We start from the raw sequence: 115,343 nt of genomic DNA on the forward strand, positions 1-115,343 counted from the left end.
CTGAACTAGCCAACGGCTCAGACGTGAAAGAAGCCATTTATGCAGCAAAAGAATTCATCACAGCTGCCATTAAAGGCTCTTTCCAACTAAACGAATACATCGGACCAACGAAACATTCCGCACATCGTTTGGACAAATAAAACAATAAAAACCGATCCGCCGCTTGGGTGAATCGGTTTTTTTGTTTATCGTAAGCTGAGTCTCTGTGCAAATAACCAATCTGTTAAGCCTGGCGTCTCATAAGCAGGCGTCCATGATGCATGATCATACCCATACTTGCTTGCATACTCGGTATAAATCGGTCTTCCACCAGCTTTTTGAATCGCTTGAATTGTATTTCTCGCATAAAAGATAGGAATAATGGAATCATCCTCTGCATGAAATGCCCATATTGGTTTGTTCGCTAAAATTCCTGCCTTACTTGGATCTGCACCCCCCGCAATAGGAATCATCGCTGCAAACAAACGAGGATATGTGATGTTTAACTGATACGAGCCAAATCCGCCTTGAGATAAACCAGTCGCATAAATCCTTTTCTGATCAATCTTATAAGAAGTTAACACATGCTGAAGCACTTCATACGCTTTGTGTAAATCTGGTGAAAATTGAAACACATTTGTCAGGTCGATTTCATTTTGCGCGTTTCTTGTTAAAGCAAAACCCCCATCCACAGCATTTCGAGCCTGAGGTGCTAGTACGTATGCAGGATGTTTCTTTTGAACTTCAGGAGAAGCCCATAAAACTGCACCATCATTTGCAAGTAACTGCTTTTGATTATCAGTCCCCCGCTCCCCTCCTCCATGTAAGAACAGGACGAGAGGATAAGCTTTACCCCTCTTATGATTTTTCGGAATGTATAACCGATAAGGCATTCCTTGATATTCAAAAGATAAAAATGATGAGGCAATGTCCTCTCGCGTGACAAAACGATAATTGTATGTAGACGTAGCTAAGCGATGTCTATTTTTGTAAACGCTTACTTTTAAAGTCGTATCGGTATCGATATGAATAGGCTTTGTATATCGCTGACTTTGAGTTGTCGGCTGGCTGCCATCTGTTGTGTAATAAAGAGAAGCTTTTGGCACCTGGGAATGGAGTGCCACCTCTTGTGAGCGATAATATTGACCAGATGGTACGGAGGCAGTAGGTGTAAAAAATGATGTGTGTTGCGTTCGGGCAGATGAAACGGAAGGATGAAGAAAACTCATAGAAAATAGCACAATGATAAAGGTGATCAGACATTTCTTGGTTGCATGGTTCATATCGTTCCTCCTGTATATGCTCAGATGAATTTTTATTTATTTTGTATCATGACAAAAGGAATGTCAACGCTTTCATTTAAATTTCTGAATGATCTGACTAAAATAAAAAAAGCATACCCGCTCCCAGGTACACTCTTTCACCATACTTTTTTACCTACTTTTGCTGATCGGATTCTTTCGCCATTTTTCGAATAAAGGCTTCAATGGATTCAACAAATAAGGCATATTCTTTCATTTGTTTATACGTATCTGACAGCTTCTCTTTTAATTCTTCTTGCTCTAGAGAAGGTTCACCGAGAATAGATTGGACTTGAATCAGCAATTCTTTATATTCTTCACGTTTATCTTCAACATGATCTGCCATTGTCTCCAAGCGTTTTCTAGTCGTCGGCTGCTGTTTTGAATTCAAGTAAACAACCCCTTTTTGTCCTACCGCATTTGGATAAACGTCAGCCTCAGCTGTATATATTTTAAAATGATACCATAATCGAACCTGTTATCATATATGTAAAACGTCATCAAACCGCTTTAGGCTAACCTTGTATATACATGATATAGGCTTTAAGATACAGGCTGATCTCACTAGAAAAAGCAGATCAATGATCTGCTTCTTTTTGCAAATGCCACGTCTTCAATTTAAGCTTCGTTTCATTTCTACCACTGATGGAGATTGATTTATTTCCCGGGGAAGGAAAGTAACGTGCAGTAAATACTTCCCGGCCTCCGTTGACAAAAATCTCAATCGATGATGCATCAATAAAGATATGCAGATCCTGTAATTCCTCAATTTCTACTTCACGAACTTCCTTTGTTCGATCTTCAAAGCGATCTCGCTCTAACGTTAGTTTGCCTTCATCTTTATCATAAATGATACGAGCAGCAGCACGGATACAGCATTCAAATCCTTTTTGAGTTTCAATTTGATCAATGAATACCTCTGCGCTCGTCAAATCTTCAACAGGAATGGAGTGAACAGATCGTTTAACGTGAAAAACATGCTCCTGCTCATTTGTCCGCATAGATCGAAGTTCACTTACCGGCTTTTGAATAAGACGTCCCTCATCATCTAAACGAAGCTCTCTCGGAATCGTCAAGCAATGGATCCATTGATAAGAGATGGTTGGATGATGCTCTTCCCCTTGATCTGGTACACCCATCCATCCCATTAAAATGCGTCTGCCCGATTCATCTTGGAAAGTCTGCTGTGCATAAAAGTCAAAGCCACGATCTAGCTCCTCAAACGCTCCATGCGTATATTGGTAGGTACGATCATCCAATGTACCAACAAAATAACCAGATTGATGTGTATTGTTGTATTTGAATCCATCAGGCTTCAGCCCCTGTGGTGACACGATCAATACATCCTGACCGTCTAATTCAAACAGATCTGGACATTCCCACATGTATCCGAAATGATCTAAACCATTCTTTCCACTGCCTGCAATAATGCCTTGAAACGTCCAATTGTCTAATGTATCAGATGTGAATAAGACAAGATGTCCTTTGAGATCTTCACTTTGTGCTCCAAGGACCATGTACCACTTTCCATTCCGCTTCCACACCTTCGGGTCACGAAAATGTGCAGTGAATCCCGTTGGCAAAGTCGCCACGACACCTTTTTTCTCAAAATGAATCCCATCCTCTGACACAGCTAAACATTGATATGTCTCACGATTTCCTTGCTCATCACGGACATTTCCGGTATACATCACATACATACGACCATCATCAATGACTGCACTGCCAGAATAACATCCATTCTGATCAAACCAATCACTTGGCGTGAGGGCAGCCTCTTCATGCTGCCAATTCACTAGATCGGTTGATGTGTAGTGACCCCAGAATTTTGCCCCATGTCCTGTTTTAAATGGCTGCCATTGATAAAACACATGGTAGACTCCCTTCCACTGAATCAATCCATTCGGGTCATTTAAAAGACCGACTGGCGGAATTAAATGGAAGTTCTGACGGTACACATCTTTTTTCACCAAATGCTCATAGTTTCGAATACGATCTGTTACCTTTTGACGAAGTGCTGCGTCCGTTGTTGTCATCACTGTGACCACTCCTTGATTATTTTTCGACTTCTTTGACTTTAAAGATGATGGTAAGAATAAATGAAACAGCAACAGCTATTAACATACCAATAACATAATTTACCACATTTTGTAAACCAAATGGGGCTGCAATGGCAATCATCGGAATCCCTGTTAAACCATAAGCGTTGGCGGCTACCTTCGTGAAGACGACAAACGCCCCGCCTAATGCGCCTCCGATCATTGCAGCAATAAATGGCTTACGATAACGAAGATTCACACCGAATATGACCGGCTCTGTAATACCTAAGAAAGCAGAAAATGCTGCTGGTAATGCGATTTCTTTTGTTTTTGCACGCTTTGCTAAGAAAAAGACCGCTAGCCCAGCTCCGCCTTGAGCGACGTTGGACATGGCCCAGATCGGCAGCAAATAATTCCGTCCAATATCATTTAGAAGTCCTGCCTCAATCGCATGGAAGCTATGATGAACACCTGTCAGTACAATTAAAGAATAAGCGCCTCCGAAAATCAGTCCAGCTAAGAATCCTGCATGGTCATAAACATAAGTGAGTGCATTCGAGATCCCTGTACCAAGCATTCTCCCTAGCGGTCCTACAGCAATAAACGTCACAAATCCAGTCACAATCACCGTCACAAACGGCGTCACAAGTAAATCAATACTGTTCGGCACAACTTTTCTTAAATTCTTTTCAATCACGCACATGATATACACAGTTAATAACACGGGAATGACCGTTCCTTGGTAACCAAGAAGCGCAATATCAAAGTTGAATAGATGCATATATTCTGGTTTTGCGTCTGTCAGTCCCCATGGATTCAGCAAGCTCGGGTGAATCATAATGCCCCCAATGACAGCTCCTAAATATGGATTTCCACCAAACTCTTTGGCTGCACTAACCCCAATTAAAATCGGTAAAATGATAAAGGCAGCACTTGAGAACATATCTAGCATTTGGAAGATGGCAGAGCTTGGATCAGCCCATTTAAAGGCTTTCATCATGCCTAATAGACCCATTAATAAACCGCTTGCTACAATCGCTGGAATGATTGGTACAAAAATATTCGATAGCGTCTTGGCAAAACGTGCAAGTGGATTCATTTTTTGCTTCACGGCTTCATCATGGCTGGCTGGTTTTTGATTCTCGTCGTCTGCCTCAAGACCCGTCTCACGAGCAAAAGGCTCATATACTTTGTTGACAGAACCTGTTCCAAATATGATCTGGAATTGACCCGAGCTTGAGAAGGCACCCTTCACACCCTCCAGTTCTTCAATGGCATCTTTGTCAATCAACGCCTCATCTTTCATCACCAATCGGAGTCGTGTGGCACAATGTGTTGCGCTAATGACATTTTCTTTGCCGCCTAATAATGTTGTTAATTCTTTGGCTGTTTTTTGATAATCCATGTTGTCTCCCCCTTTTTTTAAAACAAAAAAGACCTAAAATTCACTAACGATGAAAGGACATACACGTCCCCTCGTTACGCAAATTTTAGGTCTTGCCTGCCTGACAGTCACAATCCCACGATATTGGTTTTTGATTACGCTTTCATCATAGTATAAGAGCGTGACCTGCGTCAACCTATTTTTTCGAATCAAATGACCCATATACACTAATTAGAGTAGTGTGCATAAAAAAAAGCCTGCGGACAGGCACAACCTTTACACCAATTCGGCATCCTGCAGACGCTGGACATGCAGCGTGATGTAGCCGATCTCCGATTCAGGGAGATGAAGTCCATATTCTTTTTTCAGCAAATCAGCCAGTCCAAGTGCACACCGGTAAGCCGAATCATACTTTGTTTGGATAAAAGTCAGCATGTCATCGTCCATGATTTGAAATGCTTCATTCGATTCCAACCTGCCTAATGCATACCTCAAATGTGTCACAAGCCGCTGATATGAAATACTATCCTCATCAATCGAGCGCTCAAAAACGCTTTCGACATGCTCGATCATTTCTTTGATCATCGTTGTGTATTTGACCGTCTTCTTCATGGACTCCGTATTCATTTTGGCCGTATGAATATGAAGTGCCACATACCCTGCCTCATCGTCCGGCAGGTCAACCCCAAGCCGCTCCTTTACATAACGAATGGCATACTTTCCAATATCATATTCCTGCTTATATAAGACTTTGATCTCACCAAGCAATTTATTATATAGCACAATGCCTTTTTGAACGCGTTCAATGGCAAAGGATAAATGATCTGTCAGTGAGATGTGGATATGATCACTGAGCGGCATCATGAGTTCACCCTCTGCATAACTAATAATATGCTCTGCCACCTCAATATGCGCTTCTGGCAATGTCGCAAGAATTTGTTTGAATTTCTCATTTTCTTCACGCACAACAAAAATCTTCTCTATTTTTTGAACGGGAACGACGTCATTTTTCCCCTTCTGAAAAGCAATTCCGGGCCCCATCACAATTTTCTCCTGATCACCCTCCTTTACAACCACTGCATTGTTATTCAATATTTTATATATCTTCAAGGGGCATCCTCTCCCACAGATAACGTGTCTTATGTGGGATTTTACCCTGTTTCAACTTTTCTGTAAAGATAAGAACGGACCGGCACGCGCCTCTCTCGTTGTCTTTTCATCAAGCATCATCAGACTTTCTTGAAACGGCTTTTCTGTCCTGCGCTTTTTCTTCTTTTCATCTGCCAGTTTCTCTAGCTTTCTCTCATTCACCGCAAGAAAGAATCCTCCATCCACTGCTGCCACTTTCACCCCTTGCTTCTTCAGCAGCTCACCAGGATTCACAAGCACATTCATCACAAAACCAAACCATACACTCAACCAGTTCTTCCATTTCTTCACTGAACATCCCTCCGCTTTCCTTAGAATCTAGCAGTTCTAGCAAATTAACTGTTCCTATCATATCCCGAGAAAAAAGAGAGGTTTGTCACAATCTGGGTGAAAAAACGAACTAGTTTTCAGAAGTTTTGTTGAAAAGTGCAGAAGATGATCATGTTCCACAATGTTTCTTTGAAAATTTTATACACACACTATCCCAAAGATAAGCACATCTTATCAACAGGGTTTATCCACATATCAACACCCTCTTACTAGATTTTGTGTATGAGATTTTTTTATTTTCCATATATATATCTGAATAATCGAGTTATCAACAGATTATTGTGCATAAGTGTGACTTTATAAACAAAATAGTTCTTTATGACTATGTAAAATAAGACCATTTTAGTAAAGGAATTGGTTTCATCGTATGGAATACTTAATAACGGGCAGTGAATCTTTCCTATTTATCCACAAAAAGAAAGGCTATCTCCCTAAATACACAGCTAGAAAGGGGAAAATTAATTGAAAAAAGTAATCTCTCGTTCTTCTGTTCTATTGTTCTCCACTATTTTTACCTTATCCACATTCTTTTCAGGTCAGGCTGCTGCCGCTCCATCGAACAAACAGGTGGAACTGGAAAAAGCAGAAATCTTCGGCGAAATCAATGTTAAGTCTAGAAAACACACCACTGTCATTGTTGAATTAAAGGAAAAATCCTTAGTTGAAGCCAAGCAAGAAGGCGAAGCACAAACAAAAGCCTCCCTCAAAAAATCTCGAACGAAAGTAAAGAATGCAGCACTCAAAAAGTTAGATAAAGCGAGTGTTCATCAAGAATATGAAAAAGTCTTCTCTGGTTTCTCTATGAAACTTCCTGCAAACGAAATCCCGAAACTGCTCGCAGTTGACGGAGTAAAAGCCGTTTATCCGGATGTTACATATCAAACAGATGAAGTGAAAAAGAAAAGCGTCCAGCTTCCTCATGAGGATGTCTCTCCACTCATGGATAAAAGTGCTCCATTTATCGGTGCCCCAAAAGCTTGGGTTGCCGGCTACTCTGGAAAAGGAGTAAAAGTCGCTGTCATTGATACTGGCGTAGACTATACCCACCCTGATTTAAAAGGAAACTTCGGATTATACAAAGGCTATGACTTTGTTGATAATGACTATTCTCCACAAGAAACACCAAAAGGAGATCCTAGAGGCGAATCGACAGATCATGGTACACACGTCGCAGGAACAATTGCGGCAAATGGACAAATTAAAGGTGTCGCAAAAGATGCTACCCTTCTTGCCTACCGTGTCCTTGGACCAGGCGGATCAGGAACAACTGAAAATGTCCTTGCAGGCATCGACCGGGCTGTCACTGACGGAGCCGATGTCATGAACCTTTCTCTTGGAAACAGTGTGAATAACCCTGATTATGCAACAAGCATCGCACTGGATTGGGCCATGTCTGAAGGGGTTGTCGCTGTGACATCAAATGGAAACAGTGGGCCAAACAGCTGGACCGTTGGATCTCCTGGGACATCAAGAGATGCTATTTCTGTCGGAGCCACTCAGCTTCCGTACAGTCTATACAACGTGAAATTCCCGAACTATTCAACAGCAAAAGTGATGGGCTACTATCAAGAAAATGATTTAAAAGCACTTGACCAAAAACAAGTCACACTCGTCCAAGCAGGCATCGGTGACGAAAAAGATTTTGAAAACATCGATGTCAAAGGAAAGGTGGCAGTGATTGAACGTGGAGCCATTGCCTTTGTTGATAAAGTGGACAATGCGAAAGCTGCTGGTGCGATCGGCGTTGTCATGTACAACAATACCGATGGAGAAATCCCTGTGGATGTACCAGGTCTAGCCCTTCCGACGATTAAGCTGTCAAAAGCGGAAGGAACAGCGCTTGTTAAAGCCATTGAGGCTGGTAACAATACAACGACTTTCTCGATTCAATTTGTGAAAGAGTTAAGTGAACAAGTCGCTGACTTCTCATCTCGTGGACCTGTTGTCGATACGTGGATGATCAAACCAGATCTTTCAGCACCTGGCGTGAGTATTGTCAGCACCATTCCGACACACGATCCTTCTCAGCCATACGGCTATGGATCGAAGCAAGGAACAAGCATGGCATCTCCTCATGTAGCCGGAGTAGCAGCGATTATTAAACAAGCAAAACCATCGTATTCTACAGAGCAAATTAAAGCGCTGATGATGAATACAGCAGAAACATTGTATGACCCAAATGGTAACCCGTTCCCTCACAATACGCAGGGCACAGGCAGCGTTCGAATCATCGAATCACTTCAAGCGTCTTCTATTGTGTCTGATGCAAGCTATTCGTACGGCACTTTCTTAAAAGAAAAGGGCGTTCAAATCAAAACGAAGAAGTTCAAGGTAGAAAACCTGTCAAAAGCACCGAAAACCTATACCATTGATTACAAGTTCGATGGCAACGGCATTAGCACAAACGGCACGAAAAAAATCACAGTAAAAGGGAATTCCACAGGGTCCTTTACTTCCGCAGTACAAGTGAATTATGGAAAAACGAAAAAAGGAACGTACCAAGGCAGTATCACCATTCGCGAAAATGGCAGAAAGGTCACTGAAATCCCTACTTTATTGATTGTAAAAGAGCCTGATTACCCGCGCGTCACTTCGGTTTCCGTAGAGCCGGATAACCGTGCTGGAAGCTATGTTATTAGCAGCTATCTCCCAGGCGGTGCTGAAAACCTTGCATTCCTCGTCTACTCGACAGATGGAGAGTATTTAGGTGAAGCAGGAGTTTATCAACATGTTGATAAAGGAGAGCATCGTGTGAAATGGAATGGCACGATCAATAAAGGACAGAAGTTAGAAGCAGGTGAGTATACAATGCTTGCGTATGCAAGCCTGAAAGGCAAATCAGATACGGTTCAAACAAAAGAACCATTCGATATTTATCCTGAATAAACAAGAATCACATAAAAAGCCTTGTATGAGCCCATCAGCTCAACAAGGCTTTTCTATCATGTATGGAGGAAAGAGAAATTCATGTTGATATGGCTATGGATCGTTTCTTTTATGACGGCTTTTTTTCTCACGATCACCTTGGTTTATTTTTTTACCTTTTTACATGCAAAACAGCCTCGTCCTTTTCATCAAGCATGTGAACTGACTGTCTATACCACCTGCATTTATCCGCTTAGCTTGGCGGTGACAGCTGCCTTTATTCTCACCATGATGCTCCTCTATCCCTTTTATTGGCTGCGCAAATTGTAAAATGACATACGTTATGCATCAAAAGCTTCTTTTAATAAACGATACGATGTGAGACGGTCTTGTATGTGATGTGTGATGGTCACAGCGATCACTTCATCTGTACGATACGCCTTTGCGAGTGCTGTCAGCTGCTGCTTCACAGAGGATGGCGTGCCAACAACCATCCTCTGTCGATTGGCTGCTACTCGTTTTTGTTCATATGGACTGTAGGAATAGGCCTTTGCCTGTTCAAATGAAGGAAAGCCGCCAAGGTTCTGTCCTTGTTCGTTAGCTAATAATGATAAATCTAAGCTGACAGCCAATTTTTCTGCCTGTTCCTCTGTTTCTGCACATAAAACGAAGACCGCAAGACTGACACGCGGCTCATCACCAAATTCTGAAGGTTCAAATCGGCTGATATACTGCGACACAGAGTCTTCTCCGCCTTCTCCATTAATGAAAAGAGCAAACGTATAGCCTGCACCTGCTTTTGCGGCAAGCCGTGCACTTCCTCCAGAGGAACCTAACATCCATACCTCTGGGGCAGTATCTACCTTCGGAGAAGCAGTCAGGTGAGGCAGCGGATAAAATTCATCGGCTAAATCATGTAAATACACCTTCAATTCTTCTACCTGCTCAGGATATTGATCACCAAGTCGCTTCCGTTCTCCATGATGAAGGGCAATGGAGGAGATCGGCATACCTCCAGGAGCACGTCCAATGCCAAGATCAATTCTGCCCGGAGCCAAGGCTTCGAGCACTCTGAAGTTCTCTGCTACTTTATAGGCACTGTAGTGGGGCAGCATGACGCCACCTGAACCAATACGGATATGTGACGTCACAGCTGATAAATGACCGAGAAGCACCTCTGGACTCGATCCTGCGAGCCGGTTTGAAAAGTGATGCTCTGATACCCAAAATCGATGATAACCCCATTTCTCTGCCTGCTTCGCCAGCTCGACTGTTTGCTTCAGCGCCTCAGCAGGCGTCGCATCTCCAATCAAAGGAGATTGATCCAGTATACTTAATTTCATGATGTCGCACCTCCTACACAAATCCCCCTCTCTCACTCGAAAGGGGGATTTCCTGATTTATTTTCGATTAAAGCCCTTCTCTTTCACAAAATCTCCGAGGAAGGCACGTTTTGGCTGGCTAAAGCCTCGAAGCATTTGCTCAGACCATGTATCTTTTCTCTCACCGTTTGTTCGTTCTTCATAATATGATGAAATACGATCATCGTATTCTTTTAAATAACGATCCATATGAGCTTCGTCTTGCTGATATGTGTTTTCATGGTAGATCAGCTCAACGGGTAGCCGTTCCTTTTGAGATGATGGATTGGCAGGATGTCCTATGGCCAGACCGAATAGCGGCAGCACATAGGAAGGCGTTTCAAGTAATTCTGATACTTCCTTCAGCTGATTACGCAGTCCGCCGATATAGCAGATGCCAAGTCCCATAGATTCTGCGGCGACACTGACATTTTGCGCAGCGAGCGCCGCATCAATCACACTGATAAGAAAGGCTTCTGTATTCTCAAGCGCTTCTTGATGGTTTTTCCCTGCTTTTTTTGCGATATAGTCGTGGCGTTTCAAGTCCGCACAGAAAACAAAGAAATGCCCATTCTTCTCAACGTATGGCTGATTTCCAGCCAGTTCAGCAAGCTTCGCCTTCTTCTCCTGATCTGTTACACCAATGATACTATACGCCTGTACATAGCTTGATGTCGAAGCAGCCTGTGCACTTTTGATAAGTGTCAGCACTTCTTCGTCTGTCAGACGCTCATCTGTAAACGAACGGATGGACCGATGATTTAAGATGGTTTCTATCGTTTTATTCAATTCGAAGACCTCCTTCACTCCTACTATCATAAGTCAAATGAATATTGCTTTTCAAAAGTTAGAACTCACGCCAAAAAGGCAGCCTACGCTTAGACTGCCCTTTACCCGTTTTATTTAAATAAATAACTTTGATATTTCGTTAATTGAACACTTGCATTATAAGCGATACCAAATCCAATAAGAACAGATAAAACAGAGCTTCCCCCGAAGCTGATGAATAAGAGTGGTATCCCCGTTACAGGCATGACGCCTATGTTCATGCCAATGTTCTGGAATGTATGGATGACAATCAATGCTGTATATCCTACACAGAAAAATGACGCAAACCGGCTATAAGGATGGATACGGTCAATCAGCACAACAAGCCTGTAAATCAGGAAGAAGAACATGATCACCACAAATGCGCAGCCGACAAAACCAAAGGCTTCCCCTATGATAGAGAAAATCATATCTGTCTGAGCTTCTGGAACATATACTTTTAAATTTTTAACACCGTTCCCGAAAATTTGTCCTGCCCCAATTGCCATAATGGCTTGCTCGACTTGATATTTATCCGATCCAGATGCATCCTGTGTCTGGGCTTGGTTGGCTGTCGAAGAACTATCAGGCAGCCAAGCGGTAATCCGGTTGATCTGATACTGCTGAATTCCGATCTTTTGTGCGAAATCAGGGAATAGAATAATCACGGCTAACACAGCGGCAACTAAGAGCACAACCACTGAACCGATGAGAGAGATCAATTTCCAGTTGACCCCTGATAAAAAGACCATGACAACGACAATAAACATACATACCGCAGCCGTACCTGCATCTTGCAAAAAGATGAGTCCGACTGGTACAGCAGCCACGCCGGCAATTTTTAATAGTAGGAAAATATCATCTTCTAATGTTCGTTTTCCTCTTGGGGTTGCCTTCCCAATGACAGAGGCGAGCATCATAATCAAACCAATTTTCATGAACTCTGAAGGCTGAAATGTTCCAATTCCCGGTAACACAAACCAACTTTTTGCACCATTTTTAATTGGAGCAAAATCATGACCTGCAATTTGTGCAGGAGCAATTTTTAAAAGAATTAAGAGCATAATGCCGCCTATAAAAATATATAGGCTTAACTTTTCTAATTGTTCCAGATCGAAGTAATTAATAGCCACAATACAGATGACCCCAACCATGTAGTAAATGATCTGTCTGGTCCATGCATTAGATCCATATTGCCCAAACTGTCCCGCAGCATAAATAGCGATGACACTGATGGCAAAGAAGGCTAAAAATATAAAAATCAAATCTCCTTGATAGTAAGGAGATGTATTCTGCTTGTTCATGAACTAACCACCCTTATTACAAAACATAAAAGCCCTTATTTATATTAGATTGAAATTTTCACAAAAGCAACTCACCTTAAATATGACGGAAGTGACACCTGAAAGGTTCCATTCTAATTTCAAAAAATGAAATACTTTTCATCCTAACAATAGGAAAAAATTCCTTTCTACTCTATCATGACAACCGATCATAAGTCCTTTAAAAAGATTATTTTACAGATTTTAAGGGGAAAATTCAATGACTTATGTGGCGATATGAAAGGTGAACATCTTGCCAGCATAAGCTTAACTGAGGTATAAGAAAAAAACAATTTCTGCGGAATAAGGCCCATTTTCCAATTATTGAGTTTACTTCAAAGTCAATTGTGGTATAATATTTGTAACAAAATGTTCACAATATCTCCTAAAAACAGACACAATTGCATCCTGACCTCTCATTTGAATTGAACATCAACTTACAAAGGAGTTGGATACGATGGATATGTTCTTTGCGTACCTATGTATTGCAACAGCTACACCCCTGTTTTTATGGTTGGAAAACAGAAAGATTGCATTAGCATCTATTCCACCCATCATGATTATGTGGATTTTCTTCGGTCTTTACATGACAAGCAGTTTATCTCCAGCAGGACATACCTTCATGATCGCATTCTTTGCCATTAACGTGATTCTGGCTCACATTGCAGCTTTCCTCATCTATGGACTTCCATTCATTCGCAAAAGATTCAGCAGCAGATAGATTTCGCATCATCAATTGGAAGCGTTATCACAATCAGCATAAAAACCACTCACCTATGAAAGATGAGTGGTTTTTTATTATTTCTCTGAATGCTCAGACTGCTTTGGCGCAGATGGTGAATAACCGTCTTTGCTGTTCTCTCCGTGGCTGTAGTGAGCCGCGAAGATCCAAACAGACCCGATGACGAAAATGATCGCACAGAACAGACCAAACAAAGTATTTCCGACTTGAACAGTTCCGTTCTCACTCTCTGTCATGTGCATGAACATGAACAGCTGCAAGAATGCTTGAATGAAGGCAAAACCAAAGATAATCCATAGTTTCGCAGAACTGCCAATTTCAGCTCCGATGGCAATCCAGAATGCTAAGATGGTTAGCACAATGGAGAGAATGAAGCCGACTACGTGTTTCCAAGGGAAGTGTTCGTGCTCTGCTGAGGAATGTGTTTTTCCAGCCATATCACAAAAGCCCCCCTAATCCGATCAAGTACACAGCTGTGAAGATGAAAATCCATACAACATCAAGGAAATGCCAGTATAGACTTGAGATAAAGATCTTCGCTGCTGTTTGTGGTGTTAATCCACGTTTTTTAATTTGGAACAAGACACCTGTAATCCAGAAGATACCGATGGATACGTGTAATCCGTGAGTTCCTAAAAGAACAAAGAATGCAGACCAGTATGCACTTGTATGGATGCTCGCACCCTCATGTACATAATGGAAGAATTCGAAAATCTCAAAACCAACGAAGCCTGCACCTAGAAGCAGTGTCAGAATCGTCCAAATGACAACCCCTTTTGTACTTCCACGGCGCATTTCGTGAACGGCAATCCCGCATGTAAATGAACTCACCAATAGCAGGAATGTCATGATCAATACAAGCTTCATATCAAATAGCTCAGCTGGCAAAACGCCGCCAGCTGTTCTGCCATGAAGAACAAAGTAGGTCGCAAAAAGTGTTGAGAATAACACGATTTCCGCGCCAAGGAATATCCAGAAACCAAGGATGTTTAAACGTCCTGTTTCAGACTGATATTCAAGCGGTGCATTTGCATAGCTGCTATCATTATGTCCCATTACTTCTGCGCCTCCTTATTCTTTTTCTCTGTTTCAATCACTTCTTCAACAGGAATATAGTAGCCATCGTCATATTCAAATGAACGTAAAATCATTGTTGCGAATACACCGATTAAGCCAATAACGCCAATCCAGTACCATTCAAATACAAGACCGAATGCTCCAAGTCCGAAGAATGCAGACATGATAAGCGGTCTGCCTGAATTGTGCGGCATGTGAATTTTCTTGAATTCTTTTTCAGGATGAACGTCTACATTGTTTTGCTTCCAATGATGGAATGCATCTGGTGTCGTCACTTCTGGAAGTGCTGCAAAGTTATAATGCGGCGGAATTGCAGAAGATGTCGCCCAGTCAAGCGTACGTCCTTCTCCCCAGCTGTCTCCAGACACTTCACGTTTCGCGTGTCTCCAGCTGTAGTAAATGTTATAGCAAAGGATGATGAATCCGATACCCATCATGAATGCACCAATTGTTGAAATAAAGTTTAGTGCAGTCCAGCCATCTTCTGGTCCATACGTATAAATACGTCTTGGCATTCCTTGCAGTCCTAAGAAGTACTGCGGGAAGAAACAGATGTTAAATCCGATCATGAATACCCAGAAGAACCATTTGCCGATTCGTTCGTTTAACTTGTAACCAAACATTTTTGGATACCAGAAAACAAGACCTGCAAAACAAGCAAAGACAGTACCTGCGATTAATACATAGTGGAAGTGGGATACTAAGAAGTACGTGTTATGGTACTGGTAATCCGCAGCTGCCATCGCAAGCATAACCCCAGTCACACCACCGATTACGAAGTTCGGGATGAAACCAAGTGCCCAAAGCATTGGGGATGTAAAACTGATACGGCCTCGATACATTGTAAAGAGCCAGTTAAAGATTTTCACACCTGTTGGTACAGAAATCGCCATTGTTGTGATCGAGAAGAATGAGTTAACCGCTGCACTGTTCCCCATTGTAAAGAAGTGGTGAACCCACACAAGGAAACTAAGAACAGAGATTGCCACAATCGATACAACCATCGCTTTGTAACCAAACAACTGCTTTCTTGAGAACGTCGCAAAGATTTCTGAGAAAATACCGAAAGCCGGCAGGATAACGATATATACCTCAGGATGTCCCCAAATCCAGAAAAGGTTCGCCCAAAGCATTGGCATACCGCCCGCTTCGAGTGTAAAGAATGCTGAACCGAATAAACGATCGAATGTCATAAGTGCTAAAGCAACTGTTAAAACAGGGAATGCGAAAACGATAATGACAGACGTGATCAATGTTGTCCATGTAAACATCGGCATACGCATAAGCGTCATACCTTTTGTACGCATTTTTAAGATGGTCACCATGAAGTTAATACCTGTCATTAGTGTACCAATACCTGCAATTTGGAGCCCGAGCAAGTAGTAGTTCTGTCCAGGTCCTGGTGAGAAATCATTTCCGGCGAGCGGCATGTAACTCGTCCAGCCTGCACTTGGTGATCCTCCAATAACGAAGGAAATGTTGAACAGCATTGCTCCGACCATAAATGTCCAGAAGCTCAAGTTGTTCAAATACGGGAATGCAACGTCACGTGCACCAATTTGAAGAGGAACCACGACGTTGATTAAACCAATTAAGAATGGCATCGCCATGAATAAAATCATGATCGTACCATGCGTTGTGAAAATTTCATTATAGTGGTTTGAATCTAAAAACGTATTATTAGGAAGCGCCAGCTGCGCGCGCATCATCAGTCCGTCTACCCCACCGCGGAAGAACATAATCACAGCAGCAAGGATATACATGATTCCAAGCTTTTTATGATCAACTGATGTCAGCCATTCTTTCCAGAGCCATTTCCACTTTTTGAAGTAGGTTAAAACAAACACAATGGCAATGGAAGTAAGAGCGATAGAAATTTGCGCACCAAGAATTAATGGGTCTCCAGTTACAAAAAACTCATCCCATTTTAAATGCATAACGGCCTCCTCCTTTCCTTAGTCAGTTTATTCGTTTTCTAATTTTCTTTTATAGTTCTTCACATTCTCGAAAGGATCTGTCTTGGAATGCGGAGAAACTGATTGGTAACCTAAACGTTTGCGTGCTTGGAGTGCATATTCAGAATCCTCTCCGTGCTTCGCAAAAGATAAATGTGTTGATGAGAATGTCTGCACATCTGCAGCATCAGGAAGCATCAAGTAGTCATACGTTTTCTTCGTTAACTTTGGTGCTTCTTTTTTCGTTTTATTTACCCATTTATCATAGTCAGACTGCGTCATCGCATTGACTTTGAATTTTTGCTGAGCAAAGCCTTCGCCTGTGAAGTTGGCGTTTCTTCCTTCATATGTGCCTACTTCATCAGCTTGAAGATATTGTTCCATTTCCATTCCAGCCATCGCATACTTCTCCCCGCCTAGCTGAGGAATCCATAGAGATGCCATTGTATCAGCGGAAGTGATTTTGAATAAAACCGGCTGATCTTTTGGAATGTTTAAGTAGTTCACTGTTTCAATATTTTCCTCTGGATAGCTGAAGATCCATTTCCAATCAACTGCTGTAGCATAAACGACAAGTGGATCTTTATGACTTGTTGCTTGAGGCGCCTCTTCCAAAGAGTAAATGGTTTTTACAGTTGGAACTGAAAGGGCAGCAACGATTAATATTGGGATCACTGTCCAGACAACTTCTAGAAGCGTATTCCCGTGTAGTTCTGGGTTATAAGAGGCGTTTCCAACGTCCTTACGCTCACGGTATTTAACCAAAATGATGGTAAACAGTACAAATACCGCACCAACGATAAAGAGCATGAATCCAATAGATAATAGGATTAAGTCTTTTTGTTGTGCTGCGACTGGTCCTTTAGGATCTAAAACAGCGATATTGCTGCAACCTCCTAATACAAAAACACTCACGAGCATCGCTAATAAAAGCATAGGTTTAATGGCTCTGAACAAGAAGATCACCATCCTTCCTTAAATAATGTATAAATTGCTGAATAATTGTGAAAAGCCATCTGCCTTCGAAAACTTTTCTTCCCTTTGTAATGCTATCAAAATCTGTTGGAGTTAGCTCCCCTTTTTTCAAAAGTTCATTTATTTTTCAACAGATTTCTATTGAAATGTCATAAATTCGCCATAAATTTATATTATTGCACACACAATAAATTTCTAGGATTTTGAAAAGTTGAGAGTTGAAGGCAAAGGACATACAATCAAGAACTTTGTCAAATTTAGGTTTACCACAATAAAAAAGTTTGGTCAAATTTCAATTTAACTTTATGAAATTTTATCTAGGTAAACAATTCTGAAATAGGTATCCCCATATTTAACAAAAACCTTACTCATTTTAACGCAAGTCGACAAGAAAAGAAAGTATCGATCGATCGCCTATGCGCTGTAATGATTGGTAATGGTGATAAATGAGTGGAAACTCACTAAAGACTTCCAGCAAAAAACCGGCTCATCGCCGGCTTCTCATTATTCGTCTCTCACCAAAATGTCTGGTCGTCTATAGATGCTTCCTTCATGTTCTATGTCTATATACGTCCACTTGCCTGTATAGGTTAAAAAGCGATTTCCTTCTTTCTCGACGACCATCGTATCTTCTGATTTCAATCCTGGTAAGGAAGGATTCCAAGTGAATACTTGATGAAGCTGGATCTCTTCCACTGATGTAGGAACTGCAATGATCTCTCTAGACACAAATCCAGTCTTGCCACCCTGGTGAAGCTTTTTCCAGCTATCAGGAAATCCTTCTTTTTCATATTGAGCAATGCCGGCCTTCAATACATCTCCAATGGTGTTCCCTGGACGAGTAGCCGCATTCATGACCGTGTCAATTCGCGCAAGCCTTTCCTTGTTTTCTTCAAGCTCCTTTGGTAGCTGTCCAAAGTAAACGGATCTTGTGACATTTGCCACGAGTCCATGCCGTTCAGCACAAAGGACAACCAGTGCATGCTTTTGAAGTGCTTTTTCTGTTGGGATCGGGTGGCGATATTGATGAATCCGGTCATCTGTCGCCACAAGCAGCACTTCTATCGTCATTCCCTGCCCGATCGCTCTTTGAGCAACAAGCGAAGCAATTTCATGCTCCGTCTGTCCTGGAACGATTTCTTGACAGACACTTTCTACAATAACAGCTGTTTCATGACAAAGGGTTTCGTATTGGCTGAGCTGTGGCGCTGAAAGGATCGATCGAACACGAGACAAATCGGGTTCGATCCATTCCACTCCTTCCATTTGAATGTCCGCACCGATTCGTTTGTCTTTTATGAGTGTTTGAATGTAAGGAGTCTCATCCTCAAACCAATCCATTGTGACGACTTGAAAGGGATGGTCAAAATACGCCATTTCTTCTTCAATGATTCGTTTTTCTTCCATTTGATTCACAACTAGGACAATATCGTCTTTCAACACAAGTAGCTGACAAACGCCCTCTGGCGTGTTTAACACAATGTGGTTTCTTCTTCCTCCTGTAAGCCAAGAAAAGTTATTACGCTTTTGAATCAGAACACCGTCGAGTTGTTTTTCTTCCATTAAAGTTCTTACCTGTTCAATCATCAACTCATCACCTGCCTGTATGGAGTGTTTGAATGAAACGTTTAAATGCTGTTTTCCCTTGCTCTGTTCTTTTAAACACACCCGCCTGCGCGAGTATACGAGAAAAAATGAGGCCGATTTCTTTTTGTAAAATGGCTTCTACGTTGTCCTTCGTAAAGGTATTCTCTTCGATCAGACGCTCTGCCCATGACTCGTGCTTCATGATAGACGGGCAGGCTTTGATTTCTTCAAGAGGGTGTTTGGACAGCAACGCCGCTTTTAGCAGGCTTAATTCCTCTGCTAATCTTCCAGGAAGCACGGCGAGACCCATGACCTCAATTAAACCGATATTCTCTTTTTTAATATGATGAACTTCTTTGTGCGGGTGGAAGATTCCGTCGGGGTGCTGCTTGTCTGTACGGTTATTTCGTAGCACGAGATCTAATTCGTACTCATCCCCATGACGACGTGCAATTGGTGTAATGGTATTGTGCGGGGTCTCTCCTGTATGAGAGAAAAGACCCGCTTCTGGATCTGAATACATTTTCCACTCATGTAATATAAAATCTGCTGCCTCCGCAAGCGTCTGCTGGTCGCTACTTTGAAGCCTGATCACTGACATCGGCCATTTCACAATTCCCGCCTTTACCCTCGGAAACTTTTCGAGAGAAAACACTTCTTCCATCTTTGCTTTCGCCATCGGAAATTCATGAGCACCACCTTGAAAGTGGTCATGACTTAATATGCTGCCTCCAACAATGGGAAGATCAGCATTTGATCCTATGAAATAGTGCGGATATATAGATATGAAGGAAAGCAGACGCTCGAAGGTCTTTTTAGATATCTGCATTGGTTCATGCTCGCCCTTGAACACAATACAATGTTCGTTGTAATACACATACGGCGAGAATTGCATAAACCACGACTCATTTGTAAGTGTTACCGGAATAATCCGGTGATTCTGTCTTGCTGGGTGATTGATGCGTCCCCCAAACCCAACGTTTTCTTTACAAAGGAGACAAAGAGGATATTGCTTTTGACTCAGCTGTTTGGCTTCAGCGATCGCTTTTGGGTCCTTTTCCGGTTTCGATAGATTAATCGTGATCTCAAGCTCACCATCTTCTGTCGGTGTAAACCACTGCACATTTTTGGCGATTCTGCCTGTATGAATATAGTGGGCATGCTGCTGCATTTCATAAAACCAGCTTGTCGCTGCCTTTGGTCCGCAATGCTTGCGTTTCTCTTCAAACTTTGCATAGATGACACTCGGAGGCGCCACCAAGCAGCCCATGATTTTGGAATCTAATAAATCACGATACGTATCTGTCCCGTCAGGAATAAGACCTGTTTCAACTGCCCAATCGAGCATCGGCATTAAGATGTCTTCAAGGTCGCTGTCTCCTGAGACTGTTCTTGCCTCAGCATCATCGAGACCAAGCACCTCTAGCAGCCGGTTCCTTGTATAATCCATATCTAGTGGTGATATCAGCTCTTTATTAACCCCATATTGAATCAGCTGTTCTAGCTTTTCAAAAATATCAATCGCCATTCCCTTTGTCTCCTCCCCTGCCTGCTACACGTTACTCACTTTGATAGCCATCTGGATGTTTCTGAAACCAATCCCATGCACTTTGAATGATGGTGTGGAGATCTGCATATTGCGGCTTCCATCCTAGTTCTTTCAGCGCTTTTTCTGATGAAGCAATCAGCTTAGCTGGATCACCCGCACGTCTTTCTGCCACCTGTGCTGGAATGGCATGACCCGTCACTTCTCTTGCGGCTTCCACGACCTGCTTCACAGAGAAGCCTGTGCCGTTCCCTAAGTTGTACGTCGCGCTTCCTTTTCCTTCACGCAGACGCTCAACCGCTAGAATGTGCGCCTCTACTAAATCCATGACATGAATGTAGTCTCTAATGCATGTGCCATCCTCTGTTTCATAATCATCACCGTAAATCATGATTTGATCACGCTTTCCTAAAGCCACTTGTAGAATAATCGGAATTAAATGCGTTTCTGGCTGATGATCTTCACCGACAATCCCTTCTGTATGAGCACCGGCTACATTAAAATAGCGAAGCACAACATATTCAACACCATATGCCTGCTCAGACCACTTCAGCATTTTCTCAATCGCGAGCTTCGTTTCCCCATAAGGATTTGTTGGGTTCGTCTCATCCGTTTCAACGATCGGTACACGCTTTGGTTCACCATATGTCGCAGCAGTTGAAGAGAATACAATACGTTTCACATCAAATTCATTCATCACCTGAAGTAAAGCCGTTGCCCCTCCGACGTTGTTGTCATAGTACTTCAGCGGGTCTGTTACACTTTCTCCAACAAGTGAATCTGCCGCAAAGTGCATGACCGCTTCAATGTCATGTGTTTGAAAAACACGTCTTAAAAAAGCGTGATCCCTTAAATCTCCCTCTTCTAATACGGCACCCTTTACGACTGCCTCTTTATGACCTGTCTGCAAATTATCCACAATCACCACTTGTTCTCCTTTAGCCAAAAGAGCCGCTACCGCATGACTGCCAATAAAACCTGCTCCTCCACATACTAAAATTGCCATCAAATGTCCTCCTTCGTTAATTCTCTAGCGCCGCCTCCAATTCCAGCTGTGTAAAAAGAGGCTTGAATGCCTGTTTTTTCTTGATAAATCGCACCTGTTTCTTCTATAAATGAGTCCAGCAGCTCTTCTTTCACAATGCTGACGGTACAGCCCCCAAAGCCAGCACCTGTCATACGAGAACCAATCGCCCCTGGATGTTGCCATGCGGCTTCAGCCAGTGCATCTAGCTCAAGCCCAGTGACTTCATAATCATTCTTTAAAGAAAGGTGAGATGCCTTCATGAGTGCACCTAGTTCTTCCATTTTATCATCTTTCAGAAAATTTACTGCTTTCATGGTCCTCTCATTTTCCGTAATGGCATGTCTTGCACGTCTTCTACACGTTTCATCTTGTATCAAATGTTCATGCTTAGCGAATTCATCCACCGTGAGCTCACATAAATGCGCAATATCTCGTTCTTTTCTAAGATCGCTTATAGCAGATTGACATTCTGAACGGCGTTCATTGTATTTGGAATCTGCAAGTGTTCGTTTTTTATTTGTATTGGCAATGACAAGTGCCAGACCCTCTTGCCGAAATGGGCTGTATTCAAAGGAAAGCGTGTCACAATTGAGCAAAATAGCGTGACCTTTTTTTCCAAGACTAATTGAAAATTGATCCATAATGCCGCAGTTCACGCCTATAAACTCATTTTCAGCACGCTGCGCAAGAAGGGCTAGGTCGATTTGCGTTACGCCGAATGACGACCATTCATTGATCAAGACAGCCGTGACGAGCTCAATAGAGGCGGAAGATGACAGACCTGCGCCATTTGGGATATTGCCGGCATATACAATATCAAAGCCTTCTTTCACATCCATGCCTGCTTCGATAAACTGTTGGAATACTCCCTTCGGATAATTCGCCCAGCCGTCCGATTCTGAGAAAGCGATTTCAAAAAGGTCGAACTCTTTCACACCTTCTTCTTCAAAATTCAAGGAATACATTCTGACGCGTCCATCTGATCGTCTTGCTCCCGCAGCATATGTACCAAGGGTGAGTGCACATGGAAAGACATGGCCCCCATTATAATCTGTGTGTTCACCAATCAGATTGACTCTGCCTGGGGCGAAAAAATAGCGGAGTTCTTCCTGATCTCCAAATTGCTGGTGAAATGCTGCTCGTAATGTGTCGATCATATCCATTCCCCTTTTCTCTTCTGATAATCTTATTTTAGTTGCCCCGTCAGCTGAAGTTCAATGGTAAAAAAATCGTTAAAAAATACCCTTTTTTTGCTGTGAATGGTACGATGTGATATGAGGTGTAACATGATTCAAAATAGAAAAAGGTTGTTTTTTGCTGTGAAGGAGGGTTTCCAATTTGAAGAAAGAAGCATTTGCATTTCGTTTTCACCATTCTGATGTGACATTGCCGGCCCAAATCTGGTCTGTTGGCTGGGAAGTTCAATCATCTTCGTTATACAGCTGGAATGGCGTAGAGCGGAAGGATCAGGGCAAGTGCATCTTTCAGCTCACACTGTCTGGACACGGCATGATTGAAATCGGACAGAAACGATTCAAAGTATTGCCTGGACAGGCCTTTCTGGTGAAAAGCCCCAGTGCTTATCAATACTATTTTCCAGAAGACAGTGAACATTGGGAATTTCTCTATTTAACACTTTATGGGGAAGCCTGTGACCTTTGCTTTGATCAATTTATCGATCAAGGAAAGCAGGTCATGCGTTTTCATCCGAATTCCAAACCGATCCGCCTGCTAAAGAAGATTTATGATGAAGCCAGTGAAAGACGGATTACCAATCCATTTGAGGGGTCTAGCCTTGCTTATCAATTTGTCATGGAACTGTATTCATATTTGCCAAAGCTTGAGGGACAAATGGAGAAATGGCCTGAGCCCATCGTCCAAGCGGCCTTATTTGCAAGCCACCATTTTCACGAGGAGATTGGGCCTGACGATATGGCAGCTGCGGCACGTTTATCCAAAAGTCATTTTACGAGGGAATTCAAAAAGGCAACTGGCTTCACACCGATTCATTATTTAACCAATATTCGTTTAGAAAAGGCGGAAACGTTACTGAAAACAACGAAATACTCGATTGAAGAAATCGCCATACAGTGCGGCTACCGAAACGCGAATTACTTGAATAAAGTCTTTCGAAAGAAAATCGGCATGTCTCCAAAGCAACTCCGGGAAACAAGCGATGCATAATAAAAAGCAGCCGCTTTTCAATTGGCTGCTTCTTTTACGCTTTCGTCAGGTCAACACGAATTCTCCCTTGTCTTAAAACAATGGTCATTTGCGTATCAGGGGTCATTAAATTTTCTAAAATGTCTGTCGCTGTTTGAAGCGCAATGTCCATTCGGTTGATCTTTTCCTTTTCTTGTTCAGAAAATGCTTCTGGATGTGCGGTCATTTCTTTGACTAGCCTCAACACTTGTTCATGCTGCTTTTCTGTTTGTTGATATATGGCATCATATAATTCGTCTGGCCTGCTGCTCATTTCACATCACCTATCTTTTTCATGTGTTAAATCGCATCTTCTTTTGTTTTCTTGAAGACGAACCATTTACTGGCGACATAATTGACCACGACAATCACAAAGTTAACAAGAATTTTTGCGACGGTTTCGTTGAGCGCCATTTGGCTCACAAATAAAATCATCAGCCCCAGATCTACACCTAGAGACATGAGACGGACACTAAAAAATGAAGAAAGCTCACGCATCAGGCTTTTTGTGTCACGAGCCTTTTGCTTGAAGACATACTTCTTATTGGTGATATAAGCAAAGAGCACAGCAAATACCCATGAAACAACCGTTGCTGTTTTGTAATCCATAGAAAACATCTCAACGAATAAATAGAAGCTGACTATGTTGACAATGGTTGTACACACACCCATGATCAGATACATGACAACTTCTTGATACTTTTGAAAAAGGCTATACATGTCTTTCTTCATTCCTTCTTGGTGAATTCTGTTTCTTTTAGAATACCATCTTAAGAAGAACTTCCCAAACGAACAATATGTGCGTCCTGTAAAGATGAAATTTGTTCTCGCTGATGGCATATGTCAACCTTATGGGTTTATATGAGTCAAATGATTTAGGTCTTTATCATTATTTTAATTTATAATCTTTTAACTGACTTTACAATTGTTTATTATGAGAAGTAAGAATTCAATATTTATGGGTTTTTTAGTCATTTTTTTAGGGACGTGGTAGGTGATAGATTTTACAAAATAGGTTAAATGTCATCATTTTTCGACAAAAATCTATTTTTGTACTCCATTCACATACACGTACAGTTACTAGACGGTTTGTTCAAGTCATTGGTTGCAGATGAATATGTCTTATTGAACTGGAGGATATTATGGATACGCAAGTGAAAAGAAGAGTTGACGAAGAGTGGGTTTATTTGATTCAAGAAGCGAAAAAAATTGGACTAGGCATCGAGGAAATACAAGCTTTTTTAACATCCAACGGTGATCAGAAGATGATAAACAAACCGTAATCAACGCCGTTATCCTTTGTCTTTCAGATTGCTTTGGCTAAAGTTCTAACCTGTCAATTGACCTTTAAACATCCTTTCATGACGATACGCTACAATAATTGAACACCTCATCATACCAATCCCTTCCACTCAATGGGGTTCTGTCTTTCTATTTTTAGGAGGACAGTCCGTTCCCTGTTCTTTATATGACCCCTTTTTAGCTGTCATTCATGGAAATTGCCCATTTTTCGTTATAAAACCAAGCTCCCCACCCATATATTAAGCATAAGACACAAGAAAGAAGAAAGGTGGGTGGCGCGTGAGTTCAGATTCCCTATCTTATTATCATCAAAAGAAGGATCAATATTATCACGGTGTGAACCCTGTGATTGTCCATCGTATTCGCAAGGAATGGACGTCTATCTTGGATATCGGATGCGGCACAGGTCAGCTTGGCAAAGTCCTAAAACAACAAGACCGTACCATATATGGAATTGAATCTTTTGAAGATGCGGCAAAGCAGGCTGAGAAAGTGCTGGATCATGTTTTATGCGGCAATATTGAACAGATGGCGCTGCCTTATCAACATGAACAATTTGACTGCATCATTTTCGGAGACGTCCTTGAACATTTATTGGACCCTTGGGCCGTTTTAAAAAAGGTCAAACCTTTTCTGAAAAAGGAAGGGGTCATCTTGTCTTCCATTCCGAATATTGGTCATATTTCAACGGTTTTAGAATTACTGGCTGGGAGATTTTCTTATACAGATGCAGGATTAATGGATCAAACACATTTACGTTTCTTTACCCTTCACGAAATTCATTCCCTCTTTCAGTCAGCCGGGTTTCATGTTCGTGAGCTTGAAACCATTCGTGTACAACACCCTTCCTATACGGGCGTCATGAATGATCTACATGAATTACTCGTAAAACATGGCATCCGTTTTGATTTTAACGAGGCAGCGACTGCCTATCAATACGTGGTTGAGGCGGTTCAACTCAATGAGTAGCCCCACCATCTTATTTGTTTTATGTGTAAATGATGAGTCGATGTTTCAAGCTTGCTTCCGGCAGCTCGCTTCACTTCCTGCTCCGCACGGGTATCATGTAGAGGTTTTGCCCATTAGACATGCATCAAGTATGACCTCTGCATACAATGAAGCTCTCACTCATCCTGCACAGTTTAAAATTTATCTTCATCAAGATACACTCATCGTCAAACAGCATATGCTTCTCGAGCTGATCCCACTTTTCTTGCAGAATCCGTCACTTGGCATGCTTGGGGTAATAGGTGCAGAAAGTGTGCCAGACAATGGAATCTGGTGGGAGAGCCATGATTGCAGAGGGAAAGTCATTGAATATCGGCACGACACCTATCAGCTGCTAACGTTTGAATCTGGTCATCCACAGACAGAGCCCCAAGGTTATATCAAAGCTTCTGCTATTGACGGTCTTTTTATGGCAACACAATATGATATCAAGTGGCGTGAGGATCTTTTAGACGGGTTTCATTTTTATGATGTGTCACAGTCTTTTGAGTTTGCACAGCGGGGATATGAGGTTGGGATTGCAAGGCAAGTGGAGCCCTGGTGTATTCACAAATGCGGAGATCATTTTGATGCAGAAGCATATGAAAAAGCAAGACAAACATTTCTTGCGCATTATCGGTAGAAAGCACCCTTTTCGGGTGCCCAGAATGTAGAGAAACTCATGTTTTTCTACATTCTTTTTTATTTTCCACGTCATGATGTTAGGTGAGAATGAATGAAAAGGCCTTCCACACATGTCTTGAAATGGCCTTTTGGTGCTTTTGAGATCTTGTGCAGCTTTCAAGAAAAGGACACGGAGCACATGCTTTCGGATCTGATTTGTAGAACCGATAACCACTCCGATCCGTTATTGTATATGCTTTTCTCTATTATAAAATGGAGAGATGTAAGTTTTAATGGGGACAATTAGGCTGTCGAGATTTCCTCGACAGCCTGACAGACCCTAAAGATCTGTTTGATTCATCAAGTAGATAATCTAGAATCACGGGTTCCAAAACGAACATCAGGATTTTCACTAGAACGGGTTCCGTTCCTCACAGCAAAATCGTTATCTTGTTGAGATAAAGTTATAAGAGGAAAATCCTCAGTAGTAACGCTACTGCCTGTAGCATTTCTTACAGTCAGATCAGTGGATTCTGGAGAAGTAGCATTTCTTGAATTCACATCAAAATCGACAGATGATAATGAGATCACACCTAGCAATGCCGAAGCACTCAAAAAACCAGTAAGAACCGTTTTAAAATTCATATGAACAGTCGCCCCTTTGGATTTGTTTTCGGGCGTACATCACTTTTTCATACATTTTTACAGATTCATCCATACGCCCATTCTCATTATAGTACCGAGCCGCTTCGAGCGCTAGGTCTTCCATGTATGGATACCCCCTCTCATTCTCTAATTTTTCCAATGAGCTCAAGACTTCACTTAGGTTTGCTGTTTTTAAAAATAAAATGTCCAATACCATCAGTAACGATAAAAATAGATCATTTTTTCTATTCTTCGCTTCTTCCAATCCTCTTTTGAAAAATCTTTCACCCTCAATAAATTCCTTTTGACTCAAATGAAATAACGATAATTCATAATAAACCAAAAGCAACTCTGTAGCATTAATAGGCTCTCCTTCTAGAATCACCTGATTAAAATAAGCTAATGCCCTATTAAAATCACCTACTCCTTTATAACAACACCCAATATTAAATAATGACTTCACAATCATTGGCTTATTAGACATTGCCTTAGATTTTTCTAAAGCTGACAATAAATGAGGAAGCGCCTTTTCTCTGCATTCAAAATCAATGAAATTACCTGCCATAACAGTTAGACAATTAATTTCTCGAATCATATAAAGAGAATTGCTCTTATGTGCCTTATAAGTATCATAAGAAAGACCAACGTAATACATAGACACGTGTGTCTGTTTCATGTGATAAAACACTTCTGATAATTTATAATAAAATTCCGCTCTCTCTAACTCATCCCCTACTTGCTCTAGGCGCTTTTCCGCGCGCTTATAGAACACAATAGCTCTAATAAACTCTCCTTTTTTGAATTCATACATCCCTTGAAAAAAATTAAAATAGTATTCAAGGATGGCTGACATCTTCTTTCCTTGTCCTTCTACAGCTTTCAAGTAATCCGATTTTTCAAGTGGTTCTTTAGAAGGCTGCACATAGTCTGTCATCAATTGATGACGGAACTCCATCAACTGAAAATAAAGAACCGCCTGTTCATCTTCTTCCATGACATCGATTTCTTTTCTAACCTCTTCTCTTAGCTTCTGAGCCTCTTTAACATTGAATCTTTTTATTTGCTTATACCATTCATTTATCTTGATCGCTACAACTGGAGACGGTATAGAAGCCATTTACAATCCCCCTAGAAAACCAATTTTTAATAAATGTTAGCATAACAACTCCTAATAAAACCCTATTTATCCATTGATTTGTAAAATTTTCGGCATAGCGCAAGCACTTTTTAAGCAAATAGGGCACAAGACATATCGGTTTTTATACGTAATCGCAGTGGTGTTTTTGTATTTTAAGTAACAAAAAACAGGCTCTTCAGCCTGTTCTTTATTATCCAGTAATGACCATATTGATGAATGGGACACTCAATAAAAAGAAAACAACAGCAAAATAACAAGCACCATTTAACATCATCAATACTGATATTACCGTCATCATACATTCGCCTCCCATATAAAAGAACCTAAATTGCGGTCACCGCAACCCAAAAAGAAATTTTCCAATGAATTCCCAAATTCAAACCGATCAATGATAGGATGAAAACATGTCAAAAAAGGAGGGAGTACTATGAATTATTATGCTGTTGTATTTTTTTACGCCGCCACTTAATAAAAGCCACTGAAAACACAAGAAGTAAAATCGCAATAAGCTTGAAAATAAAGCGAGTGAAGAAAGTAGCATCTTCGAACTCCGTTGCAAAGATACAAGCCCCTATGATTATCCCGATCATGCCTACTACCCAATTCCAAAACACATCAATCACTCCTCAATTAACTTTTTTTAAAAGAAAAGCATTTTTTATCCATATGTTTATTATTGCACAAAAAACAAGGGGGAAATATCCAAAATGAAAAAGTTCATAATCGGGCTTTTAGGCATGACGCTATTTTTAACAGTTCCATTACAAACCGTAGCCGCAGTAACCCTAGAACCTCAAGGAATTAAAGAATCTTATCAAACTGAAATTGAAGGCAAACTACATACTTTCAATTCTGTAGTTAAAGGCAGCACTCAAACAATAACGATTGATAATGGTGAACAAACAGATACCGTCTCTTTTGATCGGGCAACAGAAGAACTTCGTATCAACAATGAACTAGTAGACATTAAAGAATTTAAAGAAGCTGGACCAGAATTATTAAGTGAAGACGGCGAATTTAACACAAAATCAAACAAAGATTATCAATGGAGACTTGTAAAAACCTATAAAAACAAATTCAACGTTACTCTTGCTATTGTCGTTCTTGTGACAACAACAATTTTGGCATTACCGACAGGGACCGGTGCTGTAGCTGGCGCAGTCTTGACACTAAAAGTAATAGCCATACTCGCTACAACAGTAACTACAGCTTCAGGATCAACCGGTCAAAAAGTCTTTCATTACACATTCAAAACATACTACAGCCCGAAAAATGGATACTGGAACAACAAATTTGTCTTATCTGTCTACAAAGATTCCAAGCGTAAAAAGCATGTTAAAACAGTTTCACATACGACACGTCTTGGGAAAAAATATTAAAAGAGAAGCAGGCTCCATCAGCCTGCTTCTCTACATGTTTATGTAATGTAATTCTTGATATTAATATGCCAACGCATTATGACCTCAAATGTTTCATTTGCTAAATCGAATCTACAGACCATGTGACAATGGATATCATAGAGTTTTTTTCTTTGATCTTATATTTGATTTCCAGCTTCTTGTGTTTATTTTCATTTTCCCAATATTTATATCCACAATTGATCAGGCTAAACACCCTTTTCGGGTGCCTTTTTTATGATATACTGTCATAAACAACCAGATCGTCTCATATGCATTGGAGTACCTTGTCCCTAATTCGTACAAAGGAGGAAACAATGGCAGACAAAAACGTTCATTATAAGAAGGTTGCCGCTTCAAAGGATTTTCGAAAACTTCTTGAGGAAAAACGCAGATTTATCGTACCGATGACGATTTTCTTTTTTCTCTTTTACTTTTCACTTCCGGTTGCTACATCCTACTTCACCTTTTTGAACACGCCAGCAATTGGAGCGATCACGTGGGCTTGGTTATTTGCCCTCACGCAATTTGTGATGACATGGGTTTTATGTGGGCTTTATGCAAAAAAAGCAGCTCAGTTCGACAAATATGTAAGCGCTTTAAAAACCGAATCTAGAGGTGATGACGAATGAGTATGACCGCTTTTATTTTATTCATAGCGATCGTAGGGCTCACATTGGTCATCACGTATTTTGCTGCGAAAAAAACAAGCAATGCGAGTGATTTTTACACCGCAGGCGGCGGACTGACTGGATTTCAAAATGGCCTTGCCATCGCCGGGGACTATATGTCTGCTGCTTCATTTTTAGGGATCGCCGGCATGATCGCCTTAAATGGATTTGACGGCTTTTTCTATAGTATTGGCTTTCTTGTAGCGTATCTTGTCGTCCTTTATGTCGTGGCTGAACCGCTTCGAAATCTAGGAAAATATACGATGGCTGATATGATTGCTGCACGATTTAAGCGTCCTGCCATTCGAGGAGTAGCCGCATTTAACACAATCACAGTCTCGACTTTTTATATGATTGCGCAGCTTGTTGGGGCAGGTGCATTAATCAAACTGCTTCTTGGCATAGATTACTGGATTGCGGTGCTGATCGTAGGTGTCTTGATGACCATTTATGTCGTGTTTGGCGGCATGATTGCCACCAGCTGGGTACAGATCACGAAAGCTGTGCTTCTCATGCTGGGCACGCTGATTATTTCGCTGCTTGTGTTTGCTAAGTTTGATTTTAGCCTGCTGAAGATGTTTGAACAGATGAAAACAGCGACCCCGCTTGGTGAAGCTTTTCTTCACCCGGGAAATAAATATGATGTGCCTTTAGAGACCTTGTCTCTGAACCTTGCACTTGTGCTTGGAACAGCAGGTTTGCCGCATATTTTGATCCGTTTTTATACGGTAAAGGATGCCATTTCTGCGCGTAAATCTGTTCTATCCGCTACGTGGATCATCGGGATTTTTTATTTAATGACGGTTTTCCTCGGCTTCGGTGCCGCTGCTTTTGTCGGAACAGATGCAATTACGGCAGCCGATGCAGCAGGAAACATGGCTGCACCACTGCTTGCACAGGCCCTAGGGGGAGATTTATTATTTGCCTTTGTTTCCGCTATTGCCTTTGCGACTATACTGGCAGTGGTCACCGGTCTCGTTTTATCCGCCGCGTCTGCCTTTGCTCATGACTTTTATAGCCAGATTATCCGCAAAGGAAAAGCGAGTGAACGTGAACAGGTGAAGGCGGCACGCTTTGCTTCTATCGGCGTGGCTATCCTTTCCATCATTCTTGCATTATTTGCGCAATCTTTAAACGTCGCTTTTCTTGTGTCACTTGCCTTCGCAGTGGCAGCAAGTGCGAATTTACCGTTGATTATCTTCACTGTCTTTTGGAAACGATTTAACTCAACAGGTGCTATCGCAGGAAGCTTAACAGGTCTTCTGAGCGCACTCCTGATCGTGTCACTCAGCCCAAGCGTCTGGGACCCATCAGGGGCAGCCATTTTCACAGGAGAGCCGCTTATCCCACTATCGAACCCTGGGATTATCTCGATCCCGCTCGGATTCCTTGCAGCTTACTTAGGCACCATTTTCTCCTCTGAAAAAGCAGATGAAGACACCTTTACAGAAATTCAAGTAAAAGCACACACAGGTATGCATATGGATACAGATTGATGAGAAAAAGCCGGCTGCTCTGCCGGCTTTTTCAGTGTTCTTGCTATTTCAAAACTGTACTCAATATGGGATAAATTGGCCTTTTAATCTCTCTTTATATCTTTCTAACTTATCACATTTCCTCAACGTGATCAACGAACAGCATGTGATGATGATCAGCAGAATTTCATGAACTTCTCCTCTGTTATCAATGATTCTTTTCAACCCTATTACCCCCATAGACTTCAATTCTCTTGTTATTCCTATGTTATCATGTTAAACATATACTGGGAAATTCACCCCACAAGAAAGAAGTGAAACATATGCATAAATTGTACTCAGCAAAATTATTATTTGAATCTAGCTCCTCACCAAAGGTGAGACCGGATAAAATCTTTGAGGAACGAATCATTTTAGTGAGAGCAAAAAACAATCGAAAAGTGAAACAAATCGTCAAAGACCATTTTCCAGATGAGACATTTGAAAATGGAGATCATGGACAAACAACCACAAAACTAGTAGCCGTACTAGATATCTTTGAGCTAGTTGAAAACTTAGACGAAGGTCCCCTGCATTTAAGCGAAGTGTACAGCCGATATCTTCTTTTTGATCAAGAAACATCTGCTAAAGAAGCGATTGACGCTTATTCGTTAGACAAATAAAAGAAGTCTAAGCTACCAGTGTGTGAACTCAAATTGCTATACAGTTAGATAAGAGGGATAAGTGCACTAATAATGGTTGGGTAGATATATATTAGGAGGACTGTTGTGAAGAGGATAATCAAGTATGCAGTGATGATTTTATTTATGAGTGTATTTTTCTATTATTACAATATGTTTGTACCTAAAAACGTTCTGTACATTTTCATTGCATTTCCATTTTGTTTTGTTGCTATAAGTTTGATTGATAAGCTATTTACGGATAAATAAATCTAATAATAAGCAAGCCTCATGCTTGCTTATTATCTCATACTGTCTAATTAGAGGGGATAATATCCGCTCTGCCGGCTTCTTAATATCGCTGGAATAACTCTGGGTTTTTCGGGACGTTTTCTAAATAAACGATCTTTCCTTGATCATCCAGCTCCGCAATATCAATGCCTTCTGCTGTATATACACGACCGTCTGTTAACTTTCCGCAAACAGCCCAGTTTGTTTCATACTTCCCATCTTCACGTTTCACCCAGCCATCCCACATATGCTTAATGTCTTCATGTACGTGGAAAAATGTGTTCAAAAACTGTGTGAACGATTGGATGCCAGGCTTTTCAGCACCATTTAAGACAATCATGACATCATCTGAAAACAATGCCAACAATTCATTCATTTGCTCTTGCCCTTTTCCCGCTTCATCATATCGACGAAAATACGTATCGAGCACTTCCATCATTCATTCTCCTTTATTTACCTGTCATTTCGAAAACAATCGAACAATTAGATTGTACACAATTGTATCTCTACTGTCTATTTTTCACGTAGATAAGAAAAGATATGGATGAGTTAATCCATGTCTCAGATTGTTGACAAAGGGCTAAAATGAACTTTATTTTAGCCCTTTGTCTTCTTTTCAGCGTGATAGAAAACCTTTGCAGTCTAGGAAGGACAGCTACTTTCACGGAGCGAATCTGACATTCGTGAGTACCAGCGCGCAGGACTGACACCGAATGCGAGGGTTTGTCTACACGCTGAGACATGGATGAGTCAATCCATGTCTTTTACAGATGAAAGAGCTGCTTTCTCTGACTCGACAAGAGATGTTAGTTCTTCCGCAGCTTTTTTCGGATCAGCGCTTTGGCTAATAGCGCTGATGATGCTAATGCCATCGGCTCCCGCTTGGATGACTGGTGCCGCATTTTCATACGTGATCCCGCCGATGCCCACAATAGGAATGTGAAGACCGTGTTGACGTACTTCGTTGATTAAAGAAACACCCTGGACACTGCGTGTATCCTTTTTTGTTTCTGTAGGATAGACTGGACCCATCCCAACGTAGTCTGCCCCGTCCTTCATCGCTTGCCTCACTTCATCTAGATTGTGCGTGGACACGCCTAATATTTTATTCCCGATTCTTTGCCGTACATCTTGTGCAAGTGTATCTTCCTGCCCAACATGGACACCATCTGCATCAAGATCTATCGCTAGCTGCACATCATCATTTACAATAAAAGGAACATTCGCTTCTTGGCAAAGTACTTGAAGTTGACGAGCCAATTGTTTCTTCTCTTCTCCTTGCAAGGCTCCCTCGCCCTTTTCTCGAAATTGAAACATGGTGATTCCGCCTTGAATCGCCTCTTTCAAAACATCAAGCGGTTGCCTGCTTGTATTCGCTGTTCCCATAATAAAATAAACCGATAATTGCTGTTTGATTTGCTGTTGATCAGCCTTTGTCATGTGACATTCCCCCTATTTTCCCAAGCGTTAACACATCATCGCCAGTCGTGTGTGAGAGTGCATTGAGCAATTCCATTTGAAACGTACCTGGCCCTTTATTCTGGGTGTACTGAGCTGCCTTTTCAGCTGCGACACCATAAAACAATAGAGCAGCTGCCGACGCGTGAAGCGGGCTTTCACCTACTGCACAAAATGCCCCGATGACAGACGTCAGTAAACAGCCGGTTCCCGTCACCTTGGTGAGCCATTCATGTCCATTATGAATAGACAACACGTCCTCTGCATCTGACACTACATCGACTTTCCCTGTGATCACCACAACGGTTTGAAGTGTCCTTGCCGCTTGTTTGACTAGTGCCGATACATCTCCGTTCGCTGCTTTCGCATCCACGCCTTTTGACTCCCAGCCATCCACTTCAAGTAAATGAGCCATTTCAGCAGCATTCCCCCTGACAACGGTCATGTTCACTTGCTCTAACAGCTGTTTTGCCGCATTCGTCCGAAACGTTGTCGCACCAACACCAACAGGATCTAATAGAACCGGTACACCTTTTTCATTGGCCGCTTGTCCAGCAATGACCATCGCCTCCACCGTATCCTTTGTTAGTGTGCCGATATTCAGCACAAGTGCATCCGCTAATTGCGCCATTTCTGCCACTTCTTCTTTGGCGTTTGCCATGACTGGAGAAGCACCTAAAGCAAGCAGTCCATTCGCTGTAAAGTTCGTCACAACTTGGTTGGTGATATTATGGACAAGCGGATTTTCCGCTCGAACCTTTTCCAAAAGATGAGACACGCAGCTTAATTTCATCTGTATCGTCCTCCCTTTTATTCTGCATCCCACACATAGGATTTTGTATGCTTTAACCATTCTCTTGCAGCAAAGGACAAGTAGCGGTCCTTTCGCCAAATGACACCCAAATGCCACGGAATAGACGGATTTAAGGAAATGATCCTCACCTTATCAGGATCTAGATCACGGCAAATCCGTTCAGGCAGAAGCCCGATTCCAAGGTTCTCAGCAACCATTTCACTGATAAAATCCCATTGTGACGTTTCATAAATAACGTTCGGCCTGAATCCAGCATTCATACATTCATTTAAGATTCGGCTGTGCAGAACGAAATCTTCTCGAAAGAAAATAAAAGACTCTTCCTTTAAATCAGCCAAATGAACCTCACCACGTCCTGCCATCGGATGTGATGGATGGGTGACAAGCTTCATATTCTCTTTAATGATGGTGTATGTATGAAAAATTTTATCATTTGCAGGCAGAACAATGACACCAATATCTAATGATCCATCCTCTACCCCTTCCTCTACTTTAATGGAGCCGTGCTCCACCAATTGAAAGGTGACATCTGGATACTGCTGGCGGAATTCCCCCATCACATTTGGGAAAAAGCTTGATCCAATCATGGGCGGCAGTCCTATTCGGATATGTCCTTTTTTCACATTCATTAAATCATTTAATTCACTCGTTAAATTCTGAAAGGATTGTGTGATTTCACTCGCCTGTGTATACATGGTTTGTCCAGCATCTGTCATTTCAACCTGTCTGCCATTACGGTAAAACAACTGCACACCTAGCTCATCCTCTAGGTTTTTGACCATCTTGGAAATAGTCGGCTGCGACACATAGAGCGATTGTGATGCTTTCGTAAAACTCTTTAACCGTGCCACTTCTAAGAAATATGTTAAATGTCTGATGTCCACATGATTCATCCTTTCTATAGACAAAAGGAATACTAACTATTCGATATATGTATTTTACCTATAATAGAACGTGCTGTACACTTTAAAGTAAGCTCACCGATTAGAACGTTGTGTTGTTTTTGTGAAACAGTGAACAATTTATATAGAAAAAGGAGTGAACAGAAAGTGCAATTGCTCAAAACGTCGCTGATTGCTACCCTTCAGATTATGGCTTTATTTGCTTTTGCGAAATTGATGAATGTGCTGGCGGCCTTTTTGCATTTAAGAATTCCGGGCACGATCTTAGGCATTCTTGTCATTTTCTTATTACTTCATTTTAACATCATTAAATTAAAATGGATTGAACTTGGCGCCGTATGGCTGCTCGGAGAACTGCTGCTCTTCTTTATCCCTTCAGCAGTAGGTGTGATTGACTACGGAACATTACTTTCTCAATCTGGCACAAGTATTGTCCTTGTGGTTTTACTTAGTACCTTTGTAGTCATGCTCTCGACTGGCATAATGACGCAGATGATTGCGAAAAGAAAGGAGCGAAAAAAGCTATGTTAGTTGGTGGACTATTTTTGATCCTAACCATTCTGATCTATCTCGGATCAAAAGCGGTTTATAAACGTCATCCGAAAGTCTATGTCTCCCCTTTACTTGTAACACCGGTTGTTCTTGTGGTCTTGTTGTTAATCGTGAACATTCCTTACGATGCTTACAATCAAGGCGGAAAATGGCTGACAAATATGCTTCAACCTGCGACTGTGGCATTTGCCATTCCTTTATATAAGTATTTTCACATTCTGAAGAAGCATGCAGTAGAAATTATTTTGAATGTGGCTTGCGGTTCTATCGTTGCGATTTTATCAACAGCGTTTATCGCCAAATTGTTTCATTTGGATACGAGTCTGATCGAGAGCCTCGTCCCAAGATCCGTCACAACACCTGTTGCAATGAGTGTGTCTGAGATGATTGGCGGGATGCCGTCCGTTACGGCTGTCTTCGTCATTTTAACAGCATTATTTGGCTCAATCATTGGGCCATTGGTTATCCGTTATTTCCGTATTGATAATGACATTGCAATGGGCGTTCTGCTTGGTACAGGAGCACATGGTGCAGGCACATCAAAGGCCTTTGAACTGAGCTCGGTCTCAGGCACGATCTCAAGTGTGTCCATGATCATTTCGGCCATTATTACATTATGTGCAGCGCCTATCCTGATGTCGTTTGCCCTATAGAAAAAGCCATTTCCCTCTATCGGAAAATGGCTTTTTCTTATGCTTGGATGAAGACAACCTTTAAATAGTTCCCCTCAGGATAATTTTTCGTTGTACGGAAGTCCTCAGGAAGTGTATATTCCTCAAGAATACGATACGTTTTCCCAGATTCTTTAAAGGCCTGTGCAATAAATCCTTTAAACTTTTTCATCCCAAATGCACTGCTATTGGTTGACGCCACAATGACGCCGTTCTCAGCTGTGATCTGGATGGCTTCTTTTAATAGTTTCTTATAATCCTTCGCTGCACTGAATGTGTGTTTCTTCGTTCGTGCAAAGGAAGGTGGGTCCAAAATCACGACATCATAGTTCCAGCCTTTTTTCGCCGCAAACGGGAAATATTTAAAGACATCCATGACTTTGATATCCTGCCCGTCTACATCAATGCCATTCACTTCAAACTGCTCAGATGTTTTTTTCAAACTGCGGTTTGCAACATCTACACTTGTCGTACGGCTTGCCCCGCCAAGCGCTGCTGCTACAGAGAAAGCGCCGGTATAGGAGAACGTATTAAGGACGGTCTTTCCTTTTGCATAGCGATCTCGAATTGCTTTTCGCACATGACGCTGATCAAGGAAAATACCTGTCATCGCACCATCATTTAGATAAACCGCCACGTTCATCCCATTTTCTTTGACGATAAGAGGAAATTCACCTTTCTCCCCTTTTACAAAATCGTCATCTTCGATATATTGTCCAGACGTATCAAATCGTTTCTTTTCATAAATGCCTTTATAGTCAGGGTACACCTGCTCAATCGCAGCCAATACATCTTCTTTTAATGTATAAACACCTTCGCTATACCATTGGATGAGATAGAATCCATCATAATAATCAATCGTGATTCCACCAATTCCATCCCCTTCTCCATTGAACACACGGAAAGCCGTCGTCTGTGCATCACGAAATAGATGCGTTCTGCTTTTGGATGCCTGTTCAAGTTTAGAAACAAAAAAGGCCTGATCTATTTTTTCGTTAGCGTCAAAGGAAAGTACCCAACCGATGCCTTTATTTTGCACACCATAATATCCTTTCCCTAAAAAAGAGCCTCTTTCATCTACCCATTCAATGAGCTCGCCTTCCTGTACACCGTTCACACGCGACACAGCATCTTTTGAAATAAGCGGATATCCCTTTTTCACTTGTTCTGCAAATGTTTGTTTTAATGAGATTTTTTTCATTTGTGTCATCCTTATCCTAAATTGACTCTCTCTATCCTACCATATGAATGTATACGTTACTTCTATTATGATAAGATGAGGAGAAAAATATCAACTCGACATAGAGGAGGCTCTTTTTTGACAACATTACGCTTAGATCATACAGGGATTATGGTGACAAATATTGATCAGTCCATTGATTTTTATGAAAAAGTGGTGGGCATGAAATTAAAGGATCGCATCACTCATACAAACGGAGTCATTGAACTTGCCTTTCTTGGCTTTAAAGACGAAGCGGAAACGGAAATTGAACTCATTCAAGGGTATAGCAGTGACCTTCCATCTGAAGGAAAGGTCCACCATCTCGCCTTCACAACAGATAATATTCATGCGGAATTCAACCGTATTCAAAAGCTGCAAATTGAGCTAATAGATGAAGAAATCACAACATTGCCCAATGGCTATTGCTACTTCTTTTTCCGAGGGCCAGACCAAGAGTGGATTGAGTTCTTCCAACGATAATATTTCCTAGGAAATGCATGCGAATCGGTATATTCATTCTCGTCACAAAAGAAAAAGAGTAAGAGCATACCTGCTCTTACTCTTTTTTTATAGCACCTTACTAAGAAATGATTTGGTACGCTCATGCTGCGGATTTCCAAAGAGTGCTTCTGGTTTGTCTTCTTCGACGATATATCCGCCATCCATAAAGATCACGCGGTCTCCCACTTCTCTTGCAAAGCCCATTTCATGTGTGACGACAATCATCGTCATTCCTTCGACTGCTAATTGTTTCATAACAGCTAAAACATCCCCAACGACCTCAGGGTCAAGAGCAGATGTCGGCTCATCGAATAAGAGCACTTTCGGGTCCATCGCCAAGGCTCTTGCAATAGCAACACGCTGTTTTTGTCCACCAGATAATTGGTTAGGGTAACTTTTGGCCTTGTCTTTCAAGCCGACCTTTTCAAGCAAGTCTAATGCTTTATCGACTGCCGCTTTCTTCTCCATCCCTTTTACTTTCACCGGTGCGATCGTGATATTTTCTAACACGGTTTTATGAGGAAATAAATTAAAGTGCTGAAACACCATACCAACTTCTTGTCGTACTTTATTGATATTCACTTTTGGGTCTGTAATCGTATGTCCGTGGACAACAACTTCTCCAGCCGTAATATCCTCTAATTTATTGAGACATCTGAGAAATGTGCTTTTCCCTGATCCTGAAGGACCAATGACACATACAACCTCTTTTTCCTCGATGACTGCATTAATATCCTTTAAGACTTCGTTGTCACCAAAGGATTTCTTTAAGTTTTTCACCGTAATCATACTCATTTCACATCAAATCTCCTTTCTGCGTAGCTAGCCAGTAGAGAAAGTAAATAAATGATCACGAAATAAATGACACCGACAATGAGCCAGACATTCAAAGGATCAAAGGTAGCCGATGCTTGAACTTGTCCCCGCTGCATGATATCAGCAATACCGATAATCGATAAGAGAGAGGTGTCCTTCAAACTGATGATGGCTTGGTTCGTAATGGCTGGAAGCATACGGCGAAATGCCTGTGGAAGGACGATAAAGCGCATGTTTTGTCCACCTGTGAATCCTAAAGAGCGTGCGGCTTCAGTTTGTCCTTTATCGATGGACTGAATCCCTGCACGAATAATTTCTGAGAAATAAGCTCCTGCGTTAATCGCTACTGTAATAATCCCTGCCGGCACTCGGTCAAGTGAAATGAATTCAAGTGTATTTAGCCCAAAATAAATGAAGAATAGCTGTACGATAAATGGCGTACCTCGAATGGCATTGACAAAAATGAGTGAAATAAAGTTCAAGATTTTAAATGGTGACAGGCGGAATAGCGCCACAATCAACCCGATGATAAAACCTAAAATGATAGCAACAACAAAGATATATAAAGTGGTTTGCAAACCCTCCATTAAATACGGAAATGCATTAACAATCGTATCCATGTTTCTCCCTCCCTAATTCACATACGGTTGACACATAAAGAAAGCGCGCTCTGAGCGCGCCTCGCTTGTGTTATGACTTCAAATATTTCTCAATAATTTTGTCATATTCACCGTTTTTCTTTAGGTTTTCCAGCCCTTTATTGATTTTCTTCAATAAGTCCTGGTTTTTCCCCTTCATCACTGAGATCCCGTATTGGTCTCCATTCAAGCGATCTCCAACTGTTTTCAATTTCAAGTCTTGCTGTGCGATCGCATACGTAATGACAGGGTAATCCTCAATTAAAGCATCTGCATTTCCGTTAGATACTTCTTGGAACATAGATGGACTGTCATTGAATTGAACTACTTCATACCCATATTTGTCTGCGTTATCTGTTGCAAATTTTGCACCTGTTGTCCCATTTTTAACAGCTAGCTTTTTCCCCTTTAAATCATCAATTGATTTGATGCTGCTGTCCTTTTTCACAACAACTGTCAGACCAGCGTCGAAGTATGGATCTGAGAAATCCACTTTCTTTTTACGCTCATCTGTAATACTCATACCACCCATTCCAACATCAAGCTGACCTGCTTGCATCGCTGGAATAATCCCTGAGAAATCCATTGCTTCAAGCTTCACTTTGAAGTCTTGGTCTTTCGCAATGGCGTTAATTAAATCAACGTCTATTCCCACAGTTTTACCGCCCTTTTCAAATTCAAATGGCGGATATGTTACATCTATCCCGATTTTATATGTGCCTTTGCCTTCTCCCGAACCGCTGTCCGATTTTGAACCACAGGCTGCCATGACGAGCACAACAATTAGTCCCATGATCAGTAACATCGATTTCTTCATAAAACACGACCCCCAATTGTCAGTTTTGTCTAAATATTCGCAACAACAATCTTACTATACCACGCTAAAGCTATACTGTGTGATATTTTTTATCAATACCAAAGATCCATACAATTCTAGATCGATAGTCTCTTTAAATTTTACTTTTTTGCGAATAACTCATTTTATTCTGAAAGAAGCATGTTTCACAATATTCATGTGATATAATCTCACAAAAAACCGCGAACACTCCTTTATCAATACCACTTCTTTCTCACCTATGAAAAAACCCTCTTTCACTGTCTCTCTTCCTCTATTGATATCCTGATATATTTTTTTCAATATCCTCTTTTTACCTAAAAAAATGTAAGCGTATACAATTCGATCGTTACTCCCTATTTTTTTCACTACTGGTTGAATTTACATCAAAAAACATGTTTTACAAATTGAGATAGACCGCTTAAAATATAAGAAGATACTTAATATGGAAAGATGATTCAGACAAATAAGAATCAGCAGAAATGAATAGGTGAAGAAAGGAGGATACCAATTGGCAGAAACAGGTGTTTTGTCATCAGTTGATGTAGCAAATATGCTAAATGACTGGTATGTCTTGATGAAAAAAAGAGACATACAAGAAGCCATACAGCTAAAAGAAGAGATTCTTCAAGCATTTGATCGAATGGAAGAGAATCAAGACGTCTTACTCTACTATCAACTTTTAGAATACCGTTTCAAAGATTTAGTCGAAGATACAGCTTCGTTAGATCACAGTCTTTTTGTGGATGAAAATGCGATTCGTACAGATGATATGCTCAGCTACTATTTCTATTTCTTTAAAGGCATGTATGAAATGCGCAGAGGGAATCAAGATACAGCATTTCACCATTTGAAATTGGCCGAGGATAAATTAGATCTCGTACATGATGACATTGAAAAGGCAGAATTCCATTATAAAACAGGCTGTCTATACTATAATATAAGATCCACACTTCTCTCCATCCACCACTTAAAAAAGGCTTCGTCTATTTACGACGCAGATCCATGTTATGTGAAAAAATCAATCAGCTGTCAAATGATGCTTGCTCTGAATTATGCGGATCAATCGAAATATGATGAGGCAGAAACTTTGTTTGAACAGGTGATTCACTCACTCGAACAGATGGAGGATCCAGATTTACTTGGTCACGCGTATTGCAATGCAGCCTTTATTAAAAGTCTAAGAAATGAATACAGTGAAGCTGTACCGCTCCTAGAAAAGGCTTTATTGATTGAGGCATTCGAAACTTCTTCTCCAGGCGGCTATTTACTGGCCTTGTATGCCTACACGAAAGCGCTGTTTAAGCTGAAAAAGCCTGGTTTGTTCCACTATTATGTACAGCTTTCACTTCAAAAAGCAGAAAATTTAAAACAACGAAACATTTCACTTAAATTATCCATTTTAGAAACATTGATGCTCCAGCCAGACAACATGATTGAGCAGATCATTTCTTATTGTGATCAATTAGAATCTATGAATTTCCTTGTTGATCTTGAGGCTATCTGTCAGGATGTAGACGCCTACTTAACTGAAAATGGTCTTCCGAAAGAAGCGATTTATTTTCAGAACAAGGCATTGTCATTCAAAACTTGTTAAGAAGATGGAGTGATGTATGATGAAAAAATGGCTGATCTTAAGTGCGATTTTTGCGCTCTTGTTCACAGGTGTTTGGATTGGCACTTCTACACAAAAAGGCAGCCCGTCTGCACAATCGCAAGATGACGGTACGATCATTCAAAAGAGAGATCGAGGCACTAACCCTTAATAAGACTGAAAAGAGTAGCTGTCATTCAAAACAGCTACTCTTTTTATTGGGGTTAATCAATTTCTCGTTTGATATTTTGCATTTTTTCATCTAAGTAGTGAGCGATATCTGCCGCTTCCTTTAGTTCATCGGTGAGCTGATGAGGAACATCGTTTTGCAGCTTATAATAGATTTTATGTTCGAGACTCGCCCAGAAATCCATCGCAATGGTCCGCACCTGAATTTCAACCTTCACATGCTCCACACGATTCGTTAAGTAAACAGGAATCTCAACAATTAAATGAAGACTTCGATAGCCATTTGGTTTCGGATGCTGAATGTAATCCTTCACTTCAAGGATCTTTAAATCCTCTCTTTGCCTCAGAACATCAATAATGTTATAGATATCTTGAATAAACGAACAGATGATGCGGACACCAGCGATATCATGTATGTACTCCCTGGCACATTGTGTGGTGATGTCACATCCTTTTCTCGCTAGTTTATTCACGATGCTTTCAAAGGATTTGATCCGTGATTTAGTATGCTCTATTGGGTTGTGTCCATGGATTAAATTATATTCCTGACTAATAATCGAAAACTTTGTATCCATTTCATCTAATGCAAATTTATATACTAATAATTCATTTTTCCAGTCTTCCATGACACTTTTCAAATCTTCTACATGAGTTGCTGACATATTCATTCTTTTTGTCATCTCCTTTTGGCAAACAGCTGTTACACTGCGTTCCGTTTACTAGACGGAGAGAGGACGCAAATGGTTTTAAAAAAATACATCTTAGCCACGCTGTTTGTAATAAGTCAGCGCGAGTGCCAGTGCAAGCACAGATCCTTTCACGATATCCATTGCATAATACGGGACAGACATCATCACAAGTCCATTTTGCAAAATACCGATGAGCACCGCACCAATAAACGTACCGAATGCGTTTGGTTTACCTGCTCCCATGACTGAAAACCCAATAAAAGCAGCAGCTACCCCATCCATTAAATATGGCGTTCCTGCGTTAATTTCTGCTGTCATCACCCTTGATGCCAGCACGATACCACCGATCGCCGCAAATAAGGCAGACAACAGATATGCTGCGATTTTGTATTTGTTCACATGAATACCAGACAATCGGGCGGCTTCTTTATTTCCACCAATGATATACATCAACCGCCCATGCTTTGTGTAAGTCATAAAAACATGTGCAAAAAGCACAATGGCCGCCATAATCAAAATGATATAGGGGACCTGCCCAATCTTGCTGAAAAAGGCAGGGATGGTGCCAGTTGAAAAAGTACCATCAGGCAGCACCATATTTTCAGAAATGGTCGCACCTTTCGTATAGGTTTGTGCCAGCCCTTGAATGATAAACATCATGGCTAGTGTCATGAGCATATCTGGAATCTTCATTTTGACAATCATCCAAGCATTCAGCAAACCGACAATAAGAGAAGCCGCCAGCGCAGAAAGGATCGCAATGAGTGGGTTTTGCGAGAACCATACAAACATGGAGATCACAATTGCATTTGATAACGTTGCAACTGAACCTACAGATAAATCAAAGCCATTCACTGCTAATGAGATCGTCAGCCCTACTGCAATGATGGTTACAATCGAGATCGATCGTAAAATGTTGATGATATTTCCTGACTGTAAAAATGCCGGATTGGCTGCCGCAAAGACAACAATCAATACGACAATCGTTAAGATGGTGCCATATTGATAAAAGAAATCAAACAGATGAAAGGATGGCCGCTGTTTCTTGATTTGTTGAACTGGGGCTGAAACTTGTCGTTCACTCATGATTGTCCTCCTGTTGAATGATATAAAAGCTCTTCTTCAGTCATTGGTGCCGTCATTTCCCGGGCAATGCTGCCATCATATAAGACGTATACTCGGTCGGCAATTCCTGCAATTTCTGAAAGCTCACTTGAAGCATAAATAACCGCTTTTCCTCTTGCAGCTAGTTCTGCAATGAGGGAGAAAATGTCCTTTTTGGCTCCAACGTCTACACCTTTGGTTGGTTCATCAAAGAGATAGACATCCGCCTCAGCCAACAGCCATTTACCAATCGCAATCTTTTGCTGATTTCCACCAGAGAGATGCTTCACCTTCGCTTCAAGAGAAGGTGTCTTGACGCCAAGCCGCTTGACGATTCCATCTGCTGCCTTCCGTTCCTTAGAACGATGTAAGAAGCTGAACGGCCGTGTAAACGAACGTAGACTTGCAGCTGTTACGTTCCATCCAACAGTTTCTTCTGTTAGAATCCCTTCTTTTCTCCGTTCCTCAGGCACAAGGGCAATACCCGCTCTCACAGCGTGATGAGGCGACTTGATATGAATGGTTTGACCATGCAGCTGCACAGTGCCTGACTTTTTTTCTGAGGCGCCGAATAGGGCTTTGCACAATTCTGTTTTACCAGCACCGACTAGTCCTGCAATCCCGAGAATTTCTCCTTTTTTCACATGAAGATGAATGTTGTTTAATTTATGCTGGTCATGCAACTCTTTCACGTCAAGCACAATCGGTGCATCCTCAAGCGGTGTACGAGATGGGAATTGATCCTCTAATGGCGCGCCAAGCATTTCTTCAATGACCTGCTTTGGATCGGTTTCTTTAATGAGGTGCGCCGCCACATCGGTTCCATTCTTCATCACAGTCAGTTCATCACAGATGTTGAAAATTTCTGGCATGCGATGCGAGATAAAAATGATGCCTGTGCCGTTCTTTTTCAATTGATAAATCATTGAGAATAGCTTGCTTGTTTCTGCATGACTAAGTGGAGCGGTTGGTTCATCTAAAATTAAAATGCTGCATTTGATCGACACAGCCTTGGCAATGAGCACCATTTGTTTTTCTGCCAGTGTCAAATCACTCACAAGACGCTTCGTCGAGATGTCAATGTCCATCTCTTTTAACAGCTGTGCTGCCTTGCGGTGAATCTCTTTCCAACGGACGAATGGTTTTTTCTCAATTTCATGAATCATCATATTTTCGCCAACACTTAAATAAGGCACTAGAGCTGTATCCACTTCTTGATGGACGGTCTGCACACCGTATGAGGCCGCATCCTTCGGTGTATGAATGGTCGCCGCCTCGCCATTGATGTGGATGCTTCCTTCAAAATGTGAATGAGCACCAGAGAGAACTTTCATTAACGTTGACTTCCCAGCACCGTTCGCCCCAATCAGGGCATGGACTGTGCCTTTTTTTAATGTGAAATTTGCTTGACCTAACGCTTTGACTCCTGGGAATTCAATCGAAATGTTTTTCATATGAACTAGCGGCGTTGTCATAGGTGTCCTCCTTCTCTCCTGATCGTCAATTGAAAAACGAAACACCCTCTATGAAAAGAGAGTGCACGTGGTTTATTTTGCATAATGCTTCTTCAAGGTCTTCATCCAGTCTTCTTCAAAAGCAGTCGATGATCCGAATCCTTTTACTTCATCTGCAAGATTGACCATATTGATGGCCTTTCCTGCATCCTGAAGCTGCTTTTGTGAAATGAGAGAGGCCTCAAGGTCATAGGAAGATGGCGTTTTCTCGCCAGCTAGTTTCTTCGCAAGAATCCTTACGTCAATTGCGCCAATGAGCTTCGGATCGACAGCGGCAGTGTACTTCCAAGGACTGTCTTTCGCAGTCATTTCTTGCAGATCGGCATTAGACACATCAATACCGTATATTTTCACTTCGGTTCTTCCTGCTTCTTTCAAAGCTCTTGCGGCACCAATCGCAAATGCATCCCACGTGGCAAAAATCGCATCCAGTTTACCCTTTGGATATTTATTTAGCATAGCCGCAACCGCATTTTGTGTTTGAACTGATGTATCAGAGGCCGCAACGCCAAATCGGTCAAGTTCCTTGATCCCTGTATGCTGTTTGAGCGTTTCTTGGTACACCTTGTTTCGTCTCACCATTGGAGGGAATCCGTCTACCCAAAGATACGCAATATTTGCTTTCCCTTTAAAATCAGCCACGAGTGTATCTAATGATTTTTTCGCTAATTGCTCGTCATTTTGAGACGTCACTGTGACTCCTTTGATATCCTTCAGCTTCGGATTTGAATCAAACGCCACAACTGGAATGCCTTCCGCTGTGATCTTTTTCACATCAGCGACGGTCGCCTCATCATCCCCATGAGAGATGATAAAGCCATCATAGTTTTCTTCTAGTGCTTGAGAAATGGCATCATGAAACTTCGCCGTATCACCATTTGCCGTGTAGACATCTACTGTAAAGCCTAGCGCTTCCCCTTCTGCCTTCGTTCCTGCTAAAAACTGAGCAGTATGATCGTCCCCGCCAATTTTACGGATGACTTTAATTTTTGCTCCCTGTCCTTTTGCAAATCGCTTCGGGACATTGTCAAAGGAAACCTTTTCGTTTGCATTAGCCTTTGAGCCTGCGCTTGATCCCGTACCGCAACCAGATAATAGCACGGTCAGGACCGTCAATAATACAAGAGATGATGTCCAATATTTACGTTTCATTGCTGTTCCTCCTCAAGTTGTTTTATTTTTCACATCGGAAAACTAGGTAAAAAAGTGGAAATATGCCTGTGAACCCCGTCGTTTGATTCTCAAAAAAGAGATCAAAAAAAGCCTCTCTTGATAAAGAGAGGCTTGATCACCGTTGCATGAAACATGTATCGGGAAGTCTTCCTCTCTTATCTGTCAAAGCTGTAACAGCTTTGCAGGAATTAGCACCAATTTCTTAAATAGAAACGGTTGCTGGGCGTCATAGGGCCAGTCCCTCTGCCTCTCTTGATAAGAGATCCGTTATGAAATTTGTTTTAGTTGAAATGTCTTCTTTACTTTAATGTGATGTCTCATCAATGTCAATGACTTTTTTGAAAATTTCTAAAATGATCATTTGCACCGAATGCCTTGTTTAACTGCCGATGATTTTCTTAGCAGGTGATGATGCCTTAAGACGGAAATCATATTTTTTCTCATTCACAAATTGGGGATTGAGGTGTGCTGAACCTTTATCTTGACCGCTTTTCGAGCGATACGTTTTGTAGCCTTCCAGCCATTTCCCGCGCCATACCCACTGTGAGGCTTTTGCACCTTTGCGGTCATCGTAGACATTCTTTTGGAATGTATTCTTCTTGTTCACTTCGTAGAGATTCACGACTAAGTAATGCGAAGCACTGGCTGTCATGATATTATTCGTGATTCGATTGTTCACCGATTGATATTGCATGAGCAATTGACCGCCTTCTAAGCCGGCTGTGTCATTTTTGTACAAAATATTATGGGAGATGGTCGTGTTTGTGGTTCCGCCCCGCTTCTTGTCATAGCCGCCAATGGAGATGCCTGTATAACGATTTAAATATACTTGATTGTGCTCAATGCGAATGCGTTCGGCCATCTTCCCTTTATGTTCACTTGTGACCTCAATCCCAAGGTCATTATGATGGCTAATGTTATGATCAATCACGATGTCTTTCCCGCCATCCACATAGATTCCTCCTGCGGAGATGTCCTTGCCGTACGCTGGATTCCCAACACTCGTAATCTCATAAACTTTGTTTCTAGATACGACACCATTTCTCACTTGATCATACTTTTTAGAAGGTGCGACATTCTCAAAACCAATTAAATCAATCCCGATATTGTCCGTATGCCGGACTGTATTATGTGTCACGCGGAATTTTTTAACGTTTCCGTTTAGCACAAGGGCTTCACTAAAACCTAGCTTTAACTTTTCCACAGTGTTTCCTTTGATTTCGATGTCTTCAATGGCTGCAGGTGCTTTCGTTCCATAGACCGCAATGCCATGAGCATTCCCATTTTGATGTGTCGTCTGAATGTCGTACACACGGTTGTTAAGCAGTTTGACGCCTTTGCCGCTTCCTGTGATGAATATACCGATGGGTGTCACATCTTCTTGATTCGTTTTAATATGACCGACTGTCAGCCCTTTCAGGGTGATATAGCTTTTTTGATCAATCTTCACAAGACCACCGTCTGCTTGATTTCCTTTAAGAGATGCTCCGCTAATGACAGGCTTCTCTTTTCCATACGCTTGAAAAACAACTGGTGCTTTCTTTGTTCCAGAATGGCGGACAATCAATTTCTCTTTGTATGTACCGCCTCTCATATAAACTGTTGTCCCAGCTTTCGCGATACTTGCCGCTTTTTTCAGCGTACGGAAAGGCTTTTGCTTTGTCCCTGGATGTTTGTCGTTCCCATTTGCTGCGACGTAATAGGCAGTACCTTGCTTCGCACCAGCCTCCTCCGTCATCGCTTGACAGCCAAAACTAATGGCGGTCATCAATAAAATCAATAAGGCGCCTGATATCATTCGTTTCATCTCGTTGTTTGCTCCCTTCCACTCTCTTCTACCTTTATCGGTTAAAAAAAAGAGGATTAAAATATGGCAATGCCCCTTGCAATGTACTAGTCAAAAGGTGTATGGTTGAAAGAATATCTTACAGGAAAACAAATCGCTTTTAAATTGTCAGATTAATCAGTTAATAATGAAATTGGATTTTATTTCTAAGGGGAAACTTCAGTAAAACCACGACAGAGAGGAGGAAAGCGCTTTAACAGATTTTTCTTGTCTGAATTCCAGAAAACCTATTGCTAATATTTTGTGAAGGTATAGAATAGAATCATAATTATTTCATATTATTAGAATTTTCAAATAATCAAACAGCAAGGAGATTTACGATGCCAAAACAACCCATCCGCGTTGAAATTAGTTCAACAAAAAAACCAAAACCTCAATCTGATCAACTTGAATTCGGAAAAATCTTCACAGACCACATGTTTGTGATGGATTATTCAATTGATAAAGGCTGGTATGATCCGAGAATTATTCCTTATCAGGCGATTCCAATGGACCCAGCTTCTATGGTTTATCATTATGGCCAATCTGTTTTTGAAGGCTTGAAGGCGTATGTGTCTGAGGATCAAAAGATTCTTTTATTCCGTCCCGAAAAAAATATGGAACGCTTAAACAGATCAAATGACCGCCTATGTATCCCGCAAATTGATACAGAAACGGTTTTAGAAGGCTTAAATGAACTCATTCGCATTGATAAGGATTGGGTACCTGATGCAGAGGGCACTTCTTTGTATATTCGTCCATTCATTATTTCTACTGAGCCCTATTTAGGTGTTGCACCGTCAAGCACCTATAAGCTGATCATCATTTTATCTCCAGTAGGTTCTTATTATAAAGAAGGCATCCATCCGGTCAAAATTGCGGTGGAAAACGAATTTGTCCGCGCTGTTAAAGGCGGAACAGGAAATGCCAAAACAGCTGGAAACTATGCATCAAGCCTGAAAGCACAGCAAGTTGCTGAAACGAAAGGATTTTCACAAGTCCTGTGGCTTGATGGCATCGAGAAAAAGTACATTGAAGAAGTCGGTAGTATGAATATCTTCTTTAAAATCAATGGAGAAATCGTGACGCCTGAACTGAACGGCAGCATTTTAGAAGGGATCACACGGAATTCTGTGCTTGAGCTGTTAAAGCATTGGGAAATCCCTGTGACAGAACGTAAAATTTCAATTGATGAGTTAATTGAAGCACATCAGTCAGGTGAACTTGAAGAAATCTTCGGAACAGGAACGGCAGCCGTCATTTCTCCTGTCGGTGAATTAATTTATCACGATCAGCCATACGTCATTCAAAATGGTCAAACAGGCGAAGTATCGAAGAAATTGTACGAAGCGATTACCGGAATCCAAAAAGGAACTCAGCCAGACATCTTCGGCTGGACAGTAGAAGTCGATTCGGTCGTCAAGCAGGCATAAGCTAGCGAAAGAACCTTTCATTTGATGAAGGGTTCTTTTTTTGTTTCTTTATCTCCTCCACTACCTCATAATGGAAAATATGGATATATTCCACACTTAAGGAGTGATGGTATGTTTTTTACTTATTTACTTGCGTTCTTTGGGATTTGCATCGGATCGATCATCATCGCTACAGGTTTCGACGATTCACCGTTCTTCACCCGTTTTCTATTTAAGTTTCTCGGAATTTCTATCTTTGTTCTTTCCATTACTTTTGTAAAAGTGAGGCGAAAGAGGTTACGCAACAAAAAGGCGAAAAAGACTTAGATATCAGTCAGCCTCTCATCAAATCGTGCACCAAAACAAGACCGATATCCCCACAATGGCCCCTGCATATATCCACTGTTTCCCTTTGATACTCCGCTTTCTCTCGATCAGTAAAAAGATCTCTGGTAAAAAGACGATGATGATTTCTAGGATAAAAACAAGATGATAAACTGGCGGCATCGGCTGGAAATCAAAGTCTCTTTCATCTCCACCGATGGTTGCGAAATACATTAACAGATTGGTTACTGGAATGGTAAAACAAACGAGCAGGCGGAGAACATACATCCACACATCCTGTCTATGCCGAATCAGACCAATAAATGAAGCGATGATTCCATACAAAAACAAAACCACTGTGCCGTAACTAAGTAGAGGTTGAACGATAAAGCCGTAAAGCATTAAACCAATTGCCACCATATTCTAACCGTCCTTTCTTTGAAGCAGTACATGTTGTTTTTTCTATCATACACTGCTTTCTCCGGTTTCCATATGAAAAAATCATAAAAAACGACCCCATTAAGGGGCCATTTTATTTTAAGCATTCACTGATTTGAAGAACTGCGGTAAATATTCACGGTGCGCTTCAAGCATTTCATCTAAGATTTGCTTTGCAATTTCGTCAGAAGGAACGAGTGGATTGATGGTCATGGCGACAAGAGCCGTCTCGTAATCTCCTGTCACAGCTGCTTCAGCTGCCACACGCTCGAAGGACTTGATTTGTTGAACGAGTCCTCTCACAGCCACAGGCAGATCACCTGTCGCGATTGGTTTCGGTCCGTCCTTTGTAATGATACAGTTCACTTCAACCGCTGATTCGGCCGGAATGCTGGCAATCGCTCCTCTGTTCACTGTATTTACCGGTTGAATGTCATGTTTATCATTATAGATGGAGCTGATCAAATTACATGCTGCATCGCTGTAATAAGCCCCGCCTCTTTTTTCGAGCTGCGGCGGTTTAATCGATAAATCTGGGTCTTTATATAACTCAAATAGTTCATGCTCGACTTGCTGCACAACCTCTGCTCTTGTTCCTTTTTCTTGAGCCGCTTTTTGTTCTTCCTCTAGCATATCTTTCGTTTTATAGTAATAACGATGATACGGACATGGAATGACCCCTAAGCCTTTGACGAAAGAAGGCTCCCAGTTTTTCGCTTCAATATTCCTCATGGACCACTGGCTATTTGGATTTCCTAATTCATCGAGCACTTGATCCATAATGCTGACCCCGTCTAAATACACATCTAAGCCATAGACCATGTGATTGAGGCCTGCAAATTGTACTTCAATGCGTTCGACATCGACATCCAGCGCTTTCGCAATGCCCATTTTGATTCCAATCGGCACATTGCATAGACCGACTACTTTTTTCAGATTCGTGTAGCGTAACACCGCCTCTGTGACCATGCCTGCTGGATTTGTAAAGTTCACCAGCCAGGCATCTGGGCAAAGCTCTTCCATATCCTTCACGATGTCTAGAATGACTGGAATGGTGCGTAGACCTTTAAATAACCCGCCTGGACCATTCGTTTCCTGTCCAATGACGCCATATTTAAGCGGGATTCTCTCATCCTTGGCTCTGGCTTCGAGCAGTCCTACACGGAATTGTGTCGTGACAAAGTCCGCATCTTTCAGAGCTGCCCGGCGGTCAAGGGTGAGGTGCACTTCAATCGGCAAACCCGCTTTTTCGACCATACGTTTTGCAAGGGCACCCACGATGTTCAACTTTTCCTGACCTGCTTCAATATCCACAAGCCATAATTCCTTTACAGGCAATTCTTGATATCGTTTAATAAACCCTTCGACGAGCTCAGGCGTATAGCTTGATCCTCCGCCTATTGTGACAATTTTGATTCCGTCTTTCATGAATTGACACCTCCGAATTGCTTCATTTTTTCATGGAGCTCAATGATTTCAGCTGCAAGCTCCTTGACGGTCATAGCGTTCATCAGATGATCCTGTGCATGAATCATCAAGAGACTGACGTCGGTTTTCTCTCCTCTGATTTCTCCCTGGATCAGCTCTGTCTGTGCGTGATGCGCCTCATTTAACGCGTCTTGTGCTTCCTGCAATTTTTGCTTCGCCTCATCAAAATTGCCTTGCTTTGCACATGTAATGGCCTCCATGGCCGAGCTTCTGCCATTACCACCGTGCAGGATGAGTTGAAACACAATTTGTTCCATTTCCATCGGCCGCATCCCCCTTGTTCCCTCTATTACATGCTGACGACATTTTCATCTGTTGATGCTTTTGCTTCAAGCTCATTTTCTTCTTTCAATTTCTGCTTATCCCACATTCTAAAGAATGGATAGTATAGCGCAAATGACAAGGCAAGGTTAATCAGCTGCATGACCGCGCCAGAGATTTTCCCGCCTGTTGCGAGATAGCCTGAAATGATTGGCGGCATTGTCCACGGGACAGCGATCCCTGCCGGTTTTGCTACAAGTCCTGTGCTCATTCCGATATATGTGGTGATGATCATCATAATTGGGGTAAGGATAAACGGAATGAGAAGCATTGGGTTCATTACAATCGGCATTCCAAAAATGATCGGTTCGTTGATGTTAAAGATGGCTGGCCCAATCGCAAGACGGCCAAGCTGTTTCATTTGTTTACTTCTCGCACGCAAGATCATGGTCAGTACCAAAGCAAGCGTCGCACCGCTTCCGCCGACATTGATAAAGATTTCAAAGAACTGCGCTGTGAAAATATTCGGCAGCACTTCTCCTGCTTGGAAGGCAAGACGGTTTTCATCCATCGCACCGAGCCAAATCGGACCCATGACTCCTCCGACAATGGTGGCTCCGTGAATACCACATGCCCAGAGGAGCATTTGCACACCAATGGCAACGATACTTCCGCCTAAGCTTCCACCAAGAATGGATAGTGGTGTGCCGATTAAGACCGTGATGATATTATGAATACTCTCAAAAGGTGTCATCTCAATCAGAAGCCTAGCGACCCAGATCAGCGTGATGACCACAAAACCTGGAATAAGTGCGATAAACGATTTACTAACTGCTGGCGGTACACCATCAGGCATTTTGATGACGATATTTCGCTGTACAATAAAGCGGTAAATTTCGGTGGAAAGCATGGCAATAATCATGGCAACGAATAGCCCTTTACTGCCCATCAGTGTGACGGGAATACCGCCATTCACTAGGATAGCTTCTGTTGATCCTTCAGGTGTGAACGGTACTTGATAAGGTGTGGCTAGGAGGAAAGCTGCGACAGCAATTGCACCAGATGACAGTGCATCGACTGCATACTTTTCAGCTAACCTGTACGCGATCCCAAAGGTCGCAACAAGTGCCATAATGTCAAAGGTAGCATTCACAGGATAGGATAGTTTCGTGGCCCATTCGGCTCCGAAGACACTTGCCATAAAATCGCTGTATCCTGGAATCGGAAGGTTGGCTAAAATAAGAAACAGTGAACCGACGATAATGAGAGGCATGGTTAAAACAATTCCGTCACGCAATGCTTGTAAATGTCTTTGAGCGGCAATCTTCCCTGCAAACGGCATAACCTTCTCTTCTAGAAATCGGTTGAATCCATTCATCCCTTCCGCCCCCTTTATCCGTTCACTAACTGTTCAGCAGATTTTAAAACCTCAGCGCCATTACATACGCCATAATGCACGGTATTAATCACATCTACTGGAATTCCTTTGTCTTCTCCGAGTTTTTTCATTTGCGGTAATAAATAACGAACTTGAGGTCCTAATAAAAGCACATCGGCTTGATCAATATGATTTTTAGCAGCATCTCCAGATACTGCCCAAATACGATAGTCTTTTCCTTGTTCTTGTGCACTCTTCTCCATTTTTGTGACAAGTAAGCTTGTTGACATACCTGCTGCACAAACTAATAAAATGTTCATTGTAAACGCCCCCTTTTTGAAGTATGAAGCTTTTCTTTACACATTCATCATATTATGAAACCGCTTTCATAAACACCCATACTTTTTCCTTTAGGAAGCGGAAAAAGTTAATATCACACCATTAGTTCTTGTACGAAGGCGCTTTTTTATCCATGATATCCAGCATGTCTTCAAAGGTGTCACAGGTGATGAGGTGCTGAATAAATTTCACATGATGGACAAGCTCTCCAAGCAGACGGTACATGCCTTTTAAGTCTTTGGCGTTCTCCTTTTCGACACAAAGCAAGCACACAAATTGAACTTTTTTCTCTCCCCAAATGATCGGTTTTTCTAATGTACAGATCGCCCAAAACGTCTCTTCTGTCAGCGGGGTCATCGGATGCGGAATCGCTGTATAATGCCCAAATGAAGTCGGTGCAGACTCTTCTCTTTCCATCACAGATTGTGTAAGTTCTGCTGGCGCTAAGCCCATGTCAATGACCTTTTGCGTGAGAAAGTGTATGACCTCTTCCTTTGTTTGAAAGGCGCGTTTTGTAAAGACCAATTCCTTTTTCATATATTGCGTGGCTAATGTCACTCTTGTTTCACTTGTCAAAGCTTCTTCTATTTTTAAAAAATCACTGCCTCCTAAAATCGTGTTCACTTGAATGACCGGAATCGGTAAATCCATATGAATGGGAATGGTTGTAATAATTAAATCCAATGCATGTAAAGAGACATGCGGAAGCGAATAAAGCTCTGCTGTGCCTAAAATGGTCAGCTTTGACCCAAATTGTGACCGCAAACGATCTTGAAGTAGCCTTGCACTCCCTGCACCAGACGCACAGACAATCAGGCATCGCTTCGGTGGTATCTCCATTTTCCTGCGCTCTAAGGCCGCACCAAAATGAAGTGCCATATAGCCGATCTCATTTTCATGAATGGACAAACCTGTCTCTTCTTCAATGACCCTGCTCGCCACAATCCCTGCTTCAAAGGCAATTGGATAGCCCGCTTTGATCTCATCAAGCATTGGATTTCTTAAATTCATTCCATACTTACACCGATTGATCGCTGGCTTTAAGTGCAAACTGAGGCCAATCAGCAATTCCGCATCTCCCGCTAAATCCAGCTGCAATTTTTGATCAATGGCTTTCAGCATCAGCTGAACAAGACGGCTCGTGTCATCATCCACAATTTGTTTTTGACCGCCCGTTGAAAAAGACTGTACCATTTTGGCTGTTCCTAGCAAATGAATGGTGATATAAACGATTTCCTCTTGTGGGAATGAGACATCCAGCAACCCTTCAAGACGCTCAACCATTTTTTTGGCTACCTTGTATTCTTTTGCCCTTGGGATTTCGTTGATTTCTTCAGGCAGCACAGATACATAGTTTCCGTGTCTAATCCGTTTACAGGCAATAGCAATATGAACAATTAAATTATTCATGCAAATGTCTGATAGATTCATTTTTTCCTCGTTGATATAATCAATCATGGTTCTCTGAATCAATTCCAGCTCATGTTTCGGCAAAATCGTAACCGCCGTGTTCAGCATGGTTTGATAGGAACGCCGTTCATTGAATAAATATTCTGACATGCAATAACGGATTTTCATCTCAGATCCTTTAATCCGGCAGCCTTTATTCGGCTTTGCTTCCAGCTTCAGATCAAAGGGTTCGAGCTTACGTTTGACCCATTTCATGTCATTACTCATCGTCGATTTACTAATAAACAGCTGCTCCTGTAAGTCTTCCAGCTTCACATATGATTCCGCTAGAAGCAGCTTTTTCAAAATAAATCGAACTCGCTCTTCTGGAAGAACAGCAAGCGGTTCTTCCTGTTCGACTTCTTCCTTCATAAAACGGCGAAAGGCATTCTCATCGTTGATCAACAGCTCATAGCCAGCGCCCCTAACAGCTGATACAGCTGCTTGATAAGGGGCTAGACGCTCATTCAGTTCCTTGATGTCTGTTCGGATGGTGCGGCTTGTCACTTGTAAACTGACAGAAAGCGCAGCGCTCGTGAGAGGAGTCTCAGCTGCCATCAGCTGACTCAAAATGTGCGCCAGTCTTTTACTCAGCATTAGGTCGGCCTCCTTCATTTAGGGTGGAAAATCTGCCTTGTTTGGACAGGTTGTATACGCTTACATTTCTCTTCATTACTCATATTCTACTGAAAAGAAATAAAAATTGCCAACTCATTTATATGACAAACGCCCCTATTTATACATCCAACCATATCTAATGACCTATGAATCTTCTTCTAAGATGCTGTTGTGGAAATCATGAAAAAAAGGCGTTACACCTCCGTGTATCCGCCTTTTTCTTATGAGGAAATCAGTTGTGTAAAGACAACCAATCTTTTTTCATGTGTACCGGCTGCATGATCAAAAGTTCCCGTACATGTGATGAAATTGAGATTCCGTGTAAAGGCGTACCCGAAAAAAGCATTTGGTTTCTCTTCGCGCGGATAGCTTTTCACCTTGAGAACCTCAAAGGTTCGCTTTTCCCCTGACGAGGATGTCACAATGACTTTGTCTCCCTTTTTTAGCTCCTTTAGTCGATAAAAAACAGCTGGACCCCATTTATTATCAACATGACCATTTATGACAGCATTCCCTTTATCACCAGGCTTCGGACCATCTTCAAACCAAGCTGTGTGATCTGTATTTTGCGGAACACCCATACTGCCATCCTTTGATAAAGTCGTTTTCTCCACTTTTGCTTGGACATCAATCGCTGGAATGGAGATGTCAGCGGGAACAATACCCGATGGCTCATCTTTTAACATGTCGTGTGAATGAGATTGATTTTTGGCTTGTTTTGCTGTCATTGGCTCAGGAGATGATGCAGTTTCAGAGGATGACTTTTCATCTATTGATTGGGATGCGCAGCCCGTGATGATGAGAAGCGTAAGAATACTAAACAGCCATCTTTTCACGCAAGTCGACCTCCTTTTGAAGAAAGGAACGGCACGATTGTGCACGTTCCCTCTTGTCTTGATATTGTTTAATTTGATGGTTTACGGCGAATGAGGAAGAACGCCCCCACTGCACCTCCGGCTAAGATGAGACTTGCCATCATCCCAGCAAATGCTTCATATGACATACCTAATGGACCGGCTGTGCCTCCCATACCTGTTTTCGGCATCTCATTTGGCATGTTGGATTTGAATAATTCAGGATGCTGATCGACAATAGCTGATGCGACATCTTGACCAACCATGAACATATGGCCGTATGCTTCTCTGACAGTCGGGTACAGCTGATCATATTCGCCATTGTGATAAGACGTGTACGTTTTGATGAGCTCATCAATATGGGTTTTCAACCCGGCTTCTAAGTCAGCCGCCTTCAAGCGGCCATCTGTCGCTTGATCTAAAAATTTTGCTTGTTTCATACGGTAAGCATCTAAATCTTTAACAGCCTTCTCTTTTGCTTGCTCGTCTCCTGATGCATCCGCTTTAACATAATCAACTAAATATCCGATATGACTTGACCAGATCGTTTTAAATTGTTTTCCTGCATCTTTTCCATAAACAGAAGCGATCGCATCTGATAGATCATTCGTGTTTTCATTTAACGCTGCTGCCGCTTGGTCAAAGTCCTTGCTGCCATCATTCCCTTTTTGCATAGCCACTACCGCGAGTGCCAAATGCTCTGAGAACAAGTAGTTTAAATCCTCACGAAGATCTGCGGCTGGAGTATCGACTGATTTTTGATCAAATTTCCCAGGAAATTGATCTGTAATCGCCCATGATACACCTTTACCTACTTCAAACATATGATGAATGGATTTTCTGACCGTTTCATAGGTTGTATCAAAATCCTTTTCTGTGTAACTATCAAAAGCTTTTAGCAGTTCATTGACGTGCATTTTTAAACCTTCTTCAAGTTCACTTGCTTTCAATCTTCCACCTGTTGCTTTATCAAGCATATCAGCTTGTTTCATGCGGTATTGATCAAGCTCTTTGACCGCTTTCTTTTTACCTGCTTCATCTTTTTTCGCTGTTGCTTGTACATAATCAACGAAGTAGCCGATATGGCTTGACCAAATCTCTTTAAATTGTTTCCCTGCTTTTTTTCCATACACAGAGGCGATCGCATCTGATAGATCATTCGTGTTTTCATTTAACGCTGCTGCTGCTTGATCAAAATCTTTACTGCCGTCAATTCCCTTTTGCATAGTGATCACTGCTAAATAAGCATGTTCTGAGAAGAGCTGATCAAGCGCTGCGCGAAGATCCGTTGCTTTATTTGACACCTCTTGTGATGATGACGACTTTTTTGCATCCCCATGCATATGTCCTTCGTGTGCACTTGCCATTTGAGCAGTTGGTAATAATAATGCTGCACTAAGCGGGATCGTTAAAAATGCTTTTTTCATTTTCATCTGTTTTGCCTCCTCTTTCCGTTTGTTATGTACTTAACGGAGAGAGAAGTGAAATGGATCATTCACACAGCATATTTTTTTGTTTCATTCATTTCATAAAAAAAAGCCGGATTACCCGGCTGATACGTTACGACTTTTGGATGCTTTTCGTTCTTTGTATATTTTCCTCACCACTGGATAAATCACTGGTGCCCATTTGACAATTTGTTTCAGCCACTTTTTCATTTTCTCCCGCGCCTCCTTATTGTCATTCTTACAAGACGATTCCCGATCTTGTCATGAAATAAACAGGTGCGGGAGAGCAGGAGTTAAATGACGCCTTGTGCGATCATGGCATCTGCCACTTTGCGAAATCCTGCAATATTTGCGCCTACCATTAAGTTTCCAGCGTATCCGTATTCTTCAGCTGTCTCAGTACACTGACGATAAATCGACTGCATCATTTGTTTCAACTGACCATCTACTTCTTCAAAAGTCCAAGACATTCTCGCACTGTTTTGCGCCATTTCTAACGCCGAAACACCCACTCCCCCAGCATTTGCTGCTTTTGCTGGTGCAAACAAAATATCATGTTGTTCAAATACTTTGACGGCCTCAAGTGTGGACGGCATATTGGCCCCTTCTCCTACAGCGATGACACCGTTTGCCACTAGCTGCTGTGCTTGCGACTCTGAAATTTCATTTTGGGTCGCACATGGCAGCGCAATGTCACAAGGGAGAGACCAAATTTGTTCGCAATCTTCAATCAATTCAGCATGCGGGTGAATGTCTATGTAGGCACTAATTCTCTGGTTATCGACTTCCTTCAGCTGCTTCACTGTCTCAAGTGAAATGCCTTGAGGGTCGTAAATGGCTCCGCTTGAATCACTACAAGCCACAACCTTTCCGCCTAATTCCAATACTTTTTCCATCGCATAAATCGATACATTTCCTGACCCAGACACAACAACAGATCGTCCTTCAAATTGCATTCCGTGGGCTTTTAACATTTCTTCCATAAAGTACACCAGTCCATAGCCGGTCGCTTCTTTTCTCGCTAAGCTGCCTCCAAAACCAGGGCTCTTTCCTGTCAGGACACCTGCTTCATACGCACCACGCATTTTTTTGTACTGGCCGAACATATAGCCGATTTCGCGTGCGCCTACCCCAATATCTCCTGCCGGTACATCTTGATCAGGTCCAATATAACGACTGAGTTCACTCATAAAGCTTTGAACAAAACGCATGATTTCTCCATCAGATTTCCCTTTAGGGTCAAAATCTGATCCACCTTTTCCTCCGCCGATCGGCAAACCTGTCAGTGCGTTTTTAAAGATTTGTTCAAACCCTAAAAACTTGATGATGCTTGCATTGACCGATGGGTGGAAACGAATGCCCCCCTTATAAGGACCGATGGCACTATTAAATTGAACCCTGAATCCTCTGTTCACCTGTACTTTGCCTTCATCGTCTACCCACGGTACACGAAACATCACAAGCCGCTCAGGCTCAATTAAGCGTTCTAAGATCCCCTGTTTTTCATACTCTGGGTGTTTTGCAAAAACCGGGACGAGGGATTCCAGAATTTCTTTCACGGCTTGCTGGAATTCCGCCTCGCCTGGATTCCGTTTTTCTACATCCTCTAGCACACGGTGGATGTAGCTTTGTGCTGTTTGTGCTGCTCGATCTAAGGTCAACATGTCTCATCTGCCTCCTTGTCAATATCTCACTCTTTGGTTGTTAGATTTTCTAACGCATATTGAGATTAATTTAACACCATTTGTAAAAACTGATCAATATTGATAACAGATGAAAACGATGCCGAAATGAGATAGATTAAGCAGAATCACCTTCCGTCATGAAAATGACGCGCTCAAAGAATGACTATCGTGCTAGAAATGACGAACTGGACGTTCAACATCCCGCTTTCTTTGACACATTCATGAAACTTTCATTGTTTCTAGATGATGATCATTCAAAAAAAAGGTCAAAAGTTTTACAACGTCTTCAATTTTTTCTGAGCTTTTCTCCTCTTTTACGATCAGGTAAGACAACACACAGCCAATATAAAATAGAAGAAGATGGGAAGTTGATTAATCCAATGATGCCCCAGAACCATTTATAACGCCCTCTTTTCTTAGCATCCATAAATAAGAGAAATCCTTGTGCAAACAGTAACGGTAATGCGCACAATAAGATGATCATTTCCGTATGACTCATAAGGAGGACCCTCCTTTAATATGTTGATATTCCTTGATGCCGACAACCACACAGAGCGGCACACTCACCACTTGGAGAAGAATGAAGATGATGGGCAAATGAGTAATGGCAGCTGCAAAAAGTGTCATGATGGTCAGACTGACGATGATGTACGCCAGCACTTCTTGTTTAAAACGTTTTTTCTCTTTTTCCTTTGCCTGCTTTAGCATCAACATCAAAGCTTGTTCACTCGGCTTTTCTACTTCGATTTGTTCATCGAGCTCCTGCAGCTCCTCTTTTAAACGATCGGCGAAACGATCTTCTTTCATCAGTCCCACTCCTTTCGAATTTTCTTGATCCCATGATGAACCCTCGATTTCACCGTACCTTCTCTCACCCCGAGCATCGAAGCGATTTCAGGGTAAGTAAAGCCATAATAATAATGGAGAAGGATCGGTGCTCTCTCCTGAGCCTTTAACTCATTTAAAGCATCCCACATGTCATGCCAAGTATGGCCTTTTTGCTGAACATCCCATTTGAACCGGCGGATGGCTTCTTGATTCGCCTTCCCTTCTCTCGTTTGTTCACGTTTTCTTTTCTTTTGATGATCTAAAAATTGTCTAGATGCAATGGACATGAGCCATGTTGAAAATAATGAATCTCCTCTAAAAGAAGAAAGTTTCATGTACGCTTTGAGCATCGTTTCTTGCATGATCTCCTCTGTCAGCTCTTGTTGAAGGGTCAATTTCATCAAATAACGGTAAAGAAACGAATAATGATGCCGATAAAGGGCGGTAAATGCGGCATCATCCCCCTGTTTTGCCCGCTTGATCCATAAAGTCTCCTCGGTCTGCTCCAAACACGTCCCTCCTTCCTTTCTATCTCTTATTGATTAGACGACACCGGTGATCGCATCGTTTAAAATAGACCTTCTTTTTTTAATTGGAGCCTTTTCTACCTGCTGTTTAGCGCATGGATCTATTTGATATCCAATTTTTTCTTATGTAATGATTATGACATGTCTTTGTCTCTAACAAAATGACGCTTTCGTAATCATCTTGATTTTCCTTGAAAAGAAGAACGTCCTTTTCATAATCACTAGGTTACCCCAATACCTATCGTCAATGATCCTTGTCTCATGTAGATAAATTGAAATAATCATTGCCTTAGTTTCCTTGAAAATCGTGGAATACTTCGTTCCAATTCTTAGCCGATGATACCTTTTTGCGTGCTATGCTCTTCCTACATTCCGAAAGAGGCGATGCTGGCGAAGGAAGGGGGAGCGGTTGAATCGCAGCTTATTTTGGAAACGTTTACATTAAAACAAAATAGAGAATGGAGATGTTCATGTTGAAGAAAAAAGTTCCAATGTTAGCTGGTGTGTTAGCGGTTGGTCTCGTGACTTCATTATTTGCGCCAAATGGGGAGGCAAAAGCAGCAACGAAATATCCAGAAAGCCCTTCGATTATGGCCAATTTTAATCAGCAAGGATTCTCCACATTAAATGGCGGTACAACAGGCGGTGAAGGCGGTAAAACGGTGACGGTGAAAACCGGAAATGAACTATTAGCTGCCCTCAAAAGCAAAGGAACAAATGAAAAATTGAAAATCGTGGTAGACGGAACGATTACTCCTTCTAATACTTCAGCCAATAAAATTGATGTGAAAGATACAAACAATGTCTCCATCGTCGGTAAAGGGACAAACGGCGAATTTAATGGGATTGGTATTAAAGTATGGCGCGCCAATAACGTCATCATCCGCAACCTCAAAATCCATCACAGCAAAATCGGTGATAAAGATGCCATCGGAATCGAAGGTGCCTCTAAAAACGTATGGGTCGACCATAATGAACTCTACAACACTTTAAACTCTGATAAAGATGACTATGATGGGTTATTCGATGTGAAAAATGACTCTGATTACATTACGTTCTCATGGAACTATGTCCATGACAGCTGGAAAACGATGCTGATGGGCAGCTCCGATAACGATAACTACAACAGAAAAATCACGTTCCACAACAACCGTTTTGAAAACTTGAACTCTCGTGTACCGTCTATGCGCTTCGGGGAAGGCCATGTGTATAACAACTATTACAAAAACATCCTAACAACAGCGATTAATTCACGTATGGGCGCGAAAATGAGAATTGAACACAACGTATTTGAAAACACGAAAAATGCCATCGGCAGCTGGGACAGCAGTAAAGTTGGTACTTGGCATGTCATCAACAACTCTTATATTAACAGCACAGGTAGCCTGCCAACGTCTTCAACAGGTACGTACAACCCTCCTTATAACTACTCTTTGCTTAACGTGAACAATGTGAAATCAGAAGTTGTATCAAATGCGGGTGTAGGAAAAGTAAATCCTTAATCTCAAAAAAACGTTCGGGCAGAAATCTTCTGTCCGAACGTTCTTGTCATCCATTTTTTACACGACCGAAAATGGACGGTCCATTTCATACAGCTTTTGATAACGCAGGTTTTCTTTCAGCAAATCATGATGCTGCCCCTGCATCTCAATGCGTCCACCTTCAATAAACATCATACGATCGCATGCCTCACAGCCAGTGAGATGATGGGTGATCCAAATGACTGTTTTTCCTTTTAACACACGGAAGATTGTTTCAAGCAATTCACGCTCTGTGCGTGGATCAAGCCCAACGGTTGGTTCATCTAATACAACAATCGGTGTGTTTTGCAGCAAAATCCGAGCTAGAGCCATACGCTGCCTTTCTCCACCAGAGAAACGAACCCCTGTCTCTTGTACACCTGTGTGATAACCTTCTGGCAAAGACTCAATGTAATCGTGCAGCTGCACTTGCCGCGCGGCTTCTTTTACTTGCTCTTCTGTCGCTTCTGGAGAGCCTAAGCGAATGTTGTTTAAAACAGACGTATCGAATAAATAGGGCTGTTGATTGAGTACAGACACATAAGAGGATATCCCCTCTTGAATGCTTTGTACCGGTTTCCCCTGAATGCTGACAACCCCTTGATTTGGCACGACTGCCCCTTCTAACAATTTTAAAATGGTCGATTTGCCTGCACCGCTTTTTCCTAAGAGAGCGAGCGATTCACCTTGCTTCAGGGAAAACGAAAAATGCTTTAGTACATGTTGATTGACTTCATATCCGAAGGTGACTTGATCAAAACAGACCGCTTCAACGCCATCAGAGACAGGTGTCTCGTCTGCTGCCTCCCTCTCCACTAATCCTTCATACGACTGCTCTTCATAATGATTTAATCTGCTGACGGCATGCTGATATACAGGAATATCGCCTGCTGCATCTGACAGCGGAAGAAAGGCTTCTGTTAATGGAAACAGCACAAGCACAAAGGCTGCGATGAGCGTGTGTGGCATAGAACCAGCCTGAACGACTGAGCCGCTCCAATACACAACAAGGACGACTGCTCCTCCAATCACTAGCTGTGCTAAAAATTGGCGCAGACGGATAAACCGATGCTTTGCCGCTTCGAGCGCTAATAGCTTTGCTTCTTTTCGTTCATAGCCTTCAACGAAATCGTTCTGTCTACCACTAAACAACCAGTCACTCACGCCCATGACGGCATCTGTTAAATGGCTGTACAGTTCATTTCTGCCTTTCTTCATTTGAATTTGTCGTGCCCGGTTCACAAGTACTGTGATGTATGGGAATACAAATACGAGCAGCGCCATATAAAGCAGCATCAATCCGGCAAAAGGCCATGAAAAAAGCCCAAGTGCTCCAATCGAAGCGGCATATAAAAGCAGCGCACCGATGGATGGAAAAATTGTTTTTAAATACGCATCCTGTAATCTCTCCACATCTTCTGATAACAGCCCAAGCATTTCACCTGTTCCAAGCTTAGTCTGTTTGGCACTTCGTTCAGCCATGTCATAAAGACGTACCCGCATTTTTTCAATCATCGTCAAAATGAGCTGATGGCTCGCCAGTCTCTCTGCATAACGAGCAGCTGAGCGTGAAATACCAAAGGTACGTACTGCGACGATGGGGACATAGACCATCAAGATATTCTCAGGTCTTGTGGCAGCTTTTGAAATGAGGAACCCTGACGTATACATGAGCATAGAAGCAGAAAACACCGCAATCGCCCCTAAAAAAAGCACCAAGGCAAACAGCTTTTGATTCTCCTTGATATAAGGTATAAACCAGCCTTTACTGACCATGTGTGACCGCCCCCATTTGTTCCTGTACCAATTGATAGTACACACCTTTTCTTTCCATTAATGATTCATGAGTCCCCATCTCTGCAATCGTCCCTTGATCCATCACAATGATCTCATCCATATCCGTCATCCAATGAAGTCTGTGTGTGGCTAAAAACACAAGTTTATTTTCAAACAATGGAAGCATTGTTTTCTTCAATTCATACTCTGTCTCAATATCCAGATGAGCCGTTGGTTCATCTAACAGCATAATGGATCGCTGGCCGAGCACTGTGCGAGCGAGGGCAATCCGCTGCGCTTGTCCACCGCTCAGTCCTCTGCCCTGTTCGCCAATGACCTCATCCAGTCCATTGGGGAGATCAGCTACGAGCTGAGACAAACCTGCCTCTTGCACCGCTCTTTCGACGTCTTCATCTGTTGCATTCGGTTCATAAAAACGAATGTTTTCTCTCAGTGACATGTAAAATAAATAAGGATGCTGCGGCATATAAACGACTTCTTTTTGCCATGCCGCCAGCTGTAAATGAGCAAGCGGCTTTCCGTTTAGGATGATTTCACCTGCAGACGGTTCAACAAAACCACCGAGAACATCCGTTAACGTCGATTTCCCTGAACCACTGGCACCGATGATCCCAATTTTTTTCTTTCCTTTCACAGTGAGGTCCACATCCTGAATCGAATATGGTGCATGCTCATCATGTAAGACACTGACATCTTGCAGTGTGAGCTCAGATTGCTCATTCCACTCGTTCAGCTGCACGGATTGTGTCTCCTGCTCTCGGAAGCCCTTTTCCTCTAAAATCACTTGAATCGCCTCATTCGCTTCTTTACCGTTTAACGTCGCATGATAATCATTTCCCACTTCACGGACTGGCAAGAAATATTCTGGCGCAAGCATCAGTGCGGTCAAAGCGGGCAATAACAAAAGATCTCCTTCAATTAAGCGCAAGCCGAGAAATACAGCGACAGTCGCAATGGACAGCATAGAAAAGAAATCGAGAGCAAAAGATGAAAGAAAGGCGACTTTCAGTGTGCTCATCGTCGCCTTTCGATAACGCTTTGAGACCTCTCCAATATTACGAGAATGCTTTTTGCTAATCCCTAAGTAGCGAAGCGTTTCAAGGCCACGGAGAGAATCAGTAAAATGATTGGATAATTTCTCATACGATCTCCATTGTTTGGCCGCTTTACGCTGAGCGACAAGTCCTAGCAAAATCATAAAAACAATTAAAATCGGCAGCGTGACAATGAGAATGACAGCAGATGTTTCATCTAATGTCCAAACATAGACAAGCACCATCACCGGAATAACTGCCATGTTCACCATTTTCGGCAAAAACAGCTGTAAATACTGACGATATTGGGCAATGCCCTCCATCGCCAATGTCACAAGCTTTCCTGTTCCTTTTTTCTTCGTGAAAGCTGGCCCTAAACGGAACAGCTGGTCCAACAGCTGCTTTCTGACGTCTGCTCCAATTCGGGAAGAATAGGTGAACATGACCTTCTCCCGCATCAAGGTGAGACCGTGCCGCACCAGAAAGGCAGCAAGAAACAGCAAGACATAAGGCGTTGCCTGCATGAGGCTCTTCCCGTCAAACAGCGTTGTTATGGCATGTGCCAGCCACTGTGCTTGAAAAATAATACTTGCTCCTTGGATGATTGACACAATACCTAAGAGGGCAAGAAGCCCCCTCATTCCTTTTAGTTGAAGCAAACGTTTATCCATTAGTAGGTCATTGGCTCCTTACCGCTTACACGTTTACGGAAGACATAGTAGCTCCAGATTTGATACCCAAGCACAAAAGGCAGCAAAGAAATGGCAACAATCGTCATGACCGTCAGTGAATAAGATCCTGATGCAGCGTTTTGAATGGTGAGGTCGAATGCATGGTTGATCGAACTAATCATGACACGCGGGAATAATGCTGTGAAAAGCATGGTCACCGTCACCATAATACCTGCACCTGTGAATAAAAATGTCCATCCATCACGCTCTTTTCTCATAAAGAATAGAGCCGCTACATAACAAACCACAATGAGTACAGTTAAAGGGATCGTAATGATCGGACGCACGGTATAAATGTCTGTTTCAAGAATAGACACACCAACAAATACAACAAGAACCGGCAGTGCAATCAATAAAACACGCTGACCGAGCTTTCTTGCACGATTTCTTAAATCACCCTCAGTGCGGAGTGTGACGAAAATCAATCCATGCAGAAGGCAAAGAACCGTCACAGCTACCCCGCCGATCACTGAATAAAGATTCACAAAGTCTGTAAATCCAGCGTACATATTCATGCTTTGATCAATGGGCATTCCTCGTAAAATACTTGTGAATAGCACGCCGAGTAAAAATGGCGGAAGCAGGCTGCCAAAGAAGATCACCCAGTCCCACGTTTTGATCCATGAAGCCTTCTCGACCTTCCCTCTAAATTCAAAGGCGACCCCCCGCCCAATGAGCGCTAGTAGGAGAACCGTAAACGGAATATAGTATCCGCTGAACATCGTAGCGTACCAGTGAGGAAAAGCGGCGAAAATAGCCCCACCAGCTGTAATCAGCCAGACCTCATTCGCATCCCAGAAAGGGCCAATCGTATTGATTAAAATGCGGCGCTCGTGTGCATCTTTTCCAAGCAGCTGCATGGACATCCCAACACCAAAATCAAATCCTTCTAAGAAGAAAAATCCAACAAACAGTACTGCGACAAGAATAAACCAAATCTCGTTAAGATATGCCATGATATGCGCCTCCATCAAATGGATCTGTAGACAGGTCCGTTTCATCCTTTTGATCTGTATTCTCTTCAGAATGTGCACCTTTTTTAATTTCTCGAATGAATAAGTAGGCAAGCACGATGGCAAGAATCAGATAAATGGTCGTAAAGCTAATGACTGAGAATAGCAACATGCCGTACGATACGTTTGGTGAAATGGATTGTGCGGTTGTCATCATACCAAAGACTGTCCACGGCTGACGCCCAATTTCCGTCATGATCCAACCCGCTGAGTTTGCAATAAACGGGAACGCAATCATCCATACCATGAAGCGTAAATACCATTTGTTTGATTCTAGTTTTTTTCTAAAGCTCAAATACAAACCAATCATACTAGCAAAAATCATCAACATGCCGGCACCTACCATGATTCTAAAGCTCCAGAAGGTTGTTTTGACTGGAGGAATGTAATCTCCAGGACCAAACTCGGCTTCATATTCTTTTTGAAGGGTCAGCATGCCTGGCACATCTCCACTAAACTTAGAATAGGCCAAGTAACTTAAAGCAAACGGGATATTGATCTCCGCAGAGTTTTCTTTTTTATCTGTGTCAATGTTGGCAAATAGTGTCCAAGCCGCTGGATCTCCACTATCCTTCCAAAGGGCTTCACTTGCTGCCATCTTCATCGGCTGTGATTCCATTAAGTGCTTCGCTTGATCATGTCCAGAGAACGCCACACCTAAGCCAGAAATGAAAGCAAGCACCATGGCAATCTGGAAAGATTTTTTGAAAAAGGCGACTTCTTGTTTTTTGATCATTTTATAGGCACTGACACCCGCGATAAAGAAAGCACCGGTTGCCAATGCACCAAACAGAACGTGCGGGAACTCTACCCAAAGTTGCGGGTTCGTTACAAGAGCGCCAAAGTCATTCATTTCCGCACGGCCATTTTTAATCACAAATCCAACTGGCTCCTGCATAAATGAGTTGGCGAGTAAAATCCAAAACGCCGAAAAGATCGTACCAAGAGAAACGAGCCAAATACATAACAAATGGATTTTTTTCGGTAGACGGTCCCAGCCGAATATCCAAAGACCAATAAAGGTCGATTCAAGGAAAAAGGCCAATAGCGCTTCAATGGCAAGCGGTGCACCAAAGACATCACCGACAAACCTTGAATAATCAGACCAGTTCATCCCAAACTGGAATTCTTGCAGAATCCCTGTCACCACACCTACTGCAAAGTTAATTAAGAAAAGGTGACCCCAAAATTTCGCCATCTTTTTATAAATCTCTTTTTTCTTGACGACATAAAGGGTTTGCATCAATGCAACGATAAATACCAAACCTATAGACATAGGAACAAAAATAAAATGAAATAATGTCGTTGAGGCAAATTGAAATCTTGCTAAAAACAGCTCACTCACAGCCTTACATCCTCCCTTACTTTCGCATGCCGAATGATTCGAGATATTTATGCTCACCATTTCACAAAAAGTTCACTATTTGTTCAATGATTCACAAGTGGAAGTCCATTTGATATAGTTCACTCGGTGAAATTTTACTCTTGATTTTCATTCGGTTAGTTATTTATACCTGTACTTTACACCCATGCGCTTCAAAAATAAAGTAAATTTTACCTAAAATTTGGATAGGATTGTGTCAGTTGTTTGAATACTTTGTCAAAAATATGTGACGGAAAGAGACAATCACAAAAAAATAGCGCTGCTTCTTCGCTGCAGCGCTTTTGAATATTTAGGCTTTTTTCTGTAAAGCAGGTCTTGTGACTTGCACTTCATAGTACGTAATTTTGTTTTTTAACAGGCCTTCAGGTTTCGCCTTTCCATGAGCGTGCGCATCACCAAATGCCTGGGATTTTGTCCAATTCACAAAGTCTTCTTTTCGATTCCAGCGGGTGTGAATGGTCACTTCATCGTAATCAGTTGTCTGTTGAGTGACCCATACTTCCATTCCTAAAAAGCCTTCCATAAATTCTACTTGTCCCTGCTTGTTAAACCGTTTAACAAGGTGGTCTGCACTGCCTTTTTCTACTCTTACTTGGTTGTTTACAATAATCATGTTTGGTTCATCTCCCTTTTGTTGTTGAATGGAGGCGATTGGGATAATGAGCGGATGCTCACCGTCTAAGTGAACCTCTGCCTGAATCCCAAAAACCTCCTTGAAAAAGTCTTCTGTTAACACTTCTTTTGGTGAGCCAATTTGATGCACCTGACCTCGCTTCATAGCAATGAGACGGTCACAATATTTTGCGGCCTGCTGCAAGTCATGGAGAACCATTAAAATGGTGATGCCATGTGTTTGATTCAGCTGTTTGAGCAGCTCCAGTAATTCAAGCTGATGCGCAATGTCTAAATAAGTGGTTGGCTCATCGAGAATGATGGTCTCTGTCTTCTGAGCCAGTGCCATTGCAATATATGCCTTTTGTCTTTCTCCGCCTGACAATGTATGAAGCATTCTGTTTTCATTGGTGCGGCTATTCGTCACCTCAAGCGCCCACTCAATCGCTTCATGATCTGACGTGCCGCTTTTTTTCCAGATGGAACGGTGCGGACTGCGTCCAAGTGCGACCAGCTCACGTACTGTCATCGATGGAATGGCGGTTCTTGTTTGCATGAGAACTGCCACCTCCTTGGCGATCTCCTGTGCCGTCATCTCTTTTTGCGGGATGTCGTGAATGTAAATCATGCCGCTTTCGATTGAGGTCAGTCGTGCGGCCGCTTTGATAAAAGTCGACTTACCTGACCCATTTGGGCCAATGATTCCGGTCACACTCCCTTTAGGAACAGCTGCTGAAATGGAAGACAGCCGAAAGCCGCCTTGACTGAGACTCACGTCATCCATTGCAATGACATCCAACTTAACCCCTCCCTTTCTTTTTTAATAAATAGAGGAAGAAAGGTGCACCGATGCAGGCAAGCAAGATCCCTACAGGCAATTCAACCGGTGTAAACCAGACCCGTGCCGCTGTATCAGCAAAGACCACAAGCACGCCCCCTCCAAGCATTGAAATCGGTAGCAAATACCGGTAGTCATCTCCGATTAAAAGACGGATAAAATGAGGCACAACAAGCCCGACAAATCCGATTAAACCACTGACACTGACAGCTGCTCCAGCTAAAAGAGCGGCCAGCGCAATGAGAAAAAATCGAGTCCTCTCTACTCGAAGGCCCAATAGCTGAGCCGATTCATCGCCAAGCAAAAGGAGATTGGACGGCTTGATGGCGAAAAAGCAAAGACATAATCCAGCCAGCGCATATGGCGACACGAAGCTAAGATGATGCCAGCTCCGTCCGTTTAATCCGCCTGATAGAAAAGGCAAAACAGCCTGCACACGCTCACTATAAAGCACCATAAACCCATTCATCACCGCACCGAGCAACGCATTGACAGCAACACCTGCCAAGATCAATTTAAGCGGTGAAACCCCTTGATCAAATGACAGCATATACACGACAAGAGCTGCTAATAAGGCGCCCAGAAAAGCGGCTGCCGGAAGCAAATACGTGAATTGCGGAAGAACAATCATGCTGAGTACAGCAGCTAACCCGCCGCCCGCAGTCACACCAATGATTCCAGGGTCAGCCAGTGGATTTCGGACAACTCCTTGTAAAATCGCTCCTGATGCTGCGAGACAGGCCCCAACGAGAAAACCAATGAGCACACGCGGCAACCGTAAATCCATGACAATTTTTTCATGAACAGGCAGACCTGATCCCGTGAACACAGCCATTAAATCCGTCAGCGACAATTGGACAGAACCTACCGCAAGTCCTAGACAGACGCCCACACATAAAGAGAGAAACAATCCTGGTAACAGCCATTTTCGTCTTGACTGCCTTTTTTGAAAATCTAGTTCTGCATTCATCTTCATGATGACAATCGCTTCAATTTCTTCTCTAATTCATCGATCGCTCTGATGACTTCTGCGCCTGGATTTGTCCCAAATAGGTCACTTGGTAGAATCTCAACGTGTCCATTTTTGACAGCTGATACATCGTGCCACGCCGCATTTTGCTTCATTTCACTCATAAAGCCTGCTTTGACATCTTCAGGATTGCTGTGTGTCATCAGCAAAATGAGATCTGGATCGGCCTCGATTACCTTTTCTGCATTGATTTGTGCATATTGCGGAAACTTTTCGAGTGCTGGTTCATTTTCAGCAATATTCGCACCACCAGCGATCCGCAGCAGATCACCACTTAAAGATTGTGGAAGTGCCGCCATATATGTGCCGGGCGCACCATATACAACGAGTGTCTTTACTTTTTTCTCAGGCTGCTTCACTTGCTTAATCCGCTGATCGATTTGAGCATTGAGCGCTTTGGCCTTTTGCTGCTTTCCAAGTAAATCACCAAATAAAGTAACTTGACGCTGGATGTCCTTCACTGAGTTGGCACTTGTCAAAAGAAGCTGTGAACCAATCCCTTCTATAGTAGAGATATCCTTGCTGTTTAATGATTCATTCCCAAGCACCACATCGGGCTTTAAGCTCGTGATCAACTCGACATCAAATTGATGGGTTGTGCCAATTGATTGTACGGACTTTGCCTTTTGTAGATTGTCTGGCAATTCGGCAGTTGGCCGGCCGACAACCTGGCCACCTAAGGCATAAATGATGCTCATGTCGCCAGTTGACAACGAGACGATCCGTTCAGGTGATTCATGAAACGATAATGTTCTGCCGGCAAAATCCTGAATGTTGAGCGCACCTTGCCCGCTCCCATTCTCGACAGGCGCCGCCTGGCTGCATCCGCCGAGGAGAAGCACGACGACGAGTCCTGCCCAAATCACATGTAAACATTTCAACCGTCTGTCTCTCCTTTTCTAGTAAACTTTCTTTAGCTTCGCCTGTACCACGAGACGCTTGTTTTTAGGTGCCAGCACGTGATCACAGGTCGATAATGTGAGAATCAAGTCATCTGTGGATACGTCTGTTTTCGTTTGATAGATGGACTTCTTACGCACAGCTTGCAAGTAGTGCGCATATTCACCAAGATCCTGAAAATCAGTCTGAATATAATCGAAATCGACTGTCGTCTCATACACAGCAAAAATCTCTGCTTCATAGCTTTGGTACAGCGTATCGTACTGAAATGTGCGATGATCTTGGAAGAAATCTTTTTTCAAATAGTTTGTGAGACCAGCAAACATAGACCCATCCCTCATCCGATGACCGTACACCACTGTATTGGGACTTTCATGCAAGACGTCATTACGATAATCCATAAAGATACTGCCTGCCCGTGTGTCATCCTTTACATAATTACGAGTTAAATAGAATGCATTATCGTTTGACTGAACAATTGGATACTGAATCATCGTGTCCTTCATATCAATCCAACCGACAATGTCTTCATTCACCTTTCGCAAATCATCAAATGACTGACGGATTTCTCCAGGTTTTCGCTGTTTCATTCCATCCTCGTGTGTGTAAAGTGTCTGAGCCTTTGCAAGCACCTGACGATTTTGATAATTGCCAAAGAGCTCCAAGCCAATGGCCGTACCGCTATATAGAAAAACACCTAAACAGACGATCGTCAGCATTCGCTGCCCGATCCTTTTCCCTCGTTTCACACTGTCTCACCTGCTTTTTGCACAACTTATATGCCTACAGGCACGATATACATCCCTGTTTCTGCATCCTGCTTAATCGTGACGGACACATGATAAATGTGCCGCACCATCTCTTCTGTTAACACATCATTTGGCCGTCCTTCGCGAATAATTTGCCCATCTTTCATGGCGATGATAACATCACTATAGCGAATCGCCTGATTCATATCGTGCAGGACCATCACGATGGTTAATCCATGCTCGACATTGAGCTCTCGAATGAGCTCAAGAATGTCAAATTGATAATACATATCCAAATAAGTCGTCGGTTCATCTAAGAAAAGGATCGGTGTTTTTTGCGCTAAAGCCATCGCAATCCATACACGCTGCCGTTCTCCGCCTGACAATGAGGCGAGAGGCACCTTTCGCTTATCCGTCAGCTTGGTACAGGACAGTGCCCACTCAATTGCTTTCTCATCCTCTTCCTTGTCACTGCCGCGCATCGTCTGGTAGGGCGTTCTCCCAAATGCCACCACTCGTTCGATCGTTAAATCGAGCGGCGCTTCATTTTGCTGATGTACGACTGCCAGCTTTCTCGCCAGTTCCCTTGGCTTGAACGCATTCAGCTCTTGCCCATCTAAATGTATCTGTCCTTTGTTTGGACAATGGTTATGTGCCATCAAAGAAAGCAGCGTGGATTTGCCCGAGCCATTTGGACCGATAATGGTCGTAATTTTCCCCTTTTCAACCTTTGTAGTGACCGATTGAACAATGTCCCTCTGTCGATCATAGGAAAACGACACCTCACGAATGTCCATGCAGACGATCCCCCCTTCTTAATAAAAAGATCAGAAACGGTCCGCCAATGACAGCCATGATTGTAGAAGCAGGGATTTCATTTGGTGCCACAAGCGTTCTGCCGAGCGTATCAGCCGTCAAAATGAGCAAGGCCCCGCTTAACGCAGAAAATGGAATCAGTACCCGGTGGTCAGAGCCGACGAGCCTTCTAGAGATATGGGGAATGAGCAAACCGACAAAGGCAATCACGCCCGCTACCGCAGCAGTCACCGCTGCTAATAACACCGCCGTGATTGAAATCAAAAGGCGCATTCTGGTCACACGCAATCCTAAGTTTTTCGCCGTCTTATCTTGAAGGGCAAGCAAGTTACACCATCTGCTAAAGAAAAGCGCAACCACAAGCCCAATGACGCCATAGACACCGATTAAACGGACATCTCCCCACGTTTTCATCGTCAGATTCGACTGTCCCGACTGATTAATGGTGATATTGAAATAGCTGCAAATGGTCACAAACGCTTCTGCCATCCCTGTAAACATGGCATTGATGGCGATCCCCACCAAAATCATTCGAATCGGGCTTAAGCCGCCTTTCCAAGACAACACGTATACGAGGAAGCAGGCAATTGCCCCGCCTAAAACTGAAAATAAAGGAGAGTAGAAATAAAATTGAGGAAGCGCTGTAATTGCCATTAAAGAAAAGAAGCTAGCTCCCGATGAAATACCAATAACACCGGCATCTGCTAATGGATTCCTCATCACAGACTGCAAGAGGACACCGGAGACAGATAAAGCCGCCCCTGTAAACATCGCAATGAGCATGCGGGGGATTCTTAAATCTTTAATGATTTCTACCTGTGCATGTTGACCGGTCATAAGCCCTTCCAATAATTCAATCGGTGTAACATGAATGCTCCCCGTAATGGCGGAATAAATAAATACGCCGGCTAGTAAGAGACTGACTATCAGAAATAAAATCCCTGTTTTTTTCATCTTGAACGTCCTTTTATCATTAAGATTCGCCGCTTATGACGGGTACAACATACGAGTTAATTCATCTAATGCCTCTGCTGCCTTTAAGTTGCCTGTTGTCCCGAATAAGCTTTCTTCGAGGTCGTACACCCGGTCTTGTTTGACCGCATTAAAATGTTTCCAAATATCATTTGTTTTAAATTCTTGATCAAACATTTTGACGACTTCATCCGGCATCCCATGTGCGGCTCGGAGAATGATATCTGGATTGGCTTTTTGTAAATACTCCGTATTGGATGCCAAATACTCCATTTTCTCACCTTTTACGATGTTCTTTCCTCCTGCAATACGCACAAGATCACCGATATACGAATTCTCTGTTGCCACTAAATAACTGCCTGGTACACCAAGCAAAATGAGAACGGATGGCTTCGTCTTTCCCTTCGTTCTCTCTTGTATGTCTTTCTTTTTTTGTTCAAAATCATCCACAATGCGTTTCGCTTGTGTCTTTCTATCATATTTTTCTCCAAGCTTTGTGATGGCGTTCTCCATCTTGTCCAGGCTCTCAAGGTTGAGGTATGTCGCCGGGACAGAAGCTTGTTGAAAAGGCGTTTCTAAATCATATTGAAGGGTCGTGACAGACAGGACATCTGTCGGTTGAAGTGATTGGATGATTTCCATGTCCGGGCTCATTGGGTTACCGACTGCTGGGAGTCCTTTGTATCGAGCCGCCAAGGATTTTTGACTTGTTGGCACCCCGACAAGATCTACCTCTAGCGCATCCATGATCTCAGCAGCAGCTACAGTCGTTGCCACAATGCGGGCACTTGATGCTGCATTTTTTTTGCCTTTCGCTGAGCTTTCAGCTGATTGTGAGCAGCCTGCTAAGAAGACGCACACACATAGAGCCGTGATCAGGGTACATAACATTCGATGCTTCAAAAAACGGAAGCCTCCTTTCGAAAAAAGGAAGTGGATGCGCCGAGATGAATGGCGCACCTCACTTAAAATAGATTCTTTATCTTGTACGAGTTTGATACTTTCTGACGAGCACGAATAGTGACCCGCCGAATAAAAGAATGTACACCCAAAGAAGTGAAGTATCTCCTGTTTTCGGGTTCAGCTGACCTGTCTCAGACTTGGTTTGGTCATCTGATGGCGTAAAGGTCATCTGCTCTGCGCCCGTTTCCTCTGGTGCGAGATTCGCAAGCTGGTTTGGTTGAGAATCGTGATCATTCGGATTTTTCACAAAGCCGATGCTCTCATCGTCTCCGATCACCGTCGCAATTCCGCTTCCTTCACCACTTGCGATACCTTTCGTATCATAGACAAGTTTGACATCGTACTGCTCATGATAATTTGCAGCTGGAATGTCAATTTTCACGCGTGCTGCCTGAGCACTACTCAAACTTTTTGCTTCATATTGAATCACTCGTGTATCTGCTTTTTGATCAGCCTTTGCAACTAGCGTCTCTTCAAATTTACCGCCGGTTCCTACTTGGAACGACGTGATGGCTGAGCTGTTCTTGACAGTGTATGAAACGAAATGGCGGCCATTTTTCACCACCAATGTCGCAGGGCTCACGACGTAATCGTTCATGCGAGAAAGCTCATCTTTGTCTGCTTTCTTCATTGAAAAAGGAAGCTTGTACACCCCGTCTTTTAGCTGAACTGTCTCTTGATTCGTTCCGCCGTTCGTTGTGTCTGGTGCTGGTTTATTTGGTTTTGGTGTTTCTGGTGTAGCCGGTGTTTCTTCCTCTATTTGACCGTCCTTCAGTGGAACGATACTTTTTGAATCAAATTGAAAACGAATATCGTACGTTTGATCATAGTGAGCGGCTGCTACTACAATGTGTACTTTTCCGTTAACTGCTTTTTTCAGATCAGACACTTCAAATGAAACCACTCTTGTGTTCTTTGCTTGATCTGTGCTCACGTTTTTCACTTCTTGATAAGAACCGTTTTTCTCTATTTTCAAAGAATCAACTGACGTATGATCCTTCACCGTAAAGGAAACGGTTTGCGTTCCATTTTTAACGGTTAACGATGCTGGATGTGAGAAGTATTGGCTCATCCGAGATGCCTCATCCTCATCGCCCTTCAGCACACTGTAGTTGATACGATACACACCATCTTTTAATTGGTTCTGTGTCGAATCAACTGGTGTTGTGCCGTTTTGATCATCTGGCTTTGTTTCGCTGTCGCCTGGCGTCGTGCCGCTTTGATCATCCGGCTTTGTTTCGCTGTCGCCTGGCGTCGTACCGTTTTGATCATCTGGCTTTGTTTCGCTGTCGTCTGGCTTCGCAGGCGTGACAAGTGTGAGACTGCTCTCGTCGAAAGCGATCTGTACGTCATACGCCTCATCATAAATAAAGCCGCCTAAGTCCCAGTAAATTTTGACCCAGCCATTTAATTTGGCTGATACATCGGCTACATCAAATTTGATCACACGCGTATTCGCTGTCTCATCTTCACTGACCGTTTCAGTGGTGACGAGAGAGCCATTTTGTTCGACCTTGAAATCTGTGATTTCTTTGCTTTGCTTCAGCGTAAGATAGGCAGTCGTCTTGCCATTTTCGATGATGAGCTTAGCTGGCTTTTCTGTATACGTATCCATCATGGATGCTTCAGTGCTGCCATTTTTTAAAATGGTGAATCCGGCCGTATATTCACCATCAACCAATGATGCCGCCTGAGCCGTTCCTTGAGGCAGCTGAAACGCAGTCAACAAACTGAATAAAACGAGCAGAATAGCTGTCTGTAGATGAAAAAGACGTTTCAAAAGATGACACTTCCTTCCGTTAATGCTTGATGATCCACTTTCTCGCTAAAAACCCGCCTGAACATAAGACAAGCACAAGGAGCCATCCCATCTGGCTTGTATCACCAGTTTGAGGATTTTCTTCTTGTTTTGTTTTGGTGGATGAATCAGTTGTTTTGGTTGTTTCTTTTGATGTTTCTTGATGTTTTGCTGCACCTGCTGTTTCTTTTGAACTGTCAGAAGAAAGTGACTTGATGCTGCTTTCATCGAATTTCAGCTGGATGGTATAGTCGTGATCATAATCAGCCGATTTGACTGTGACATGGATTTTAGACTTGATTGGTTTGGACAAACTCTGTGCTTGGAATTGAACAAGCCTTGTATTGGCTTTCTTATTCGTTGATAGAACCGTCGTATCGACATAGCCGCCATTTCCCGGCACTTTAAATTCCGTTACCCAGCTGCTGTTTTTAATGGTCATTTGCACAGTCAGCTTGCCATTTTTCACGATCACTTTTGCCGGCTTCAGCCAGTAATCATTTGCCATCGAAACGGCAGTTCCTTCGGCCTTCATCACAGTGTAATTGACGGAGTATGTACCATCATTTAATGAGGCAGCCTGTGCATTTGAAAAAGGCAGTATAAGTGCCAGCAATAATGCAGCCACAAAGGCTGGCATCCTGATCCATTTTTTCATCAGATGAATTTCCTCCCTTTTTATTGAACAGTTGCTGCATCAAACTTGACGCGAATATCGTAATTGCCTGTATATCCAATGACCGGTACAGTCACACTCACTTTAGCTGGTACAACATCTGTCAGGCTGTTGACATTGAACTCTACCGTTCTCTTATTAGCAGCTGTGTTTGTACTGATCACCTTTGCATCTTTGTAGACACCTTGATCCAATGTTTTAAAGCTTGTAATCCAAGAGCTGTTCGTTAACGTGACTTGCGCTTTGATTTTTCCGTCCTTCACAACAAGCTTAGCTGGTTTTTCAAAATACGTATTTGCTGTTGACGTTGAATCACTGTCTGCTTTCCATACCACATATTGTGCTGAATATTGACCATCTGCTAAGCCTGCTGCTGAGGCAGAGCTAACCGGGGCTAGAGCAAACAATAGAACAAAGCTAAAGAATAATAAGACGTGTGATGCTGAACGAAGTGATTTCATATATATCCTCCTAATTGATATTGATAATTATTCTCAATAGATAATAAAAAAAATAACCTTTATCAGCGTATGAATCACACTCATAAATGATTATGATAATCATTATCAATTGAGTTTAAAAAATAAATCTTTGCTTTCGACAAGTCAAAGATGTCTGCTGCTACATGATGTAGTGATACACGGTTTAGGTAATCTGTCCCATTCATGATACCATGGCATAACCTCCCCATTCCATTACAGGGAAAAGAACCCTCTTCTCCTTGATATTATATGATGAATGAATTTATTGTCAACATCATTTTTCATACTATTGACTTAGATTTCTGGAAAATCACAAAAAAAAAATCGATCAGGGGCACTGATCGAAATCGATTAAGAAGGGACATGTTCACCCTTTTCACTATTTTTTCGCTCTAAAGACCAAGCATACATTTCCCGTATGACTGGTTCAATTTTCTTTCCTTGTTCTGTTAGTTCATATTCAATCCGCACGGGAATGTCGGGATATACTTTTTTCTCAACAAGACCTTCAGCTTCTAAATCTTTCAGCCTTTCTGATAATAACCGTCCGCTGATGTTCATTTCATTTTCTAGCTGACAAAAACGTTTTGGCCCTGTCAAAAGCTGATTGATGATGAGAATCACCCACTTCTTCCCTAAAATCTCCATGGCATCTGTAATTGGGCAGCCATCTACTTGAGCCATACTTTACTCCCTCCTGCTTTTCTCTACTTTTTTTCATTATAACATAATTAATTACTTGAAATAAGTCACTAACTATTATATAGTTTAGTTACTAAAAGTAACAAGGTAATCATTTTTATCAATTTTCAATAAACCATTGAACATGCAGATGCATATAACATGAAGGAGATGACCGAGCTTTGAATACAATAGAGCAGGTAAGATTAGGTGTAACAGAATTACATGTGTCCAGCTTTGAGCGTTCTTTGCCTTTTTATACAGACATTTTAGGTTTTACTTTATTAGAACAGACGGATTCTACTGTCACGCTTGGCAGCAACGCAAAGGAACCAATCCTTGTGCTGAAAGAAGATGTGCAGCTGAAAGAGAAGCCGGATCATGAGCCAGGACTTTATCATTTTGCGGTTTTATTACCTACCAGAAAAAACCTGGGCACATGGCTGGCGCATGTGATCAAAAAAGGCTATCCTTTAATTGGAGCGAGCGATCACTTTTTCAGTGAAGCCATTTATTTAAGTGATCCAGATGGCATCGGCGTTGAGATTTATGCTGATCGTCCTCAGGACATATGGGTAGGTGAGCATGGAGAGCTGAAAGGTGGCGGAAATGCTCCGCTTGATGGAGATGGTCTCCTGCAAGAAGCCGCTGATTCCACCTGGGATGGACTCCCGGCTGGTACAGTCATGGGACACTTGCATTTCCATCTCAACCCAGAAGAAGCCGATTCCTTTTATGTGAACACGCTCGGTTTCCATATCCGAATGGCTCCCCCAGCCAGCTTATTCGTTGCTGGTGGCGTCTATCATCATCACCTTGCCTTTAATGCATGGGGACGCGGGAGAAAAGGAGCCATTGATCCACGTTTTTCAGGAATTAGAAGCTATACACTGGTTTTCCCAAAAGAAGACGATAGAACATCCGTCGTCGAACGTCTGACAAAAGCAGGCGTTCACATGAACACGACAGGAAAAAGTAACGAATTTATTGATCCATTTGGCGTTCTCGTTCGTTTACAGATTGAAGAAACAGACAAAAAAGAAGGTGCAGAATATGGACAAACACACAGAGGTTAAAACAGCCATTTTAAAAGATAAAATCAAACGAGTACAGCAAGAAGACGGATTTATATATATCACTGGACCTATTAAACTGCCAGTGAATTTAGACGGTAGAACGGTCATGTTTAACTGGTATTCATGGTTAAAAGACGATGGGAAAGAACCATTATCAGATGAAGCTTTAATCGAAAGCCTTTCCTCCCGTGAACTTGCAGATCACCAGCAATCAAGCGTCCTTGTTTACGGAGATTTCGAACATGCTGATGAAGCGCTGATCCGCATGCATTCCATCTGCCACACCGGCGATATTTTCGGAAGCAAACGCTGTGATTGTGGGTTCCAATTGAAACAGTCTATGCGAATGATTGAGGACAATGGAGCAGGCGCACTGTTTTATTTAGCCAACCATGAAGGACGCGGGATCGGTCTTTTCAGTAAAGCCATGGCCTACATCTTGCAAGAAAACGGCTACGATACTGTAGAAGCAAACGAAGCACTAGGCTTTGAAGATGATACACGTCAATATGAAGAAGCGATTGCTGTTCTTCAAACATTGCGTACAAAGCCAGTCAGACTTATCACCAATAATCCGAAAAAGACCGATGCTATCAGTCATGCAGGCCTTTCTCTTTCTGGACGGATTCCACTTTGGGGTGATGTCTCTGAGTTCAATGAAAAATACTTGCAGACAAAAATTAACCGCTCAGGTCATATGAAGGCGGATCAAGAGGTGCGTACGATTGCCACATCATGAGCGATATATGAAACTAGCCCTTGAAAATGCCGAAGCAATGAAAGGTCAGACATCTCCCAATCCGCTCGTCGGGGCTGTGATTGTGCGAGAAAATGAAATTGTTGGGGTCGGGGCGCACATGAAGGCCGGCGAACCACATGCAGAAATTCATGCACTTAAAATGGCTGGAGACAAGGCAAAAGGCGCCACGATCTATGTGACACTAGAGCCTTGTTCCCACCATGGCCGCACAGGCCCATGCGCTGAAGCACTTGTGAAAGCTGGCGTAGAAAAAGTAGTCGTTGCTGCACTGGATCCGAATCCGCTTGTTGCCGGGCGCGGGATTGCCATTTTACAAGATGCAGGCATTCAAGTCATCACAGGCGTCATGGAGCAGGAATCCATTCTCATGAATGAAGTGTTCAACCACTTTATTACGAAAAAAACGCCTTTCGTGACACTCAAAGCAGGCATTACGTTAGACGGAAAAATTGCATCTGCTACGTCTGACAGCAAGTGGATTACATCAGAAACGTCCCGTTATGATGCACATCACATTCGCAGTATCAACGATGCGATCTTGGTCGGTGCGCAAACCGTCATTCACGACGATCCTTCATTAACGGCACGCATTCCAAACGGTCATCATCCGATTCGAATTGTCTTAGACTCTAAACTGTCTATCCCGCTGACAGCAAAGGTGGTCACAGATCAGATGGCACCAACATGGATTTTCACAACAAAACAAGCCGATGAAGAAAAACGAGCCGCTTTAGAAGCAGCTGGCGTCAGTGTCATCATGACGGATAGCGATATCCGGGTGCCCTTACAAGAAGTACTTCAAGTGCTCGGAGAAAGAAATGTCTCCTCCCTGATGATTGAAGGCGGCGGACAAATCAATGCCTCATTTTTGGAGCAGCAGCTTGTCGATAAACTCGTCATCTACATGGCACCTAAGCTCATTGGCGGACGACTCTCTCCTTCTTTTTTCGGAGGCGAAGGCATACGCCTCATGAGTGATGCAATTGAACTGGATCAACTCTCTCTTGAACCGCTGGGAAAAGATATAAAGATAACGGGTTATCCTGTTTATCAATAAACAACAAAGCTTGTAGATTGAGTCTGCAAGCTTTTTTCTCATCATTGAATTTGAGGTGATTAAATTGAACATCAAAGGAATAAACCATTTATTATTTTCTGTTTCTGATTTAGAGACATCTATTGATTTTTACACAAAGGTCTTTAATGCCAAATTGTTAACAAAGGGCAGAACGACAGCTTACTTTGATTTGAACGGCCTGTGGCTTGCCCTCAATGTAGAAAAAGACATTCCTCGTCAAGACATCCATCACTCTTACACACACATCGCTTTTTCTATTGATGAGGAGGATGTAGATCCAATGTATAACAAACTAAAAGATTTGAACGTCAACATCTTACCAAGCAGGCCAAGAGACGAAAGAGATCAGAAGTCGATTTATTTCACAGACCCTGATGGACATAAATTTGAATTTCATACAGGAACCTTGAAAGATCGATTGGATTATTACAAACTAGAGAAAACACATATGGAGTTTTATGAATGAAACGCAAAGAAAAACAGAGAGGAAACAACAAGGTGCTATTCGTCATTAAATAGGAAAGATCGTAAAATATACATAGAAACGTGTTGCAAACGATAGTCCTCCCCCCTTCCATACTAAAGGTGTTTTTATGCCTAGAAAGGAGGGGTCAGTTTGAGAACAAAACTTGTGCGTTCACGCGTTGAGAGACGCAAAAACAAAAAGAAAAAAGCTTGTACCTGTAAGTACAAGCTTTGGTTCCTTATCTTAAATTCAATCCGAACTCTAGTCCAGTTCATCATATGGATTTTAGATAAGAGAACGTTCTGAATGAACCCTTAAGATGATAATGAAAAATAAAGCGGCACCTTCATTACCCCTAGTCAAGGTAATGCTGGTTCTATCTCGTTTCTGTTTTTTGGAGGGCTGCTTTATTTTTTCATATTATTTCAGTGTATTCCTCACATTTTAAATTTATACATAGAAAAAGCACACGGTAGTCAGCCGAGTGCCTAAATTAAATTTCTTTTCAGTTGTATGGTGAACGTTCAAGAAATTCACCTTGAAGCTCTCGTGCTTCAGTTTGAAAACTAGTTCAACTTAGTCCGAGTTGAACAAAAAACTTGTGCAACAATATGTTACCATAAGTAACAATTTGTTACCATAGTTAAGCTTATTTTTTAATCTTACTGATTCATTTCAAATGCAGAATTTTCATTATTTCAAATAAATTATACAGCTTTTTGTTATGCAATGAATCAAATAAACTGAACAACACTCAAAATAACTTTCAAGTATAATAACCTGTACTTTTCTTCTAAGCCCTCCTACTTTCTATTGGCAACTGTAAGACCTTATTTAGTTAAATAAAAAAGAATCAGTATATAAAAACTGATTCTTTCTGCATACATTTATCTCAAACAAATCGTATTTAATCCACGAAACGTGTCGTAAAATGTTTCATGTGAAACATCTGTGATCTAATATTGATCAATTTCCCTCTATCAGCCTGCCAAAGCTTTCGGGTGAAAGTCCCGGTGAAATGCGCAGGCGATGTAAGGACATCATGCCTTGTTCTTTCTTCGCATGTCCTGGTTCAGTGGTTACAGCCATTTCATATCCTGCTTCCTTCGCCAGCTTCAGCGTGTCTTCGTTATAGCGACCGACCGGATAGCTGACCATGATCGTTTGTTGAGAAAACCGCTGGTCAAAGAATACCTTCGATCCTTTTAATTCTTCTTCCTGCTGCTTCTGTGTTAAACGATTGAGTTCTAAATGATGAATGGTGTGACTCTCTATTGAAATACCATGCGCCACCATATCATCCATTTGGGCATCAGTTAAATGATGCGGACGGCCGATGGACTGCTCGATCATAAAAATCGTGGCTTTCATTCCATATTCCTTTAAAATCGGAAATGCCTTTGTGTAGTTATCCGTGTATCCATCGTCAAATGTGATAAGAACATACTTTTCACTTGGTGTCGAATTGGTCGAGAGAACTTGATATGCCTCTTTCGGCGACAGCGTGACATAGCCGTTGTCTTTCAGCCATTTCATATGAGCTGCAAATTCGCTCTTTGGCACACGTAACGAATTACCGCTGGAAATACTGTGATACATCAAGATTGGAAGCGCAACGGGTTCCTTTTGCTGAATCCAGTTTTGTTTGTCTATCTCTGCCGCTTCAATTTGCTGCGTTTCTGTTGTTTCTTTCGTTTGTCCTTGACCCTTTACCTCTTTGATGGCTTGCTGGTTTCCTTCTGTTTGCTGTTTCGTACCCATACAGCCCGAAATGAGCAGCATGACTAAACCAACTGCAAGCCACATACATGTTTTTTTCATTCACCAATCCTGCTTTCTCTTTATCTACCGAATGATTATAACAGAAATTGGTTAATAACTGATATCTATTTTGACAGGGTATTCATTTTTTTACACATTTCGATCATTTCAATGGCAAGCAGATGGATGGTCTCTGTTGTGAGCATTTGGTCTTCTGCATGTATGAGCAGTAAAGAAAAGGGAAGCTGTTCCCCTGCCGCCTCTTTTTGTATCAGTGACAAGTGCAGGTCATGGATGCTTCGAAACGCTTCCTCCCCTTTTTCAATCAACTGCTGCGCTGCTTCAAAGTCATCCGCTCTTGCTAGACGAATGGCTTCTACATAATGGCTTCGTGCCTCACCTGCATGGGCAATGATTTGAAAGGCTGCTCCCTGCATTTCCTCTAATACCGTCATCTGCTTCTCCTCCGATTGCTCAAGATTCATTTGCTAGTTTCAGTGCATGTTCTAGAATTTTTTCTCCATTCGCTGTTCCATATAATCTTACATTTACCACATCGACAGGTATATGATAAGGTGCCGCTGTTTTTTCTGCTGCCTTTCTCATAAAGCTAACTTGCGGTCCTAGCAAAATGACCTTTACATCGTCCCCATGCTCTTCTAATTCGTCCGCAATGGCCCCTTCAGGTATCGCATAAATTTCATAATCCAGCCCTTTTCCTTCTGCGGCTGCCTTCATTTTAGATACCACAATCGACGTTGACATTCCTGCTGCACAAGCGAGAATGATTCGCTTCATATCCCATCACTCCTATTGATAAATAAAATCTGGTTCATCCCTTAATTTCCTCGTTTGGATTAATGTCTTGTACCAGTATCCTGACGCTTTCATCTGACGATTCCGTTCATTCTCCAGCTGGATCTCTACTAATCCGTAGCGATTCTTGAATGCATTCATCGGTGAGACATTATCCGTAAAAGCCCACAGCATATATCCCTTGCAGTTTGAACCTTCTTTTTTCGCTTGAAGGGCTTTTTTCAAATGCTGACTGATAAATGAAATTCGGTACTGATCATCAATGATGCCGTCTTCGTTTTTAAACCGTTCTTCCTGCTCGACCCCCATACCGTTTTCAGCCACAAACCACTCGATATTCCCGTATTCCTCTTTTATTCTCATACCCATATCATAGACAATATTCGGATAGATTTCCCAACCTCTGAATGGATTCATTTTTCTCCCTGGGAGCTCAAATAGATCGTAATAATAAGATGGATGAAACGGTGTATTTTCGTTCCAAGCCTTGCTAGGTGCCTTAACGCGATGCGGATAGTATAAATTAAGACCGACCACATCGACTGTATGATCTTTAATGATCTGAAGCTCTTCTTCCGTTGCATCGAAAAGAATGTCATGCTTTTTCAATACATCAAGCAGTTCTTCTGGATACTCGCCTTTAATGGAGGGATCTAAGAACATGCGATTAAAAAACAAGTCATACATGCGGGCAGCTTCTTGATCATGCGAGGCAGTCGATCTCGCATACGTCACTTCTGGATTGAGAATGACCCCGATTTTTGCACCGGCTGATTCCTTCAAGCCCATTTCCTGAAAAAGCTTCACCACTTTTGATGTCGCCAAGGCTTTATGATAGTTCCACTGCATCCATTTCTTCGTATTTTGCTCGAAAGGATAACGAATAGCATCTAGATACACACGAGTCTGAACAACAATTGGTTCATTAAAGGTAAACCAATGTTTGACCCGGTCTCCATAGCGTTCAAACACCTTTTCTGCATAGAGAACAAACAGCTCGACAACATGTTTAGATGACCAGCCGCCGTACTTTTCAAGCAAAACGGCAGGAAGCTCATAATGCTCTAAGCAAAACATTGGCTCTACACCTGCTTCAAGTAATTCATTGATGAAATCATCAATATAACGAGCATAGGTCTCATCTACAATTCCATTCTCGTAATCGATGAGAAACCTCGACCAATTGATCGATGTCCGGTAATGAGATAACCCAATTTCCTTCATAAGGGCGACATCTTCAGGATAGCGCTCGTAAAAATTCGTTGCTCCTGCTGGTCCGTATCCTTCGTGCCATACGTGATACCCCTCCTTATACCAAAGGTCTATATACGAATCCTGATGCGGTTTCTTCCCTTTCCAACCCTCCGTCTGCCAAGCAGAAGCCGCAGCACCTAGAATAAAGTCATTGGGTATGTCGATTTTGTTCATGTTGCCACCTGACCTTTCTTCGTGTGAATTTGAAGTCCTTCCCACATCCCTTGTAAATACATAGCTCCAAGTGCTCGGTCGTATAATCCATAGCCAGGTCTGCCCGTCTCACCAAAGATCATTCGTCCATGATCTGGCCGAACATAGCCAGCAAATCCTTCCTTAAACAATGCGTTCACAATCGCTCCCATATCGAGGCTACCTGCTGACGACAGGTGTGCCGACTCTTCAAAATCACCGTTTTCATACAAATTGACATTGCGTAAATGAGCAAAGTGTATACGCCCTTTTTTGGCATACTTTCTCGCAAGTGAAGGAACATCATTTTTCGCATTACAGCCTAGGGAACCGGAACAAAAGGTCAGTCCATGCTGTGAGCGTTCATCGAGTTGAAGGATACGATCTATTTGTTCTTCACAACTGACAATGCGGGGCAGACCAAATATGTTCCAAGGAGGGTCATCTGGATGCAGTGCCATGTTCATGTTCTCTTCCGCTGCAACTGGAAGGATATTTCCCAAGAAATAGTCTAGGTTCTCAAACAACCCTTCCTCCCCCAATGCCCTGTATGCAGCCATCAACTTTCTCATTTCTTCCTGCGTATAAGACGTATCCCACCCTGGTAAGGAAAGTCGATCTTTTTCTATATCCATCTGTTCAAGCTGATGCTGAAAATAAACAAGAGTCGTCGATTGATCAGCTAGTGGGAAATCGAGCTGTGTTCGTGTCCAATCAAGGACTGGCATGAAGTTATAACAAATGACCTTCACACCATGCCTTGCTAATCTCCGGATATTTTCTTGATAATGCTCGATATAAACATCTCGGCTAGGCTTTCCCAGCTTAATATCTTCATGGACCGGGAGACTTTCTACGACTTCAAAAGCAAGATCATGACGTTCGATTTCCGCTTTTAAATGAGCAATACTTTCCTCCGGCCACAGATCACCAGCCGGCACATCATAGACTGCACTGACAATCCCTTTCATGCCGGGAATTTGCCGAATATATGAAAGGGAGACAGGATCTTCTTTGCCATACCATCTAAATTGCATGTTCATTCATGAGCCCTCCTTCTATTCTGAATCAGGTGCTGCTTCTGGCTTCCGGTTGGATAAGAGAACAAAAGGTAAATAGATGAAAACAGCGACAACAATACAGATAAGCTGTGTGATGACAGCCCCCATACTGCCAGCGGTAGACAGCCAAGCATTCACAATCGGAGGTGTCGTCCACGGCACCATCACCACCGCTTTCCCCGCAAAACCTGTAGCGGTTGCGATATAACCAATCGTACCTGTCACGAGTGGTGTAACGATAAACGGAATTGCCATCACAGGGTTCAACATGACAGGTAATCCGAAAATAACTGGTTCATTGATGTTAAACAGTCCAGGTCCTGATGAAAGCTTGGCAATGCTACGCATCTCTTCCCTTCTTCCTGCTATAAAAATGGCGATCAACAGACCAATCGTCACACCCGAACCACCAATGCTCATATACACATCCCAAAATGGCATCGTGATAATATTTGGAATCTCTTTGCCCTCTTGAAATGCTGTCATATTCACTGCAATTGATCCTAATAACAGCGGCTCGCGAATTGGTTTAATCATTTGGTTGCCATGTATACCGATCACCCAGAAAAATTGAGCCACAAACATTAACGTTAAAATACCAGGCAGTCCCTGCACAACACTTTCAAGTGGACGCTGCACGACGTTATACACCGCTTCATGCAAATAAATGCCTGTCACACGATGAAACGCAAACCCGAATGAACTAATGATTGTAATCGTAATAATTGATGGGAAAAGTGAAGAAAAAGACGTCGCCACATTTGATGGAACAGAATCTGGCATCTTAATTTGCAGCCACTTCACCTCGGTAAGCTTACAAAAGATCTCTACAGAGACGATGGCAATGATCATACCCAAAAATAAGCTTTTTGGATCGGAGAATTGCCTCGCCAGCACATCGACAACCTCACGCATCGATCCATCGACTTCAAGAAGAAGTGTCGTCGGAATAACGGATATAAATGAAATCAATGCCATTAATCCTGGGAATAATGATTTATGTCCATTGATTTTCCCAAGCTCAATCCCGATGAGGAACACAGCCCCGATCGTTAAAAAGTTCAGCGTGGCATAATTGATTGCCTTCATAATTGGCTGAAGCTCTGCTAAAAACCTGAATATCTCAAAATGGGCAAGCCCCGTTTCCGGGCTCATGATCATATTTGCGACCAGTACAGCAAATGCCCCTGTAATGATGATTGGCATTAATGTGACAAATGCTTGCTTGATCGCCATAATATATTTCTGATTTGTAATACGATAAGCGACATGTCCCATGACGTCGGCCGCTCTCTCTTTAAAGCTCATGATCCGTCTCCCCCTTTACAAAAACTCGTGATCATCCTCCTTATTGATGTTATTTTAAAAGCGCTTTCATTAACATCTAATCTTTTTCCTCACAGATGCGGAAATGGGTGTCCTTTTTTTTCATCTGGCTGTTCCAACACGTGCAGCGCCACCGTCAGTTCTTCAAATGAAGCAGCTTTGATGATTTGCTCCACCACTTCCTTCTGCTCTGTCAAACGCACAAGAAATTGATAAAGTGACTGCAATTCTTTCTGATACGTCTTCTGTATACTTAACAAACAGACGACCTGTACCCGATCGTCGCCCCACAACACTGGTTTTCTCAACGTACAGATCGCACAAAACGTATCATCTGTTGCCGGTTTGATTGGGTGAGGGATTGCGACCAAATGACCGAACGACGTAGGTGACACTTCCTCTCTTTCCAGTAATAGCTGTTCAAAATCATCCGGGATTCGGTTTTGTTCTTGCAATACATTCACGAAAAATTGAAGAACCTCTTCCCTTGTTTGTAGATCTTGCTGAAAAAAAGTCATCTTCGGACTGATATATCGCAAGACACCCATTTCTTGTGACCCCTGCACAAATCGTTTCAGCCTCGACATATCGTCTTCACTGAGGATCGTATGTACATCAATCACTGGCACAGGTAGTGTGTTCTGAAGCGGGATGGTACTAATGATCAAATCGATACTTCTCAAGTCATACGACAAAAGGTCACTGACACTTGCAGTACCAGCAATCTCTAGCCTTTCGCTAAAGGCGGCCTTCAGCTTATGGAGAAGAAGCTGACTGCTCGCGACACCCGTTGCGCACACAATCAAGCATTTTTTTCTCACAGTCTGAGTTTTTGTCCGCTCTATGGCAGCACCAATATGCAGCGCCAAATATCCGATTTCATCTTCATGAATCTCTACATTCTCTTTTTCCTTCAGCCATCTTCCCATATAGACACCTGCTTCAAAAGCAATCGGATAATGCCTTTTTATGTCTGATAAATAGGGGTTACGGATGTTCATATCATATCGGAACCGATGAATCGCTGATCTCAGGTGAAGACTTAGTCCCACAATCAATTCCTTGTCTGTCTGAATATCAAGTGACATGTGCTCTTCGACATAACCAAGTAATTGATGAGTTAAACGGAAATGCTCTTCATCAAGCATGTGAAATAGCGTGTGTCCCGTTTCTCCATACGCCATCATTTTTGCCCCCATTAAATGAATCGCAATATAGGCCATTTCAGATAATGGAAAATCTATACCGAGTACGTGACGCATATCTTCTGCCATTTGCCTCGCCACTTGAAAAGCGGGCTGTGTTTGAATATCTTTGAGTTCTCCTTCCGGCATCATCACCAATTTTTTCTCTTCAATTCGTTTGCACGCAATGGCGATATGTGTCACTAAGTTGCTTAAACCGATCTCTGAGACATGAAGGCCGCTTGCCTTTGTACGTGAACGCACCATATCTTGAATCAATTGATACGTTTCTTCAGGTAAAAGGGCAGGGTTCGGATGCTCTTGCTGAAACACATGCTCAGCTAGACAATACCTTAATTTCATTTCATCTCCACTCAGCCTCAGTCCATATTTAGGTCGGTGTGCAACAGAAAGTCCATGTAAAGAAAATAGATGCTTGACTGCTTTCAGGTCATTTTTCACAGTAGATTCACTCACAAATAATTCCTCGGCCAATTCATCTAATTTCATATAGTCTTCGGACAATAAAAGCCTTCTCAATAAATAAGAGATACGATCCTCCGGCTGATTTGGAATAACTTGATTCTTTTTTTCATTTCTTTCTCTCATTGAGTTTTTCAAAAAAGTACGAAATGCTCCATAATCTTCGACAGTCAATGTATACCCTGCTCCACGTTTCATATGAAGTGTTGCCCCATGTACTTCTAATATTGATTTAAGCGCTTTCATATCTGTTCGAACTGTTCGTGATGTGACGCCTATCAGGCGTGCAATTTCTTCACCTGTCAGCTCCTGCTCTGCCTGCATTAACCGCCTCAACAGCTCCTCCTGACGTAGAGATAACATAGACTCCCCTCCCTTGGTCAATTACTTTTGCCTATCATCATAAACGAAAATAGAACTCTTTGCCCAGTTTTTCTTTCCGACCGGGAACTTTGTTATGGCTCAAACGTATGAATATGAAACAAGAGGAGGGATACATCATGTTTGTTATCATCATCATACTAGCTTCTTTAGGCGCCATTACCGCCCACATGTTTACACCAAAAGATAAGCGTTCATCTTCTAAGCATTCTGCACATCACAGTTCAACAACCAGTAACTATACTGATTCGTATACACATCACGCTTCTGATGCCTCCTGCGGTGGTGATTCAGGTGGTAGCGGCGGATGTGACTAAACCAAAAAAAACAGCCGCTTGTTCAGCCGGCTGTTTCGTTTATTTTATTAAAGAGCTTTCCAGCCCCGTTCAATTAAATGTTTGACATCCTTTGCAAAATCCTCGCCTTTTTCCATCACATCTTGGGCTCTTCCTGCAAAATTACTAGCGACAGCGAGTTCCATTTTTTTTAACTCAAAGTGCATAATTTTTTGGTCTATCTCCGTAATATAGGTTTCATACTCATTGTTCACAATGTCGTGCAGCACGTGATAGGCTTCTTTCCGATGACGGTGAAAGTCCGTTCCTCTCTCACCTTTCCATGACGAATCTAGAGCAGGCTTCTTGATTTCCTTTATGTCAGACTGCGCAAGATCTTGTTCTGTTCGAATATTACTTTTGGCTGTCTTTAACCGAGAGATCATTTCGTCAAATTCTGCACGTTTGTTTTCAATCCCCATATGCAGATGGTGCAGCATCTCGGATAAATTCATGTCATCCACCTCTATTAGACCTCATAAGAAAGCACGGCGTCAGCGTTTTTGAAACCGGGCAGATCATCTGCTTTTTCCAGTCCTGACATTTCTATCGTTCGCTTTCATTAAGTATAGTATAAGGTGAAAAGCCTTAGGCTTAAATAGGGAAAAGGTGTCCTTTTAACATGGTGTTTGGAAGAAAAACGGAATAATCTAAGGTCATAAATCCCGAATTATATATGAGTCTTTACGACTATATTTTACATCGTACTCAGCTACGCTATCAATAAAACGATTGGGGCTTATGATTTTGCCGCAATCGCTTCATCCTGTTCTTTTAGCGTCTTCACATTTGAGCGTGTATCCTGAACGTTTTTGATTAAGGCTTCTTTAAAGCTTGAGACCATTTCGCCCACCTCTGCTTCACGTGCCGTCCATTTGGTTACAAATTCAAGGCTGTTTTCACCAGCTTTATCTGCTGCTTTTTTCATTGTTAAAGCTTCAACTGCTTGGGAGACTTCATCTAGTTTATCCATCACTGTTTGGTAGTTTAACTTAATTTGTCCCATTATGATATCCTCCAGATTGGTTCAGCATGAAGCTCGCTTACAAGCTGCTCCATGCTTTTGAGATCAAGCGTTTTGCGTCTTCTACTGCGTCTTCTCCTTTTTCAGCCAAACGTGCGGCATCTCCAGCTAAAGAGCTGGCAAAGGATAAGGCAGCCTGCTCTGCTTCTAGTGTACTGATTTTGAATTCGATTCGGCTCACGTAGCGTGGATATTTATCGCTTACGATCGTTTGCAACGCATCATGCGCTTCATTTCGTTCTGATTTGAAATCTTGGCTCCGCTCACCTTTCCAAGAGGCCCCAAGCTTTGGCTGCTTGATTTGTTTTAGGTCTGTTTCTGCGGCATCTTGTTCACGTTCAATCTTACTTTTTGCCTTTTTGAGTCGAGCAATTTTCTCTTCGATCTCTGCCTTTTTATTTGAAATGCCACCGTTAAGGGCAGACAGCATATCCGATAAGCTCATATGGGTTCCTCCTCCTGTCAAAAATAAAAACGCTGCTTAGAGTCCCTCTAAACGAGCGTAATGGTGAATCGCACTTTTTCCAATATTGTTATTATAAGGTTCAAAGACTCATGTTTGAATAGGGATTTGTGCCCTTTTTATGGTATAAATATGCTTTCAATCTGCTTCACACCACACCTTAAGCCCTCTTTTATAGGGGGTCAAAATACACAACCACCCTTCTGGAAACACACATAGTCTTACGGTCCTAGGACAAACAAAAGCCGCCCGGGGGAGGGGCGGCTTTTGCAGTGGCTTATGATGCCGATTCTTCTGAGTCTTGTTGATTTTTCACGTACCAAATGAATTTCCCTGTATATCCGTAGATGATGGCAAGACCAATGGCAACAAAGCTCAGCCACATAAATGGTAAATAAGAGAATGTCGAGACGCCTAGAATCCCTGCCATGTAAATTCCGTTATCTGACCATGGAACCATACCAGACGTAAGTGTTCCACCAACCTCAGAGTTTCTAGATAACACACGTCTGTCTAATTTTAATTTGTCATAGCTTTTTTCCATGATTTTTGGTGTAAGAATTAATGAGACATACATTGCACAACCAAAGATATTCGCAAAGAATGCTACTACAAGTGTAGACAGTGTCACATTTCCTGCATTGTGCAATTTTTTCTCGAATGTTGCGACGATCACTTTTAACACGCCTAAGTATTCAAGAACTCCACCAAAACCAAGTCCAAGAATAATGACCACTAGAGATCCTAACATATTGACAATACCGCCACGGTTCAACAGTGTATTTAAGAAATCTACATCTGAATTAATAGAGAAGCCGTTATAAGCTGTACCAAGCGCATCAGCTGGGTTCATTCCTTGGAATGCCATCGCCCAGACTGCCCCAAGCAGTGCACCAATTGCGATAACAGGCATTGACGGTTTTTTCAATACAAGTAATAGGACAACAATGACTGCCGGAATGATCATCCAAATATTAATCGTGAATGTATCCTGCAATGCTTGTTTCAAAAACTCTACTTTATCTTGATCAATATTTCTTCCACCATACATAAATCCAGTAATTGTAAACATAATAGCCGTAATAACAAAGGCCGGTATGGATAAAACCATCATGGCTCTTACATGCGCCAGCACGTCCACTTTTGAAAGAGAGGAAGCGAGCACAGTACTATCAGATAGAGGAGATAATTTATCACCAAAATAAGCGCCAGATAAAACAGCCCCAGCTACGATCGGTAATGGGATACCCAATCCTTCACCAATCGCAATCATCGCAATACCTGCCGTTCCAACTGTACCCCAAGACGTACCAGTAGCAACAGACATAATAGAACAGATAATCAGTGTAGCTAATAAGAAGATATTAGGATGAATAAATTCCAGTCCGTAATAAATTAACGTGGGTACAACACCGCCAGCAATCCATGTACCAACAAGTGCACCTACTGCAATTAAGATTAAAACAGCCTCTAATCCATTCGATATCCCTTTTGTGATCGCATTTTGAAGGTCTTTGTACGAATGCCCTAAACGAATTCCTAAAGCAATAACCATAAACCATGAGATGAACAATGCTAGCTGAATATCTAATTTGAAGTAAAGAGTGAATGATAAAACAATTGCTAAAAATAAGCCAAGTACAGACACGACTTCTAAAATAGACGGTAGACGTGGTGTTTTCATTTTGTTTCCTCCCTTTGTGCGTGCGTTAAGCGTTTTCAAAATATTGTGAAAAAAGTGTGTCAATTCGAAAGAAAGTGAATTGCCTGTTTTTCTCTTTTTCACAGGCAATTCAACATATTAATAAAATAAAATTTTTGATATTATCATCGCTCTAGGAGCTCTGCACCCGCAATGCCAGGCTTTGTCATCTCGTAAGGATTCAAAATAATATCAAGTTCTTCTTCTGTTAACACATCATTTTGCAGGCAGAGATCTCTGATCGATTGTCCTGTTAAAATGGCTTCCCTTGCGATTCTAGCCGCGGCTTCATAGCCTAAGTGAGGGTTTACCGCAGTAATGACACCTGCACTTTTTTCGACATATTCTTTCAAACGTTTTTCATTTGCTTCGATGTCCGCTAAGCAGTGATCTGTGAATGAGCGGAATCCGTTATTCATTATACTAATAGATTGAAGCAAGTTAAAGACCAGAACAGGCTCCATCACATTTAACTCAAGCTGGCCTGCTTCAGAAGCAAGACAGATGGTGTGGTCGTTCCCAATGACCTGGAATGCGATTTGGTTAATGAGCTCTGCCATGACTGGATTGACTTTTCCAGGCATAATGGATGATCCCGGCTGACGGGCTGGCAATGCAATCTCAGCAAGTCCTGCACGTGGGCCAGATGCCATTAAGCGAAGGTCATTCGCAATTTTAGACATGTTCATCATGCATACTTTTAAGGCAGCAGATACTTCTGTGTATGCATCTGTATTTTGCGTCGCATCTACGAGGTGCTCTGCGCCTACTAATGGCAGTCCAGAAATATCAGCAAGCTTTTTCACTACGATTTCGATGTAGCGAGGATCTGCATTGAGGCCTGTCCCAACAGCGGTCGCACCCATGTTCACTTCATATAAATGCTGTTTTGATTGGTTGATTCGTTTAATATCACGGCTGAGCACACGGCTGTATGCTTCAAACTCTTGTCCTAAACGGATCGGAACAGCGTCTTGTAAATGAGTACGCCCCATTTTGATGACATGATCGAATTCTTTTGCTTTCTTTTGAAATACGTCATGCATGGCCTGCATCGTCTCAAGTAAAATGTCTAACTGCTTGAGCACTGCAATATGGATCGCCGTTGGGAACGAATCATTTGTCGATTGTGACATGTTCACATGTGTGTTTGGACTTAAATGAATGTATTCGCCCTTTTGATGTCCCATGATCTCGAGGGCTCTGTTTCCAATGACCTCATTGGCATTCATATTCATAGACGTTCCTGCGCCGCCTTGAATCGGGTCTACGATGAAATATTCATGGAATTTGCCTTCAATCACTTCATCTGAAGCTTGAACGATCGCATTTCCAATTCCTTCATATAAACGTCCGACTTCCATATTGGCTTGAGCTGCTGCTTTTTTGACAATGGCAAATGCTCGAATGAGTTCTTCATGCATGCGATATCCTGTAATCGGGAAATTCTCTTTTGCACGAAGCGTTTGAACACCATAATACACGTCTGCGGGAATTTCTTTTTCACCTAGAAAATCCTTCTCGTAACGATAAGTTGCTTGAACCATCTCGTATGACCTGCTTTCTATAGAATAGTTAAATCACTAAATCTTCTGCGATTGGCGTTTCCATAATCTTTTTCACTTCTCGTGGATCTGTTGTTTTACCTAATGCCCACATGAGCTTTGGCACGATGGCTTCTGTGTTCATGTTTCTTGAACGAGCAACCAGTTCTTGATTGATTTTACGTCCTACTTCATACACACTCATGTCTTCTCCTTCTTCGAGACACTGAGTGGTGATCACAACAGAAATGCCTTCTTCCAGCAATTCGTTGATTTTTTCTAAAAGGTTTCTTCCTTCGAAAGGAATTCCGCCGCTGCCGTAGCTTTCAATGACGACCCCTTTGTACAAACCTTTGATTGAATCTAAAAACTCAGGCTTCAGTCCTGGATGCAGTTTTAATAAACAAACGTCTGTGTTCAAGGATGCATCTAATTTAAGCGGTTTCATTGATGATCTTTTTACTTTGCTATTGTATTCAATTTGATGATTTTCAATCGATGCAATATATGGGTAGTTAATACTTTCAAATGCATCGTAGCTTTTCGTTCTTAGTTTGATTGCGCGAGTTCCTTGAATGACTCTGCCATCAAATACGACGTATACGCCGCCAACACCGTCACATGCAAAACGAATCGCATCTGTAATGTTTTTCTTCGCATCTGTTTTCTTAAACGTAATTGGAATTTGTGACCCTGTAATGACAATTGGCTTATCAGGATTTTGCAGCATATACGATAGTGCTGCTGATGTATAGGCCATTGTGTCTGTTCCATGCGTGACGACAAATCCGTCATATTGGTCATAATTTTCATAAATGGCTGTTGCGATATCAACCCAGTATTCAGGTTGCATATTGGTACTATCTATACTCATTAGGGACTTTGTGTCCATTGTGTAGTCTGCATTAATTTCGTTTAAATAGCTTAAAAGGTCCTCAGCTTTAACACCTGGAGCTAAACCATTTTCACTTTCTACAGATGCAATCGTCCCACCAGTGGTTAAAAGCAATAATTTCTTCAACAGGTCCACCTCTTTCAGTAAAATTACTTCGTTTGTCACACATATTATAAGCCAGCTTGTGCTATTCTATAATATACGCTTTACGCGTACCTTCATTGCCATTATAGTCACATAACGCGAATTAATCAAGAAATTATTACGCATAACGCGTACACTCTTTGTCAAAATATGATATACTGTTGTTGTATATAAAGGAGCGTTCATGTATGATACTCGATCGTTTAACCACCCTTAGAAAAAAGAAAAAATGGTCTCTCCAGCATACGGCAGATCGCCTAGGTATCGCCAAAAGCACCTATGCCGGTTACGAATCTGGGTACCGACGACCTTCGCTTGAAGCAGTGAAACTGCTGGCTGATTTGTATGATACGTCCATTGATTTTTTACTTGGTAGAACGGACGAGCCAGAGATACAACGCAAAATCTCTGATATCAAAATTGAGCTGACGGAAGCAAAAGAAGGAACCATCCATGTAGACGGCGTTCCACTAACAGATGAAGAAATCAAACAGCTTGTTGCCTTTATTCGGGCGAAAAACACTCTGAAAGTATAAACAACACAAAAAAGAGAGGTCCCTGTCATAGAGGGACCTCTCAGATTGTTGACAAAGGGCTAAAATGAACTTTATTTTAGCCCTTTGTCTTCTTTTCAGCGTGATAGAAAACCTTTGCAGTCTAGGAAGGACGAGCATCGGCGCGGAGCGAATTTGACATTCGTGAGCACCGAAGCGCAGGACTGACACCGAATGCGAGGGTTTGTCTACACGCTGAGAGGTCCCTGTCATAGAGGGACCTCTCTTTTTCTGCTTACGACAGCTCACTTAATTCCTCTAACCGCCGCTTCGCTTCTTCTTTATTAAAGGAACTATAATAGCGATAATTCTCATCATCTAAGATGCGGTAATGCTGGCTTAGTACATTTTGCTGGAGACGAAACGTACCTTTTTTCACAGACGTCCGCCACCAAACCTTTCCGCCAATCGTACGTTCAACAGATAAATGCAATTCATCGTGGGCGACGACTTCCAAAATCTCAAGCGGATCATCCCCAAGTGTCCCTTTTAAAATGTCACTATCCCTGAATAATGCACATACGGCCGCAGATTGCGTCCAGTTGAGGCGAAGACGATTCTTTTCTACCTGCTGCAAATGCCGTTTGGATAGCCCAAGCACCTCAGCCATGCGGTCCTGTGTATAGTTTTTTTCTTTTCGAATTCGTGCCATTTGTTCTGTGACGAGGTCGATTACCATTTCTTTGTCCATCTCTCATCACCTCTTGATTGTTCAGTCTTTACTGACATCATACACGATTTCTTAAAAAAAGTGGCGTCTCACCTCATGGAATGATGGCGAAAACATCTATTGATTCTACTTTTCACCATGACCATGCTGCTGTTTCCAATTTTCTTGGGCAGTCTCATGTAAATATGGATAAATGTTTTGTTTCACCGTTTGCTCAAATACTTCTTCATCTAAAATACTGTACGCCGGAATCTTGATCAATTTCCCATCCATTTTCCGAATGAGCACATCCATGAACAGAAATCCCCTGATACTGTAACGATGCCTGCGCATATCAATAGATTGAATGTCTTGAAAAGGGATTGTTTGTTGCCGATATAAAACAGCGCCATTCTCTCCTCGCTGAATGCGAAAAATTACATTTCCCCTCTTCGTAAAAGCCGGAAGAATCATCAAAAAAGAGATCCACCCATAGACAATGCCTAATAATCCGCCTAAAAATAAAAACAACGTATAATTCGATTCAAATGTAAGAGCTTCTGAAAATAACCAAATACCGATGATGCCAAACCCGCCCGTTGCTAAGAATGCCCATACTCTTAGAAAGGGTCTGCTCCTCACTTCTATTACTTCACTTGGATTCAAGCGCCATTCTCCTTTTCTCCATTAGAATATAGAACGTAAACCGTCCATATGAGCCGTCTCTATCCGAAATTCATTTTCCTTCATGCCCGACACTAGCCAAGAATGCTTCTGCCCCGGAATAACAAATATCATAGACTCTACATCCGGCGTATTATTTTTATCATAAGTGACCTTCATCAAAGAATCCATTTTTCCTTTTCTGACCCTTACATCAGAAGCAAATGCCCGCACAAGCTCTTGGTTCTCTGCTTTATTTAGAAAAGAAGGGCAATCCTCATTCCCTTGACTGGCTTGTTCTAACAGCAGTTCAAATTCTTCCGCCTGCAAATTGATGACTGGTGTGAGGTGTTCACTCATGTGTATGTTCAAAAAGGTTGTCACTTGCTCCACAGTCTGCTGATCGTCTTTTAGTTTGTGAATTTGATGCACTTGTTGATCATAAAGCGTATGGTGTGAATACACACCTGCCTGAGTCGTATGAAAGGACGTACTGACCTCTTCATCTAATGCACCAAACCTTGAAGCTTTCACGGTATGTGATGCATCGTTCATGGCTTGAATGAAATGCCGGTATTTTTCTTTATAACGGTATTGTCTATTTCGAAATTCCAGCACGTCTTTTGCCAGCAAAGAGCGACATGCAATTTCAAATAAAAACCCAAGACGTTCATCCTCTACATCTGGATAATAGGCTTCCTTTAAAGACATCCCTTGCTCAAAATAGCCTTCACTGTAAAAACTAAAGATGAGTTCCTCGATACTTAGACTTAGCTGATCCAACTTGATCTCTCCTTATCCAAAAGAAAATGCGCCCTTCAAGAAATCACCTGCACCTTTCAACAGCGAATCTGCGGTTTCTTTTGTTTTTTCTATTCCTTTATGTATCACCTGATTTGCTTGATCAATGGTGTCATTGACTGCTTTAACACCTTGACCTGCCAGTTCAAATGCTTTTTTTCCTTTATCGACAACCGCATGAATTGGGTCTTTTAATTTCACTGCGACCTGTTCTGCAAAACCAGAAGTAAGCTTGGCGACTTTTTCACCAATAAAGCCACCTACTGCTGATCCTATCGCACCGCCAACCACTGTTCCAATCGGTCCTGCAAAGCTTCCAAGAGCGCCGCCCACAACGGCACCTGCAACAGATCCGCCTGCAATAAAGACCGTATTATTCACTGCATTTCCAACAGCCTTTGCATTTTCACGCTTGAGAACTTCTGGCTGATCCCCAAATTCCGCATAGTTCTCCGCAATTTTCAGACCGCAGCCAACCGTTTCTGTTGCACCCGTGACGACCGTTGCAATGATGGCATTTCCTTTCGCAAACCTTGCACCATTTTTCAGAACAGACTTGATGCCAGCTGTGTCCTTCCAATTGATACTTCCTTTTGTGAAATCACGTACACTGTTCGTGAACGCAACTGTATCGCTAGGATAAAATTTCGTAAATTTCTTATGGACTAGGTCAGCCATCGACCAATTCGATCGTTTTAATAATTCTTTTTTGCTCAGCCAAATCCTTGCCAGCCGGTCAAATCTCGTTCCTTCTACCCGTCCGGTCACATCAAGAAGGAGCTTTGAATGTTGCGCAGCATAGCGGCCATTTTCTTTGATAAAGGTTGTCATGCCAAGCCCATAGTATTTCGCCTGCATCATCACAATACCAGCTAAGCTCGTGAGTGTACCATATTGATCATACAAACTGTACATTTTCCTTAAAATATCATCAGCTTCGACCATTTTATCCGTTGCATGACGAATGGCAATGTCGTCACTGCTCAATTTGCTCATTAAGGCTTGTCCAGAACCCCACGCATCTCCTACTCCAGAAAAACAGCTTCGATAACGGGGATCACAGCCTAGGATGAGGCCATCCAGTTCACTATGTAAATCGTGGTGCTTTGTTTCGATGGCCGAAAGCTCTCCTACAAAATCATTCGCCAGCCCTGTCAGCTGATCTGGATCTACTACAATGTCACGCGCCATCACATCATCTCCCTTCTCGGTTTCTTTCTCTCCGTTCTTCTCGCCTTTTTCGCTCAAGCTCTTCCATTCTGGCGATTTCAGCTTTACGTTCCTCGATTTTGACAGCAGCATCCCGCAGTTCCTGACTTGTTTCAAGCAAGTCCTTTTCAAATTGATCATAGCGTGTCACTGTTTCCTCAAAGCTTTGATCAAATTTATCTCTTGCTTCCCCTTGCCAGCCTGATCCAACTGCCTTCAGCCGATTCTCAAGCAGCTGCTTCGACTGCCGAATGCCATCAGCAGCTTCCTGGAACTTTTGAGCGAGTGCAAGTGTTTGACTAGAATCCAACTTTCGCACCCCTTTCTCCCAAATTAACGTACAAATGGATGATTTTATATGTCCTCATTATAAATAAAAAGACACCCAAAAAAATCACCCTAAAGAACCATTCAGCACATCGCAAAATAAAAGTAGGTCTTTTTCCTCTCTAATTGTCAGAGAAAACCTTTCTTGTTATGAAGCGCATTCAAGACATGATAAAATGAACATATTCTACAAAAGGAGTGACGTATTGATGAAAGAGGAAATGATCCAGCGATTCACAAGTTATGTAAAAGTGGATACACAGTCTGATGCAGACATAGAGAGCTGCCCATCCACTGCAGGACAGCTGAACTTAGCAAGGCAGCTAGTTGAAGAGATGAAATCCATCGGCATTCAAGAAGTGACAATGGATGAAAACGGTTATGTCATGGGCACGATTCCATCTAACACAGACAAAGAAGTGCCAACCATTGGCTTCCTAGCTCATATCGACACAGCCACTGACTTCACTGGCAAGAACGTGAAACCGCAGATTCATGAGAACTATCAAGGCGGGGACATCACGTTAAACGAAGATCTACATATCGTATTATCTCCAGCGCAGTTTCCAAATTTACAAAAATACCAAGGACATACGCTCATCACGACTGATGGCACGACCCTGCTTGGTGCAGATAACAAAGCTGGTATCGCAGAAATTATGACCGCCATGCATTACCTGATTGAGCATCCAGAAATCAAGCATGGAAAAATTCGTGTCGCCTTCACACCAGATGAAGAGATCGGCAGAGGACCTCACAAATTCGATGTTGATGCCTTTGGCGCTTCTTATGCTTATACGATTGACGGCGGCCCGCTAGGAGAGCTTCAATATGAAAGCTTCAACGCCGCAGGTGCAAAAGTATCAATTAAAGGAAACAACGTCCATCCAGGGACAGCAAAAGACAAAATGGTCAGTGCTGCAAAGATCGGCATGCTCTTTCACAACAAACTTCCTTCAGATGAATCTCCAGAATACACAGAAGGATACGAAGGCTTTTTCCATCTCACGAGGTTTGTAGGAGAAGTAGAAGAAGCAGAGCTGCAATATATTATTCGTGATTTTGATAAAGAGAAATTCAACAAGCGCAAAGCACTGTTTGAAAAAATCGCAAACGACTTAAAAGCGGTCTACGGCGAAAACAGCATCACCCTTAGCATTCAGGATCAATACTACAATATGAGAGAAAAAATTGAGCCAGTCAAACATATCGTAGACATCGCTCATGAAGCCATGGAAAACCGCTCAGTGACACCTGTCATTGAACCAATCCGCGGCGGTACAGATGGCTCACAGCTTTCATATAAAGGACTTCCAACGCCAAACATCTTTACTGGCGGGGAAAACTTCCACGGTAAATATGAATTCATCTCTGTAGAGAACATGCTGAAAGCGTCAGAAGTGATCGTGGAAATTGCACGTTTATTTGAAGAAAAAGCATAAACATGTTTACAACCGTTCCTGTTCGGGAACGGTTTTTTAATAAAAGTTTACAATTTTCTGAAACTTTTATGACACTTAATCGTACTAATAGAGACAACCCCAGAAAAATTCTTCTTGACGAGTGAAATAACTGGAAATATAATAGTTAAAAACAACCAGTATTTTAGACCTAAAAAAGCAGCCAGAATAAACCTTTAGAACTAAACGCTATTTGCTAACTATTTTCAGTTATAAACATCACTCACCCTGTCTACACTTAAAGAATAGGATGAATTGGAGGAATGTCATATGATGATTTTATTGATTATCGCTTCACTTTGCTGCTACTTACTATTCTCTTTCAAAAAAGATAACCGCACCCAAAAACGAAAAAGCGCAGAGCTTTCGGAGTTTGAAATCTTTCGTATGCGCCGCCACTACAACGGCAAACGCCGTCACCCACTAAACGATGCACCCAAACAAGTATAAATGTAAAAAGAAGGGCCTCATCACCAGGGGCTCTTTTTATGTATAAAAAACGACCAAATTCATGGCCGTTTCTCTTGTTTATTTATACACCTTCGCAGGTACTTGAATCATAGGAATTCCTACATAGTACGGTGAAATTTCATATGGCTGGAAGACAACAGCGATTCCCTTTTTCGTGAAGTAGTACTGCGTGTCGTAGCCGATTTGAATATCGCTTTTTTTCAGATTCGCATAGAATTTACTTTTATGCTTCTTTGTGTAGTTATAGATATAATCTCTTACTTTTGTACGCTTTTTCTTTGTTTTCACCACATCTGTAAAGTACAGTTGCTTTGTTTTTTTCTTTGTTAACACATAGTTCATGCTCGTAACCATCGTATCCCCGTGCATGCTACCGTCATTCATGTAATCATAGTTTAGGATACTTAGTTTCTTCCCATTGTTAAATTTCGTTTTAAACGATCTCTCGTATGTGATCTTCCCAATGCCTTCTTTTTTCGCTTCGTCCTTTAAGAACAAATACGTAGAATAGGAAAATGCGATATCTTCTTTTAAATCATGGTTGATGGTTTTCATATGCGCTTTACTAAGGTTTTTCACCTGTGCATATTTAAACGTTTTTTTCTTTTTATAATAGTGTGTGCTTACTTTTGCTTTTTTCACTTGTTTAGCATCCGCAGATCCAACTGGCGCAAACAATGAAACAATCAGCGAAAAAATGAGCAGGCTGATCGTTAGGCCTTTTTTCATTGTCATAGTAAAAACCCCCATTTTTGTCTATTACCAATTGAGTATACCATGACAAAAGAACCAAAAGAAGTGTTCTTTTCCATATTATTCTTTATTTTTCATGTGAGGTTTGTTTACCGTTTTCATAAGTTCCTGTATGCTTAAGATAGAATGTTAGATGAAGTGTGGTGTTTATCATAGAAGAGAATATTTTCAGTCATATCCGGACAACATTTCATAGTTTGTCCCCTACCCAGAAAAAGATTGCCAATTACATTTTACAAAACCCTCAGAAAGTTGTGCTTCATTCGATTAGTGCACTCGCTACTGAATGCAACACAAGTGAAACGACGATCTTCCGTTTTCTGCGAAAAATTGGCTATGAGTCCTATCAAGTGTTTCGTGTCCATGTCGCGCAGGATATTGCGACCAATACGCCTCAATCCATATACGGCGAGATCGAAGCATCTGATAGTGTCGCAGATATTAAACATAAGGTCATAGAGTTAACAACCAACTCTATTCAGGATATGAAACATATTTTAGAAGACAAGGCTGTGACACAATTTATTGATCAAATGAAACAGGCTCATAAAACCGTCTTCTTTGGAGCAGGTGCCTCCAGTTTTATTGCCGGAGATGCCTATCATAAGTTTCTCCAGCTTGGCTTTGAAGTGAGTCTATGTAGTGATCCTCATATGATGAATATGATTGCAACACATGCAACGGAACATGATTTTATCGTCGCGATCTCACATTCAGGGGAAAGTAGAGAAATCCTTGACGCCGTGCAATTTGCAAAGGAAAAAGGTGCAACGGTCGCCTCGATTACGAGCTATCCAAAATCAGAGCTCGCCAAGAAATCCGACTTTCATCTGCTCAGTTCATCGAGGGAAACAACCTATCGTTCTGACTCAATGATTTCTCGTATTAATCAGCTTGTGATTATTGATGTTTTGTACGTCGCAGCTGTTTTAGAATTAGGATCAAATGCGATCGACAACGTCAAACGTTCTCGATTAGCTGTAGCTAAAAATAAAACATAATCGACAATAGACCGGAGCTGTTTCCGGTCTTTTTTTTGTGACTTTTCTCATATTTTCCGTTGACACATTCCTATTTCGTCATGTACATTAAATGAACAATAGTTTATTTCCTACTATTAATTTAAATAGACAGTATATATACTAACAAAAAGAAAAGAAAGCGCTTTTTGTAAGGGGTTTCTAAATAGGAGGCGGACAAAATGGCAAAGAAAATTGGATTCATTGGATTAGGCATTATGGGGAAACCTATGGCACTCAATCTATTAAAAGCCGGTCATACTGTGACTGTTTTCGATATTCATACAGAAGCTGTTCTAGCATTAAAAGAAGTGGGCGCAAATGCCGCTGCATCAGCTGCTGAGGCAGCATCTGAAAGCGATATCATCATCACGATGCTTCCAAAAGGTGAGCATGTAGAAGCAGTCGTAGCAGGTGAACAAGGCATATTGGCTGCAGCAAAACCTGGCACGATCATTATAGATATGAGCTCTATTTCACCTGTTACTTCTAGAGCATTAGCGGCACTGGCAAAACAGCATCAGGTCGAATTTATCGATGCTCCTGTCAGTGGCGGAGAGCCAAAGGCGATAGACGGGACACTTGCGATTATGGCGGGCGGAGAAGAAGAGATCTTTGAACAAGTAAAGGATGTCCTCTATGCGATGGGCACAGATGTCGTATTAGTTGGATCAAATGGAAGCGGGACAACCGCTAAGCTTGCGAATCAAATCATCGTCAACTTAAATATCGCTGCCATGTCCGAGGCACTCGTTCTTGCCGCTAAGTCTGGCATTGCGATTGATAAAATGTATGAAGCCATCCGAGGTGGACTGGCAGGAAGTGCTGTCCTCGATGCGAAGGTTCCCCTCATTTTAGAACGAAACTTTGAGCCTGGTGGACGTATTGACATCAACTTAAAGGATTTAACCAATGTCATGGAAACCGCCCATGATATCGGCGTTCCTCTCCCGCTTTCTAGTCAGCTGCTGGAAATCTTCCACGCCCTCAAAGCGGACGGAAAGTCTGGACTTGATCACGGCGGGATCGTTCAATATTACGAAAAAATGGCTCATGTTGAAGTGAAGAAAGGATGAGGTTCTATGAAACAAAGCATTGAGATACTAAATGCCATTCCGAAAGCGGATTCAGACCGCATTCAATCAGCATACGAACAAGCACTAAACCATTTTCACCATAAAGTGATTGTATTAGACGATGACCCAACAGGCATTCAAACCGTGCACGGCGTCTCTGTTTTCACCGATTGGTCAGAGAAAAGCATTGAGGCTGGTTTTCTTGAAGACAGCCGTATGTTCTTTATCTTAACCAACTCTCGCAGTATGACAGAGAAAGAAACGGCGGTTCTTCATGAAACGATCGCATCAACGATTGTGAAAACGGCTGAACGGCTTGATCAAGATTTCATCATTGTCAGCCGGGGGGATTCCACCCTGCGTGGACATTTCCCACTGGAGACTGAAATTCTCAGAACGACCATTGAACAGCAAAGCTCCCGCCAATTTGACGGCGAAATTCTTCTTCCCTTTTTTAAAGAAGGCGGCCGCTTTACGATTGGCAATATTCACTACGTACAGGAAGGTCACAAATTAATTCCTGCTGGTGACACAGAATTTGCATTGGATCGTACATTCGGATTTCAATCTTCTCACCTCGGAGAATGGATCGAAGAGAAATCAAACGGATCGTTCACTAAGGAAAACACTACTTATATTTCTTTAGAAGATATCCGGGCTTTACGTATTGAACAAATCAAGGATCAGCTGATGACCGTGAAGGATTTTCAAAAAGTAGTTGTAAATGCAGTGGACTATGACGATGTCAAAGTCTTTGTCGTTGCCCTCATAGAGGCTATCAAAGCAGGTCAGCACTTTCTATTTAGAAGTGCGGCAGCTCTCACAAAAGTGCTTGGCGGTGTTGAGGATCAAGCACTATTAACTAGACAAGACTTAATACAGGAAGAAAGCAGGCACGGTGGCCTCATCATGGTCGGTTCCCATGTCAAAAAAACAACCGAACAATTGCAAGCGCTGCAGCAAAATGAAGACATCGCATTTATTGAATTTGATACACACCTCGTGTTAGAACCTGAAGCATTTCAAGAGGAAATGGACCGCGTGATTCAACAAACTGAAAGGCTTTTAACAACCGGGCAATCGGTTGCTGTTTATACAAGGAGAGAACGGCTTGATCTTGGGGACGATCGTCAAGAGGAAGAATTGAAGCTGTCTGTTCAGATTAGTGATGCTGTGACAAGCATTGTTCAGCGCCTCTCCATTCGCCCTAAGTACCTCATTGCCAAAGGTGGAATCACCTCAAGTGATATTGGCACAAGAGGACTCAGCGTCAAACGTGCGACTGTCGCAGGTCAAATCAGACCAGGTATTCCCGTTTGGCAAACAGGAGAAGAAAGTAAATTCCCATTCATGTCTTATGTGATTTTCCCGGGAAATGTTGGCTCAAAGGATACGTTAAAAGAAGCAGTAGACATACTTGAAGGATAAAGCAGAGGGAGCGTTCACGCTCCCTTATGCAGCACAAAGGAGGAAAGATCATGTCGTTAGTTTTTATCGGACTTGGCGTTTTGTTATTACTTTTACTCATGGTTGTCTTTAAGTTAAACGCTTTCATTTCGTTGATTATTGTCTCTTTAATCGTTGCCGTTTTAGAAGGCATGTCACCACTTGAAGCGATTGCTTCAGTCGAAAAAGGGCTTGGAAGTACACTCGGCCATCTGGCGTTGGTTCTTGGCTTTGGAGCGATGCTTGGTAAATTGATGGCTGATTCTGGCGGTGCTCAGCGTATTGCCATGACACTCATCGACCGCTTTGGTATCGGGAAAATTCAATGGGCAACGATGCTGACTGGATTTGTTATCGGAATTGCTCTATTTTATGAAACCGGATTCATTATTCTTATTCCATTAGTCTTTACCATTGCTCAAGCCGCAAGACTCCCTGTGTTGTATGTGGGAATGCCGCTCGTCGCTGCACTCATTACAACACATGGCTTTCTCCCTCCTCACCCAGGGCCGACAGCCATTGCCAATGTATTTCAAGCCAACATGGGACAAACCTTATTGGTTGGAATTATTTTAGCCATTCCTGCTGTTTTAGTAGGCGGACTTCTGTTTACGAAACTATTTAAGAAAGATCAACTGCATGCACACATTCCAAAGGACTTGTTTAATCCAAAGGAATTTACAGAAGAGGAAATGCCAAGCTTCGGCATTAGTATTTTCACCGCTATTTTACCTGTATTGCTCATGACATTCAGAGCATGTTTAGAAATTTTCTTCCCGTCCTCCCCGCTGCTACCGGCGGCTGAGTTTTTAGGTGAGCCGGCGATTGCCCTATTAATCTCTGTGCTGCTTGCCATCTACACATTTGGTCTTGGCAGAGGAAAGAGCATGCAGGACGTCATGAAGTCGATTACGGATTCAATTGGCTCCATTGCGATGATTCTATTGATCATTGCAGGCGGCGGCGCCTTTAAACAGGTGCTCATTGACAGCGGTGTTGATCAATACATTGCAGGGATTATGCAAGGAAGCACACTGTCTCCTCTGCTCCTCACTTGGCTGATTGCAGCTGTCCTTCGTGTCTCTTTAGGGTCAGCGACTGTCGCAGGTCTCACAGCAGCTGGCATTTCTGCACCGCTGATTGGTTTGACAGGTGTCAGCCCAGAATTAATGGTAATTGCAACAGGTGCCGGCAGTATTACATTCTCTCACGTGAATGATGCGGGTTTCTGGATTTACAAAGAATACTTTAATCTGTCGATGGCCCAAACTTTTAAAACTTGGACATTAATGGTGACTGTTCTTTCACTTGTTGGATTAGCTGGTGTTCTCGTCGCTGATTTGTTTATGTAGGAAAATAAATAGGAAAAACCATTGACTTTTTCTCAAAAAGATTGAATAATTGTGTTTATTAAGAAAATTAAATCAAAGGTAACCTTATTAAGAGTGGTGGAGGGACTGGCCCTGTGAAACCCGGCAACCGCTGTTCCTAGGAACAGAATGGTGCTAATTCCTTAAGCAAGCTGATGCTTGTTTGAAGATAAGGCAGAGATCTCACAGTATATGATGCTCTTCCTTATCCAAGGAAGAGCTTTTTTATTTGATTTATAACCTGAAGAAAGAAGGGATTCAGCATGACACAAGTACAAACCATTGGTAAGAAAACAACAAAGCCGCCATTTCGCGCAGATCAAGTAGGGAGTTTACTTCGTTCTGAACGCATCAAAGAAGCCCGCAAGCAAAAAGCAGACGGTACACTGACAGCAGAACAGCTCAGACAAATTGAAAACGAAGAAATCACTCGTATTGTAGAGAAGCAAAAAGAAATTGGATTAGAGGTTGTCACAGATGGAGAATTCAGACGTGCATGGTGGCATTTTGACTTTCTAGAAGGGCTAGATGGGGTCGAAGGATTTGAAGCAGACCAAGGCATTCAATTCCACAATACGACGACAAAAGCGAGAGGCATCAAAGTAACAGGTAAGATTGATTTTACTGATCATCCAATGCTGGAGGATTATCGCTTCCTTCACAGCATCGCGGGTGATCATACGGCTAAAATGACGATTCCAAGTCCGAATATGCTCTTTTTCCGTGGAAATCTTGAAGAAGGTGTGTACGACAGCTTAGATGATTTTCACCATGACGTGGCACAAGCTTATAAAAAAGCCATCCGTGCTTTTTATGATGCAGGCTGCCGTTACTTACAGCTAGATGATACAGCTTGGGCTGTGTTCTTTTCTGAAAAAGGACATGAACAAATCAAAGCTTTTGGCCGCGAGGAAGATGAACTGCGTGAATCGTTTGCGAAAACAATCAATGAAGCGGTTGCCGATCGACCAGATGATTTAGTGATCACCATGCACATTTGCCGTGGTAACTTTAAATCAACTTGGGCAGCCGAAGGTGGTTATGAGGCAGCGGCAGAAACGATTTTTGCCGGTCTGGATTTGGATGGTCTCTTTTTAGAATTCGACGATGACCGTTCTGGCGGATTTGAACCCCTGCGTTATGTGAAGAATCCAAACCTTCAAATCGTACTAGGTCTTGTCACTTCAAAGTATGGGGAACTCGAACCCGTTGATCAGATCAAAAGAAGAATCGAGGAAGCGGCTCAATATGTGGACATCAACCAAATTTGTTTGAGCCCACAATGTGGATTCGCCTCAACAGAGGAAGGCAATTTGTTAACAGAAGAACAGCAATGGGAAAAGCTGCGTCATGTGATTGAGATTGCGGATCAAGTGTGGACATCATAGTCCACTCACAATAAAAAGAGACAAACCGTTTGATCAGCGGTTTGTCTCTCTTTTTTATGCGTCTAAATGCTTTCCACTTGTCGCAATCACTTGTTTATACCAATCAAAGCTTTTCTTTTTCTTTCTATCTAATGTACCGTTGCCTTCATTGTCGCGGTCGACATAAATGAAGCCGTAGCGTTTTTTCATTTCAGCTGTTGATGCACTGACAAGATCAATTGGGCCCCAGCTTGTATAGCCGATCAGATCAACGCCGTCTGCGATCGCTTCTCTTGCCTCAAGCAAATGACTTCTGAGGTAATCAATTCGATAATCGTCTTGAATGGAGCCATCTTCTTCTACTTGATCCACAGCACCCAATCCATTTTCTACGATAAACAATGGTTTTTGGTAGCGGTCATATAGTTGGTTTAGTGTTGTACGAAGTCCTTTTGGATCAATTTGCCAGCCCCAATCACTTGCTTCTAGATAAGGGTTTTTCACGCCTTCAAATAGGTTACCACCAGTAACTTGTCCAAGAACCTCTGGATCTGTACTTGTCACAAAACTCATATAATAGCTGAAGCCGATATAGTCGACTGTATGGTTTTTTAGAATGTCTTCGTCACCGTCTTGGAACTCAATGTTGATGTTATTTTCCAGGAAATAACGTTTCATGTATCCAGGGTAATAGCCTCTTGCCTGTACATCTGAGAAGAACAATGTTTTACGATCTTGTTCAATCGCAGCAAACATATCTTCAGGTCTTGAGCTGTACGGATATGTGGTCATCGCTGCAATCATACAACCGATTTTCGCATCTGGAATGATTTCGTGTCCTGCTTTAACAGCTAGAGCACTTGCAACAAATTGGTGATGCGCTGCTTGATATTGAATGCTTTTCTCGTCTTCGCCTTCTTCAAATACAAGGCCGCCCCCTGTGAATGGAGCATGTAAGACGACGTTAATTTCATTGAAGGTCATCCAATATTTCACTTTATCTTTAAAGCGAGTGAACAATGTTTTAGCGTATGTTTCATAAAGACCCACAAGCTTACGGTTTCTCCATCCGCCGTAGTTTTTCACAAGTGCAAGTGGCATTTCATAGTGAGAGATCGTGACAACTGGCTCAATTCCATGCTTATGCAGTTCATCAAATACTTTTTCATAGAAAGCGAGGCCCGCTTCATTCGGTTCCGCATCGTCGCCATTTGGGAAAATACGTGGCCAAGAAATGGATAGTCTGAAGCACTTGAATCCCATTTCTGCAAACAGGGCAATATCTTCTTTGTAGCGATGATAGAAGTCGATCGCATCATGATATAAGTTAAGGTCTTTCATTGATTCATCGAATGGGTGCATAATACCGTGTGGTGATACATCCGCTGTCGATAAGCCTTTTCCATCTTTGTTATAAGCACCTTCAATTTGGTTGGCGGCTACTGCGCCGCCCCATAAGAAACCTTTAGGAAATGTTTTTTCTAAATTGGTCATGTTGAATGCCCTCCTCATTTTCTTCTACACTGACTGTAAGCAATGTCTCTTTTACTGTAATCGCCCCATCTGTTTTCGCATTAACTTGTGCATAATCATTTGTGTTGGTGACGATAATTGGCGTTGTTACATCATAGCCTTCTTGCTGAATGCCCTCGATATCAAATTCAACTAGCAGATCTCCTGCTTGAACAAGATCACCTGACTCTACATGACTTGTGAAATGTTTACCGCCAAGTTTTACTGTATCAATCCCCACATGGATGAGAAGCTCTGTGCCTTGATCACTCTTTAAACCAATGGCATGTTTCGTTTGGAAAATGGTTTCAACCTTGCCGTTGAACGGTGCTACTACACGTCCAACTGTTGGAACAATGGCTGTTCCTTTACCCATGATTTCATTAGAGAATGTTGCATCATTTACTTGATTGAGCGGCTTTAGTTGACCTTCAAGCGGGCTTTGTACCACTTCATTTTGAAGCGCTACTGTGTCTTTCTTTTCTTCTGGTTTGTCTGCTTTTGTATCATCTTTCACTGGTACATCTTTGAACCCTAGAACAAGTGTCATGATGGTTGCTACAACAAAGCCGATCACTAATCCAATGATGGAGTAAACAAATGTCGGTCCAATGAACGTTGGGAGACCTGGAAGACCTGCTGATCCTGATATCACATATGACTTTACTTTGAAGATAGACATGAACACGCCGCCTGCTGCTGCACCAATGAGGGCTGCAAGGAACGGTTTTTTCAATCGCATGTTCACACCATACATAGCAGGTTCAGTAATACCCATTAACGCAGTGATACTTGTAGACATCGCCAATGATTTGAATGTTTTGTTTTTTGATCTTAAGAAGACACCGAATGCTGCGCCTGCTTGTGCCATATTCGCTACAAACATCATTGGAAGAATGAAGTCAAAACCGTTTAATGTAATGTTGTTGATCATGATTGGAAGTAGTGCATAGTGCATGCCCGTAATGATCAATGGTGACATAAAGCCACCGATTAAGAGTCCGGCCAAAATACCTGCATGTTTGAACAATAAATCAATTCCACCTGAAAGGCCATTTCCGATAATCCCACCAAGCGGTCCAACCGCGATGAGCATAACTGGTACCACGACAAGAAGTGTAACTGTTGGAACAAGAATGATTTTTAGTGATTTCGGACTATATTTTTCTGCGAATCTTTCCACATATGAGCCGAGCCAGATAGTGAGTAGAATTGGAATCACCGATGAAGAGTACACAACGGCAACCACTGGCAAGCCTAGAAATTCTGTATTTCCTGCACCTAGTAAGGCAGTGAGCTGCGGGTGCAGTGCGGCTGCTGCAATGGCAGCGGCGATATACTGATTTGTGCCAATTTTTTTGGCGACGCTTACAGCGAGCAGAATCGGTAAGAAGTAAAAGGCTCCGTCTCCGATAGCTGTTAAAATCGCATATGTGCTGCTTTTATCTGAGATCCATTGGAACGTCAGCATTAATGCCAAGATTCCTTTGATCATACCAGCTCCAGCGATGGCTGGAAGAATCGGTGTGAAGACACCAGAGATAAAATCGAAAAGCTTTGAAATCACATTTTGTTTTGATGCTTCTTCTGAATCGCCTGACTTTACATCTGTTGATAACCCAGAATCAGCAATCATTGCTTGATAGACGTTTGATACGTCGTTGCCAATAATGACATGGTATTGACCACCGCTTTGATTCACGCCCATGACGCCATCTGTTGATTGCAGCTTCTCCTTATCCGCTTTGCTTTCATCGTATAAATTGAAGCGAAGTCTTGTCATACAATGCGTGACTTGCTTTACATTCTTTTCACCGCCGACAAGCTCTAGAACTTCTTTTGCTGTTTGTTTGTGGTTCATTGTGTTACCCTCCAATCGTTGATTTCATCTTGATATAGAAAAAACCTAAACATCCATTAATGCCCGAAAAATAGCGATTCAGACATTAATCGATATTTAGGTTTTGCCTGCTTAACCAGTAACAATCCTTCATAGCGATTGATCGTTATTCAATTTTATAAGCCTTTAGATACAAAAAAACCTAAATCATGCCTTATCAAAGATAGGGACAATGATTTAGGTTTTGCCTGCTTGACCAGTAACAATCCTAAAAGATTGTGGGTTATTGAGTTTATAGTTATAAATTAGCATGTTAATTTTGATATGTCAACGCTTTCTTTTTGATTTATTTTCTTTTTATGACTCGATCGATGTGCAAAGTTAAGTATAACATCTCATCTTCTATGAGACTTCGGTTGTATTCTTTTTGAACATAGTCATTAATTTTCTCCGCACATTGAAAAGCGGCTGTATTTTTTTCCTTTACCACTTCATACAGAAA

General features: G+C 42.1%; 116 protein-coding genes and 2 riboswitches (2 of these 118 only partly in view). Of the genes, 32 read left to right on the forward strand and 84 right to left on the reverse strand.

Annotation, left to right across the window (positions count from 1 at the left end):
• Positions 1–140 carry the 3' end of a bifunctional hydroxymethylpyrimidine kinase/phosphomethylpyrimidine kinase gene (locus LCD34_RS08895; protein WP_008343648.1) on the forward strand. Its footprint begins 670 nt before the window's first position, so 140 of the gene's 810 nt are visible here — the last part of the coding sequence; its start codon lies off the left edge, out of view; the stop codon is at positions 138–140.
• A 45-nt stretch (positions 141–185) separates the two neighbouring features.
• On the opposite strand, the gene LCD34_RS08900 is transcribed toward LCD34_RS08895, so the two are convergent.
• The 6 genes from LCD34_RS08900 to LCD34_RS08925 form a co-directional block, all read right to left on the reverse strand.
• A complete protein-coding gene (locus LCD34_RS08900) occupies positions 186–1,262 on the reverse strand; it encodes a chitobiase/beta-hexosaminidase C-terminal domain-containing protein (RefSeq protein WP_224558814.1) in 1,077 nt (358 codons plus the stop codon).
• A 154-nt stretch (positions 1,263–1,416) separates the two neighbouring features.
• The gene (locus tag LCD34_RS08905; RefSeq protein WP_008359596.1) at positions 1,417–1,671 is read right to left on the reverse strand and encodes a hypothetical protein; all 255 of its coding nucleotides are present in this window, start codon (positions 1,669–1,671) and stop codon (positions 1,417–1,419) included.
• A gap of 187 nt (positions 1,672–1,858) precedes the next feature.
• Positions 1,859–3,316, reverse strand: a complete 1,458-nt coding sequence (locus tag LCD34_RS08910) for a glycoside hydrolase family 32 protein (protein ID WP_224559432.1) — start codon at positions 3,314–3,316, stop codon at positions 1,859–1,861.
• 19 nt (positions 3,317–3,335) lie between these two features.
• Positions 3,336–4,724, reverse strand: a complete 1,389-nt coding sequence (locus LCD34_RS08915) for a sucrose-specific PTS transporter subunit IIBC (protein ID WP_007497804.1) — start codon at positions 4,722–4,724, stop codon at positions 3,336–3,338.
• Between the two features lie 255 nt (positions 4,725–4,979).
• Entirely contained in the window at positions 4,980–5,813 is an 834-nt protein-coding gene (locus LCD34_RS08920) for a PRD domain-containing protein (protein WP_007497807.1), read from the reverse strand.
• Between the two features lie 51 nt (positions 5,814–5,864).
• Complete coding sequence (locus tag LCD34_RS08925) at positions 5,865–6,143, reverse strand: hypothetical protein (protein ID WP_025208181.1); 279 nt, start codon at positions 6,141–6,143, stop codon at positions 5,865–5,867.
• A gap of 501 nt (positions 6,144–6,644) precedes the next feature.
• On the opposite strand from LCD34_RS08925, the gene LCD34_RS08930 reads away from it, so the two are divergent.
• Together LCD34_RS08930 and LCD34_RS08935 are read left to right on the forward strand one after the other, a co-directional pair.
• Entirely contained in the window at positions 6,645–9,068 is a 2,424-nt protein-coding gene (locus LCD34_RS08930; RefSeq protein ID WP_224558815.1) for a S8 family peptidase, read from the forward strand.
• Positions 9,069–9,149: 81 nt separating this feature from the next.
• Complete coding sequence (locus tag LCD34_RS08935; protein WP_048002998.1) at positions 9,150–9,377, forward strand: hypothetical protein; 228 nt, start codon at positions 9,150–9,152, stop codon at positions 9,375–9,377.
• A gap of 11 nt (positions 9,378–9,388) precedes the next feature.
• Here LCD34_RS08935 and LCD34_RS08940 read toward each other — a convergent pair whose 3' ends face one another.
• From LCD34_RS08940 to LCD34_RS08950, 3 genes are all read right to left on the reverse strand, one after another.
• A complete protein-coding gene (locus tag LCD34_RS08940) occupies positions 9,389–10,393 on the reverse strand; it encodes an LLM class flavin-dependent oxidoreductase (protein ID WP_065461605.1) in 1,005 nt (334 codons plus the stop codon).
• A 54-nt stretch (positions 10,394–10,447) separates the two neighbouring features.
• Positions 10,448–11,197, reverse strand: coding sequence for an oxygen-insensitive NADPH nitroreductase (gene nfsA / locus LCD34_RS08945; RefSeq protein ID WP_116306446.1), 750 nt, complete (start codon positions 11,195–11,197; stop codon positions 10,448–10,450).
• Between the two features lie 110 nt (positions 11,198–11,307).
• The gene (locus LCD34_RS08950) at positions 11,308–12,519 is read right to left on the reverse strand and encodes an FtsW/RodA/SpoVE family cell cycle protein (RefSeq protein WP_008345489.1); all 1,212 of its coding nucleotides are present in this window, start codon (positions 12,517–12,519) and stop codon (positions 11,308–11,310) included.
• Positions 12,520–12,994: 475 nt separating this feature from the next.
• On the opposite strand from LCD34_RS08950, the gene LCD34_RS08955 reads away from it, so the two are divergent.
• Positions 12,995–13,258 (forward strand): spore morphogenesis/germination protein YwcE, encoded by a 264-nt coding sequence (locus LCD34_RS08955; RefSeq protein ID WP_008345491.1) that lies wholly within the window; start codon positions 12,995–12,997, stop codon positions 13,256–13,258.
• A gap of 77 nt (positions 13,259–13,335) precedes the next feature.
• On the opposite strand, the gene qoxD is transcribed toward LCD34_RS08955, so the two are convergent.
• From qoxD to LCD34_RS08995, 8 genes are all read right to left on the reverse strand, one after another.
• The gene (gene qoxD / locus LCD34_RS08960) at positions 13,336–13,716 is read right to left on the reverse strand and encodes a cytochrome aa3 quinol oxidase subunit IV (RefSeq protein ID WP_007497818.1); all 381 of its coding nucleotides are present in this window, start codon (positions 13,714–13,716) and stop codon (positions 13,336–13,338) included.
• A 1-nt stretch (position 13,717) separates the two neighbouring features.
• Positions 13,718–14,335, reverse strand: coding sequence for a cytochrome aa3 quinol oxidase subunit III (gene qoxC, locus LCD34_RS08965; protein WP_007497820.1), 618 nt, complete (start codon positions 14,333–14,335; stop codon positions 13,718–13,720).
• Complete coding sequence (gene qoxB / locus LCD34_RS08970; RefSeq protein WP_007497822.1) at positions 14,335–16,293, reverse strand: cytochrome aa3 quinol oxidase subunit I; 1,959 nt, start codon at positions 16,291–16,293, stop codon at positions 14,335–14,337. The genes qoxC and qoxB overlap by 1 nt, the downstream gene beginning before the upstream one ends.
• 27 nt (positions 16,294–16,320) lie before the next feature.
• The gene (gene qoxA / locus LCD34_RS08975) at positions 16,321–17,277 is read right to left on the reverse strand and encodes a cytochrome aa3 quinol oxidase subunit II (RefSeq protein ID WP_089374137.1); all 957 of its coding nucleotides are present in this window, start codon (positions 17,275–17,277) and stop codon (positions 16,321–16,323) included.
• A 513-nt stretch (positions 17,278–17,790) separates the two neighbouring features.
• Positions 17,791–18,873 (reverse strand): M24 family metallopeptidase, encoded by a 1,083-nt coding sequence (locus tag LCD34_RS08980; RefSeq protein ID WP_024719492.1) that lies wholly within the window; start codon positions 18,871–18,873, stop codon positions 17,791–17,793.
• A gap of 7 nt (positions 18,874–18,880) precedes the next feature.
• A complete protein-coding gene (gene galT / locus LCD34_RS08985; RefSeq protein ID WP_224558816.1) occupies positions 18,881–20,401 on the reverse strand; it encodes a UDP-glucose--hexose-1-phosphate uridylyltransferase in 1,521 nt (506 codons plus the stop codon).
• 31 nt (positions 20,402–20,432) lie between these two features.
• On the reverse strand, positions 20,433–21,425 hold the full coding sequence (gene galE, locus LCD34_RS08990) for a UDP-glucose 4-epimerase GalE (RefSeq protein WP_224558817.1): 993 nt from the start codon (positions 21,423–21,425) through the stop codon (positions 20,433–20,435).
• On the reverse strand, positions 21,425–22,603 hold the full coding sequence (locus LCD34_RS08995; RefSeq protein ID WP_411910427.1) for a galactokinase: 1,179 nt from the start codon (positions 22,601–22,603) through the stop codon (positions 21,425–21,427). Before LCD34_RS08995 ends, galE begins: the two co-directional genes overlap by 1 nt.
• 181 nt (positions 22,604–22,784) lie before the next feature.
• Between LCD34_RS08995 and LCD34_RS09000 the strand changes: the two genes are divergently transcribed.
• Entirely contained in the window at positions 22,785–23,630 is an 846-nt protein-coding gene (locus LCD34_RS09000) for an AraC family transcriptional regulator (protein WP_007497828.1), read from the forward strand.
• Between the two features lie 34 nt (positions 23,631–23,664).
• On the opposite strand, the gene LCD34_RS09005 is transcribed toward LCD34_RS09000, so the two are convergent.
• Positions 23,665–23,922 (reverse strand): hypothetical protein, encoded by a 258-nt coding sequence (locus tag LCD34_RS09005; RefSeq protein ID WP_008345502.1) that lies wholly within the window; start codon positions 23,920–23,922, stop codon positions 23,665–23,667.
• Positions 23,923–23,948: 26 nt separating this feature from the next.
• The gene (locus LCD34_RS09010; protein WP_024719496.1) at positions 23,949–24,332 is read right to left on the reverse strand and encodes a GtrA family protein; all 384 of its coding nucleotides are present in this window, start codon (positions 24,330–24,332) and stop codon (positions 23,949–23,951) included.
• Positions 24,333–24,790: 458 nt separating this feature from the next.
• On the opposite strand from LCD34_RS09010, the gene LCD34_RS09015 reads away from it, so the two are divergent.
• From LCD34_RS09015 to LCD34_RS09025, 3 genes are all read left to right on the forward strand, one after another.
• On the forward strand, positions 24,791–24,931 hold the full coding sequence (locus tag LCD34_RS09015; RefSeq protein ID WP_008345506.1) for an anti-repressor SinI family protein: 141 nt from the start codon (positions 24,791–24,793) through the stop codon (positions 24,929–24,931).
• Between the two features lie 298 nt (positions 24,932–25,229).
• Positions 25,230–25,919 (forward strand): class I SAM-dependent methyltransferase, encoded by a 690-nt coding sequence (locus LCD34_RS09020; RefSeq protein WP_224558819.1) that lies wholly within the window; start codon positions 25,230–25,232, stop codon positions 25,917–25,919.
• A complete protein-coding gene (locus LCD34_RS09025; RefSeq protein WP_224558820.1) occupies positions 25,912–26,580 on the forward strand; it encodes a glycosyltransferase family protein in 669 nt (222 codons plus the stop codon). The genes LCD34_RS09020 and LCD34_RS09025 overlap by 8 nt, the downstream gene beginning before the upstream one ends.
• 341 nt (positions 26,581–26,921) lie before the next feature.
• Here the strand turns inward: LCD34_RS09025 and LCD34_RS09030 are convergent, their stop codons facing one another.
• Complete coding sequence (locus LCD34_RS09030; RefSeq protein ID WP_017360144.1) at positions 26,922–27,206, reverse strand: hypothetical protein; 285 nt, start codon at positions 27,204–27,206, stop codon at positions 26,922–26,924.
• The gene (locus tag LCD34_RS09035; protein WP_046344747.1) at positions 27,196–28,323 is read right to left on the reverse strand and encodes a RapH N-terminal domain-containing protein; all 1,128 of its coding nucleotides are present in this window, start codon (positions 28,321–28,323) and stop codon (positions 27,196–27,198) included. The genes LCD34_RS09030 and LCD34_RS09035 overlap by 11 nt, the downstream gene beginning before the upstream one ends.
• A 728-nt stretch (positions 28,324–29,051) precedes the next feature.
• Here LCD34_RS09035 and LCD34_RS09040 point away from each other — a divergent pair.
• The 4 genes from LCD34_RS09040 (at position 29,052) to LCD34_RS09055 (ending at position 32,549) form a co-directional block, all read left to right on the forward strand.
• Positions 29,052–29,723 (forward strand): hypothetical protein, encoded by a 672-nt coding sequence (locus tag LCD34_RS09040; RefSeq protein WP_224558821.1) that lies wholly within the window; start codon positions 29,052–29,054, stop codon positions 29,721–29,723.
• A 335-nt stretch (positions 29,724–30,058) separates the two neighbouring features.
• On the forward strand, positions 30,059–30,373 hold the full coding sequence (locus LCD34_RS09045) for a DUF485 domain-containing protein (protein ID WP_025208191.1): 315 nt from the start codon (positions 30,059–30,061) through the stop codon (positions 30,371–30,373).
• Positions 30,370–31,908, forward strand: a complete 1,539-nt coding sequence (locus LCD34_RS09050; protein WP_007497838.1) for a cation acetate symporter — start codon at positions 30,370–30,372, stop codon at positions 31,906–31,908. Before LCD34_RS09045 ends, LCD34_RS09050 begins: the two co-directional genes overlap by 4 nt.
• Positions 31,909–32,210: 302 nt before the next feature.
• Entirely contained in the window at positions 32,211–32,549 is a 339-nt protein-coding gene (locus tag LCD34_RS09055; RefSeq protein WP_017360152.1) for a DUF4288 domain-containing protein, read from the forward strand.
• A gap of 349 nt (positions 32,550–32,898) precedes the next feature.
• Here LCD34_RS09055 and LCD34_RS09060 read toward each other — a convergent pair whose 3' ends face one another.
• From LCD34_RS09060 to cidR, 4 genes are all read right to left on the reverse strand, one after another.
• Positions 32,899–33,273 (reverse strand): nuclear transport factor 2 family protein, encoded by a 375-nt coding sequence (locus tag LCD34_RS09060; RefSeq protein WP_017368295.1) that lies wholly within the window; start codon positions 33,271–33,273, stop codon positions 32,899–32,901.
• 314 nt (positions 33,274–33,587) lie between these two features.
• Positions 33,588–34,277 carry a thiamine phosphate synthase gene (gene thiE, locus LCD34_RS09065; protein WP_072367981.1) on the reverse strand — a complete coding sequence of 230 codons (690 nt, stop codon included), beginning with the start codon at positions 34,275–34,277 and terminating at the stop codon, positions 33,588–33,590.
• Complete coding sequence (thiM, locus tag LCD34_RS09070) at positions 34,264–35,088, reverse strand: hydroxyethylthiazole kinase (protein ID WP_072367982.1); 825 nt, start codon at positions 35,086–35,088, stop codon at positions 34,264–34,266. Before thiM ends, thiE begins: the two co-directional genes overlap by 14 nt.
• Before the next feature lie 17 nt (positions 35,089–35,105).
• Positions 35,106–35,993 (reverse strand): cidABC operon transcriptional activator CidR, encoded by an 888-nt coding sequence (cidR, locus tag LCD34_RS09075; RefSeq protein ID WP_017360156.1) that lies wholly within the window; start codon positions 35,991–35,993, stop codon positions 35,106–35,108.
• A 165-nt stretch (positions 35,994–36,158) separates the two neighbouring features.
• Between cidR and LCD34_RS09080 the strand changes: the two genes are divergently transcribed.
• Together LCD34_RS09080 and LCD34_RS09085 are read left to right on the forward strand one after the other, a co-directional pair.
• Positions 36,159–36,542, forward strand: a complete 384-nt coding sequence (locus tag LCD34_RS09080; RefSeq protein ID WP_017368298.1) for a CidA/LrgA family holin-like protein — start codon at positions 36,159–36,161, stop codon at positions 36,540–36,542.
• Positions 36,536–37,216: a CidB/LrgB family autolysis modulator gene (locus tag LCD34_RS09085; protein ID WP_007497850.1), complete on the forward strand. Its 681-nt coding sequence runs from the start codon at positions 36,536–36,538 to the stop codon at positions 37,214–37,216. The genes LCD34_RS09080 and LCD34_RS09085 overlap by 7 nt, the downstream gene beginning before the upstream one ends.
• A gap of 37 nt (positions 37,217–37,253) precedes the next feature.
• On the opposite strand, the gene LCD34_RS09090 is transcribed toward LCD34_RS09085, so the two are convergent.
• Positions 37,254–38,435 carry a class I SAM-dependent rRNA methyltransferase gene (locus tag LCD34_RS09090; RefSeq protein WP_138279144.1) on the reverse strand — a complete coding sequence of 394 codons (1,182 nt, stop codon included), beginning with the start codon at positions 38,433–38,435 and terminating at the stop codon, positions 37,254–37,256.
• Positions 38,436–38,552: 117 nt separating this feature from the next.
• Here LCD34_RS09090 and LCD34_RS09095 point away from each other — a divergent pair, with 117 nt between their 5' ends.
• Positions 38,553–38,936, forward strand: coding sequence for a VOC family protein (locus tag LCD34_RS09095; RefSeq protein ID WP_008345541.1), 384 nt, complete (start codon positions 38,553–38,555; stop codon positions 38,934–38,936).
• A gap of 87 nt (positions 38,937–39,023) precedes the next feature.
• Here LCD34_RS09095 and LCD34_RS09100 read toward each other — a convergent pair whose 3' ends face one another.
• The 3 genes from LCD34_RS09100 to LCD34_RS09110 form a co-directional block, all read right to left on the reverse strand.
• The gene (locus LCD34_RS09100) at positions 39,024–39,752 is read right to left on the reverse strand and encodes an amino acid ABC transporter ATP-binding protein (RefSeq protein WP_025208197.1); all 729 of its coding nucleotides are present in this window, start codon (positions 39,750–39,752) and stop codon (positions 39,024–39,026) included.
• Complete coding sequence (locus LCD34_RS09105) at positions 39,749–40,393, reverse strand: amino acid ABC transporter permease (RefSeq protein WP_039165129.1); 645 nt, start codon at positions 40,391–40,393, stop codon at positions 39,749–39,751. The genes LCD34_RS09100 and LCD34_RS09105 overlap by 4 nt, the downstream gene beginning before the upstream one ends.
• 70 nt (positions 40,394–40,463) lie before the next feature.
• Complete coding sequence (locus LCD34_RS09110) at positions 40,464–41,228, reverse strand: transporter substrate-binding domain-containing protein (protein WP_007497862.1); 765 nt, start codon at positions 41,226–41,228, stop codon at positions 40,464–40,466.
• A 529-nt stretch (positions 41,229–41,757) separates the two neighbouring features.
• On the opposite strand from LCD34_RS09110, the gene LCD34_RS09115 reads away from it, so the two are divergent.
• Both LCD34_RS09115 and LCD34_RS09120 read left to right on the forward strand, forming a co-directional pair.
• Entirely contained in the window at positions 41,758–42,843 is a 1,086-nt protein-coding gene (locus tag LCD34_RS09115) for a Rap family tetratricopeptide repeat protein (RefSeq protein WP_224558822.1), read from the forward strand.
• A 19-nt stretch (positions 42,844–42,862) separates the two neighbouring features.
• Complete coding sequence (locus LCD34_RS09120; RefSeq protein WP_217816033.1) at positions 42,863–43,012, forward strand: hypothetical protein; 150 nt, start codon at positions 42,863–42,865, stop codon at positions 43,010–43,012.
• A 52-nt stretch (positions 43,013–43,064) separates the two neighbouring features.
• Here the strand turns inward: LCD34_RS09120 and LCD34_RS09125 are convergent, their stop codons facing one another.
• From LCD34_RS09125 to LCD34_RS09145, 5 genes are all read right to left on the reverse strand, one after another.
• The gene (locus LCD34_RS09125; protein ID WP_224558823.1) at positions 43,065–43,697 is read right to left on the reverse strand and encodes a GTP pyrophosphokinase family protein; all 633 of its coding nucleotides are present in this window, start codon (positions 43,695–43,697) and stop codon (positions 43,065–43,067) included.
• 93 nt (positions 43,698–43,790) lie between these two features.
• Positions 43,791–44,804 (reverse strand): ABC transporter permease, encoded by a 1,014-nt coding sequence (locus tag LCD34_RS09130; RefSeq protein WP_017368303.1) that lies wholly within the window; start codon positions 44,802–44,804, stop codon positions 43,791–43,793.
• A complete protein-coding gene (locus LCD34_RS09135) occupies positions 44,801–46,297 on the reverse strand; it encodes a sugar ABC transporter ATP-binding protein (protein WP_224558824.1) in 1,497 nt (498 codons plus the stop codon). Before LCD34_RS09135 ends, LCD34_RS09130 begins: the two co-directional genes overlap by 4 nt.
• A 72-nt stretch (positions 46,298–46,369) precedes the next feature.
• A complete protein-coding gene (locus LCD34_RS09140) occupies positions 46,370–47,488 on the reverse strand; it encodes a sugar ABC transporter substrate-binding protein (protein WP_224558825.1) in 1,119 nt (372 codons plus the stop codon).
• Between the two features lie 173 nt (positions 47,489–47,661).
• Positions 47,662–47,771: riboswitch (SAM riboswitch) on the reverse strand.
• A gap of 117 nt (positions 47,772–47,888) precedes the next feature.
• Positions 47,889–49,316 carry a DUF1565 domain-containing protein gene (locus LCD34_RS09145; RefSeq protein WP_017358694.1) on the reverse strand — a complete coding sequence of 476 codons (1,428 nt, stop codon included), beginning with the start codon at positions 49,314–49,316 and terminating at the stop codon, positions 47,889–47,891.
• A gap of 359 nt (positions 49,317–49,675) precedes the next feature.
• Between LCD34_RS09145 and LCD34_RS09150 the strand changes: the two genes are divergently transcribed.
• Entirely contained in the window at positions 49,676–50,767 is a 1,092-nt protein-coding gene (locus tag LCD34_RS09150) for a branched-chain amino acid aminotransferase (RefSeq protein ID WP_007497882.1), read from the forward strand.
• Between the two features lie 324 nt (positions 50,768–51,091).
• Here LCD34_RS09150 and LCD34_RS09155 read toward each other — a convergent pair whose 3' ends face one another.
• The 13 genes from LCD34_RS09155 to sigY form a co-directional block, all read right to left on the reverse strand.
• Positions 51,092–51,490, reverse strand: a complete 399-nt coding sequence (locus LCD34_RS09155; protein WP_025208200.1) for a hypothetical protein — start codon at positions 51,488–51,490, stop codon at positions 51,092–51,094.
• A gap of 117 nt (positions 51,491–51,607) precedes the next feature.
• Positions 51,608–52,936, reverse strand: coding sequence for a 6-phospho-beta-glucosidase (locus LCD34_RS09160; RefSeq protein WP_007497885.1), 1,329 nt, complete (start codon positions 52,934–52,936; stop codon positions 51,608–51,610).
• Positions 52,933–53,259 (reverse strand): PTS lactose/cellobiose transporter subunit IIA, encoded by a 327-nt coding sequence (locus LCD34_RS09165; RefSeq protein WP_008345561.1) that lies wholly within the window; start codon positions 53,257–53,259, stop codon positions 52,933–52,935. The genes LCD34_RS09160 and LCD34_RS09165 overlap by 4 nt, the downstream gene beginning before the upstream one ends.
• Before the next feature lie 26 nt (positions 53,260–53,285).
• Positions 53,286–54,635, reverse strand: a complete 1,350-nt coding sequence (gene celB, locus LCD34_RS09170; protein WP_007497888.1) for a PTS cellobiose transporter subunit IIC — start codon at positions 54,633–54,635, stop codon at positions 53,286–53,288.
• Positions 54,636–54,649: 14 nt separating this feature from the next.
• On the reverse strand, positions 54,650–54,955 hold the full coding sequence (locus tag LCD34_RS09175) for a PTS sugar transporter subunit IIB (RefSeq protein WP_007497889.1): 306 nt from the start codon (positions 54,953–54,955) through the stop codon (positions 54,650–54,652).
• Between the two features lie 121 nt (positions 54,956–55,076).
• Positions 55,077–57,020, reverse strand: coding sequence for a BglG family transcription antiterminator (locus LCD34_RS09180; RefSeq protein WP_224558826.1), 1,944 nt, complete (start codon positions 57,018–57,020; stop codon positions 55,077–55,079).
• 242 nt (positions 57,021–57,262) lie between these two features.
• Positions 57,263–57,877: a class F sortase gene (locus LCD34_RS09185; RefSeq protein ID WP_210552261.1), complete on the reverse strand. Its 615-nt coding sequence runs from the start codon at positions 57,875–57,877 to the stop codon at positions 57,263–57,265.
• Between the two features lie 68 nt (positions 57,878–57,945).
• Positions 57,946–59,328 (reverse strand): hypothetical protein, encoded by a 1,383-nt coding sequence (locus tag LCD34_RS09190; protein WP_035702513.1) that lies wholly within the window; start codon positions 59,326–59,328, stop codon positions 57,946–57,948.
• Between the two features lie 111 nt (positions 59,329–59,439).
• The gene (locus LCD34_RS09195; RefSeq protein ID WP_008345567.1) at positions 59,440–59,553 is read right to left on the reverse strand and encodes a hypothetical protein; all 114 of its coding nucleotides are present in this window, start codon (positions 59,551–59,553) and stop codon (positions 59,440–59,442) included.
• Positions 59,554–59,636: 83 nt separating this feature from the next.
• Positions 59,637–61,007, reverse strand: a complete 1,371-nt coding sequence (gene gdhA, locus LCD34_RS09200) for an NADP-specific glutamate dehydrogenase (protein ID WP_008345568.1) — start codon at positions 61,005–61,007, stop codon at positions 59,637–59,639.
• A gap of 307 nt (positions 61,008–61,314) precedes the next feature.
• Positions 61,315–61,527, reverse strand: coding sequence for a hypothetical protein (locus tag LCD34_RS09205; RefSeq protein ID WP_035389911.1), 213 nt, complete (start codon positions 61,525–61,527; stop codon positions 61,315–61,317).
• On the reverse strand, positions 61,524–61,835 hold the full coding sequence (locus tag LCD34_RS09210; protein ID WP_035389913.1) for a YxlC family protein: 312 nt from the start codon (positions 61,833–61,835) through the stop codon (positions 61,524–61,526). The genes LCD34_RS09205 and LCD34_RS09210 overlap by 4 nt, the downstream gene beginning before the upstream one ends.
• A complete protein-coding gene (gene sigY, locus LCD34_RS09215; RefSeq protein ID WP_007497895.1) occupies positions 61,835–62,365 on the reverse strand; it encodes an RNA polymerase sigma factor SigY in 531 nt (176 codons plus the stop codon). Before sigY ends, LCD34_RS09210 begins: the two co-directional genes overlap by 1 nt.
• A gap of 488 nt (positions 62,366–62,853) precedes the next feature.
• Here sigY and LCD34_RS09220 point away from each other — a divergent pair, with 488 nt between their 5' ends.
• Complete coding sequence (locus LCD34_RS09220) at positions 62,854–63,885, forward strand: polysaccharide lyase family 1 protein (protein WP_017368316.1); 1,032 nt, start codon at positions 62,854–62,856, stop codon at positions 63,883–63,885.
• 57 nt (positions 63,886–63,942) lie between these two features.
• Here the strand turns inward: LCD34_RS09220 and cydC are convergent, their stop codons facing one another.
• The 15 genes from cydC to LCD34_RS09300 all read right to left on the reverse strand — a co-directional run bounded on the left by cydC (position 63,943) and on the right by LCD34_RS09300 (position 80,382).
• Positions 63,943–65,679, reverse strand: a complete 1,737-nt coding sequence (gene cydC, locus LCD34_RS09225) for a thiol reductant ABC exporter subunit CydC (RefSeq protein WP_224558827.1) — start codon at positions 65,677–65,679, stop codon at positions 63,943–63,945.
• A complete protein-coding gene (gene cydD / locus LCD34_RS09230) occupies positions 65,669–67,405 on the reverse strand; it encodes a thiol reductant ABC exporter subunit CydD (RefSeq protein ID WP_224558828.1) in 1,737 nt (578 codons plus the stop codon). Before cydD ends, cydC begins: the two co-directional genes overlap by 11 nt.
• On the reverse strand, positions 67,405–68,421 hold the full coding sequence (gene cydB, locus LCD34_RS09235) for a cytochrome d ubiquinol oxidase subunit II (RefSeq protein ID WP_017368319.1): 1,017 nt from the start codon (positions 68,419–68,421) through the stop codon (positions 67,405–67,407). Before cydB ends, cydD begins: the two co-directional genes overlap by 1 nt.
• Positions 68,408–69,823 (reverse strand): cytochrome ubiquinol oxidase subunit I, encoded by a 1,416-nt coding sequence (locus LCD34_RS09240; protein ID WP_224558829.1) that lies wholly within the window; start codon positions 69,821–69,823, stop codon positions 68,408–68,410. Before LCD34_RS09240 ends, cydB begins: the two co-directional genes overlap by 14 nt.
• Before the next feature lie 328 nt (positions 69,824–70,151).
• A complete protein-coding gene (gene isdG, locus LCD34_RS19635) occupies positions 70,152–71,273 on the reverse strand; it encodes a heme oxygenase (RefSeq protein WP_318010720.1) in 1,122 nt (373 codons plus the stop codon).
• 1 nt (position 71,274) lies between these two features.
• On the reverse strand, positions 71,275–72,288 hold the full coding sequence (locus LCD34_RS09255) for a FecCD family ABC transporter permease (RefSeq protein WP_008345586.1): 1,014 nt from the start codon (positions 72,286–72,288) through the stop codon (positions 71,275–71,277).
• On the reverse strand, positions 72,285–73,223 hold the full coding sequence (locus tag LCD34_RS09260) for an ABC transporter substrate-binding protein (protein ID WP_008345587.1): 939 nt from the start codon (positions 73,221–73,223) through the stop codon (positions 72,285–72,287). The genes LCD34_RS09255 and LCD34_RS09260 overlap by 4 nt, the downstream gene beginning before the upstream one ends.
• Positions 73,224–73,241: 18 nt before the next feature.
• Positions 73,242–73,991 (reverse strand): class B sortase, encoded by a 750-nt coding sequence (srtB, locus tag LCD34_RS09265; protein ID WP_024719522.1) that lies wholly within the window; start codon positions 73,989–73,991, stop codon positions 73,242–73,244.
• 26 nt (positions 73,992–74,017) lie between these two features.
• Positions 74,018–74,788, reverse strand: a complete 771-nt coding sequence (locus tag LCD34_RS09270) for an ABC transporter ATP-binding protein (RefSeq protein ID WP_224558830.1) — start codon at positions 74,786–74,788, stop codon at positions 74,018–74,020.
• Positions 74,775–75,761 (reverse strand): FecCD family ABC transporter permease, encoded by a 987-nt coding sequence (locus LCD34_RS09275; protein ID WP_007497915.1) that lies wholly within the window; start codon positions 75,759–75,761, stop codon positions 74,775–74,777. Before LCD34_RS09275 ends, LCD34_RS09270 begins: the two co-directional genes overlap by 14 nt.
• Before the next feature lie 33 nt (positions 75,762–75,794).
• Positions 75,795–76,682, reverse strand: coding sequence for a heme ABC transporter substrate-binding protein IsdE (isdE, locus tag LCD34_RS09280; protein WP_144739676.1), 888 nt, complete (start codon positions 76,680–76,682; stop codon positions 75,795–75,797).
• A 76-nt stretch (positions 76,683–76,758) separates the two neighbouring features.
• The gene (locus tag LCD34_RS09285; protein ID WP_213407084.1) at positions 76,759–78,522 is read right to left on the reverse strand and encodes an NEAT domain-containing protein; all 1,764 of its coding nucleotides are present in this window, start codon (positions 78,520–78,522) and stop codon (positions 76,759–76,761) included.
• Between the two features lie 19 nt (positions 78,523–78,541).
• On the reverse strand, positions 78,542–79,198 hold the full coding sequence (gene isdC / locus LCD34_RS09290) for a heme uptake protein IsdC (RefSeq protein ID WP_057078871.1): 657 nt from the start codon (positions 79,196–79,198) through the stop codon (positions 78,542–78,544).
• A gap of 20 nt (positions 79,199–79,218) precedes the next feature.
• Positions 79,219–79,677, reverse strand: a complete 459-nt coding sequence (locus LCD34_RS09295) for an NEAT domain-containing protein (protein WP_007497924.1) — start codon at positions 79,675–79,677, stop codon at positions 79,219–79,221.
• Between the two features lie 372 nt (positions 79,678–80,049).
• The gene (locus LCD34_RS09300; protein ID WP_007497926.1) at positions 80,050–80,382 is read right to left on the reverse strand and encodes a winged helix-turn-helix transcriptional regulator; all 333 of its coding nucleotides are present in this window, start codon (positions 80,380–80,382) and stop codon (positions 80,050–80,052) included.
• Between the two features lie 179 nt (positions 80,383–80,561).
• Between LCD34_RS09300 and LCD34_RS09305 the strand changes: the two genes are divergently transcribed.
• The 4 genes from LCD34_RS09305 to fosM all read left to right on the forward strand — a co-directional run bounded on the left by LCD34_RS09305 (position 80,562) and on the right by fosM (position 83,759).
• Complete coding sequence (locus tag LCD34_RS09305) at positions 80,562–81,455, forward strand: VOC family protein (RefSeq protein WP_052320547.1); 894 nt, start codon at positions 80,562–80,564, stop codon at positions 81,453–81,455.
• Positions 81,433–82,194 (forward strand): GTP cyclohydrolase II, encoded by a 762-nt coding sequence (locus tag LCD34_RS09310; protein ID WP_008345606.1) that lies wholly within the window; start codon positions 81,433–81,435, stop codon positions 82,192–82,194. Before LCD34_RS09305 ends, LCD34_RS09310 begins: the two co-directional genes overlap by 23 nt.
• Complete coding sequence (gene ribD, locus LCD34_RS09315) at positions 82,181–83,272, forward strand: bifunctional diaminohydroxyphosphoribosylaminopyrimidine deaminase/5-amino-6-(5-phosphoribosylamino)uracil reductase RibD (protein ID WP_007497931.1); 1,092 nt, start codon at positions 82,181–82,183, stop codon at positions 83,270–83,272. Before LCD34_RS09310 ends, ribD begins: the two co-directional genes overlap by 14 nt.
• A gap of 64 nt (positions 83,273–83,336) precedes the next feature.
• Complete coding sequence (fosM, locus tag LCD34_RS09320) at positions 83,337–83,759, forward strand: FosM family fosfomycin resistance protein (protein ID WP_041091552.1); 423 nt, start codon at positions 83,337–83,339, stop codon at positions 83,757–83,759.
• 966 nt (positions 83,760–84,725) lie between these two features.
• On the opposite strand, the gene LCD34_RS09325 is transcribed toward fosM, so the two are convergent.
• The 7 genes from LCD34_RS09325 to LCD34_RS09355 all read right to left on the reverse strand — a co-directional run bounded on the left by LCD34_RS09325 (position 84,726) and on the right by LCD34_RS09355 (position 92,199).
• Positions 84,726–85,580 (reverse strand): polysaccharide deacetylase family protein, encoded by an 855-nt coding sequence (locus LCD34_RS09325; protein ID WP_035389944.1) that lies wholly within the window; start codon positions 85,578–85,580, stop codon positions 84,726–84,728.
• Positions 85,581–85,645: 65 nt separating this feature from the next.
• A complete protein-coding gene (locus tag LCD34_RS09330; RefSeq protein WP_008345614.1) occupies positions 85,646–85,975 on the reverse strand; it encodes a PTS lactose/cellobiose transporter subunit IIA in 330 nt (109 codons plus the stop codon).
• A 19-nt stretch (positions 85,976–85,994) separates the two neighbouring features.
• The gene (locus LCD34_RS09335) at positions 85,995–86,318 is read right to left on the reverse strand and encodes a PTS sugar transporter subunit IIB (RefSeq protein ID WP_008345616.1); all 324 of its coding nucleotides are present in this window, start codon (positions 86,316–86,318) and stop codon (positions 85,995–85,997) included.
• Positions 86,319–86,330: 12 nt separating this feature from the next.
• Positions 86,331–87,764 carry a glycoside hydrolase family 1 protein gene (locus LCD34_RS09340; RefSeq protein WP_224558831.1) on the reverse strand — a complete coding sequence of 478 codons (1,434 nt, stop codon included), beginning with the start codon at positions 87,762–87,764 and terminating at the stop codon, positions 86,331–86,333.
• Positions 87,761–88,825: a mannonate dehydratase gene (gene uxuA / locus LCD34_RS09345; protein WP_007497943.1), complete on the reverse strand. Its 1,065-nt coding sequence runs from the start codon at positions 88,823–88,825 to the stop codon at positions 87,761–87,763. Before uxuA ends, LCD34_RS09340 begins: the two co-directional genes overlap by 4 nt.
• A gap of 15 nt (positions 88,826–88,840) precedes the next feature.
• A complete protein-coding gene (locus LCD34_RS09350) occupies positions 88,841–90,151 on the reverse strand; it encodes a PTS sugar transporter subunit IIC (protein WP_024719533.1) in 1,311 nt (436 codons plus the stop codon).
• Positions 90,152–90,240: 89 nt separating this feature from the next.
• Positions 90,241–92,199 (reverse strand): BglG family transcription antiterminator, encoded by a 1,959-nt coding sequence (locus LCD34_RS09355; RefSeq protein ID WP_224558832.1) that lies wholly within the window; start codon positions 92,197–92,199, stop codon positions 90,241–90,243.
• Positions 92,200–92,336: 137 nt separating this feature from the next.
• Here LCD34_RS09355 and LCD34_RS09360 point away from each other — a divergent pair, with 137 nt between their 5' ends.
• Positions 92,337–92,534 carry a hypothetical protein gene (locus tag LCD34_RS09360; RefSeq protein WP_017358669.1) on the forward strand — a complete coding sequence of 66 codons (198 nt, stop codon included), beginning with the start codon at positions 92,337–92,339 and terminating at the stop codon, positions 92,532–92,534.
• A gap of 47 nt (positions 92,535–92,581) precedes the next feature.
• On the opposite strand, the gene LCD34_RS09365 is transcribed toward LCD34_RS09360, so the two are convergent.
• The 6 genes from LCD34_RS09365 to LCD34_RS09390 all read right to left on the reverse strand — a co-directional run bounded on the left by LCD34_RS09365 (position 92,582) and on the right by LCD34_RS09390 (position 98,306).
• On the reverse strand, positions 92,582–93,007 hold the full coding sequence (locus tag LCD34_RS09365) for a DUF5082 family protein (protein ID WP_224558833.1): 426 nt from the start codon (positions 93,005–93,007) through the stop codon (positions 92,582–92,584).
• Between the two features lie 284 nt (positions 93,008–93,291).
• The gene (locus LCD34_RS09370) at positions 93,292–93,558 is read right to left on the reverse strand and encodes a YwqI/YxiC family protein (RefSeq protein ID WP_008345634.1); all 267 of its coding nucleotides are present in this window, start codon (positions 93,556–93,558) and stop codon (positions 93,292–93,294) included.
• Between the two features lie 37 nt (positions 93,559–93,595).
• Positions 93,596–94,021 (reverse strand): DUF5082 family protein, encoded by a 426-nt coding sequence (locus LCD34_RS09375; protein WP_017358667.1) that lies wholly within the window; start codon positions 94,019–94,021, stop codon positions 93,596–93,598.
• 295 nt (positions 94,022–94,316) lie between these two features.
• Entirely contained in the window at positions 94,317–95,723 is a 1,407-nt protein-coding gene (gene nhaC, locus LCD34_RS09380) for a Na+/H+ antiporter NhaC (protein ID WP_017358666.1), read from the reverse strand.
• Positions 95,724–95,866: 143 nt separating this feature from the next.
• Positions 95,867–97,288 carry an aspartate ammonia-lyase gene (gene aspA / locus LCD34_RS09385; RefSeq protein WP_017368335.1) on the reverse strand — a complete coding sequence of 474 codons (1,422 nt, stop codon included), beginning with the start codon at positions 97,286–97,288 and terminating at the stop codon, positions 95,867–95,869.
• Between the two features lie 28 nt (positions 97,289–97,316).
• A complete protein-coding gene (locus LCD34_RS09390; RefSeq protein WP_017358664.1) occupies positions 97,317–98,306 on the reverse strand; it encodes an asparaginase in 990 nt (329 codons plus the stop codon).
• Between the two features lie 206 nt (positions 98,307–98,512).
• Between LCD34_RS09390 and LCD34_RS09395 the strand changes: the two genes are divergently transcribed.
• Entirely contained in the window at positions 98,513–98,860 is a 348-nt protein-coding gene (locus LCD34_RS09395) for a helix-turn-helix domain-containing protein (RefSeq protein ID WP_017368336.1), read from the forward strand.
• A 253-nt stretch (positions 98,861–99,113) separates the two neighbouring features.
• On the opposite strand, the gene LCD34_RS09400 is transcribed toward LCD34_RS09395, so the two are convergent.
• The 5 genes from LCD34_RS09400 to LCD34_RS09420 all read right to left on the reverse strand — a co-directional run bounded on the left by LCD34_RS09400 (position 99,114) and on the right by LCD34_RS09420 (position 102,510).
• Positions 99,114–99,569, reverse strand: coding sequence for a helix-turn-helix domain-containing protein (locus LCD34_RS09400; protein ID WP_007497964.1), 456 nt, complete (start codon positions 99,567–99,569; stop codon positions 99,114–99,116).
• A gap of 105 nt (positions 99,570–99,674) precedes the next feature.
• The gene (locus LCD34_RS09405; protein ID WP_144625502.1) at positions 99,675–100,193 is read right to left on the reverse strand and encodes a YfjD family protein; all 519 of its coding nucleotides are present in this window, start codon (positions 100,191–100,193) and stop codon (positions 99,675–99,677) included.
• A 21-nt stretch (positions 100,194–100,214) separates the two neighbouring features.
• A complete protein-coding gene (locus tag LCD34_RS09410) occupies positions 100,215–100,973 on the reverse strand; it encodes a hypothetical protein (RefSeq protein ID WP_146271000.1) in 759 nt (252 codons plus the stop codon).
• 12 nt (positions 100,974–100,985) lie between these two features.
• Positions 100,986–102,182, reverse strand: a complete 1,197-nt coding sequence (locus LCD34_RS09415) for a DUF6861 domain-containing protein (protein WP_017358662.1) — start codon at positions 102,180–102,182, stop codon at positions 100,986–100,988.
• 4 nt (positions 102,183–102,186) lie between these two features.
• On the reverse strand, positions 102,187–102,510 hold the full coding sequence (locus tag LCD34_RS09420) for a WXG100 family type VII secretion target (RefSeq protein WP_008345659.1): 324 nt from the start codon (positions 102,508–102,510) through the stop codon (positions 102,187–102,189).
• Between the two features lie 226 nt (positions 102,511–102,736).
• On the opposite strand from LCD34_RS09420, the gene pepT reads away from it, so the two are divergent.
• Positions 102,737–103,969: a peptidase T gene (gene pepT / locus LCD34_RS09425; RefSeq protein ID WP_217816015.1), complete on the forward strand. Its 1,233-nt coding sequence runs from the start codon at positions 102,737–102,739 to the stop codon at positions 103,967–103,969.
• Between the two features lie 288 nt (positions 103,970–104,257).
• Positions 104,258–104,437, forward strand: a complete 180-nt coding sequence (locus LCD34_RS09430) for a hypothetical protein (RefSeq protein ID WP_008345664.1) — start codon at positions 104,258–104,260, stop codon at positions 104,435–104,437.
• A 78-nt stretch (positions 104,438–104,515) separates the two neighbouring features.
• On the opposite strand, the gene LCD34_RS09435 is transcribed toward LCD34_RS09430, so the two are convergent.
• Positions 104,516–105,193, reverse strand: a complete 678-nt coding sequence (locus tag LCD34_RS09435; protein WP_017368341.1) for a DUF3298 and DUF4163 domain-containing protein — start codon at positions 105,191–105,193, stop codon at positions 104,516–104,518.
• Positions 105,194–105,354: 161 nt separating this feature from the next.
• Between LCD34_RS09435 and LCD34_RS19640 the strand changes: the two genes are divergently transcribed.
• The 5 genes from LCD34_RS19640 (at position 105,355) to LCD34_RS09460 (ending at position 111,510) form a co-directional block, all read left to right on the forward strand.
• On the forward strand, positions 105,355–106,212 hold the full coding sequence (locus tag LCD34_RS19640; protein ID WP_224558834.1) for a MurR/RpiR family transcriptional regulator: 858 nt from the start codon (positions 105,355–105,357) through the stop codon (positions 106,210–106,212).
• A gap of 200 nt (positions 106,213–106,412) precedes the next feature.
• A complete protein-coding gene (gene garR, locus LCD34_RS09445) occupies positions 106,413–107,306 on the forward strand; it encodes a 2-hydroxy-3-oxopropionate reductase (RefSeq protein WP_224558835.1) in 894 nt (297 codons plus the stop codon).
• A 6-nt stretch (positions 107,307–107,312) separates the two neighbouring features.
• On the forward strand, positions 107,313–108,734 hold the full coding sequence (locus LCD34_RS09450) for a four-carbon acid sugar kinase family protein (RefSeq protein ID WP_019743652.1): 1,422 nt from the start codon (positions 107,313–107,315) through the stop codon (positions 108,732–108,734).
• A gap of 50 nt (positions 108,735–108,784) precedes the next feature.
• A complete protein-coding gene (locus LCD34_RS09455; protein WP_008345676.1) occupies positions 108,785–110,104 on the forward strand; it encodes a gluconate:H+ symporter in 1,320 nt (439 codons plus the stop codon).
• Positions 110,105–110,185: 81 nt separating this feature from the next.
• A riboswitch (SAM riboswitch) is annotated at positions 110,186–110,298 on the forward strand.
• Positions 110,299–110,385: 87 nt separating this feature from the next.
• Positions 110,386–111,510 carry a 5-methyltetrahydropteroyltriglutamate--homocysteine S-methyltransferase gene (locus LCD34_RS09460; RefSeq protein WP_224558836.1) on the forward strand — a complete coding sequence of 375 codons (1,125 nt, stop codon included), beginning with the start codon at positions 110,386–110,388 and terminating at the stop codon, positions 111,508–111,510.
• A gap of 54 nt (positions 111,511–111,564) precedes the next feature.
• Here LCD34_RS09460 and LCD34_RS09465 read toward each other — a convergent pair whose 3' ends face one another.
• From LCD34_RS09465 to licT, 3 genes are all read right to left on the reverse strand, one after another.
• A complete protein-coding gene (locus tag LCD34_RS09465) occupies positions 111,565–112,983 on the reverse strand; it encodes a glycoside hydrolase family 1 protein (protein WP_224558837.1) in 1,419 nt (472 codons plus the stop codon).
• Positions 112,955–114,862 carry a beta-glucoside-specific PTS transporter subunit IIABC gene (locus LCD34_RS09470; RefSeq protein ID WP_224558838.1) on the reverse strand — a complete coding sequence of 636 codons (1,908 nt, stop codon included), beginning with the start codon at positions 114,860–114,862 and terminating at the stop codon, positions 112,955–112,957. The genes LCD34_RS09465 and LCD34_RS09470 overlap by 29 nt, the downstream gene beginning before the upstream one ends.
• 325 nt (positions 114,863–115,187) lie before the next feature.
• Positions 115,188–115,343, reverse strand: partial view of a BglG family transcription antiterminator LicT gene (gene licT, locus LCD34_RS09475; protein WP_017358647.1) — the final stretch only. 678 nt of this gene lie beyond the right edge of the window; only the last 156 of its 834 coding nucleotides appear in the window; its start codon lies beyond the right edge, outside the window — the gene reads right to left on this strand; its stop codon occupies positions 115,188–115,190.

Source organism: Bacillus sp. RAR_M1_44 (genome assembly GCF_020165935.1).
Taxonomy (GTDB): domain Bacteria; phylum Bacillota; class Bacilli; order Bacillales; family Bacillaceae; genus Bacillus; species Bacillus altitudinis.

Bases quoted from the DNA above. Each gene is read 5' to 3' on its own strand.
- LCD34_RS09135 (WP_224558824.1), bottom strand. From the start codon at position 46,297: ATGACAACGCCGCTAGTTCATATGAAAAACATTTCGATTGAATTCCCA.
- LCD34_RS09335 (WP_008345616.1), bottom strand. From the start codon at position 86,318: ATGAAGCGAATCATTCTCGCTTGTGCAGCAGGAATGTCAACGTCGATT.
- LCD34_RS09060 (WP_017368295.1), bottom strand. From the start codon at position 33,273: ATGGAAGTGCTCGATACGTATTTTCGTCGATATGATGAAGCGGGAAAA.
- LCD34_RS09005 (WP_008345502.1), bottom strand. From the start codon at position 23,922: ATGAGCAGCAGGCCAGACGAATTATATGATGCCATATATCAACAAACA.
- LCD34_RS08900 (WP_224558814.1), bottom strand. From the start codon at position 1,262: ATGAACCATGCAACCAAGAAATGTCTGATCACCTTTATCATTGTGCTA.
- LCD34_RS09165 (WP_008345561.1), bottom strand. From the start codon at position 53,259: ATGGAAATGGAACAAATTGTGTTTCAACTCATCCTGCACGGTGGTAAT.
- nhaC (WP_017358666.1), bottom strand. From the start codon at position 95,723: ATGAAAACACCACGTCTACCGTCTATTTTAGAAGTCGTGTCTGTACTT.
- LCD34_RS09110 (WP_007497862.1), bottom strand. From the start codon at position 41,228: ATGAAGAAATCGATGTTACTGATCATGGGACTAATTGTTGTGCTCGTC.
- LCD34_RS09270 (WP_224558830.1), bottom strand. From the start codon at position 74,788: ATGGACATTCGTGAGGTGTCGTTTTCCTATGATCGACAGAGGGACATT.
- LCD34_RS08995 (WP_411910427.1), bottom strand. From the start codon at position 22,603: ATGATCGACACATTACGAGCAGCATTTCACCAGCAATTTGGAGATCAG.
- LCD34_RS09470 (WP_224558838.1), bottom strand. From the start codon at position 114,862: ATGAACCACAAACAAACAGCAAAAGAAGTTCTAGAGCTTGTCGGCGGT.
- galT (WP_224558816.1), bottom strand. From the start codon at position 20,401: ATGGCGATTGATATTTTTGAAAAGCTAGAACAGCTGATTCAATATGGG.
- uxuA (WP_007497943.1), bottom strand. From the start codon at position 88,825: ATGAACATGCAATTTAGATGGTATGGCAAAGAAGATCCTGTCTCCCTT.
- LCD34_RS09365 (WP_224558833.1), bottom strand. From the start codon at position 93,007: ATGAATTTATCCGAGATGCTGCACCATCTGCATATGGGGATTGAAAAC.
- LCD34_RS09120 (WP_217816033.1), top strand. From the start codon at position 42,863: ATGAAAAAATGGCTGATCTTAAGTGCGATTTTTGCGCTCTTGTTCACA.
- LCD34_RS09205 (WP_035389911.1), bottom strand. From the start codon at position 61,527: ATGAGTCATACGGAAATGATCATCTTATTGTGCGCATTACCGTTACTG.
- qoxC (WP_007497820.1), bottom strand. From the start codon at position 14,335: ATGGGACATAATGATAGCAGCTATGCAAATGCACCGCTTGAATATCAG.
- LCD34_RS09050 (WP_007497838.1), top strand. From the start codon at position 30,370: ATGAGTATGACCGCTTTTATTTTATTCATAGCGATCGTAGGGCTCACA.
- LCD34_RS09045 (WP_025208191.1), top strand. From the start codon at position 30,059: ATGGCAGACAAAAACGTTCATTATAAGAAGGTTGCCGCTTCAAAGGAT.
- LCD34_RS09435 (WP_017368341.1), bottom strand. From the start codon at position 105,193: ATGACAATGAAAAAAGGCCTAACGATCAGCCTGCTCATTTTTTCGCTG.
- LCD34_RS09455 (WP_008345676.1), top strand. From the start codon at position 108,785: ATGTCGTTAGTTTTTATCGGACTTGGCGTTTTGTTATTACTTTTACTC.
- LCD34_RS08935 (WP_048002998.1), top strand. From the start codon at position 9,150: ATGTTGATATGGCTATGGATCGTTTCTTTTATGACGGCTTTTTTTCTC.
- LCD34_RS09040 (WP_224558821.1), top strand. From the start codon at position 29,052: ATGAAAAAGTTCATAATCGGGCTTTTAGGCATGACGCTATTTTTAACA.
- pepT (WP_217816015.1), top strand. From the start codon at position 102,737: ATGAAAGAGGAAATGATCCAGCGATTCACAAGTTATGTAAAAGTGGAT.
- LCD34_RS09025 (WP_224558820.1), top strand. From the start codon at position 25,912: ATGAGTAGCCCCACCATCTTATTTGTTTTATGTGTAAATGATGAGTCG.
- LCD34_RS09085 (WP_007497850.1), top strand. From the start codon at position 36,536: ATGTTAGTTGGTGGACTATTTTTGATCCTAACCATTCTGATCTATCTC.
- LCD34_RS09310 (WP_008345606.1), top strand. From the start codon at position 81,433: ATGGACAAACACACAGAGGTTAAAACAGCCATTTTAAAAGATAAAATC.
- qoxB (WP_007497822.1), bottom strand. From the start codon at position 16,293: ATGCATTTAAAATGGGATGAGTTTTTTGTAACTGGAGACCCATTAATT.
- LCD34_RS09375 (WP_017358667.1), bottom strand. From the start codon at position 94,021: ATGAGCTTATCGGATATGCTGTCTGCCCTTAACGGTGGCATTTCAAAT.
- cydD (WP_224558828.1), bottom strand. From the start codon at position 67,405: ATGGATAAACGTTTGCTTCAACTAAAAGGAATGAGGGGGCTTCTTGCC.
- LCD34_RS09330 (WP_008345614.1), bottom strand. From the start codon at position 85,975: ATGACGGTATTAGAGGAAATGCAGGGAGCAGCCTTTCAAATCATTGCC.
- LCD34_RS09015 (WP_008345506.1), top strand. From the start codon at position 24,791: ATGGATACGCAAGTGAAAAGAAGAGTTGACGAAGAGTGGGTTTATTTG.
- isdC (WP_057078871.1), bottom strand. From the start codon at position 79,198: ATGAAAAAATGGATCAGGATGCCAGCCTTTGTGGCTGCATTATTGCTG.
- LCD34_RS09160 (WP_007497885.1), bottom strand. From the start codon at position 52,936: ATGAAAGACGGAATCAAAATTGTCACAATAGGCGGAGGATCAAGCTAT.
- LCD34_RS09360 (WP_017358669.1), top strand. From the start codon at position 92,337: ATGTTTGTTATCATCATCATACTAGCTTCTTTAGGCGCCATTACCGCC.
- cydB (WP_017368319.1), bottom strand. From the start codon at position 68,421: ATGGCATATCTTAACGAGATTTGGTTTATTCTTGTCGCAGTACTGTTT.
- LCD34_RS09125 (WP_224558823.1), bottom strand. From the start codon at position 43,697: ATGAATATGTCAGCAACTCATGTAGAAGATTTGAAAAGTGTCATGGAA.
- LCD34_RS09300 (WP_007497926.1), bottom strand. From the start codon at position 80,382: ATGGCTCAAGTAGATGGCTGCCCAATTACAGATGCCATGGAGATTTTA.
- LCD34_RS09355 (WP_224558832.1), bottom strand. From the start codon at position 92,199: ATGTTATCTCTACGTCAGGAGGAGCTGTTGAGGCGGTTAATGCAGGCA.
- LCD34_RS09370 (WP_008345634.1), bottom strand. From the start codon at position 93,558: ATGGGACAAATTAAGTTAAACTACCAAACAGTGATGGATAAACTAGAT.
- thiM (WP_072367982.1), bottom strand. From the start codon at position 35,088: ATGAAATTAAGCTGCGTGTCTCATCTTTTGGAAAAGGTTCGAGCGGAA.
- aspA (WP_017368335.1), bottom strand. From the start codon at position 97,288: ATGGTTCAAGCAACTTATCGTTACGAGAAGGATTTTCTAGGTGAAAAA.
- celB (WP_007497888.1), bottom strand. From the start codon at position 54,635: ATGAATGGATTCAACCGATTTCTAGAAGAGAAGGTTATGCCGTTTGCA.
- LCD34_RS09150 (WP_007497882.1), top strand. From the start codon at position 49,676: ATGCCAAAACAACCCATCCGCGTTGAAATTAGTTCAACAAAAAAACCA.
- gdhA (WP_008345568.1), bottom strand. From the start codon at position 61,007: ATGTTGACCTTAGATCGAGCAGCACAAACAGCACAAAGCTACATCCAC.
- LCD34_RS09340 (WP_224558831.1), bottom strand. From the start codon at position 87,764: ATGAACAAAATCGACATACCCAATGACTTTATTCTAGGTGCTGCGGCT.
- LCD34_RS09210 (WP_035389913.1), bottom strand. From the start codon at position 61,835: ATGAAAGAAGATCGTTTCGCCGATCGTTTAAAAGAGGAGCTGCAGGAG.
- LCD34_RS09175 (WP_007497889.1), bottom strand. From the start codon at position 54,955: ATGAACATTTTATTAGTTTGTGCAGCAGGTATGTCAACAAGCTTACTT.
- LCD34_RS08980 (WP_024719492.1), bottom strand. From the start codon at position 18,873: ATGATTGAACAGGTAAGAACTTTAATGGAAGAAAAACAACTCGACGGT.
- LCD34_RS09090 (WP_138279144.1), bottom strand. From the start codon at position 38,435: ATGAAAAAAATCTCATTAAAACAAACATTTGCAGAACAAGTGAAAAAG.
- LCD34_RS09415 (WP_017358662.1), bottom strand. From the start codon at position 102,182: ATGGCGCGTGACATTGTAGTAGATCCAGATCAGCTGACAGGGCTGGCG.
- LCD34_RS09450 (WP_019743652.1), top strand. From the start codon at position 107,313: ATGAAACAAAGCATTGAGATACTAAATGCCATTCCGAAAGCGGATTCA.
- LCD34_RS08955 (WP_008345491.1), top strand. From the start codon at position 12,995: ATGGATATGTTCTTTGCGTACCTATGTATTGCAACAGCTACACCCCTG.
- LCD34_RS09145 (WP_017358694.1), bottom strand. From the start codon at position 49,316: ATGAAACGAATGATATCAGGCGCCTTATTGATTTTATTGATGACCGCC.
- LCD34_RS09275 (WP_007497915.1), bottom strand. From the start codon at position 75,761: ATGAAAAAAACAGGGATTTTATTTCTGATAGTCAGTCTCTTACTAGCC.
- LCD34_RS09100 (WP_025208197.1), bottom strand. From the start codon at position 39,752: ATGAGTATGATTACGGTGAAAAACTTAAAGAAATCCTTTGGTGACAAC.
- LCD34_RS09010 (WP_024719496.1), bottom strand. From the start codon at position 24,332: ATGTATCTGATCATGGGTGTGTGTACAACCATTGTCAACATAGTCAGC.
- LCD34_RS08950 (WP_008345489.1), bottom strand. From the start codon at position 12,519: ATGAACAAGCAGAATACATCTCCTTACTATCAAGGAGATTTGATTTTT.
- LCD34_RS09465 (WP_224558837.1), bottom strand. From the start codon at position 112,983: ATGACCAATTTAGAAAAAACATTTCCTAAAGGTTTCTTATGGGGCGGC.
- garR (WP_224558835.1), top strand. From the start codon at position 106,413: ATGGCAAAGAAAATTGGATTCATTGGATTAGGCATTATGGGGAAACCT.
- LCD34_RS08915 (WP_007497804.1), bottom strand. From the start codon at position 4,724: ATGGATTATCAAAAAACAGCCAAAGAATTAACAACATTATTAGGCGGC.
- LCD34_RS08910 (WP_224559432.1), bottom strand. From the start codon at position 3,316: ATGACAACAACGGACGCAGCACTTCGTCAAAAGGTAACAGATCGTATT.
- LCD34_RS09105 (WP_039165129.1), bottom strand. From the start codon at position 40,393: ATGGATACGATTGTTAATGCATTTCCGTATTTAATGGAGGGTTTGCAA.
- LCD34_RS09255 (WP_008345586.1), bottom strand. From the start codon at position 72,288: ATGAAGATGAATGCAGAACTAGATTTTCAAAAAAGGCAGTCAAGACGA.
- LCD34_RS09030 (WP_017360144.1), bottom strand. From the start codon at position 27,206: ATGAATTTTAAAACGGTTCTTACTGGTTTTTTGAGTGCTTCGGCATTG.
- LCD34_RS09035 (WP_046344747.1), bottom strand. From the start codon at position 28,323: ATGGCTTCTATACCGTCTCCAGTTGTAGCGATCAAGATAAATGAATGG.
- LCD34_RS09220 (WP_017368316.1), top strand. From the start codon at position 62,854: ATGTTGAAGAAAAAAGTTCCAATGTTAGCTGGTGTGTTAGCGGTTGGT.
- LCD34_RS09195 (WP_008345567.1), bottom strand. From the start codon at position 59,553: ATGAAAAAGTGGCTGAAACAAATTGTCAAATGGGCACCAGTGATTTAT.
- LCD34_RS09460 (WP_224558836.1), top strand. From the start codon at position 110,386: ATGACACAAGTACAAACCATTGGTAAGAAAACAACAAAGCCGCCATTT.
- LCD34_RS09140 (WP_224558825.1), bottom strand. From the start codon at position 47,488: ATGAAACGTAAATATTGGACATCATCTCTTGTATTATTGACGGTCCTG.
- LCD34_RS09180 (WP_224558826.1), bottom strand. From the start codon at position 57,020: ATGCTGAGTAAAAGACTGGCGCACATTTTGAGTCAGCTGATGGCAGCT.
- LCD34_RS09055 (WP_017360152.1), top strand. From the start codon at position 32,211: ATGCATAAATTGTACTCAGCAAAATTATTATTTGAATCTAGCTCCTCA.
- LCD34_RS09400 (WP_007497964.1), bottom strand. From the start codon at position 99,569: ATGGACAAAGAAATGGTAATCGACCTCGTCACAGAACAAATGGCACGA.
- qoxD (WP_007497818.1), bottom strand. From the start codon at position 13,716: ATGGCTGGAAAAACACATTCCTCAGCAGAGCACGAACACTTCCCTTGG.
- LCD34_RS09395 (WP_017368336.1), top strand. From the start codon at position 98,513: ATGATACTCGATCGTTTAACCACCCTTAGAAAAAAGAAAAAATGGTCT.
- LCD34_RS09130 (WP_017368303.1), bottom strand. From the start codon at position 44,804: ATGAGTGAACGACAAGTTTCAGCCCCAGTTCAACAAATCAAGAAACAG.
- LCD34_RS09350 (WP_024719533.1), bottom strand. From the start codon at position 90,151: ATGAGCTTTAAAGAGAGAGCGGCCGACGTCATGGGACATGTCGCTTAT.
- cydC (WP_224558827.1), bottom strand. From the start codon at position 65,679: ATGGTCAGTAAAGGCTGGTTTATACCTTATATCAAGGAGAATCAAAAG.
- LCD34_RS09190 (WP_035702513.1), bottom strand. From the start codon at position 59,328: ATGAAAATGAAAAAAGCATTTTTAACGATCCCGCTTAGTGCAGCATTA.
- galE (WP_224558817.1), bottom strand. From the start codon at position 21,425: ATGGCAATTTTAGTATGTGGAGGAGCAGGTTTTATTGGCAGTCATGCG.
- thiE (WP_072367981.1), bottom strand. From the start codon at position 34,277: ATGACAAAGGCTGATCAACAGCAAATCAAACAGCAATTATCGGTTTAT.
- LCD34_RS09155 (WP_025208200.1), bottom strand. From the start codon at position 51,490: ATGGTGGCAATTGGTTTAATGCTTTACGGCTTTATCGTTCAACCTCTA.
- LCD34_RS09325 (WP_035389944.1), bottom strand. From the start codon at position 85,580: ATGAAAAAAACATGTATGTGGCTTGCAGTTGGTTTAGTCATGCTGCTC.
- LCD34_RS09295 (WP_007497924.1), bottom strand. From the start codon at position 79,677: ATGAAATCACTTCGTTCAGCATCACACGTCTTATTATTCTTTAGCTTT.
- LCD34_RS09430 (WP_008345664.1), top strand. From the start codon at position 104,258: ATGATGATTTTATTGATTATCGCTTCACTTTGCTGCTACTTACTATTC.